General features: G+C 42.6%; 108 protein-coding genes, 8 pseudogenes and 1 CRISPR repeat array (1 of these 117 running past the window's edge). Of the genes and pseudogenes, 50 read left to right on the forward strand and 66 right to left on the reverse strand.

What is annotated here, in order from left to right:
- Positions 1–606: 606 nt before the first annotated feature.
- A complete protein-coding gene (locus tag HWQ38_RS27845; RefSeq protein WP_292800347.1) occupies positions 607–768 on the forward strand; it encodes a hypothetical protein in 162 nt (53 codons plus the stop codon).
- 34 nt (positions 769–802) lie between these two features.
- Here the strand turns inward: HWQ38_RS27845 and HWQ38_RS27850 are convergent, their stop codons facing one another.
- From HWQ38_RS27850 to HWQ38_RS27870, 5 genes are all read right to left on the reverse strand, one after another.
- Positions 803–1,195 (reverse strand): hypothetical protein, encoded by a 393-nt coding sequence (locus tag HWQ38_RS27850; RefSeq protein WP_292800350.1) that lies wholly within the window; start codon positions 1,193–1,195, stop codon positions 803–805.
- Positions 1,196–1,388: 193 nt separating this feature from the next.
- Positions 1,389–2,489, reverse strand: a complete 1,101-nt coding sequence (locus tag HWQ38_RS27855) for an ABC transporter ATP-binding protein (protein ID WP_292800353.1) — start codon at positions 2,487–2,489, stop codon at positions 1,389–1,391.
- An 8-nt stretch (positions 2,490–2,497) separates the two neighbouring features.
- Complete coding sequence (locus tag HWQ38_RS27860) at positions 2,498–3,382, reverse strand: carbohydrate ABC transporter permease (protein ID WP_292800356.1); 885 nt, start codon at positions 3,380–3,382, stop codon at positions 2,498–2,500.
- A gap of 3 nt (positions 3,383–3,385) precedes the next feature.
- Positions 3,386–4,297, reverse strand: a complete 912-nt coding sequence (locus HWQ38_RS27865) for a carbohydrate ABC transporter permease (protein ID WP_292800359.1) — start codon at positions 4,295–4,297, stop codon at positions 3,386–3,388.
- Between the two features lie 103 nt (positions 4,298–4,400).
- Positions 4,401–5,714 carry an ABC transporter substrate-binding protein gene (locus HWQ38_RS27870; RefSeq protein WP_292800362.1) on the reverse strand — a complete coding sequence of 438 codons (1,314 nt, stop codon included), beginning with the start codon at positions 5,712–5,714 and terminating at the stop codon, positions 4,401–4,403.
- 380 nt (positions 5,715–6,094) lie between these two features.
- On the opposite strand from HWQ38_RS27870, the gene HWQ38_RS27875 reads away from it, so the two are divergent.
- The gene (locus HWQ38_RS27875; protein WP_292800364.1) at positions 6,095–7,327 is read left to right on the forward strand and encodes a damage-control phosphatase ARMT1 family protein; all 1,233 of its coding nucleotides are present in this window, start codon (positions 6,095–6,097) and stop codon (positions 7,325–7,327) included.
- 205 nt (positions 7,328–7,532) lie between these two features.
- Here the strand turns inward: HWQ38_RS27875 and HWQ38_RS27880 are convergent, their stop codons facing one another.
- The 3 genes from HWQ38_RS27880 to HWQ38_RS27890 form a co-directional block, all read right to left on the reverse strand.
- The gene (locus HWQ38_RS27880) at positions 7,533–7,895 is read right to left on the reverse strand and encodes a hypothetical protein (RefSeq protein WP_292800367.1); all 363 of its coding nucleotides are present in this window, start codon (positions 7,893–7,895) and stop codon (positions 7,533–7,535) included.
- 594 nt (positions 7,896–8,489) lie between these two features.
- Positions 8,490–9,965, reverse strand: coding sequence for an ABC transporter ATP-binding protein (locus tag HWQ38_RS27885; RefSeq protein ID WP_292800370.1), 1,476 nt, complete (start codon positions 9,963–9,965; stop codon positions 8,490–8,492).
- Positions 9,966–9,971: 6 nt separating this feature from the next.
- On the reverse strand, positions 9,972–11,021 hold the full coding sequence (locus HWQ38_RS27890; protein WP_292800372.1) for a BMP family protein: 1,050 nt from the start codon (positions 11,019–11,021) through the stop codon (positions 9,972–9,974).
- A 323-nt stretch (positions 11,022–11,344) separates the two neighbouring features.
- Here HWQ38_RS27890 and glpK point away from each other — a divergent pair, with 323 nt between their 5' ends.
- Positions 11,345–12,859, forward strand: a complete 1,515-nt coding sequence (gene glpK, locus HWQ38_RS27895) for a glycerol kinase GlpK (RefSeq protein WP_292800374.1) — start codon at positions 11,345–11,347, stop codon at positions 12,857–12,859.
- A gap of 110 nt (positions 12,860–12,969) precedes the next feature.
- Positions 12,970–13,595: pseudogene (locus tag HWQ38_RS27900) on the forward strand (hypothetical protein).
- 130 nt (positions 13,596–13,725) lie between these two features.
- Here the strand turns inward: HWQ38_RS27900 and HWQ38_RS27905 are convergent.
- Positions 13,726–14,889 carry a choice-of-anchor tandem repeat GloVer-containing protein gene (locus tag HWQ38_RS27905; RefSeq protein ID WP_292800377.1) on the reverse strand — a complete coding sequence of 388 codons (1,164 nt, stop codon included), beginning with the start codon at positions 14,887–14,889 and terminating at the stop codon, positions 13,726–13,728.
- A gap of 790 nt (positions 14,890–15,679) precedes the next feature.
- Between HWQ38_RS27905 and argC the strand changes: the two genes are divergently transcribed.
- The 6 genes from argC (at position 15,680) to HWQ38_RS27935 (ending at position 22,206) form a co-directional block, all read left to right on the forward strand.
- A complete protein-coding gene (gene argC / locus HWQ38_RS27910; protein ID WP_292800380.1) occupies positions 15,680–16,651 on the forward strand; it encodes an N-acetyl-gamma-glutamyl-phosphate reductase in 972 nt (323 codons plus the stop codon).
- Positions 16,652–16,780: 129 nt separating this feature from the next.
- Complete coding sequence (locus HWQ38_RS27915; protein WP_292800383.1) at positions 16,781–17,278, forward strand: ankyrin repeat domain-containing protein; 498 nt, start codon at positions 16,781–16,783, stop codon at positions 17,276–17,278.
- A gap of 445 nt (positions 17,279–17,723) precedes the next feature.
- A complete protein-coding gene (locus HWQ38_RS27920) occupies positions 17,724–18,365 on the forward strand; it encodes a hypothetical protein (RefSeq protein WP_292767971.1) in 642 nt (213 codons plus the stop codon).
- A gap of 10 nt (positions 18,366–18,375) precedes the next feature.
- Positions 18,376–19,182 (forward strand): pentapeptide repeat-containing protein, encoded by an 807-nt coding sequence (locus HWQ38_RS27925; protein WP_292800386.1) that lies wholly within the window; start codon positions 18,376–18,378, stop codon positions 19,180–19,182.
- A gap of 1,074 nt (positions 19,183–20,256) precedes the next feature.
- A complete protein-coding gene (locus HWQ38_RS27930; RefSeq protein WP_292800389.1) occupies positions 20,257–21,702 on the forward strand; it encodes a PQQ-dependent sugar dehydrogenase in 1,446 nt (481 codons plus the stop codon).
- A 54-nt stretch (positions 21,703–21,756) separates the two neighbouring features.
- Positions 21,757–22,206: a GNAT family N-acetyltransferase gene (locus tag HWQ38_RS27935; protein WP_292800392.1), complete on the forward strand. Its 450-nt coding sequence runs from the start codon at positions 21,757–21,759 to the stop codon at positions 22,204–22,206.
- Between the two features lie 100 nt (positions 22,207–22,306).
- On the opposite strand, the gene HWQ38_RS27940 is transcribed toward HWQ38_RS27935, so the two are convergent.
- From HWQ38_RS27940 to HWQ38_RS27965, 6 genes are all read right to left on the reverse strand, one after another.
- On the reverse strand, positions 22,307–22,900 hold the full coding sequence (locus HWQ38_RS27940; RefSeq protein WP_292800395.1) for an HD domain-containing protein: 594 nt from the start codon (positions 22,898–22,900) through the stop codon (positions 22,307–22,309).
- Between the two features lie 108 nt (positions 22,901–23,008).
- Entirely contained in the window at positions 23,009–23,650 is a 642-nt protein-coding gene (locus HWQ38_RS27945; protein WP_292800398.1) for an HAD family hydrolase, read from the reverse strand.
- Between the two features lie 135 nt (positions 23,651–23,785).
- Positions 23,786–24,766 carry an aldo/keto reductase gene (locus HWQ38_RS27950; protein WP_292800401.1) on the reverse strand — a complete coding sequence of 327 codons (981 nt, stop codon included), beginning with the start codon at positions 24,764–24,766 and terminating at the stop codon, positions 23,786–23,788.
- A 95-nt stretch (positions 24,767–24,861) separates the two neighbouring features.
- Entirely contained in the window at positions 24,862–25,872 is a 1,011-nt protein-coding gene (locus HWQ38_RS27955; protein WP_292800405.1) for an aldo/keto reductase, read from the reverse strand.
- Positions 25,873–26,221: 349 nt separating this feature from the next.
- Positions 26,222–27,289: a hypothetical protein gene (locus HWQ38_RS27960; RefSeq protein WP_292800408.1), complete on the reverse strand. Its 1,068-nt coding sequence runs from the start codon at positions 27,287–27,289 to the stop codon at positions 26,222–26,224.
- Between the two features lie 113 nt (positions 27,290–27,402).
- Positions 27,403–29,250 carry a vanadium-dependent haloperoxidase gene (locus HWQ38_RS27965; RefSeq protein WP_292800411.1) on the reverse strand — a complete coding sequence of 616 codons (1,848 nt, stop codon included), beginning with the start codon at positions 29,248–29,250 and terminating at the stop codon, positions 27,403–27,405.
- Between the two features lie 346 nt (positions 29,251–29,596).
- Between HWQ38_RS27965 and HWQ38_RS27970 the strand changes: the two genes are divergently transcribed.
- The 3 genes from HWQ38_RS27970 to HWQ38_RS27980 all read left to right on the forward strand — a co-directional run bounded on the left by HWQ38_RS27970 (position 29,597) and on the right by HWQ38_RS27980 (position 30,388).
- On the forward strand, positions 29,597–29,755 hold the full coding sequence (locus HWQ38_RS27970) for a hypothetical protein (RefSeq protein WP_292800414.1): 159 nt from the start codon (positions 29,597–29,599) through the stop codon (positions 29,753–29,755).
- A 96-nt stretch (positions 29,756–29,851) separates the two neighbouring features.
- Positions 29,852–30,112: a hypothetical protein gene (locus tag HWQ38_RS27975; protein WP_292800417.1), complete on the forward strand. Its 261-nt coding sequence runs from the start codon at positions 29,852–29,854 to the stop codon at positions 30,110–30,112.
- A 3-nt stretch (positions 30,113–30,115) separates the two neighbouring features.
- The gene (locus tag HWQ38_RS27980; protein WP_292800420.1) at positions 30,116–30,388 is read left to right on the forward strand and encodes an ABC transporter permease; all 273 of its coding nucleotides are present in this window, start codon (positions 30,116–30,118) and stop codon (positions 30,386–30,388) included.
- A gap of 166 nt (positions 30,389–30,554) precedes the next feature.
- Here HWQ38_RS27980 and HWQ38_RS27985 read toward each other — a convergent pair whose 3' ends face one another.
- The 3 genes from HWQ38_RS27985 to HWQ38_RS27995 all read right to left on the reverse strand — a co-directional run bounded on the left by HWQ38_RS27985 (position 30,555) and on the right by HWQ38_RS27995 (position 35,670).
- On the reverse strand, positions 30,555–31,874 hold the full coding sequence (locus HWQ38_RS27985) for an MFS transporter (protein WP_292800423.1): 1,320 nt from the start codon (positions 31,872–31,874) through the stop codon (positions 30,555–30,557).
- Between the two features lie 601 nt (positions 31,875–32,475).
- On the reverse strand, positions 32,476–33,147 hold the full coding sequence (locus tag HWQ38_RS27990; RefSeq protein ID WP_292800426.1) for a DUF6875 domain-containing protein: 672 nt from the start codon (positions 33,145–33,147) through the stop codon (positions 32,476–32,478).
- Positions 33,148–33,978: 831 nt separating this feature from the next.
- Entirely contained in the window at positions 33,979–35,670 is a 1,692-nt protein-coding gene (locus tag HWQ38_RS27995; protein WP_292800429.1) for an alpha/beta hydrolase, read from the reverse strand.
- A 34-nt stretch (positions 35,671–35,704) separates the two neighbouring features.
- Between HWQ38_RS27995 and HWQ38_RS28000 the strand changes: the two genes are divergently transcribed.
- Together HWQ38_RS28000 and HWQ38_RS28005 are read left to right on the forward strand one after the other, a co-directional pair.
- Positions 35,705–35,989: a hypothetical protein gene (locus HWQ38_RS28000; protein ID WP_292800431.1), complete on the forward strand. Its 285-nt coding sequence runs from the start codon at positions 35,705–35,707 to the stop codon at positions 35,987–35,989.
- 535 nt (positions 35,990–36,524) lie between these two features.
- Complete coding sequence (locus tag HWQ38_RS28005) at positions 36,525–36,977, forward strand: hypothetical protein (protein WP_292800434.1); 453 nt, start codon at positions 36,525–36,527, stop codon at positions 36,975–36,977.
- Between the two features lie 106 nt (positions 36,978–37,083).
- On the opposite strand, the gene HWQ38_RS28010 is transcribed toward HWQ38_RS28005, so the two are convergent.
- The 11 genes and pseudogenes from HWQ38_RS28010 to HWQ38_RS28060 all read right to left on the reverse strand — a co-directional run.
- Complete coding sequence (locus tag HWQ38_RS28010) at positions 37,084–37,278, reverse strand: hypothetical protein (protein ID WP_292800437.1); 195 nt, start codon at positions 37,276–37,278, stop codon at positions 37,084–37,086.
- Complete coding sequence (locus tag HWQ38_RS28015; RefSeq protein WP_292800440.1) at positions 37,263–37,424, reverse strand: hypothetical protein; 162 nt, start codon at positions 37,422–37,424, stop codon at positions 37,263–37,265. Before HWQ38_RS28015 ends, HWQ38_RS28010 begins: the two co-directional genes overlap by 16 nt.
- A gap of 323 nt (positions 37,425–37,747) precedes the next feature.
- Positions 37,748–38,800 (reverse strand): M28 family peptidase, encoded by a 1,053-nt coding sequence (locus HWQ38_RS28020; protein ID WP_292800443.1) that lies wholly within the window; start codon positions 38,798–38,800, stop codon positions 37,748–37,750.
- A 293-nt stretch (positions 38,801–39,093) separates the two neighbouring features.
- Positions 39,094–39,714, reverse strand: a pseudogene (locus HWQ38_RS28025) (S-layer homology domain-containing protein); the annotation flags it as partial.
- Between the two features lie 1,672 nt (positions 39,715–41,386).
- Positions 41,387–42,100, reverse strand: coding sequence for a conjugal transfer protein TrbI (locus HWQ38_RS28030; RefSeq protein ID WP_292800446.1), 714 nt, complete (start codon positions 42,098–42,100; stop codon positions 41,387–41,389).
- Between the two features lie 1,145 nt (positions 42,101–43,245).
- Entirely contained in the window at positions 43,246–45,447 is a 2,202-nt protein-coding gene (locus tag HWQ38_RS28035) for a tetratricopeptide repeat protein (RefSeq protein ID WP_292800449.1), read from the reverse strand.
- 380 nt (positions 45,448–45,827) lie between these two features.
- Entirely contained in the window at positions 45,828–46,013 is a 186-nt protein-coding gene (locus HWQ38_RS28040; protein WP_292800451.1) for a ssl1498 family light-harvesting-like protein, read from the reverse strand.
- Between the two features lie 236 nt (positions 46,014–46,249).
- On the reverse strand, positions 46,250–48,262 hold the full coding sequence (gene thiO, locus HWQ38_RS28045; protein ID WP_292800454.1) for a glycine oxidase ThiO: 2,013 nt from the start codon (positions 48,260–48,262) through the stop codon (positions 46,250–46,252).
- Between the two features lie 98 nt (positions 48,263–48,360).
- Positions 48,361–48,759 carry a hypothetical protein gene (locus HWQ38_RS28050; protein WP_292800457.1) on the reverse strand — a complete coding sequence of 133 codons (399 nt, stop codon included), beginning with the start codon at positions 48,757–48,759 and terminating at the stop codon, positions 48,361–48,363.
- 49 nt (positions 48,760–48,808) lie between these two features.
- Positions 48,809–48,955 (reverse strand): annotated as a pseudogene (locus tag HWQ38_RS28055) ((2Fe-2S)-binding protein); the annotation flags it as partial.
- A 130-nt stretch (positions 48,956–49,085) separates the two neighbouring features.
- Positions 49,086–49,247 (reverse strand): annotated as a pseudogene (locus tag HWQ38_RS28060) ((2Fe-2S)-binding protein); the annotation flags it as partial.
- A gap of 75 nt (positions 49,248–49,322) precedes the next feature.
- On the opposite strand from HWQ38_RS28060, the gene cimA reads away from it, so the two are divergent.
- Positions 49,323–50,993, forward strand: coding sequence for a citramalate synthase (cimA, locus tag HWQ38_RS28065; protein WP_292800460.1), 1,671 nt, complete (start codon positions 49,323–49,325; stop codon positions 50,991–50,993).
- A gap of 118 nt (positions 50,994–51,111) precedes the next feature.
- Positions 51,112–51,684, forward strand: coding sequence for a bifunctional 2-polyprenyl-6-hydroxyphenol methylase/3-demethylubiquinol 3-O-methyltransferase UbiG (locus HWQ38_RS28070; protein WP_292800463.1), 573 nt, complete (start codon positions 51,112–51,114; stop codon positions 51,682–51,684).
- A gap of 405 nt (positions 51,685–52,089) precedes the next feature.
- Here HWQ38_RS28070 and HWQ38_RS28075 read toward each other — a convergent pair whose 3' ends face one another.
- Positions 52,090–52,323, reverse strand: coding sequence for a hypothetical protein (locus tag HWQ38_RS28075; RefSeq protein WP_292800466.1), 234 nt, complete (start codon positions 52,321–52,323; stop codon positions 52,090–52,092).
- A gap of 160 nt (positions 52,324–52,483) precedes the next feature.
- Here HWQ38_RS28075 and HWQ38_RS28080 point away from each other — a divergent pair, with 160 nt between their 5' ends.
- Positions 52,484–54,622: a flavin-dependent dehydrogenase gene (locus HWQ38_RS28080; RefSeq protein ID WP_292800468.1), complete on the forward strand. Its 2,139-nt coding sequence runs from the start codon at positions 52,484–52,486 to the stop codon at positions 54,620–54,622.
- Between the two features lie 82 nt (positions 54,623–54,704).
- Here HWQ38_RS28080 and HWQ38_RS28085 read toward each other — a convergent pair whose 3' ends face one another.
- Positions 54,705–56,246, reverse strand: coding sequence for a hypothetical protein (locus tag HWQ38_RS28085; RefSeq protein WP_292800471.1), 1,542 nt, complete (start codon positions 56,244–56,246; stop codon positions 54,705–54,707).
- Between the two features lie 507 nt (positions 56,247–56,753).
- On the opposite strand from HWQ38_RS28085, the gene HWQ38_RS28090 reads away from it, so the two are divergent.
- Complete coding sequence (locus tag HWQ38_RS28090) at positions 56,754–57,050, forward strand: hypothetical protein (protein ID WP_292800474.1); 297 nt, start codon at positions 56,754–56,756, stop codon at positions 57,048–57,050.
- A 134-nt stretch (positions 57,051–57,184) separates the two neighbouring features.
- Here the strand turns inward: HWQ38_RS28090 and HWQ38_RS28095 are convergent, their stop codons facing one another.
- The 6 genes from HWQ38_RS28095 to HWQ38_RS28120 all read right to left on the reverse strand — a co-directional run bounded on the left by HWQ38_RS28095 (position 57,185) and on the right by HWQ38_RS28120 (position 63,290).
- On the reverse strand, positions 57,185–58,684 hold the full coding sequence (locus HWQ38_RS28095; protein ID WP_292800476.1) for a hypothetical protein: 1,500 nt from the start codon (positions 58,682–58,684) through the stop codon (positions 57,185–57,187).
- A gap of 81 nt (positions 58,685–58,765) precedes the next feature.
- Entirely contained in the window at positions 58,766–59,539 is a 774-nt protein-coding gene (locus HWQ38_RS28100) for a TIGR03943 family protein (RefSeq protein ID WP_292800478.1), read from the reverse strand.
- A 146-nt stretch (positions 59,540–59,685) separates the two neighbouring features.
- Positions 59,686–60,738, reverse strand: coding sequence for a permease (locus tag HWQ38_RS28105; RefSeq protein ID WP_292800480.1), 1,053 nt, complete (start codon positions 60,736–60,738; stop codon positions 59,686–59,688).
- 487 nt (positions 60,739–61,225) lie between these two features.
- Positions 61,226–62,284, reverse strand: a complete 1,059-nt coding sequence (locus HWQ38_RS28110) for a WD40 repeat domain-containing protein (protein WP_292800482.1) — start codon at positions 62,282–62,284, stop codon at positions 61,226–61,228.
- 215 nt (positions 62,285–62,499) lie between these two features.
- Complete coding sequence (locus tag HWQ38_RS28115) at positions 62,500–62,793, reverse strand: hypothetical protein (RefSeq protein WP_292800485.1); 294 nt, start codon at positions 62,791–62,793, stop codon at positions 62,500–62,502.
- Between the two features lie 326 nt (positions 62,794–63,119).
- Positions 63,120–63,290, reverse strand: a complete 171-nt coding sequence (locus tag HWQ38_RS28120) for a hypothetical protein (protein ID WP_292800488.1) — start codon at positions 63,288–63,290, stop codon at positions 63,120–63,122.
- 424 nt (positions 63,291–63,714) lie between these two features.
- Here HWQ38_RS28120 and ald point away from each other — a divergent pair, with 424 nt between their 5' ends.
- From ald to HWQ38_RS28135, 3 genes are all read left to right on the forward strand, one after another.
- A complete protein-coding gene (gene ald, locus HWQ38_RS28125; RefSeq protein ID WP_292800491.1) occupies positions 63,715–64,803 on the forward strand; it encodes an alanine dehydrogenase in 1,089 nt (362 codons plus the stop codon).
- A 301-nt stretch (positions 64,804–65,104) separates the two neighbouring features.
- A CRISPR array of direct repeats spans positions 65,105–65,504; the repeat unit is 37 nt; unit sequence ATTGCAATTTACCAAAATCCTTATTAGGGATTGAAAC.
- Between the two features lie 169 nt (positions 65,505–65,673).
- On the forward strand, positions 65,674–65,976 hold the full coding sequence (locus tag HWQ38_RS28130) for a BrnT family toxin (RefSeq protein WP_292800494.1): 303 nt from the start codon (positions 65,674–65,676) through the stop codon (positions 65,974–65,976).
- Positions 65,957–66,205: a CopG family antitoxin gene (locus HWQ38_RS28135; RefSeq protein WP_292800498.1), complete on the forward strand. Its 249-nt coding sequence runs from the start codon at positions 65,957–65,959 to the stop codon at positions 66,203–66,205. Before HWQ38_RS28130 ends, HWQ38_RS28135 begins: the two co-directional genes overlap by 20 nt.
- 154 nt (positions 66,206–66,359) lie before the next feature.
- Here the strand turns inward: HWQ38_RS28135 and HWQ38_RS28140 are convergent, their stop codons facing one another.
- On the reverse strand, positions 66,360–66,494 hold the full coding sequence (locus tag HWQ38_RS28140; RefSeq protein WP_292800500.1) for a hypothetical protein: 135 nt from the start codon (positions 66,492–66,494) through the stop codon (positions 66,360–66,362).
- A gap of 306 nt (positions 66,495–66,800) precedes the next feature.
- The gene (gene menD, locus HWQ38_RS28145; protein ID WP_292800502.1) at positions 66,801–68,624 is read right to left on the reverse strand and encodes a 2-succinyl-5-enolpyruvyl-6-hydroxy-3-cyclohexene-1-carboxylic-acid synthase; all 1,824 of its coding nucleotides are present in this window, start codon (positions 68,622–68,624) and stop codon (positions 66,801–66,803) included.
- A gap of 129 nt (positions 68,625–68,753) precedes the next feature.
- Here menD and folB point away from each other — a divergent pair, with 129 nt between their 5' ends.
- The 3 genes from folB to HWQ38_RS28160 all read left to right on the forward strand — a co-directional run bounded on the left by folB (position 68,754) and on the right by HWQ38_RS28160 (position 71,661).
- Positions 68,754–69,122: a dihydroneopterin aldolase gene (gene folB / locus HWQ38_RS28150; protein ID WP_292800504.1), complete on the forward strand. Its 369-nt coding sequence runs from the start codon at positions 68,754–68,756 to the stop codon at positions 69,120–69,122.
- Positions 69,123–69,670: 548 nt separating this feature from the next.
- Positions 69,671–70,915 (forward strand): diguanylate cyclase, encoded by a 1,245-nt coding sequence (locus HWQ38_RS28155; protein ID WP_292800506.1) that lies wholly within the window; start codon positions 69,671–69,673, stop codon positions 70,913–70,915.
- Between the two features lie 185 nt (positions 70,916–71,100).
- The gene (locus tag HWQ38_RS28160) at positions 71,101–71,661 is read left to right on the forward strand and encodes a sugar O-acetyltransferase (protein WP_292800508.1); all 561 of its coding nucleotides are present in this window, start codon (positions 71,101–71,103) and stop codon (positions 71,659–71,661) included.
- A 135-nt stretch (positions 71,662–71,796) separates the two neighbouring features.
- Here HWQ38_RS28160 and HWQ38_RS28165 read toward each other — a convergent pair whose 3' ends face one another.
- On the reverse strand, positions 71,797–72,759 hold the full coding sequence (locus HWQ38_RS28165; RefSeq protein WP_292800510.1) for a DUF1517 domain-containing protein: 963 nt from the start codon (positions 72,757–72,759) through the stop codon (positions 71,797–71,799).
- A 985-nt stretch (positions 72,760–73,744) separates the two neighbouring features.
- Here HWQ38_RS28165 and HWQ38_RS28170 point away from each other — a divergent pair.
- Positions 73,745–74,977, forward strand: coding sequence for a glycosyltransferase family 4 protein (locus tag HWQ38_RS28170; protein WP_292800512.1), 1,233 nt, complete (start codon positions 73,745–73,747; stop codon positions 74,975–74,977).
- Between the two features lie 138 nt (positions 74,978–75,115).
- A complete protein-coding gene (gene blaOXA / locus HWQ38_RS28175) occupies positions 75,116–75,976 on the forward strand; it encodes a class D beta-lactamase (protein WP_292800514.1) in 861 nt (286 codons plus the stop codon).
- On the opposite strand, the gene thiS is transcribed toward blaOXA, so the two are convergent.
- The 3 genes from thiS to HWQ38_RS28190 all read right to left on the reverse strand — a co-directional run bounded on the left by thiS (position 75,973) and on the right by HWQ38_RS28190 (position 77,973).
- Complete coding sequence (thiS, locus tag HWQ38_RS28180; protein ID WP_292800516.1) at positions 75,973–76,185, reverse strand: sulfur carrier protein ThiS; 213 nt, start codon at positions 76,183–76,185, stop codon at positions 75,973–75,975. The genes blaOXA and thiS overlap by 4 nt on opposite strands.
- Before the next feature lie 87 nt (positions 76,186–76,272).
- Complete coding sequence (locus HWQ38_RS28185) at positions 76,273–77,388, reverse strand: thiamine phosphate synthase (protein WP_292800518.1); 1,116 nt, start codon at positions 77,386–77,388, stop codon at positions 76,273–76,275.
- Positions 77,389–77,757: 369 nt separating this feature from the next.
- The gene (locus HWQ38_RS28190) at positions 77,758–77,973 is read right to left on the reverse strand and encodes a hypothetical protein (RefSeq protein WP_292800520.1); all 216 of its coding nucleotides are present in this window, start codon (positions 77,971–77,973) and stop codon (positions 77,758–77,760) included.
- Between the two features lie 137 nt (positions 77,974–78,110).
- On the opposite strand from HWQ38_RS28190, the gene HWQ38_RS28195 reads away from it, so the two are divergent.
- From HWQ38_RS28195 to HWQ38_RS28210, 4 genes are all read left to right on the forward strand, one after another.
- On the forward strand, positions 78,111–80,027 hold the full coding sequence (locus tag HWQ38_RS28195; protein ID WP_292800522.1) for a DUF1565 domain-containing protein: 1,917 nt from the start codon (positions 78,111–78,113) through the stop codon (positions 80,025–80,027).
- Complete coding sequence (locus HWQ38_RS28200) at positions 80,028–80,219, forward strand: hypothetical protein (protein WP_292800523.1); 192 nt, start codon at positions 80,028–80,030, stop codon at positions 80,217–80,219.
- A gap of 241 nt (positions 80,220–80,460) precedes the next feature.
- Positions 80,461–80,640: a hypothetical protein gene (locus HWQ38_RS28205; protein ID WP_292800525.1), complete on the forward strand. Its 180-nt coding sequence runs from the start codon at positions 80,461–80,463 to the stop codon at positions 80,638–80,640.
- Positions 80,641–80,692: 52 nt separating this feature from the next.
- Complete coding sequence (locus tag HWQ38_RS28210; protein WP_292800528.1) at positions 80,693–80,944, forward strand: hypothetical protein; 252 nt, start codon at positions 80,693–80,695, stop codon at positions 80,942–80,944.
- A 67-nt stretch (positions 80,945–81,011) separates the two neighbouring features.
- Here HWQ38_RS28210 and HWQ38_RS28215 read toward each other — a convergent pair whose 3' ends face one another.
- A complete protein-coding gene (locus tag HWQ38_RS28215; protein WP_292800530.1) occupies positions 81,012–82,610 on the reverse strand; it encodes a tetratricopeptide repeat protein in 1,599 nt (532 codons plus the stop codon).
- A gap of 4 nt (positions 82,611–82,614) precedes the next feature.
- Positions 82,615–83,106: a hypothetical protein gene (locus HWQ38_RS28220; protein WP_292800532.1), complete on the reverse strand. Its 492-nt coding sequence runs from the start codon at positions 83,104–83,106 to the stop codon at positions 82,615–82,617.
- A 957-nt stretch (positions 83,107–84,063) separates the two neighbouring features.
- Between HWQ38_RS28220 and HWQ38_RS28225 the strand changes: the two genes are divergently transcribed.
- On the forward strand, positions 84,064–84,486 hold the full coding sequence (locus HWQ38_RS28225) for a hypothetical protein (protein WP_292800534.1): 423 nt from the start codon (positions 84,064–84,066) through the stop codon (positions 84,484–84,486).
- Positions 84,487–84,522: 36 nt separating this feature from the next.
- On the opposite strand, the gene HWQ38_RS28230 is transcribed toward HWQ38_RS28225, so the two are convergent.
- Entirely contained in the window at positions 84,523–85,752 is a 1,230-nt protein-coding gene (locus tag HWQ38_RS28230; protein WP_292800536.1) for a TetR family transcriptional regulator, read from the reverse strand.
- Between the two features lie 172 nt (positions 85,753–85,924).
- Between HWQ38_RS28230 and HWQ38_RS28235 the strand changes: the two genes are divergently transcribed.
- The 4 genes from HWQ38_RS28235 (at position 85,925) to HWQ38_RS28250 (ending at position 89,351) form a co-directional block, all read left to right on the forward strand.
- Positions 85,925–86,782, forward strand: a complete 858-nt coding sequence (locus HWQ38_RS28235) for a fatty acid desaturase (protein WP_292800538.1) — start codon at positions 85,925–85,927, stop codon at positions 86,780–86,782.
- A 123-nt stretch (positions 86,783–86,905) separates the two neighbouring features.
- Entirely contained in the window at positions 86,906–87,703 is a 798-nt protein-coding gene (locus HWQ38_RS28240) for an Rpn family recombination-promoting nuclease/putative transposase (RefSeq protein ID WP_292800540.1), read from the forward strand.
- A 76-nt stretch (positions 87,704–87,779) separates the two neighbouring features.
- Positions 87,780–88,835 carry a tRNA dihydrouridine synthase DusB gene (gene dusB / locus HWQ38_RS28245; protein ID WP_292800542.1) on the forward strand — a complete coding sequence of 352 codons (1,056 nt, stop codon included), beginning with the start codon at positions 87,780–87,782 and terminating at the stop codon, positions 88,833–88,835.
- Between the two features lie 306 nt (positions 88,836–89,141).
- Positions 89,142–89,351 carry a hypothetical protein gene (locus HWQ38_RS28250; protein ID WP_292800544.1) on the forward strand — a complete coding sequence of 70 codons (210 nt, stop codon included), beginning with the start codon at positions 89,142–89,144 and terminating at the stop codon, positions 89,349–89,351.
- 360 nt (positions 89,352–89,711) lie between these two features.
- On the opposite strand, the gene HWQ38_RS28255 is transcribed toward HWQ38_RS28250, so the two are convergent.
- The 4 genes from HWQ38_RS28255 to HWQ38_RS28270 all read right to left on the reverse strand — a co-directional run bounded on the left by HWQ38_RS28255 (position 89,712) and on the right by HWQ38_RS28270 (position 93,387).
- Positions 89,712–90,257 (reverse strand): cupin domain-containing protein, encoded by a 546-nt coding sequence (locus tag HWQ38_RS28255; protein WP_292800546.1) that lies wholly within the window; start codon positions 90,255–90,257, stop codon positions 89,712–89,714.
- A gap of 40 nt (positions 90,258–90,297) precedes the next feature.
- Entirely contained in the window at positions 90,298–91,260 is a 963-nt protein-coding gene (locus HWQ38_RS28260; RefSeq protein WP_292800548.1) for an alpha/beta hydrolase, read from the reverse strand.
- A gap of 256 nt (positions 91,261–91,516) precedes the next feature.
- A complete protein-coding gene (locus tag HWQ38_RS28265; RefSeq protein ID WP_292800550.1) occupies positions 91,517–92,437 on the reverse strand; it encodes an NmrA family NAD(P)-binding protein in 921 nt (306 codons plus the stop codon).
- 14 nt (positions 92,438–92,451) lie between these two features.
- Positions 92,452–93,387: an NmrA/HSCARG family protein gene (locus tag HWQ38_RS28270; RefSeq protein ID WP_292800552.1), complete on the reverse strand. Its 936-nt coding sequence runs from the start codon at positions 93,385–93,387 to the stop codon at positions 92,452–92,454.
- 135 nt (positions 93,388–93,522) lie between these two features.
- Between HWQ38_RS28270 and HWQ38_RS28275 the strand changes: the two genes are divergently transcribed.
- Positions 93,523–94,440, forward strand: a complete 918-nt coding sequence (locus tag HWQ38_RS28275) for a LysR family transcriptional regulator (RefSeq protein WP_292800554.1) — start codon at positions 93,523–93,525, stop codon at positions 94,438–94,440.
- Positions 94,441–94,462: 22 nt separating this feature from the next.
- Here HWQ38_RS28275 and HWQ38_RS28280 read toward each other — a convergent pair.
- Positions 94,463–94,630, reverse strand: a pseudogene (locus HWQ38_RS28280) (GNAT family N-acetyltransferase); the annotation flags it as partial.
- A 302-nt stretch (positions 94,631–94,932) separates the two neighbouring features.
- Here HWQ38_RS28280 and HWQ38_RS28285 point away from each other — a divergent pair.
- Positions 94,933–96,597 carry a right-handed parallel beta-helix repeat-containing protein gene (locus tag HWQ38_RS28285; protein WP_292800556.1) on the forward strand — a complete coding sequence of 555 codons (1,665 nt, stop codon included), beginning with the start codon at positions 94,933–94,935 and terminating at the stop codon, positions 96,595–96,597.
- Between the two features lie 187 nt (positions 96,598–96,784).
- Here HWQ38_RS28285 and HWQ38_RS28290 read toward each other — a convergent pair whose 3' ends face one another.
- Complete coding sequence (locus HWQ38_RS28290; RefSeq protein ID WP_292800558.1) at positions 96,785–97,177, reverse strand: VOC family protein; 393 nt, start codon at positions 97,175–97,177, stop codon at positions 96,785–96,787.
- A 331-nt stretch (positions 97,178–97,508) separates the two neighbouring features.
- Between HWQ38_RS28290 and HWQ38_RS28295 the strand changes: the two genes are divergently transcribed.
- Together HWQ38_RS28295 and HWQ38_RS28300 are read left to right on the forward strand one after the other, a co-directional pair.
- Positions 97,509–97,937, forward strand: coding sequence for an MAPEG family protein (locus HWQ38_RS28295; protein ID WP_292800560.1), 429 nt, complete (start codon positions 97,509–97,511; stop codon positions 97,935–97,937).
- Positions 97,938–98,204: 267 nt separating this feature from the next.
- Positions 98,205–99,758: a sodium:proton antiporter gene (locus tag HWQ38_RS28300; RefSeq protein ID WP_292800562.1), complete on the forward strand. Its 1,554-nt coding sequence runs from the start codon at positions 98,205–98,207 to the stop codon at positions 99,756–99,758.
- A gap of 355 nt (positions 99,759–100,113) precedes the next feature.
- Here the strand turns inward: HWQ38_RS28300 and HWQ38_RS28305 are convergent, their stop codons facing one another.
- Entirely contained in the window at positions 100,114–100,683 is a 570-nt protein-coding gene (locus HWQ38_RS28305; protein ID WP_292800564.1) for a DUF3124 domain-containing protein, read from the reverse strand.
- 5 nt (positions 100,684–100,688) lie between these two features.
- Positions 100,689–101,366 (reverse strand): TrkA family potassium uptake protein, encoded by a 678-nt coding sequence (locus HWQ38_RS28310; RefSeq protein ID WP_292800566.1) that lies wholly within the window; start codon positions 101,364–101,366, stop codon positions 100,689–100,691.
- A gap of 159 nt (positions 101,367–101,525) precedes the next feature.
- On the opposite strand from HWQ38_RS28310, the gene HWQ38_RS28315 reads away from it, so the two are divergent.
- The gene (locus HWQ38_RS28315; protein WP_292800598.1) at positions 101,526–101,723 is read left to right on the forward strand and encodes a DUF433 domain-containing protein; all 198 of its coding nucleotides are present in this window, start codon (positions 101,526–101,528) and stop codon (positions 101,721–101,723) included.
- An 18-nt stretch (positions 101,724–101,741) separates the two neighbouring features.
- Positions 101,742–101,915: pseudogene (locus HWQ38_RS28320) on the forward strand (GNAT family protein); the annotation flags it as partial.
- Positions 101,916–101,952: 37 nt separating this feature from the next.
- Here HWQ38_RS28320 and HWQ38_RS28325 read toward each other — a convergent pair.
- Positions 101,953–102,282 (reverse strand): hypothetical protein, encoded by a 330-nt coding sequence (locus HWQ38_RS28325; RefSeq protein WP_292800568.1) that lies wholly within the window; start codon positions 102,280–102,282, stop codon positions 101,953–101,955.
- 205 nt (positions 102,283–102,487) lie between these two features.
- Positions 102,488–102,889: a fasciclin domain-containing protein gene (locus HWQ38_RS28330; RefSeq protein WP_292800570.1), complete on the reverse strand. Its 402-nt coding sequence runs from the start codon at positions 102,887–102,889 to the stop codon at positions 102,488–102,490.
- Positions 102,890–102,972: 83 nt separating this feature from the next.
- Here HWQ38_RS28330 and HWQ38_RS28335 point away from each other — a divergent pair, with 83 nt between their 5' ends.
- A complete protein-coding gene (locus HWQ38_RS28335) occupies positions 102,973–103,101 on the forward strand; it encodes a hypothetical protein (RefSeq protein WP_292800572.1) in 129 nt (42 codons plus the stop codon).
- On the opposite strand, the gene trmFO is transcribed toward HWQ38_RS28335, so the two are convergent.
- From trmFO to HWQ38_RS28385, 10 genes and pseudogenes are all read right to left on the reverse strand, one after another.
- On the reverse strand, positions 103,098–104,414 hold the full coding sequence (gene trmFO, locus HWQ38_RS28340) for an FADH(2)-oxidizing methylenetetrahydrofolate--tRNA-(uracil(54)-C(5))-methyltransferase TrmFO (RefSeq protein ID WP_292800599.1): 1,317 nt from the start codon (positions 104,412–104,414) through the stop codon (positions 103,098–103,100). The two genes, HWQ38_RS28335 and trmFO, sit on opposite strands and share 4 nt — an antisense overlap.
- A 73-nt stretch (positions 104,415–104,487) precedes the next feature.
- On the reverse strand, positions 104,488–105,246 hold the full coding sequence (locus HWQ38_RS28345; protein ID WP_292800574.1) for a Uma2 family endonuclease: 759 nt from the start codon (positions 105,244–105,246) through the stop codon (positions 104,488–104,490).
- Positions 105,247–105,369: 123 nt separating this feature from the next.
- On the reverse strand, positions 105,370–105,759 hold the full coding sequence (locus HWQ38_RS28350; protein ID WP_292800601.1) for an HNH endonuclease signature motif containing protein: 390 nt from the start codon (positions 105,757–105,759) through the stop codon (positions 105,370–105,372).
- Between the two features lie 51 nt (positions 105,760–105,810).
- Positions 105,811–106,113, reverse strand: coding sequence for a hypothetical protein (locus HWQ38_RS28355; RefSeq protein ID WP_292800576.1), 303 nt, complete (start codon positions 106,111–106,113; stop codon positions 105,811–105,813).
- Positions 106,113–106,205 (reverse strand): annotated as a pseudogene (locus HWQ38_RS28360) (addiction module protein); the annotation flags it as partial. The gene HWQ38_RS28355 and the pseudogene HWQ38_RS28360, both read right to left, overlap by 1 nt.
- Positions 106,206–106,214: 9 nt before the next feature.
- On the reverse strand, positions 106,215–106,343 hold the full coding sequence (locus tag HWQ38_RS28365; RefSeq protein ID WP_292800578.1) for a hypothetical protein: 129 nt from the start codon (positions 106,341–106,343) through the stop codon (positions 106,215–106,217).
- Positions 106,344–106,463: 120 nt separating this feature from the next.
- On the reverse strand, positions 106,464–107,087 hold the full coding sequence (locus HWQ38_RS28370) for a WD40 repeat domain-containing protein (RefSeq protein WP_292800603.1): 624 nt from the start codon (positions 107,085–107,087) through the stop codon (positions 106,464–106,466).
- A 111-nt stretch (positions 107,088–107,198) separates the two neighbouring features.
- Positions 107,199–108,281 (reverse strand): annotated as a pseudogene (locus HWQ38_RS28375) (Uma2 family endonuclease); the annotation flags it as partial.
- Positions 108,282–108,311: 30 nt separating this feature from the next.
- Entirely contained in the window at positions 108,312–109,082 is a 771-nt protein-coding gene (panB, locus tag HWQ38_RS28380) for a 3-methyl-2-oxobutanoate hydroxymethyltransferase (protein WP_292800580.1), read from the reverse strand.
- A 105-nt stretch (positions 109,083–109,187) separates the two neighbouring features.
- Positions 109,188–110,294 carry a two-component regulator propeller domain-containing protein gene (locus HWQ38_RS28385; protein WP_292800582.1) on the reverse strand — a complete coding sequence of 369 codons (1,107 nt, stop codon included), beginning with the start codon at positions 110,292–110,294 and terminating at the stop codon, positions 109,188–109,190.
- 530 nt (positions 110,295–110,824) lie between these two features.
- Here HWQ38_RS28385 and HWQ38_RS28390 point away from each other — a divergent pair.
- The 7 genes from HWQ38_RS28390 to HWQ38_RS28420 form a co-directional block, all read left to right on the forward strand.
- Positions 110,825–112,255 carry a form I ribulose bisphosphate carboxylase large subunit gene (locus HWQ38_RS28390; protein WP_292800584.1) on the forward strand — a complete coding sequence of 477 codons (1,431 nt, stop codon included), beginning with the start codon at positions 110,825–110,827 and terminating at the stop codon, positions 112,253–112,255.
- Between the two features lie 273 nt (positions 112,256–112,528).
- Positions 112,529–112,936, forward strand: coding sequence for a chaperonin family protein RbcX (locus HWQ38_RS28395; RefSeq protein WP_292800586.1), 408 nt, complete (start codon positions 112,529–112,531; stop codon positions 112,934–112,936).
- A 46-nt stretch (positions 112,937–112,982) separates the two neighbouring features.
- The gene (locus tag HWQ38_RS28400; RefSeq protein ID WP_292800588.1) at positions 112,983–113,321 is read left to right on the forward strand and encodes a ribulose bisphosphate carboxylase small subunit; all 339 of its coding nucleotides are present in this window, start codon (positions 112,983–112,985) and stop codon (positions 113,319–113,321) included.
- A gap of 197 nt (positions 113,322–113,518) precedes the next feature.
- Positions 113,519–114,163: a GDSL-type esterase/lipase family protein gene (locus tag HWQ38_RS28405; protein WP_292800590.1), complete on the forward strand. Its 645-nt coding sequence runs from the start codon at positions 113,519–113,521 to the stop codon at positions 114,161–114,163.
- A gap of 43 nt (positions 114,164–114,206) precedes the next feature.
- Positions 114,207–114,434 (forward strand): type II toxin-antitoxin system Phd/YefM family antitoxin, encoded by a 228-nt coding sequence (locus HWQ38_RS28410; RefSeq protein ID WP_292800592.1) that lies wholly within the window; start codon positions 114,207–114,209, stop codon positions 114,432–114,434.
- A complete protein-coding gene (locus tag HWQ38_RS28415; protein ID WP_292800594.1) occupies positions 114,431–114,817 on the forward strand; it encodes a type II toxin-antitoxin system VapC family toxin in 387 nt (128 codons plus the stop codon). The genes HWQ38_RS28410 and HWQ38_RS28415 overlap by 4 nt, the downstream gene beginning before the upstream one ends.
- 95 nt (positions 114,818–114,912) lie before the next feature.
- Positions 114,913–115,343, forward strand: the 5' end (the start) of a protein-coding gene (locus HWQ38_RS28420; RefSeq protein WP_292800596.1) for a ribulose bisphosphate carboxylase small subunit. The gene runs 841 nt beyond the window's last position; 431 of the gene's 1,272 nt are visible here — the first part of the coding sequence; its start codon is at positions 114,913–114,915; its stop codon lies beyond the right edge, outside the window.

Raw genomic sequence — 115,343 nt, forward strand, 5'->3', positions numbered from 1 at the left:
TTCATTGGTTTGAGGAGATGATGTCATGTTGACTATTTTAGGCTTTTTAGAGTTAGTGTAATTAAATATGTAAAGTTTTGTATTAGGATTCAACATTTCTGATTTTGTATTACCAACTCCCATTAAAATAGCTGGCATTGGTGTGAGGGGTAGGTTTAAGAATATGTCTAGTTGGTGGGGTGACAAAGTTATTGCTATCTGGCGTACTGACTAGCTAATTATCCCCCAGAACTGAAATAATTGAAACCTGTTAACTGGTTTAAAACAATTCGCTTTTTCTTAATTCGTAATTAAATAAACAAGCGCTACTTACCACTCTCGGTTCGCCCATTTTTTAATGAGTTAGGAAAAGTACAGCAATCCTAAATGAGTTGTGAACAGTACGTTCCGTAAGTGCCTTATTTATAAGCTTTAAAGCTTAAGCTTAATAGGTTGTTGGCGTTGCCGTATCTCCTTTGTCTTTCAGCTTGACTTTAGCACGGCTGGCAATTCTCCCCAGGTGCTTAGACTGGCCGGCGGTGAGCGATCACCCTTGAATTGGGCGGGTACGCCATTGCACATTTACTATGTATTTTTTAGTAGATTACTAGCCAGTTGTAGGAAGCGATGACCAAGCGCTATGAGTTGGCTGCTGAGTTATTCTACAGCGTTGGGTCAACAACTGGCGATTTGTGGCTGTTTTGTTCTGTTGATATCTCATTTAAACTGCAAAACACAGACAAGTTATGCCAAATTGCCAGAACCTTTTTGGGTCTATTAGTTGATTAACTCTTAATGGCAGAAAATTAGGAAACATTAGTATTCACTCCAAACTAATTTTCCACAACCCGTCTAGTGGATTGGATTGTTGGAATTGACTATCACTGCTGCCAAGCCAATTATTGTCATACACCAACCCAACACTGAACGTTCTATTTACAGGATATTGCCCTAGTTTTCCAAAACCTTCAATATTCTTTGAGTCAGTAATTACCTGCTGGTTCAAGGTTATGGTTGTTTGGTTGCCGTCGTCAAAGTAAATTGTGGCTCGTCTGTTCTGAAAGCGTACCTGAACTTTGTAGACACCACCAGTTGCATAGTAATAAACTCTAGCAGGCAGCTTTTGACCATCAATATTTTGCCCTTTCAACTCAACTGCCATAGCAGGCGTGCAAAGCTGCAACAGGACTGGCAAGACTAAACCTAAAAGTTTCATTGCTAGTAACAAACACTTCAATCAAACTACTTTCTACTTTAAAACATAAAACTAATTTGCGGGTTATTAGCGATCGCTTGGCTGAAATTGGCAATTATAAAGAAAGTAGTAGTGATTTTCAGTACAATTCTTGCCGTTATAATCTCAACGCTGTTTTTTTGAGCCAGAAGTTGAAGTATCTATAACTGTAGCACTAGCTCCTGACATCTAAGATTTGTCTTTTAACAAGAGTATGGCCAGATTGAACATCAAACCAGTGAATATCCTCAAGGGGCAATGCTAATGTAATATCCTCGCCACTCCAATTTTGGTCTGTTGGCAACAAAGCACGTACCGTAATCGCTTCGGTTTCTGAACCCTCAATCCTGACACTGACCAAATAGTGCATACCCAAATTTTCCACTAAAAACACTCGCCCTTGGATAGTCTGGGTATCACCTGGTTGAGCAATGCGGACATCTTCTGGGCGAATTCCCAGAACAATCTGAGGTGGTACAGTTGGTATATTTGGGAGAAGCACTTGGAAGTTACCCAGGAGCGCGTATTCTCCCTTACAAGGTAAAGTCAGCAAATTCATTTGCGGACTACCAACAAATCCAGCTACAAATAAATTAGCTGGATGGTTATAGATGCGATCGGGCGGGTCAAGTTGCTGAACATAGCCATCGTTGAGCAATGCAACTTTCGTGGAGAGCGTCATAGCTTCGGTTTGGTCGTGGGTGACGTAGACAACTGGCACTTTTTGGGCTGCAAAAATTTGCTTGATATCGGCTCGGACTCTTTCCCGCAATAGTGCATCCAGGTTACTTAAAGGTTCATCCAGCAGGTATACATCGGCATTACGCACCAAAGCACGTCCGACAGCAACTCGCTGCCGTTGACCTCCAGACATTTGTCCAGGCTTGCGGTTGATTAACTCTGCTAATCCTAAAACTTCTGCCACTTCTGCCACTCGCTGTTTAATTTCTGTAGGTGGTACTTTTTTCAGCTTGAGTCCAGAAGCGAGGTTTTCGTACACTGTCATGTGAGGATAGAGTGCATAGCTTTGAAATACCATTGCAATGTTGCGATCGGCTGCTCGCTTATAGGTGACATCCACATCTCCAATCTTGATCTGACCGCGAGTAGGTTCTTCAAGTCCCGCAATCATGCGGAGGACGGTGGATTTGCCACAGCCAGAAGGGCCAAGTAAAGTGAGAAACTCATGGTTATCCACAGTTAAGCTAACGTCTTTGACAGGGACAACTTTAGGATTATAGGTTTTGTTTAAGTTTTTGAGTTCGAGTTTAGCCATTTTGATTTTTATCCTTTCACAGCACCAGCAGTAAGACCTTGAACAATCCGGCGCTGGAAAAACAAAACTAATAAAATCAGGGGTAACGTCCCCACAACAGTAGCAGCAGCGATCGGGCCGTAAGGAATTTCATATATTGTCGCACCACCCAACTGAGCAGCAGCAACGGGAATTGTCTTCAACTCTTCACGGGTGATAAACGTGAGAGCGAAAATAAACTCGTTCCAAGCAAAAATAAAGGTGAGGATTCCAGTAGTCACCAAAGCAGGAAGGGTCATCGGTAGCACGATTTGCCATAGTAGTTGAAATGTGTTGTAACCATCGACCCTAGCAGAATCTTCCAAATCTTTTGGTAATTGTTGGAAAAAGCTTTTAAGTACTAAAATTGTTAGCGGCAAATTGATTGCAGTATAGGGTATAATCAGCGCCAGATAATTGTTACCCAATCTCAGCGCTTGGATAATTTCTAATAGTCCTAAGAACAACAGAATTCCCGGAAATAAGGTAACAATTAGAACGCTGGCGAGGATAACTTGTTCACCCCAAGGGCGTAAGCGTGCGAGGGCATAAGCCGCAGGTGCGCCGATCGCTAAGGCTACAGCTGTGGAAGTAATCGACACAAAGGCACTGTTGAAGATATAGCGCCAAAATGGACGACGGGTGAATAATTCAATGTAGTGATTGAAAGTGAATCGTGTGGGGAAATACACAGTAGGAACGGCGGCAATATCCTCATTCACTTTAAACGAGGTTAGCAATTGCCATAAGGCTGGCGCGAGGCTGAATATCACCACTAATACAACTATTATGGGCAGCAAGATTTTTAAGAGAGAAAACTTGGTTCCCCCTGTTCGTTTTGAAGTCGTTGGAACTGCTTGTGGAGTTAGACTCATGGCTTAAATGCTTCCTGATGTTTTGGCACGGTATTTGTTCAGCAAGAAACTAGCGATCGCTACCGCCGCAATCAATATTAAAAATGTCACTACTACAAGAGCTGCTCCATAACCAAAATCTAAGTAGCGCATCACCGTAGAATAAATATACAATGACACCACTTCCGTAGCGCCACCAGGGCCACCCCCGGTCATCACAGCAATCAAGTCGAAAATCCCGAAAGCTTGAGCAAACCGAAATAGCACTGCAATTAAGATTTGCGGCAGCAGCAGTGGTAGGGTAATATTGCGGAAGCTTTGCCAAGCAGTTGCCCCATCGACCGAGTAAGCTTCATAGAGGTCTTGTGATATCGACTGCAACCCAGCTAGCAACAGGATACTGATAAACGGCGTAGTTTTCCAAACATCAGCAAAAACCAGTGCGATCATCGCCAGCGTTGGATCTCCTAACCAGTTAATTCCAGTCTCAATCAGCCCCAACCGCCGTAGAATATCGTTCACAACCCCAAACTGATCGTTAAAAATCCAAGCCCACGCCAGACCAATCAGAGAAGTAGGCAAAGCCCAAGGTATAATGGCGATTGTACGCACTATACCCCGCCCAAAAAACGACTGGTTGAGAACTAAGGCAATCCCTAGTCCTAGCAATAGTTCGGAGATTACTGATGCTGTTGTGAACACGCTCGTCGCCCACAAACTCTGCCAAAAACGACCATCCCCCGCCATCCGCACATAATTGTCCAAACCAGAGAATACGGGTTGTAGCTCTGTTCCCAGATTTCTAGTAAATACGCTTAACCAAAAGGCTCGTAAAATCGGGTAGGCAAATACAAACAACAGCAGCAGCAATGCAGGTGTTAGTAAAATCCAGGCTGTCTGTTGTTCTCGACTTCTGAGTGTATGTAAATTTGTCATTAGTCATTTGTTATGGGGCATGGGGCATGGGGCATGGGGCATGGGGCATTGGGCATTTATCTTAGTTATTTCCCCCTCATCTCCCTTGTCCCCCTCATCTCCCTCATCTCCTTGCTCCCAGCAGCCGGCGCGTTTCCGCAGCAGCAGCTTGCATTGCTCGTTCAGAATTCATTCGACCGGATAATGCGGCGCTGAGATAACGCTGTAAAATATCTGATGTCTGAGCATATTGGGCGATCGGCGGACGTAAAACTGCATTGTCCACAACCTCCAATAACTGCGGATAGTGAGGGTATTTAGCAACAATCTCTGGGTCTGTAAACAAATCCCGGCGACTTGGCACATAGCCTGCACTGAAAATGAATCGCCGCTGTGTTTCCCGACTGGTAAAATATTGAATTGCTTTCCAAGCTTCTTCAGGATGCTGAGAAGATTTAGCAATCCCTAAACCCCAACCCCCTAGACAAGCCGCTCCCGTCTTACCAGGAGCATGAACCATCGGTTTAATCGCAATTTTACCCCGGATTGGCGAATTTTCTGTCTGGGCTAAAGGCCACGCATAGGGCCAACTGCGTAAAAATGCTACTTCACCACTTTGAAACAAGCGTCGGGTGTCTTCTTCTTGGTAGGTCGTGACTCCAGAAGGAGAAACGCCTTCTTTAACCGTACTACGCAGGAACTCAATGGCTCGTAATGTTTCTGGTCGATCTAGTCCAACTTCGAGGGTGTCGGGATTAACCCAGAAGCCACCAAAGCCACCGAGAACTTCTGCAAACATCGCCACAAGTCCTTCATATTGGCGACCCTGCCAAACATAACCCCACTTCACCTCATTTTTCTTCTGCAAGACTTGGGAAATTCGGATCAAATCATCAAAGGTTTCTGGCGGTTGCAATCCTGCTTGTTTGATTAAATCTTCTCGGTAGTAGAGCATTCCCACGTCAGAACGCACTGGAATGCGGTACAGTTTGTCTTGGTAACGTCCGCCTTCTACATCCTGGGATGAAAATGCTGCCAACTGCTCTTTAGAAATGCGATCGCCTAAGGGTAGCAACCATCCAGCAGCAGCAAATTTGGATGTCCAGATGACATCCATATTGATCAGGTCATAAGGGGATTCACCCAAGATAAAAGATGAGGTATACAGGTCTTCGAGCAAATTTGTGGCATTCGGCCCTTCAACCAGGTTAATCCGAATACCTGGGTTCTCAGCCTCAAAGTCTCTAATCAAACCCTGCCTCCAAGGTTGGGCATCAGGGGCAGTCATTAACAGATTGAGGGTAACTGGTTGCTGCGAGAATGCTACCCAACTGAACAATATGATGCTCAACAGAGTTGCCAGGAAAACCCCTATATGGAAATAACTTTGTTTTTGGATGAATTTTTGTAACTTGTTTATTGGCTTTCGGTACAACATTATCAATGTAGCGATCGCTATCGCTAATTATTACGAAATAAAAAAAATATTTTAACAAGGTTACTTTATATTATTTTTTATCAAAATATTTGAGTAATGAACACGCAAGTCAATAAACTTAACATCAATCTGGTTGAAAATAAGTAAGCAACTTGATGTAAACAAGTGTAAGTTTTGCTAACAAGCCGTAAATATACAGTAATGGCTGGGGTATAAATCGCAGGCTGCCGTGTGTTATGGGCAAATAGCAAGACGTTTCAGTTGCAATTGTGAAGATAAGTCCACAGAGGATTTTTGGAAGAAGCAATATCAGCGAATGCTGAAAAGCCAAGAGCGATGAATTATGATTTATCCATAAATTACGAGGGCAAGAAAAATTTGTGGTCAATTCATATAAAGCTCCCAAGTTACCACTACCACCGTCACTTTTAGGTTCAGAAGTCGGTTCTTTTACTGAGTTCACAGTTACTCAAAGAATGCCTGCAATTGCCCGTAGAGTTATAGTTGAAAATGATTTTTCACCAGAAATTAATACAAGAATAGAAAGGCTTGCTACAGAATTGCCGACAGGAGCTTTACCACCTCTAGTGAATGATACTGGTGTAGATTTTCCAGCTTGGCATACATATCTAGAATCTTACAAAGGCCAGCGTTGGATAGACGTTCCCTGGTTCTTTGCAGAAACTTATTTTTATCGGTTAATTCTAGAAATTACTCATTACTTTCGCCCTGGTATATGGCAAGCCGTTGATCCATTCCAATTGCAAAAATCTCAGGGTTTAGAAGCATCTCTTGACTCAACTATTCTTCTATGTACTCAGGTGAATAAATGGTTGGAAGATTCGGAAATTGATCTTCCACAAAACCAAACAGCTTTAATTGCACTATTATATTTCGCTTTGTGGGGAAATCGAGTGGACTTGAGTTTGTGGTCAGCATTCGAGGATGACCGGAGCCGTTTTGATATTCAAAATCAACTAACTCACATCTTAGTAAATGATGCCTCCCAAATTAGTGAATTATTAACTCTTTCTCAAAGAGATCGCATTGATTTTGTTTTAGACAATGCTGGTTTTGAACTTGTCTGTGACTTATGCTTAGTAGATTTTTTATTAAGTAGCAGCTTAGTTAATCAAGTTTACCTGCACCTGAAACCTCACTCTACTTTCGTTTCTGATGCCATGATTAAAGATGTACATGACACAACAAGTTTTTTAGCCGCTACTAATCATCAACAAGTGACATCTTTTGCTCAAAGGTTGGAGCAGCATATTGCATTAGGGCGTTTAGTGTTGTCTGAAGATTACTTTTGGACATCACCTTTACCATTTTGGGAAATACCCAACTCTCTCAAGAATGAGTTAACTAATGCCAGTTTAATTATAGTCAAAGGAGATGCAAATTATCGTCGGTTATTAGGCGATCGCCATTGGAATATTACTACCAGTTTTGCAGATATAGTCTGCTACTTGCCTGTACCATTAGTAGCATTACGCACACTGAAGTTGGAAGTAGCAGTAGGTTTAAAATCTGAGGTTGTTGAGAAAGTAGCAAAATCTGACCATTCTTGGTTAACCAATGGACAATGGGGTGTGATTCAGTTAGTGGCTTAGTAATGGGGAGTAGTCCACCAAAAGGGTAGCTAGATAGCATACAGCAGATCCCCCAGGATTCCCTGGGAAACTCCCGAAGTATCGCCACTACCGAAAAGGGCTTTTTCTATTTCGTCTACCCACAAAACGCATGGTGCGATGCCCGCCCAACGCAGTGGCCCCCAATCCATCGGGGAGGATTAGGGTGGGGTAAAACCCAAATTTATCAAGCAACAGCCCCTTGTTTAGGCTGACGCACCGGACGCTTGCGATCGCTTCGACGAACGCCTCCTGCCATTTTGTACTCATCGCTATTCTTGCCATACTTTGCAGCTACACTGAGTAACATATGTTCTGTTAGTTCCATCAGCGACTTTTCCGCAAATTCTAAGGCTCCCTGAGTCAGATCCACGGTGGAGAGGCTTGAGTTATATACTTCCAACTTGTCTTGCGTTGTTTTGATGACGGCTGCAAAGGAGTCAATTGTTACCCCATTGCCTAAGTCTAAGGTGGAACTGATCGATTTCAAAGCCGCAATCCGACGCTGCGCTCTATCAAGTACTTTAGACCCGCGTTTTGGACGTGACATAAATCACTTTCCTATTATTAATAATGCGCCAGGATAAAAACTGACTTCTAACCTGAACTGTACAGCACTAGGATAGACAAAATTAGGGTTACTTGACACCCGCATTATTCAGGATAAACTGATTTATTTATCATAAATATATTGAATGGTTTTATGTAAATTCTTGGGGGTTGCCCAAATTCAATCAACGACTGCCGGAATTCAGTAAACAACTACCCGAATTCAATCAACGACTGTCGGAATTCAGTAAACAACTACCCAAATTCAGTAAACGACTGCCCGAATTCAGTAAACAACTACCCAAATTCAGTAAACGACTACCCGAATTCAATCAACGACTGCCCGAATTCAATATAGGAACTGAGCAAACTTGCTTTTATTAAACACAAAAACGAACGCAAGAATTGAACTGATACAAAGCGTAGACGCAAAAGGGCTTGTCGGTAGACATCGCACAAAAATTTACACCAATTGTTCATCCCTGAATCTATGTAAAAATATTTATAAAGCTATTGACAATCGCGGACTCTTGTCCGAGGGCGATAGTTGTTGGGATGGGTTACAAGCTCGTTGCTCAATCAAAGACTTGGCATTTTACCCTCTGCGTGTCCCCCCAGCCATCAATAAACCAATTTCTTCTATCGTCGCTGTCTGTGCATCCAAAATAGCGACAAACTCTCCTCTGTAGATTACGGCAATGCGATCGCTCATTGCCATCACTTCTTCTAACTCTGTAGAAATATACAAGATTGCGGCGCCGCGATCGCGTTGTGCTAACAACTGAGAATGAATTGCGGCTGTCGCCCCTACATCTAATCCCCGTGTGGGTTGCATCGCTATAATTAAATTTGGTTCTCCTGCCAGTTCTCTTGCCAATACTACCTTTTGTTGATTTCCCCCCGATAGTTGGCTTACCTTGATATCTTCTCCAGTCGCCCGAATATCAAATTCTTTCATGACAACTTGAGCATAATTTTTGATTGCTAGTGGTTGTAATAAAAAATTGCGGCAGAATGGTAACTTTTTAAAGGTATTCAAAATCAAGTTTTGGGCAATGCTAAACTGCAACACCAAACCCATTTTTTGCCGATCTTCAGGAATGTAACCTATTCTCTGGTGAGTACAGGAGCTACTAAACTCAATCTTATCGTTGTTGATACTTCTTAAACCTGCAATCGCATCAGCTAATTCTCGCTGTCCATTTCCATCTACACCAGCAATTCCTAAAATTTCCCCAGCCCGTAATTCAAATGAAACATTGCGGACAGCAGGAATATCTCTATCATTAGCAACTGACAAATTTTGTACTGACACTATCACTTTTCCCAGTACAGATGCAGATTTATTCACTTGTAAAGCTACTTCGCGTCCCACCATCAATTCTGCTAATTGCTGAGGAGTCACTTCTTTAGCTGTCGTTGTCGCTACTACTTTACCTCGTCGTAATACTGTGATTGTATCGCAGAGATTGATTACCTCTTTTAACTTGTGACTAATAAAAATAATCGTCTTGCCAGCTGCCGCCAGTTGTCGCAAGATATTAATTAATAATTCTACTTCGGTTGGTATCAAAACTGCTGTTGGTTCATCAAGAATTAATAGTTGGGCTTGCCGATATAAAACTTTGAGAATTTCTACTCGCTGTTGTGTCCCTACTGGTAAATTTTCTATTTTATCTGTGGGGTCAATTTCTAGCCCATAAGCTTGGGATAAAGCCGCAATTTCTTGTTGTTTTTCCCGCAGATTTAAGCACCAATTATTTTCTCTACCCAGGATGATATTTTCGGTAACAGTTAACTTAGGTACAAGCATAAAATGCTGATATACGATGCCTATACCTAGTTTGATTGCGCCCTTTGGAGAGGTAATTTTTACTAATTTATCTTCTAGATAAATTTTTCCAGTATCAGGTTGATATAGACCACTAATAATGTTCATTAAAGTCGTCTTGCCTGCGCCATTCTCACCTAAAATTCCATGAATTTTACCAGCATCAACAGTAAAACTAATATTGTGATTAGCAACAAATGAGTTAAAGCGTTTACTAATATTTTCTAAACGTAAATACATTGAGGTTCATGCTTTTTTGACACAACGGGTATCTTTACCAGCTTCCTGGCAATTTTCAAAGATAATTTCTTTATCGATAATTCCCTGTTGTACTTTGAAAGTATTTTGTTTAACTGTTTCCGGTACTGCTGCCCCAAATTTACCTAAATATAATATATCTTTTTTTTCTAAACCTATAGTATATATCTGCCCTTTGAGTTGTTTTTGTTTTGCGAGTTCTGCTAAATAAGCTATTGCTATATCTAATCGTTTAACTGCACTGGTTAACACTGCTTTGGGAGCAACATCGAATTGGTCTTTTGTATTACCAAAAGCATAAACTCCTCGATCGCTCGCTGCTTGTAAAACTGCGGCTGAAGAACTATCTAACCATTGATAAATTACATCAGCGCCTGAAGGAATTAAGGCAAGTGTAGCTGATTTTGCCTTAGCAACATCATTCCAATCACCTAAAAATGTAGAAGTAATTTGAATGTTGGGTTTAACTGATTTTGCTCCTAATTTAAATCCCCGTAGTTCTTCTTGAGTAGCGGGGAATTCTTGTCCAGCAATATAAGCTAATTTATTAGATTTAGTGATAGCCGCGCCAATAATGCCACATAAATAACTACCTTGCAAATGATCTATTCGCAAAGAGGCAATATTTGCTCCCTTGTTATTACCATTTACACCCACAAAAAATGTATTGGGAAATTGTGGAGCAACTTGTTCAATGGCTGCGTCAAATTGTCCACCGTGGGCGAATACGACATTATAACCTTTGCGGGCAAAGTCTGTTAATGCTTCTGTTTGATCTGCTTGGGCGACTTGTTCCAGATATGCAACTTCTGCACCCAGCTTTTGTTTAGCAAGGGTTAAGCCTTCGTAACCAGACTGATTCCAAGCTTTATCAGTGATGATTCCAGGGAGTGCGATCGCTATTTTAAAACCTTCCCCACTACTACTAACTGTTGGTGTCGTGCTTTGATTGCTCCTGCAAGCTTTCAGTAAGAGGCTAGTAGCGAAAGTGGCTGAACCATACAAAACAAATTTACGTCGAGGAAAATATAGTGTCATATTCCAGGGTAAACGCATCTAATTTCGTATTTAAGAATACAGCATTTGAGACACGCTTACCCTGGCCTTTGGCTAGGAGCGCTCATGTTGCCATTAAGAAAAAATCTGCTTTGAAAAGACGTTTTGCCCCTAGCCCCTTCTCCCAACTTGGGATTCGGGGAACTAGAGAATTTGCTCCCCTCTCCCAATTTTGGGAAAGGAGCTGTTCTTGTGAGGGTTAAACCTCGAAAGCTGATTATTTTTCTTCAAAATGTACAAAAAATAATCTATATCTGATTGGACGTATATTGCTAAAATAGCGATTGCGACATGTCAAAGCGCCTATGCACACAGTTGGCAACACAACTCCATCATCGGGCTACATCTTAGCACTGGACTTAGGTACGACAGGCAACCGTGCCTTTGTATTTAACGCAGACGGCCAGATTGTTGGACAGGCATACAAAGAACTAACTCAGTATTATCCTCAGCCCGGATGGTTAGAGCATGACCCGCAACAAATCTGGCAAGATACCTGTTGGGTGATGCAAACCGCCATTGGGAATGCCCAGATTGCTCCATCCGCGATCGCCGCCTTGGGACTGACTGTACAGCGTGAAACCTGTTTGATTTGGGACAAAACTACTGGTAAACCACTCCAAAGAGCGATCGTCTGGCAAGATCGCCGCACTGCTCCCTTTTGCCATCAGTTACAACAGCAAGGCTACGCTCAAGAAATTTACGATCGCACCGGATTAATTATCGATGCCTACTTTTCTGCTACCAAACTTAGATGGCTATTAGACAATTTTACTGATATTGACCTGAACAATGTCTTGGCAGGAACTATTGATACTTGGGTGCTGTGGAACCTCACAGGTGGGAAAGTCCATGCTACTGACCACAGCAACGCTAGCCGGACAATGTTGATGAATCTCAAAACCTGTGAGTGGGATGACATACTACTGGAGATGTTTCAGATTCCGGCTCATATTTTGCCCCAGATTCAGCCTAGTTTAGGAGTATTTGGAGTTACTGATGCGACTTTGTTGGGCGCTGAAATTCCGATCACTGCCATCTTGGGAGATCAACAAGCGGCTCTATTTGGTCATGGCTGCGATCGCCCCGGTATGATCAAATGTACTTACGGTACTGGGAGCTTTTTGGTAGCTCACACAGGTAATCAAATTGTGCGATCGCCGCATCAGCTTATTTCCACAGTGGCATGGACTCAAGGGAATTCAAGGGGGACTTTAGATGTAGGCTATGCTCTCGAAGGCAGTATGTTTACTAGTGGTGCTTGTATCCAATGGTTACGCGATCGCCTGAAGCTGATTAAAACTGCTGCTGAAACTGAAGCGATGGCCAATCAGGTAAAAGATAATGGCGGAGTATATTTTGTGCCTGCATTTAGTGGATTGGGTGCCCCCTACTGGGATATGAGCGCTAGGGGAGCCTTTTTCGGCATTACCGCCAGTGTAGAACCAGAGCATCTAGTTCGCGCCGTGTTGGAAGCGATCGCTTATCAAGTTCTGGAGGTGGTGCAGGCGATAAATGCATCTAACAGTACTCCAGTTGGGCGATTAACTGTAGATGGTGGTGCTTGCGAGAATAATTTCCTAATGCAGTTTCAGGCTGATGTGCTAGGTATTCCAGTTGAACGTCCGATAATGCGCGATACGACTGTTCAGGGTGCAGCATTTGCAGCAGGTTTAGCTGTAGGATTTTGGGAGAGCCATGAAGCATTGGTGCAACAACGGCAGATTGAACGTGTGTTTGAGCCAGGGAGTGATAACCGATTATCCAACTTTGCGACTTGGCAAAAGGCAGTGAAACGCACTCTGGCTTGGACGGAGTAGCCTTTCATCAAAAACGACTTGAAGCGAAAATTCTTAGCATGAAAGGGGGAAAGCGAAGGAAAAAATAACAATCTATTACAATCAAGCAAATTGATAGAGAGTTATTTCTCATGCTCTACAGTCAATTCACCATTAACAAAGTCAAACAAGATTTTCACCTGAGTACTGTGGAAGGAGTCCGCTTTTTCTCAGACTCAATTGAACGAATTACTCAAAGTTTCAGACTACAAGGTATTTTAGAGGATTTAGCGTGGGCGATTCTCTAAAGAGACGCGACGCGATCGCAGTAGATACAGAAAAAGCTCGTTCAGAGGTGATAATTAATCCTGTATTGCTGGAAGTGCGGCGCATCTTCAATTCATCAATTAGCGTGTTTTCAGGGGAAGAGTTTAACGTTGATGCGAGTATTGGACTCAACGGTGTATGTGACTTCTTGCTTTGCCGTTCACCTGAACAATTAACGGTAGAAGCACCTGCAATTGTCATAGTTGAAGCAAAAAAATCAGATTTAAAATCTGGATTGGGACAATGCATTGCAGAAATGGTAGCTGCACAGCGATTCAATCAAGCCAGAGAACAGCCCTTAACAGCAATTTACGGTACTGTCAGCAGTGGAACCCAATGGCGATTTCTGAGACTAGAAGGGCAAATAGTCACAATTGATTTAATAGATTATCCTCTTCCTCCTATCGAAACAATTCTGAGCTTTTTAGTATGGATGGTAAAAGCAGGCTAATTTCATTGAAAAATTGATCAATAAAATAACTCCTACTTTTTCCACTTTCAAATAGTCAGTAAGCGTGACTATCTGAAAGTGGAAAAATCTACGTTCTACTATTTATTTTGCACGTAGGTCATCTTTGAGACTATGGTGTAAATTTAAACACAGTTCCTTGCCCAGAACCGCCACCAGTAGAGGCGGTACCGTAAAATGCACCATTAGCAAGTTGAATTAGTGTGGATTGCGGAGTTGCCCCATTCGTGCCATTAAAACTAAATAACAAAGTGAGAGTTCCTCCAGTCAACCGATAGATGGCTCCTTTATTATTTGCACCACCTGTAGAAGTTGTGCCATAGAAGTTACCGTCAGTTCCTTTTGTGAGTGCAGCTGTGGGGTTAGCTCCATTGCTGCCATTAAAGCTAGCAACTAAAACCGGTGTACCGCCACCGAGCGGAATCTTGAATATAGCTCCTTTATTACTGGCTCCACCTAAGGAAGTCGTGCCATAGATAAATTTAGCAGATTCAATTAATCCAGCCTGGGGACTTTGCCCATTAGCACCACTAAAGCTATATGAAGTTATTACTCCTGGGGGAGTTAACTTGAATGCTACACCTTTATTAGTTGCTCCACCTGCTGAGGCGGTGCCATAGTAATTTCCGTCACTAGCTAATTGCAACCTTGCTAATGGAGTTGCGCCATTAATACCGTTGAAGTTAACTACAACAGTGGGGACACCACCAGTTAGCGGAATCTTGAATACAGTTCCTTTATTGTTGACTCCACCGGCAGAAGTTATTCCCCACAAGTTGCCATCGCTACCTGAAATCAATCGACCTGCTGGTTTGGCTCCATTAGTGCCATTGAAATTCCAAAGATTTGTCAGAGTTGTAAAAGTTGTTTTTTGCAATTTAAACAACGTACCGGAGTTATTTGTACCACCTGTAAAGGTCGCACCATAAAGATTGCCATCACTTGCCTGGAATAATCTCGCAACTGGGTTAGTTCCATTAGCTCCAGTGAAGTTAACCAGTGTGGTCAGAGTACTAAAAGTAGCACCACTTAATTTGAATGCTGTTCCTTTACTTTGCGTACCACCTGTGGAAGTAGTTCCATAAAGATTGCCATCGCTCCCTGAAAACACACCTGCACTTGGGGCTGCTCCATTAGTACCATTGAAATTTACAACGGTGGTTAATGTTCCTGCAAAGGCTTGTTGCAAAGGCAATACTAATGGAGACGCCAATACAGCCAGGGAAGTTAAAATCAATACCCTATTCTTGCTTTGACGTTGTTTGCACAGATTCATCTTGTTTACTTAACTCCTACAAAAATTTGCTCAGGCACTTAGCGGTAAATAAATCAAAGAGCCTACCTTTCTCCCATCCGTGAGACGCACTTACAAACCGGAACTGCTCCGCAAAACGTGGTTTCGTTGTGAGCGTAGTCAGTTATTCCTTTTAATAAGGCTCTTCGATTTATTTTTATGAATCTCCCTCAGACTGGATATAGCGATTCTTGTATGGATGCAATACGTTATAGAGCGCAAGACTTTGCACTCCTCAACAGATATGTATTCCAGACAATGGAAAACAGCTATAAAATCCGTTATTTCAACTAGCTTTTAGTGAGAACTCACCAGAAATTTTGGTATAGTCTTGCTCAGGAAGAATTGAGAAATCCTCTGGCTGCCTATACCGCAATGCCTGTATTCACACTTAAGTTAATTGCTGAAAATTAGATCATTTATGACCTCGGTAAGGATAATAACATACTCATTATTTTTTAGATGTCGTGATCAACACAAATTTAGATATTCTCAGCAACACAAAAAAGTTTAATTAAACTTTGACCTCTGCGATCGCAAAGCTAGATTACCTCTATTTTTGGCAAAGGTATTGACTTTTAAACCTCATCTAAGTTTATAAGCGTAGTTTTTGCCCTCACCCTAAATCTGGGATTCGGGGTTGGGGGATGAGGGCAAATCCTTTTGATCACCGAAGAACTACAGGTTTCAAGATAGACGTGGTTTATAATTCATTTACCAAAAGTCAAGTAAGGATTAATCAGTCAAAACATCACTTACATATAAGAAGCGCATGACTACTAAACCGAAGATTTTCATTGATGGGGAATCAGGAACCACAGGCTTACAGATTTTCTCACGCCTCAACCAACGCGATGATATCGAGTTAGTTAGCATTGAGGCATCTAAACATCGGGATGCAATTGAGCGAGCCAAACTAATCAATGCCGTCGATGTGATCATTCTCTGCCTGCCTGATGACGCAGCCCGCGAAGCTGTGAGCTTAGTCAGTAGTAATACGGTAAAGATCCTGGATGCTAGTAGCGCTCATCGCACAGCTAAAGACTGGATATATGGTTTTCCTGAACTAAATCCAGGACAGCGAGAGAAAATCGCCAGCGCCCAGTTTGTCAGCAATCCGGGCTGTTATCCTACAGGATTTTTGGCTTGTATCCGTCCGTTGATTGCTAAGGGACTGCTGAAGAGTAATTTTCCCATGACCGTTAATGCAGTGTCAGGTTACTCTGGTGGCGGAAAGAATCTGATCAAACAATACCATAGCTTCCATGAGCAGCAAGCCGGGGCAGAGTCGCTCTACCCTTATGGTATCTACGGTTTGCAGTTTGGGCATAAGCACGTTAAGGAAATGCATCAGTATTCGGGGTTAGCATCACCGCCCCTGTTCGTACCGGCAGTGGGAGATTTTGAGCAGGGAATGTTGGTGCAGGTGCCTTTGCCGCTAGGAATTTTGGATAATCCCCCATCAGGTGAGGTGATTTATCAAGCGATCGCTGACTACTACCAAAGTGAAAAATTTGTCCAGGTTGCTCCATTCCAAGATTCTACTCTGCTGAGAGACGGAATATTTCTGGATGCGATGGCAATCAACGGCACCAATATTGTTCAGGTTTTTATATTCGCCAATGATACTACCAAAGAAGTGTTGTTAGTTGCTCGTCTTGACAACTTGGGCAAAGGCGCATCGGGCGCCGCAATTCAAAACCTAAACATCATGCTGGGCTTTCCAGAAGAGTTGGGATTGTGATGAAACGTTAGGCAATAAGGAAAAGGGAGTATGACTTTTACTCCATCCTCAATTACTAATGGCTTGTGCTAGACAGCGATAACTATTATTAGTGCGTAAATTACTCATTTTAAAAAGCAAAAAGGCAAATTGAGAAAACAATCTGCCTTTTTGCTTGCTGAATCATCTGCGCCTCTAAATAATTCTAAAATTTCATCAGAATCGCCTAAATATGCCCCAGATGCTTGGGGTTCGCCATTTCCTTTATTGCATACAGCAGTTGGATTTGGTTGTAAAGTATACGTCAAATTACTAATTCCGATGAACGCAGATGTTAACAATGTGGGTTCTCAGGGCTTAACACCACTTCATTTTGCATGGAGAAAAGATATTGCTGCACTTCTCATTGCAAAAGGTGCAAATATTAATGCAACAGACGATAAAAGTTTAACTGCACTACACTATAAAGCACAAATTAATACTAAAGAAGGTAAGGCACGTCTTTATTTAAAAAATATTTTAGAAACATCTGAAGTTTTGATATTTAAGGGTGCAAATATAAATGCTAAAACTGCTCTTGCTTATGCAAAATCAATCAATTTTCAAGAAATGATTAGGCTACTAAAAAGCTATGGAGGACAAGAATAGGTATTAGGGTTATTAGAGATATTGTTGGCAATTTGGCAGCGACCTTACCAGCTATACTGACATTAACGCAAAGCTGGACACATAAGGACATTTGGGATTAGCCTAGACGCAAAGCGGCTTGTCGTCAGACATCGCTAAGTCTATTGTGGTAGAAAAACATGGTAGAGCGATCGCAATTAACTCAACTTCACACCAGGGGACTAAGTATAACATCAACTTTATCAGTAAATCCAGCAGTGCTTGGCTCGATTTGTGCCTAATAAAACCTGTACAATTGTCAAGGCGGTTTTTACTGCTAGAGTACTTCTCAGGTGTAAAATTTATCGACAGCAAAATTTTTCTACTTTGTGTTTTTCCATCCTTCACTTGTGGTTAAAATGCCCCAAGTTAGGCGCTCATATCTTGCAATAGATAACTTTTACCCTTATGACTGGAGAGCAAAATCTTGGGAATAGAGCTACGCAGTTTCGTATTTCTCGACAGCCTGCAACCTCAACATGCAGCATATATGGGAACAGTAGCCCAAGGCTTCTTACCATTACCAGGGGATACATCACTGTGGATTGAAATCTCTCCTGGTATCGAAATTAATAAGATTACGGATGTAGCCCTGAAAGCTGCCTCTGTCCGTCCCGGAGTGCAGGTAGTTGAAAGACTGTACGGACTATTGGAAGTTCATTCTAGCTCCCAAGGCGAAACGCGAGCTGCTGGTCAAGCCATTTTGGAGTTGCTGGGAGTCCGAAGAGAGGAATGTCTCAAACCGCGTGTTGTTTCTAGCCAAATTATCCGCAACATCGATGCTTACCAAACACAACTTATTAATCGCACCCGCCGAGGACAGCTACTACTAGCAGGACAAACGCTGTATGTATTAGAAGTGGAGCCTGCTGCTTATGCCGCACTGGCGGCGAATGAAGCCGAGAAAGCGGCGGCGATTAACATCCTTGAAGTTCAAGCTGTAGGTAGCTTTGGACGGCTTTACTTAGGTGGAAAAGAGCAAGATATTCTCGCAGGTGCGGCGGGAGCCTTAACGGCGATTGAAAGTGTAGCAGGTCGGGCAAATCCTCTGGGTGGGCGTCAGGAGTAAAGGAGAGAAAATGGCAAATCGAGAGCATCTAGCTTTACTCAAAGCAGGTGCAGTTACATGGATTGAGTGGAGAAAGAAAAATCCCCAGATTGAACCAGACCTCAGCGCCGCAAACCTGCAAGGGGATAACCTTAGAGGCGCAAATCTCCAAGGGGTAAACTTGAGCAAGGTGGATTTGGCTAATGCTTTACTGGTGCGAGCCAACCTCAGTGGTGCTGACCTCAGTAGTGCCAACCTCTACAAAGCCTTCCTCGTTGAAGCTAACCTGAGTGAAGCTAACTTGAGTGTTTCTAACTTGAGTGGTGCTATACTTACGCAGGCAGATTTGAGTCATGCTAATTTGATTGGAGCTGACTTGAGTGAGGCGAATCTTAGAGGCGCTGCGATCGCTCATGCTAATCTAATTGGAACTGACTTAAGAGGTGCCAACTTGAGAGATGCCGATTTAGGAGCAGCGAAGTTAATACGAACTAATCTCTCTTTTGCCAACCTCACTGAAGCTAACTTGATTGCGGCTGACCTCAGCGAAGCAACTTTATACGAGGCGGAAATGTTGGGGGCTTATCTTTATGAAACTGACCTTTACAAAGCTAATCTCAACAAAGCTCACCTCACTGGTGCTTATCTGCTGCGGGCTAACCTAAGTGAAGCTAATTTGAGTCAAGCTGATTTGAGTTGGACTAACCTTAGAGGCGCGAATTTGGCAGGGGCGAATCTCAGAGGAGCTAACCTTAGAGGAGCTGACCTTAGGTTAGCTCACCTCAACGGCGTAAATCTTCAGGAGGCAATTATGCCTGACGCTTCAAGGCACGATTAGTTAACAAGAAAAAGTAATTGACGTTTAGATTCATTTTCTAGAATTTAGACGAATTCGGCGTGTAAAATTGCCCAGCACTGCTGAGTTAATTAGCTTCATTAACCTTGAATTTAGCACCATGCGTTTTGCGGCATTTTTTGCCAGAATAAGGTTTAGTACTTAAAGGAAGCATATGGCGTTTCCTAATCAGATGAGGTAAATCATAGCCCCCTCCTCGCAGGTGGGGAGGGGGTTGGGGGTGGGGTTCTTATACCTCACAAAAGACCAGAACCGCTATATAAAATTTATGTAAAGCTTAAGTGTTATTAACCTCCAAAACGCTCTTGATAATCTATAACTTTAACTTATCTATTTTAAAATGTATTTCTTTAATATAAAAGTATTTTTTTTACAAACAAAAATTGATATTGAAACCTAACTTAACGAGAATACCGTATTAAGCGGACAAATATTGTCACCCTTACTAAAAAAACAGTAAGTTTGAAAAAAAACTTCATTAAAGTGTATAAGACTTTATAATGCTAGGAAAAATCACAAACTTTACATTTTGAAGATTTGGTAAAGAAGTTGATGTAAGCTTGTACTTCATGATAATTAAATAATTACAGGTCAGTTGAAAATGAAAAAATACGGGGAAAATAATTAAAATAAATGAATTTTGACCCAATTACTTAGCATTTGCATAATCAACTAACCAAATCGATAATTAATATTTTCTAAGTAATATTGATATTAATTAGGTTAATTAAGGCAGCTGTATTTCAACTTAGAGTTTTAAGTAATTCACATTGAACTTATAAATAGTTCTTTGACTGAAGGCTCCCCTTTCTGAACAAGAGACTATTTATCAGCTAGTACCCATTGCTTATTTCACCCCGTAATCTCTAAAACTTTTTCCCTGATCAACAGGACTTACGTAAACAATAGCCGCAAAGAATGATTTTCTTCTTAGGGGCAATATCCTGCGGTCAGCCTTCGTCTACATGAATTGCCCCTGAGCGCGTGTACTTTTGCGTAAGTCCTGATTAAGAAGATTTCCCAACAAAATCATCTGACTATTTTATGAAGAAAATAATGAATAGCACTAAATCATCCAACCAAGTTCAACGCAGATTTATCGGAAAGTTCGCTCTGAAAAGGTGCTTTTTAGCAGCCAAAACGCTGTTATTTACAATAGTTATATTAAATCATGGCATTACTGGAGTAAATGCTGCACCTAAAGCTCTGCGTCCTAATATTCAGATTCGCAATATTATCAATACGTTATCGGTTTCTCCTTCTGTTCGGATTGTAAAAGATCCACGAAACAATACCCTCTATTACCTCAAACTAAATGGTGAGATTTATCGAGTCAATTTAGGCTCCTCTACTAGTACACTTGTGTACAACTCTACTAATCATAATGTAGGTGAAACTCAAGGTATGGCCATTGGTCCTAACGGTACAATTTATTTGGTTGGCAATGTAGACCTTGTGAATAACCAGACCAAAGGAATTATTGTTAAAGGCGTAATTAATTCGGGTACAGGACAACGTATCTGGTCTATTTTAGCTCAGAGTGCAGGCTATCCTAAAAGCAAAACAGCCTATGACCATCGCTTCAACGGCGTGATTGTTAGTCTGGATGGTAACTTTATCTATGTGAATAGCGGTTCTCGTACCGATCATGGTGAGGTTCAGTCTGTTAATGGTCTATATCCCAATACTCGTGAAGTAGGATTAACCGCCTGTATACTCCGTCTCCCTACTAATGGCCAAAATCTTTTTCTGGCAAACAATCGAGCCACCTTAAAGGCAGCTGGCTATATTTTTGCAGAAGGAACACGTAATACTTTCGATATGGCTTTTGCACCCAATGGGGATTTATTTGGCACAGAAAATGGCCCCGATCGGGATATGTCAGATGAATTAAATTGGCTACGTCAAGGTGGTAATTACGGCTTCCCCTGGCGGATTGGTGGGACAGACAATCCCCAACAATTCCCCAATTATAATCCTGCCAAAGACTTGTTGTTAAACCCCCTATTTGGCGCAGTCACAAAAGGCTACTTTCGTAACGATCCAACCTTTCCTATTCGGCCTACTAACTTAATTGAACCAATTCCTAATTTTGGCCCGGACGCAGACAATTACCGCGATCCTCTAGATGGCAAAGTCAAAGATGCCAGTGTTCTGGGGCAAAGTGTCAGCACTTTTACAGCACACCGTTCTCCTTTGGGCTTAGTTTTTGATATACAAGGAGTACTGAGTCCAGAATTCAAAAGAGATGGATTCATGTTGAGTTTTACACCAGGCGACCCCACTGGCCAAAAATTACCAGGTCCTTTTAAAGATGCCAGCCAAGACCTACTGCATTTAAAGTTAACTAAAGTAGGAACTACCAACTATAAACTTAATGCGACGCGCATTGTCGAAGGTTTTAGTAATCCCATTGATGCTGAGATTATCGGCAATAAGATTTATGTTATAGAATATGGTGGAAATCAAGGAATTTGGGAAATCTCTATGCCCACTAAGTAAACGATCTGCAAACTTTAAAGTAGTACTTTAAAACTAACTTGCCATATCGTGGTGATGATTCGTCCCTATCAATTAGATGATTTAGAAGATGCGGTTCAGCTGTGGTATCGAACTTGGCATGAAACATTTTCTCATATTAAGCATCCACAGCCATATTCCTTATGGAAAGCTCGATTTCGTGATGACCTCGCTGCACGCGGGGATGTTTGGCTGGCTGAAGTTGAAAATCAGATTGTCGGTTTTGTTGTGGTCATCAAAGAAGAACAATGGTTAAGCCAGTTGTTTGTAGATGCGACTTACCAAAATCAGGGTATTGGTTCAGCATTACTTGATAAAGCTAAAGCAATTTGTCCCCAAAGTTTAGGGCTTCACACATTACAAGCGAATATGCGAGCTTGTGCTTTTTATGAACTACACGGTTTCAAAATGAGCAAACTGTCAATAAACAAAATCACCGGTCAACCGAATGTGGAATATTACTGGATACCTGAGTGCGATGTTTGACTAAATGTGTCATTTCATCCAGATAAGTAGAAAGGCACAAATAGACATAACTATATAAAAAAAGAAGAACAATGCTAAAACGCTCCTTCCTCCTGCCTCATTAAGATTCCTGTTTTGTATGCTGGCCCCAAGGTTGACGAGCGAAGATATGGTGTACCATCGGCTCAAAGAAAGTTAACGGCAAAGTATCATAATTTGGATCAAATGATTCTTGATCCCACTTATGGCAGAACTCAGCAGTGCAGTCAAAGTAAGGATGACCTCGAAACTTTTCTCTAGCATGGCGATCGCCTCCTGTATGATGCCAGAAATAATAGCCTTGAAAAATCCCATGATGTTCAATTATCCAATGGGTAGCTGGACTTACATAAGGTTGGAGGATAGCTGCTGCTAGCTGTGCGTGATTTACGGGTGCTAGTAAATCTCCAATATCGTGCAGTAATGCAGCCACCACGACCTCTTCTTGTGCCTCATCCCGAAAAGCCCGTGTTGCCGTTTGTAGCGAATGCTGATAGCGATCGATCAGATTTCCTGGATGACTCTCTTGCAAGCCAACTAAAAGTGTCAGTGCGCGATCGGCAACCTCATTCAAGCGAGGCTTAGAATGTTCCTGTAATAGCAGATAATCCTCTTTTGTTCCATCTGCCATTCGTGTATAGGTGGCAATAGGTCTTTTTGTAGATAAGTCTGACATTACATTACTCCCGATCTCAAAATTCTTTGTTTATTCAATATGAGTTATTTTTTGCAACTCAGTTAAGTTATCTGGGTTAGATTTTGCGATCGTTACCCAACCTATAAACTAATGGTATGACAGTAAACAAGGCAGTTGGCACATAGAGTCAAAGACAGTTACTCCAAATGACTCTAGTAAAGTAGCCTCACTCTGATTGGTGTACCCTAAAACTCTCATACTAGCGGCAACACCTGCACGCACTCCCAAAACACTATCTTCTACAACAGTGCAAGATGAAGGTTGAACTCCCATCTTTTTAGCTGCATATAAGAATAAGTCAGGTGCTGGCTTCCAGCTTCCAATTTCATAGGAGCTAAAGATACGTCCTTCAAATCGAGGTAGCAGGTTAGTGACACGTAGAGCTAACTTAATTTTTTCCAGCGGCCCACTAGAAGCAACGCAGATAGATAGATTAATTTTGTCTAAAGCTGCCTCTATTCCTTCCACAGGAAGCAGTTCATGCTCAAATACTTCGGCAGTGCGGGCACGAAGCTGAGTCACAAAATCTGGCGGCAATTTCTGCTCAAGCCTTTGCTCAATGACAGCAACACAATCGGCCATTTTGCAACCCTTGAATAACAAAATGGCTTCTTCAAGCTCCAACGCGAGTCCGAATTCTGCGACAAATTGGACAAGAACGCGATTGCCCAATGTCTCGCTGTCTACTAACACTCCGTCACAGTCAAAAATAACCAGTTCTGTTGGCACTCGTATTATTGATTCTTGGTCAACTACGGATTTATCACAAACATTGCCACTAATACCATCCCAAATTTAAACCGCCGATAAGCTCAGATGATTTTAGCTAATTATCTGCGGACATCGGCAGTTTAAAATCTCAAGCTAGCGATGCCCTATGATCAAATGAGGTTTGTAGGGTTCCTCTAAGAACTTACGCTCTTGATCAGAAAGCACTAAATCCACAGCCTCCACGGCTTCTTTGAGATGCTCTATTTTACTAGCACCAACAATCGGAGCTGTCACACTCGGTTGATGCAATAGCCAAGCTAGGGCGATTTGCGTTGGTTTAACACCGCGTTTTTGGGCTAATTCTACGACGCGATCGACTACTTGAAAATCCGAATCTTGATAGTAGCGACTATGACCCAATTCGTCAGTTTTTGCCCGTACAGTTTCCCCAAAGCCTTCTTTTTTACGATTCCCCGCTAGAAAACCTCGTGCTAAAGGACTCCAGGGAATAATCCCAATCCCTTGATCTAGGGATAGGGGTATTATTTCTCGCTCTTCTTCCCGATAAACCAAGTTGTAGTGGTTTTGTATCGATATAAAGCGAGTCCAACCATGTTTGTCAGCTAGATAAAGGGCTTTAGCAAACTGCCATGCGTAAACACTTGAAATTCCCAGGTAACGAACTTTACCTGATTTGACTAGATCATGCAGTGCCTCTAGGGTTTCCTCAATTGGTGTCTCGTAGTCCCAACGATGAATTTGGTACAAATCGACGTAATCTGTTTGTAGCCGCCGTAATGAAGCATCGATGCTATCAAAAATGTGCTTGCGAGATAGTCCTCGATCATTGGGGCCATCACCGACTTTATTGAAGACTTTGGTAGCAATGACGACTTGATCTCTTTTGGCAAAGTCTTTAAGCGCCCGTCCCAGGATTTCTTCACTGACACCCAAAGAATATACATCGGCGGTGTCAAAAAAATTAATCCCCAACTCCAAAGCCAGTTTAATGAATGGACGACTTTTTTCTTCTTCTAATACCCATTCATGCCATTTGCGAGAGCCATAGGTCATAGCGCCTAAAGCGAGGCGCGATACTTTTAGTCCACTTTTGCCAAGATTTACATATGTCATAAGTTTTTAGGAATTGGGGATTAGGAATTGGAAAGAGACAGGGAGGAAAACTCTGCTCCCTTGCTTGTTGCCCAGTCCCAAGTAACCAGATATTGCTATGGGCGATTGCTGGAGGCGGATGGGTACTGATGTCCTAAGATGGGATGAGGTGTGTAAGGTTCTTCAATGAATTTGCGTTCTTCATCGGAAAGCTTTAAATCCACAGCTTCTACTGCTTCTTTGAGATGCTCTATCTTGCTAGCACCAACAATTGGAGCCGTCACACCCGGTTGATGCAATAACCAAGCCAAGGCAATTTGTGTTGGTTTAACACCGCGTTTTTGGGCTAACTCTACGACGCGATCGACTATTTGGAAATCTGAATCTTGATAGTAGAGATTGTGGGCAAATTCATCAGTTTTAGCCCGTAGTGTCTCGCCATAGCTTTCCTTGCTGCGATTCCCCGCCAGAAAGCCCCGCGCTAAAGGACTCCAAGGAATAATCCCAATTCCTTGATCTAGAGATAAGGGTATCACCTCTCTCTCTTCTTCTCGATAAACCAAATTGTAATGGTTTTGAATAGATACAAAGCGAGTCCAGCCGTGTTTGTCAGCCGTGTAAAGAGCTTTGGCGAACTGCCATGCGTAAACACTTGAGATTCCCAAGTAACGAACTTTACCTGATTTAACTAGATCATGCAGCGCCTCTAGGGTTTCCTCAATTGGTGTCTCGTAGTCCCAACGGTGAATTTGGTACAAATCGACGTAATCTGTTTGTAAACGCCGTAATGAGGCATCAATGCCGTCAAAAATATGTTTGCGAGACAGTCCGCGATCATTGGGGCCATCACCGATTTTACTAAAGACTTTGGTAGCAATGACGACCTGATCTCTTTTTGCAAAATCCTTAAGCGCCCGTCCCAAAATTTCTTCGCTGGCACCTAAAGAGTAAACATCGGCGGTGTCAAAGAAGTTTATCCCCAATTCCAAAGCTAGTTGAATAAAGGGGCGACTCTCTTCTTCTTCCAGCACCCATTCTCGCAATTTACGAGAACCATAAGTCATAGTACCCAGAGCCAGACGTGATACTTTCAGTCCACTTTTTCCGAGATTTACGTATGTTGTCATACTGTTTGCTCTACTTTTTGATAACGTTGTGAAAGTTCTAAACCAAGTCAATTGATCCACAAAGCTATTGATGGCATCTACCGTTGCTGATGAATCGGTAGGAATTTCGAGTCCAGATAAATCTTTGACCATTGATTTTCCCAGAGCATTGCACAGCTACAAGGATTACTTTGCAAAAGCTAAGTTATAAACCACTGTATCTCAATCGTATAACCGGAGATAATAATTATTAGATTAAGAATTTCGGATAAAGAATGCTGTCATGGCGATCGCTTTTTTCAAAATTAAGCAGTTTAAAAGCTGCGATCGCCTCTGAAAACGCCAAGAGACACAACTACTTTTGTTGGTATTAGTTTTTTCCAGAAGTTATTTTTTCACCTTCGTAAGCCAGAGCCTTGTCACCTGCTTGGGCAAATGCCTGGGCGAGTTGAATCAGCTGTTGTCGCTCTTGATCATCAACAATACCAGCCGGAGGAGGCATCCGTTTCTCTTTGATTTGGCGCACAGTTTCATGCCGTAAAGAGAGTGCCTGATTGGGATAACTCAGGATTAATAGGGGATTCTGCTTGCTGGCGTTGTCAGGACTGTGGCAGACAACACAAGCATTCTGCCGCAGCTTGGCCTCAAATGCACGATAAGCAGCATCAACTTTGGCGACGTGTGGGTTAGATGGAGAAAATAAACGGGTATAGAGTGTCACATAGGGCTGCTTGCCATGAGCATCAGTCCAAATCCACTTACCGTCCCATGCATAGTTTACCTTCGGGCGTTGTGGATCAACCACAGCTGAACGCAGCGCTCCTTTAAGCTTTCCTTGCTCCAGAAACACAAGTAATTCAGTACTTTGCTGGTAGGAATCCCACTTTTTCGATGAGTACCAGAATGGATAAGGATAAGCACCAATATCAAAGTGGTTGCGGAACTGAATCGGAAGGTGGATGACAATTAAGTTGTTTACCTGTTCAATCTGGGGTTCACCTTTGAACATAAAGGTAGCCAGGTAAATGCGACGCCAAACAAATGGGTCAAATTCAGTTGTTTGACTATCTTTGATATTATAGTTGCCAACTTTACTTTGAGCGCCCCATAAAAATGGTGCGTTCATAGTGTCGCGGAGGGTTTTTAGCTTAGAGAGTTTTTGGGCGCATGAGTCGTAGGCAGCTAAATTCTTAACATCTGTGACAATGGGACAAGCAGCAATAATTTCTTTGCCTACTTTTTTCGCTAGTTCTATGTCCTGTGATGTTTCTAGTGCTGATACTGTACTTTTTGCGTTAGGCGGTTGTGGTGCGTAGATGAAGAGCGCAATCGCTAAAACTATGCCTAAGAGTAGAAAGTGCGTAGGCGCAGCCCGCACTTCGGCTTGGCTCAGTGACCTCCGCAGGCATCGCAAGTAAAATTTCCGAAGATTAGGCATGATCAGCTGTTGCGTATTTAATTTGTATATTAAACGCGGGCAAGATGCCCGCACTACAATATTTTTGGGTTTTCGTGTTATGCAATTTAGCTGCACATCAACTTATAACCACTTCAAATGGTGACTCTTGTACCATTAAATTTGGTGAATGTGAAACCTTGAAATTTTTCGCGGAACGTTAGCTTTTCATCCTTAAGAATGCTGATGGCGATCGCTTCGCCAAGGGCCAACGACGCTGCTGCATCTGTGCGCCAGTGAATCCCAGCACTATCACGACCCAAGCCAATATTTGCCGCCAGTTTGTTCAATTCGCCGCCCACGGTCAGCAGTGGGCCTTGATAGGGAATCAACTGGGTGGGATCTTTGGGATTGGGTACCACCGGATTCGGAATCACATAATTCTCATCAAATAGTGCTTTCAAAACCGTGACACTGGCACCTGCGGACACCGAAGCGCCCCCTGGATAAGAAGAGTGGAATGGTGCCCCTTCAGGAAAAGCTTGCGGTAGCAGATAGGATTTGTTTTTGCTGAAGAAGCGATCAAGTGCTTCTGACTGGAAAACATCGGGGTGAATCGGATAGTTTGTTTTATTCACCTTGTTGTTGTGAACCAACCCACCATAAGCCTCTGCTCGCAGACGACGGTGAACATAGTACTTCTGCCAATAAGCTGCTCTGATTGCATGTGGACTAACCCAAGAGATGATAGATTGTGAATACCCTGGACCAAATGTCGCAGAACCACTCGCTTGGGTCTTGGAGTTGTTATAAGGATTACCGGGATTGTAAGGTGAGCCAACGCCACCAGCTAGGAGGTTATCAAGGGCTGGCTTGGCGAGTAGAATTAGAGCAGCATTTGTATAGACGGGTGGTGGCGTGTGGGCAATCTCTGACTGGTCGCGCCCGTTGATAAAGTAGCGAGGGGTTGGGTCAAACTTAATCGTTCGACCAGAATCGCCACCATTTTGCACCAGCAACCACTCGTTATAGTTGGTTTGAAAACTGTTTTCGGGAATAGCTAGGGGAACACGGTTAAGCTGAAGATAACTTTGTGTTCCTGCGGGCACAGGACGCAGTAAAAACTGGGAGACGTATGGGCCCACATCTACCCCTGGTAACGTGTAGTAACTCGTTGCACCAGAGGCATTAACGTAAATCGCGGTGCCTCGAAATAGGAGTTCGGGTGTAACCCGTCCGTTCTGTTTAGGCCCTTTGAATGCTGACAACCGATTCAGATCCTGAACTGCTGCCAGAATCAGCGGGTTAGTTGTATTATTGTGGAACTCGCTAAAGGGTATATCCTGCAACAGTTGTTGCCAAGCAATTTCGAGGAATTCAGCCGCCTGCTCTGCACTATCGAGGGTAGGTGGCACTGGAATTGTCAATTGAGTCGCATTCAGCCCACTCAAGCTAACCGCTAATGGACCGAGCGGTTGTAGCAGCTTCCGTTTACCACCCAGGATGATCTTTTCATACTCATTGGGATCTTCGGAGTTCAACGCATTAATAAAAGATTGATAAGCCTTCAGATCCACTTCGCCCAGCTTGTTATGGGGTAATCCTCGTGTATCCGTCGCAATTTTGTTAGCATACTTCGCCTCATCCCCGTTGGTCGGATGCGGCGGAATCGGAACACTCTGTTGAAGTCTGGCTGCTTCAACACGTACTCGATAAGCTCTATTAACAAAGCTCTTGTAGTCGAAAGGTCGATTAGGGAGCCTGTTTATGTCTTGGGCTTGTACAATATCTTCTCCCTTTTTTGAGGAGAAAGGTGAACCTAAAACGCCTGCAACAACGCTAGCGGCACTAAACAAACCAGCGCGACCGAGAAATGAGCGTCTACTGGCCTGAGTACCAAAAAAACGTTTGCTAGCTACACGGGGTTGTTTCAGTTTATCTATTTCGTTATTAGCCTGAGCATTTTGCTCGAAACCTTGATCAGAATTAGGATCTACTTGCATGAGATGTTCTCCACTGACAAAAAATAATCCAAAAATCTAGTCATGAGCAGCTAAAAGTTAGAATAACTTTGCGCCACACACGAGACACCCACCTCCAGAGAAACAGGGTAATCTCACCGGATTTGGGATGAAATTTGTGCAAGGTAACTTCTACAGGAGGTGATTCTCCTGAAAGTCATGTAGGTATTTAGTGCTGGTATGATGCCTTGATCACATGGCTGTTAGACATCTGTAGTTGTAATCATTCTGATAGCATCTTGCCGGGGTTAAAGCACAGCTAAATCACCACTTACTTCCACTCAAGCCATAAAATACGGTAAATCGATAGACTTACCGTATTTTATAGATGTTAAATCAGACTTTCTCACAACTGGTGATGAAAATCAAGAGGTTTTTACAAAAAACTTACCAAGATTGTGAAAGCCCTGGAGAAATTACGGCAATGCAAGATGGGGAGTGGGGGGGAGAAATTTTCATGCCCTCGTTGTCGGCAAAGCGTCCGTGAGAGCCTAGCTTGAAAAGACCTTGTTTTTTGCTACTAGGTGTGTGATACTTTCGTTTAATTTAGAAAATAACATAAATCTCTTACAAAAGGAAAATAATGATGATATTCAAGAGATTTAGAACGTGGGGTTTCTTGATTGGATTAGCACTATTGACGTTTGTATTTGTAGCTTGTGCTTCTGGTAATCAAACTGCATCACAAACACCAGAAAAAGTAACAATTGCCTATCAACCTGGAATTAATTACGCTAATCTACTTATCATCAAGCAGCAGCAAATTTTAGAAAAACAATTTCCCAAAACACAATTTGAATGGGAAGAATTATCGAATGGTGGTGGTTTTAGACTGATTCGATAAATTATGCTCCCTGCTGCATTGCCTCACATCTTAACAGGCTTGAGAACTGCTTGGGCTTTTGGTTGGCGCACCGTGATTGCATCTGAGTTAGTGTTTGGTTCAGGGGGTGCTACTAGCGGTTTGGGATGGCAGATTAATAACAGTCGCTACTTCCTGCAAACCGATCGCGTATTTGCCGGATTAGTGGTGATTGCAATTTTGGGTTTAGCTGTCGATTATATTTTTCGATTAATTGAAATCAGAAAAGTGCAAAAATGGGGTATGAAACGTAGTTAAATAGTTGAGAAAATTAGGCGTAAGCGTAGCCCGCACTTCTCTACGAGACGCTGCGCGAACAGCAAGTATTACCCTGATCCCTTCGACAAGCTCAGGGTAGCACTTGTCGAAGGGCTCAGTGACCATCGTAGACATCGCTTCCAGACAACATCCAATCAAAGCGGATTTAGCCTTTATTGGACTGTGGAAGTAAGCCCAACTCTGCGTAAATTGGATGCACTATCTTTCTTATTTGGGGCAGTTGTCTACTAAAGAAATATGCTCCTAAAATACAACAAATACCGCCAAATAATAAAGCATTAGTAACACCCAGATGACCTGCTAATGCTCCGAAAAATAAATTGCCAAAAGGCAAGATTCCTAAGAAACCAGTTGTAAATATACTAGTTACTCTACCTCTTTTATCTTCCTCAAGAAGAATTGATTGCATAAAGTTATTAATTGAAGCCAAAGTTAGACTATTATTCATGCCGATGATAAACATGAATACTAGACAAATCTCTAAATTGGTTAAGCGAGAAAAAACTATTAAACCTAAACCTAAAATTGCGGCAGAACTTGCTATAATTTTTCCCAATCCTATAACATTTTTTCTAGAGATCAGATAAATACCTGAAACTATAGAACCAAGAGCCGAAGCTGTCATCAAAAAACCCATAGTTTCAGCGTTACCTTTCAAAACTTCTTGGGCAAAAATGGGGACTAAATTGACGTGAGTCATTCCCATAAAACAGATAATTATTTGCAAGAATAATAAATATTTAATTGGCAGAAATTCGTATGCGTAAACAAACCCTTCTTTCAGGTTTTTCCAAATTTCTGATTTTTGAGTAGATGAATTATTTATAACTGGGTTGATTTTGACAGTTAAGATTGCAGATACAAATGGTAGATAACTAATACTATCTACTAAAAAACAGGAAGCTGCACCAGATCGAGCAATCAGTAAGCCCGCAATCATCGGACTAACAAACTTCGCTGTATTAATCAAAAATGAATGGGAAGCCATCGCACTATAAGTATCTGATTTCTTATCCAAAAGTCTGGGAATAATTACCTGACGGGCTGGTAAATCGAAAGCTTTTACCGTTCCCTGAAGCGTGCCAAGGGCAATAATCCATGCAACATTGATGTTACCACTAAGAGTTAGAAAAGTTAGGGTAGAAGATAGCACAATAGAAACTAGCTGAGTAGTTAATAGGACATATCGTAAATTCCACCGATCTAGCAATACTCCTACCAAAGGTGTAATAATCAAACCCGTAGCTTGATTTGTAAATCCAGCCACACCCACTAATACAGCCGAATTAGTTAATTGATAAACTAACCATACTAAAGCAATTTGAGTCATCCAAGACCCAAAAAAAGATAAGCTTTCTCCGATAACGAAACAAGAGAAATTCAACGATTTAAGCGCAGACGGAAGTTCAAAAGAAACAAACTTTAGTTTGTCTTTTTGGAAGTTTTCTCTATTACTTGGTAGCATGAGCGTTTCCCTGTTTTGTCAAAATAGACTTCACTTGAAAATATCAACTAGTGGTTCGTAGTGAGCGATAAATCGCTCAATTTAAAAGGCTAGAGCCGCTTACTTACCATGAACTTGCTTACCCCATTGCATTGCAACGTCTCTACTAATTTTTTTGATGAAGTTTTAGCAGACTTGCATATCACCAGCCCTGAAAGAGTATTAGTAATGCTTAATGTTAGCAAGACAGAAAGTTTATATGCTTACTATTAGAACAAAAAAATAGCCACATTATTACTAGAATAGGTATCATATCATGTCTGGTCGAATACCCACAATTCTTGCAAATCAACTCACAACCCCTACTGCCAAGCAGCAAGGGTTTGAGGTGGTTGACTCATGCTCCGGCTTCAAGCCGGGGGTAAATCGAAGTCATTAGTCATTAGTCATTAGTACCAATGACCAATGACTAATAACTAATGACAATGGAAAGGCGGGCGGCTATTCCGGACACTCCTCTTGTTGGGATGGGATTCCCGCCGATTTTCGTTAATATAAACATTCTCTTTCAATTTCTCGAAAAAGCATTGCTTAATTCTCCAGTCATGTCAGAATTTCAGTTTTACCTGGAAATAGTTGTAAGTTGTGCTTTCGCTAAAGCCAATGCTTGATGAGCATTTTTAAACTTTGTTTCATCTGTAAATTTATCACGAAAACACTTTAAATAAGCTTCCAGATACCGAATACGTAAGTGTGGATTAGCTGGATTATCAAGAAAGGGGAGGTCAGCTTCAACCATAAATCGGATAGCCAACAAGGGGATAGGGCTACGAAGTGGACGAAAGTTTGGGTTGTGCAGACCAGGACTTTGATTAAGTTCATGAAATTCTCCTATCATTAGTCCTGACTCAACAAACAAAGGTTTAAGTTTTTGTTGGACAGTATCTATTAGTTTAGAAGCTTCTTCTATATGGATATCAGGAAAGATAAGTAAAAAAGCTTTATTGATTGCTAATTCCTGCTCTTTAACTTCCATCCTCAGAAAGATATCTCGGTAGTCTCCAACAATCTCTTCTACTTGTTCTGGATACAAATCTTTTGCGCGAATAACTGCCAGACGAATACTGTTTGACTTGAGAGAGTGAGGTACAAAAGGGCAAACTACGCCGGGTCTTCCCAAGTTAGGATGAGGCTTTCCTAAAAAATTTTTTACCCACTCCATAATTTCAATTAAGTAAGGAAGGTTTTCGTGTTGGTGGAGTTGTTCGATTTCACGAGTTGTATAGAGTTGCATAAACTTGAGTAAAATTTAATAATTGTTTAATTCGGAATCCAAAATTAGTTTCACAATATTATGTGAGTGAAATTAATTATTCTCTAAGTAAACAAAACAAGCCTTGATTTTTTGATTTTTGGTTTAGAGACTGAAAAATAAAAAAATACTCAACTACTTTTTATGGGGTGGGTATCTCGCCCGCCCCTAGTCAAAGGGGGGCAAGACTTCGGCGTGAGCGCTCAGTCCTTCGACCTTCGACAGGCTCAGGGCAGGCAAGCTCAGGAACCATCGAACGCAGCCCACCCCACAATATTGGATAATTTATTTGTTGTCAGTCCCTTATCTGTGGCTTGTAGCAGATAAAAATGCTCTAGTATTTTCCTAAACTTAAATAAATTTACGCCAAGAAATACACAAGCATATTTTCGTACCAAGCAACTTGTGTTTATTTATTTTTGACATTTTAGATACAATATGTGTGTATGTATTATCCAGCAAATGCTCCTACTTTTTTTACACATAAACTTTATAATATTTTTATTCAAAATATTATAAAGTTTATGTGTAAAGAGTTCTTTTAAATATAAAAATTTAGTATTGTTTTAATAGCAAATATGAGTTGAATATCAAGTTAGGAGAATTTTATATAATTAAAGTTTATATATAAAGGGAAGGAGAAGTTCTGATGCCTGTCTTGAAAAGTTTGGAGCCTCCGAAACTGAGGCTCCAAGTTTTCGCTGTGGCGGGCTGCGCCAACGAGTCATTGAGCGTCGAAAACCGACACTCAGACAACTCTGGACAAGGCACTGGCTCCCTGATAAAATTGGATATTTTTTAATTGTCAGTCCCTTATTTCTCAACAAATTCTTTCACCACTGCCATAGCATCAGGAGGAATCTGTGTAATTAGGCGAAATGGAAATGCCGCAGTCGAAGCAAATTGGGCATAATCTGATGTCAGAAAGATAGCGTAGTTTTTAGCTTCTGGAGTCATCTGTGCAGCAAAGGCCAAAGCTATAGCTTTAACGTACTTGCGAACATCAGCTGCTTGTTCACCCACAACTTCACCGCCACTAATGGGTGTATTTGGTTGTCCTATCTGATCCAAAGTGGTACTGGGGTCTTTTACACTCAGATGAGTACCCCCAACTATACCAACTAGCCATTTTGGGGATGGGATTTTTTCAAATCCGGCAATTTGTTCAGTTAAAGCTGGGGTGGTTTTATCTGCGGAACTTGCTAACACTAGGGTAGGAACTTGCACCTTAGTTAACCCAGTTTCGCCAAACATCAGAGAAGTTGTCGGATTGAGAGCGATCGCCTGTTTTATTCTGCTATCCCGTAGTTGATAGCTATTTTCTGGTAGTTCTTGAGCGATGCACTGCATAACTTCTCCCTCACTGAAGCTAGTCAAGTTCTTTTTACAGCGTTGTTTGAGTCGTTCTAGTTGTAACTCTGCTCCAGCAATTTCTAAAGCTGTACCACCACCAAAAGAATGTCCAATAACCATCGCGTTCCTGGTTGCAAGTTTCCCTTGCAGGGGATTATTAGGCGTTTGGTTGAGCTTTTCTAATTCGTCGAGGACAAAACTAATATCTTGAGGGCGATCCAAAAACTCATGAGGCTTCATAACTCTGGTTTTGCCTTGTAATGCTGAGTTAGTATTTGCCTGGTTACTACCGGGATGTTCTAAAGCTGCTACTACATAACCGTGGGATGCTAAATGTTCTGCTAGGTAACGCAAGTCCGTGCGGACTGATGCAAAGCCGTGAGAAAGGACAATTACGGGTTTATTGGCAGTTGCAGCAGTTGACCAATAAATATCAACTGGAATTTGGCGTTGGCGCTTTTGGTCATTCAGGCTTAATTTGAGTATTTTTACTTGAGCGTTTCCTGGTTGGCTGGGATCAAAAGGGAAAGCAATCTGCGGTGTTCTGGGGTCGATTTGAGGAGCGATCGCTAGCATAAATTGCTGCGTGCGCCAAAAAGCTGTATTCAAACTCCTTGCAACTATAAAAGCCTGTGGTAAATCAATTTCTAGGCGTTTACTCGGATAAGCGGCGATAAAACTCAATATAGAAAGACCTGTTGGTGCAGTAGAGCCTAATACCAATCCTGCTCTCAGTGCTTGTACTCCAGCTTTGTCCTTTCGGACTAAGGCCGTAGCGAAGTCATTGAGAATGCTTGTACCAATTTGAGTATTAACTAACTTATTAACGGTGACAACATTTATCGGTACATTCATGGCCAACGCCCCTAAGAGGAAGCGGCGTTGTTCTTCAGATAATCCTTTAGTGTAAGACTGCAAACTCCCAGACAATTCCCCAGTTTTTGCAGCCTTTTGCAACTCAGCAAGAGAGATGGATTCTGTAAATAAACCCAAACGCACAACAACTGTGTCAGCTGCGATCGCTGAACTATTTACCCCAAACTGTGTAAGTGCGATGCTTACGGCAAGGGCTTTGCTCAATGCGCCAAAGATACCTGCAACTGTCTTACAGCTATTTTCAGGTAAATAGACCACGCGGTAGGGGCACAGCATTGCTGTGCCCCTACGACAGATATGGTTCAAATAGATGAAAACTGTCTTAAGATTTCCCCAACTTCTTCCCATAAATATTTATACCAAGTGTTACTTACGGAAATATAACGGATATTTGTGTGTTTTACTACTGATTAATTGCCTAGAAATTAAAGCAGATTTTTTCTTGAACTTGATGGCGATGTCTACGATGGTTACTGACCTTGCCGTTCGCGCAGCGTCTCGTAGAGAAGGGTCTCGTACAGAAGTACGGGCTGTGACGCTCGTTGCGTGGCATCGTCTCCCCTTGGGAGAAGACTCGCTTTCCGTGGTGCCCTGATCTGTTCAAAATATCTGCTGATGTGAACAAAGATCATCAAAAGCAACGAATTGTAGAATTCATCACAGCTAAAAATTTGAGCATAAATCAGTGCTAATAGCCACAAAAACCTAATTGTTTCTCAGCTAGGTTTAAGACTGTAACGAAGCTTTAGAACCGGGTAAGCGATGCCTGCGGCGGTAAACTACGCATCTACAATCTGCAATTTTTCTGGGCTGATATCTTGACTAGAATTTTTTTTGACAGGAAAGTTTACCCAACCGCTTAATGTTTTGTTTTTGCCCCTTAGAACCTGACTTTTCACGTTGTATGGGAAAGCCCACGAAAAACCTAACCCCTTTCCCGCGACGGGAAGGGAGAAAATTCAAAGTCTCTCTCCTTTTAGGAGAGAGATTTAGAGAGAGGTTTTCCAGATAGCGTGAGTCAGCTGAAAACCTATTCCAGAGGTGTTGCAGAGCGATAGTCTTACTGCTGTAGCTGCACTATCATTACTCATCAAATTCTACCAGCCGCCTCAACAATTTTTCTTGGCTTTATGCGTCGCAGACTCCCCTATATTTTAATTTCGCTGCTCTCTCTGAGTATTATTACACTGTGGTGGCCTGTGAATGATTCTGATTGCAATTTCGAGGCTTTTCTCGCATCAAAAACTCCAAAATTCCAAGTATATGCTACTAAGGTTATTGTTCAGCCGTGGCATGGTCGTCACCATGTATATGGAATTTTTATGATTCCTGATGAATACAAACAATCTCCATTTTTTGTGTTAACAGTTCAAGGTGCTGGTAGTTATTGTTCAAAACAATTTGGTTATAAACAAAACTTTGATGATATCTTTGCTGAACCAGGAACTTATCTGGTAAAGAAACCTATTAGAACTCGAAAAACTCTGCGGCTCATTCTCCAAGGTTTGTATTTTCAGGTCAATGATAAAAATAATTGGACGTTGACTTTTCCTGAATCAAAAGCTCGTGAACATAATTCCTAATTATCAAAAAATTGGGTTTAAAACCCTGTCCTTGTAAGAGGGCTTTAAGTTTTGATGCCTAAGCTAAATCCCCGTCACAAAACGTAATTGCCAATTGCGAATTGGTTTAAGACCTATAAGCCCAATCGCGTACCACAACAATTTTGAACTGACGTTCTTGGAGCAAAATGTAATCCAGTGAACCGTAGCGTTGCAAAGCCCACTCTCGCAAGTCTTGAATGGCACGAGCAAATATCTGATCAGGAATACTCCAAGCTGCACTTTGGATTTTGTTTTCTTGGTTTTCTAGCAATTTACCCACAGTATCTTTAACTCGCCATTGAGCTCTGCTGTTGGTGAAACTAGATTGAGGATAAAGTCCGTCACTTGCTCAGAAACCCCTGGTGGAAATCCCCTTGTCGCATCGTAAATATCAGACACTCGGTCAAAAGAAATTGTGCTAGTCATATCGGTTCTTAATGTATGGAAAAGTGATTCGTAGTAGTACAGCTACCCAAAAGCAAGCTACGTAATTAGAATTCTCAAAAATTTAGAATTACTTGTGCCAACTATGGCTAATTCAAATGAAAAATGCAGTATGTTATTAAAACTACTATAAACCTATCAGTAAACCGTAGTTTATAATTCAAATCTAGAGTATCATGGAAAATCATCCCAAATCAAGTTGTATTCAATTCCAATGGCATGATAAAACGAGAAACGCTTTTGTAAGCTTTCACTACTTGCAATACCAGTAAATCTCTATATCTTATTAATGAAGCGTTTAAGCATCAGCTTGGTGGTTGAGTTTCCAAAACCTCGCTTTTCTCTAACAAGGCAGTAGTAGTATTGACTATAATCTGTGCTGCTCCTGTGAAAAACGATCGCTCGATAGTTGCTGGAACATCGCTAGGTTTATGATAGTGGGGAGTACGTAAATTTGCGGTATCTGTCACCAGCACAGCACCCACGCCCTGATACCAAAATGGCGCATGGTCACTGCGTAGGGTGTCTGGTGTGAGTAAACCTTTAAAAGGAATTGGTACTGTTAGGATTGCTGGCATTGATTCCTGTTTATTCTGGGCGGTTGAAGGGAGCATTTGTGAGTTTTGAAAGGCATTCAATAAAGGCAAATGTTCTGTATCACCGACTACTGCCAAAAAGTCGCCCTTGTCGCTAGGTGGGGTAACAGGCAATCCGGTAGGGTATTTTTGACACCCAGAAGTGTAACAAGCATAACCCACCATATCCATAACAATCGCTCCGCCCAAGTTTTGCAAGCGTGCTGTCTTGCTAACGAAAGCCCGACTACCCAAAAGTCCTGCTTCCTCTTTGTCAAAAAAAGCTAGCTGTAACGTCCGTGATGTGGGACGGGAACCGAGTAACCGCGTGACTTCCAGCACCACAGCTACACCACTGGCGTTATCATCAGCACCAGGGGATAAGGCAACAGTATCATAATGCGCTCCTACGAGAATTGCTTTAGCGGCTTTGTTAGTTCCTGGGCGTTCGGCAAAAATATTTACACCTTCAGAGAACTTTTCCAATTTGGGCTTCCAGCCTAATTTTCTCAGTTCAGTTGTGATGTAAGTACGAGTAAGCGATCGCTCTTTTGTTGTGTAGCGCTGAAAATTCAACTTTTGGATATGGTTTAACAGCTTGTCAGCAGACACTTGCGGCGCACTGTCAACTTTCTTTAACTCTGCCTGTGATTGCGGTGTTTTCACTGGTATAATCTCAACAATTGCTGGTAACGAACGCTGTTGAAAAAACGTGCTACCTCTGCTACCCACCACAGCAATTGCCATCAGTACCAACAGCATCAGCCAAATCCATTTTTTCATCTAAATTGTCCAATCTTCTAGGGTAGGCTGAAAAGCCTGCCTCTGGCTAAGGGACTTCGTGTCGCCCACCCCACAATAAGTAGTTGAGTATTTTTTTATCGTAAATCAAAGGGTTTAAGAACCTGCAATCTACATGTAGCACCCATTTCAGTCGGGGTTTAAATCCCCCGAAGTTGCCACAACGGGGGGAACCCCCGCAAGGCACTTCTCTTCGTCTGAAATGTCTTTAATTTTGAATTTTGAATTTTGAATTGTTAATTGTCAGTCCCTAATGCGAGTTAATTGCTGACGTTTGACACAACGTAGGGCGAGTTAATTGCTGAGGCTTGATTAGAACTAACCAACGCCTGATAGATAAAAGCTGCTACCTGCGCCCGTGTAGCAGTTGCAGTTGGATTCAGCAACTTCACATTCGGATAGTTGACCACAATTTGCTTCTGAGTTGCTGCGGCGATCGGGCTACGGGCATAGCTAGCGATGTTAGAGGCATCGTTGAAATATTGGAGAGTGCTTTCGGTATTGCCGCCAGGAGTATATTTCAGACCGTTAGCCAGAGAAACCAAAACCTGTTCGCGGGGAATAACTTGGTTAGGCTCAAAGCGATTTCTAGGATAACCTGATAAGAAACCAATGGTATAAGCTTGCTCAATCGCACTGAATGCCCAATACTTGCTGGGCACATCAGTAAAATTGATTGGCTGCCGTTGCTGTGCTTTTGGAAAAGCTTTGTTGACCATAGCGGCAAATTGAGCGCGTGTCACCGGTTCTTCAGGGCGGAAGCTACCATCAGGAAATCCAGCAATTACACCTTGCTGGGACAATTGTTGAATAAATTGTGCCGCCCAATAGTTAGACGAAACATCAGAAAAAGCAACTTGAGCCAAAGATTGCAGGGAGCATCCCACCTTGATCAGTTTATCTTGCAAACGATAACTCACTGGCCCACAAGCAAAACCTCCTGACTTAGACTCTACATAAGTCCGCGTTGGCGGATCTTGTTTCTCTAGCCGCGATTTCCAATCGTCAGATATTTTTTTTAGAGTGGGATGCTTACTTAAAAACTGTGAGTCTGCAACAATATCATGAGGACCCTTAACACTTATCTTAGAACTATTCATGTAGATATTATAATCATAAATAACATTTTTATTGTTAGTGTTAGTATTAATATCCTTGCCAGGAAAAGCATAGAGAATGTTATTTATAATTTTGACATCATCTGATGTATGAGCATATATTTGCCCACCTTTAATTTCGGGACTCTGATTATTTAAAACCGCAGTGTTATTTACAATATCAACATGCGCGCTAAAAAAGGCATGAATCCCTGAACCACCATTATTAAATGTCAGATTGTTTTTAACTAAAGTACGTCCTTTATATACACCCATTTTGGGGTTATTAGGATTTTTTGAACTATCGATAATAATGCCGTTTCCGTCTGTGATCCTTCCGACTGCAATCCAAGGGATGTACATCCGATTATTGTAGCTTTTGTTGTTGGTAATCAACATCTTATATCCCTGGTTGTTGTCAAAATTCCAATTGCTCAACATCGAAATACCACTGCAACCATAAATGCTGTACCAGGCATTATTGAACACCACGTTATTATCTATTGTCACATAATCAGCCTCCATTGCTCCGATACCTCCTCCTCCACAGTCATGCACTTTGTTGTTCAGAACACGGATGTGATGAACATGACCATTGGTTCGTCCGTCAATATTTATGCAGCTTCCGTTTGTCAGTCGGTTTGTTTTGTTAGTCTTCTGACTCATCGCATAATCAAGGGTTATATTGGCATTGTTTCCAATCACCTCCAGCCCATTTATCTCAATATATGAAGCTCCACTTGAAACCGCGATCCCGTTCCATGTATTGTGCTGAATTTTTGGGAAATGCCCAGGATATGCTTTATACTTAATCCATGCTTTTGCAGTTCCAGAACGTTTAATATTTACTACAGCCCCAGCTTGGGGTAAATTTGTGTAAACTCCGTTCATAATCAATACTGTATCGCCGGGGTTAGTCAAATCTGCTGCCTTTTGAATTGTCCTAAAGGCAGATGAGGAAGAAAGTCCACTATTTTGGTCGTTTCCAGTACCACTAACATAGTATGTTTTCGGAGTCGCGGCAGTGCTGATTAGCTCGCGGCTGGATAGGGTCATTTCCTTGTTAGTGGATACCTGATGGAGGTTTTTAACTAAAGATACTTTTATCCTTTCTCCCCCAGCCAAAAGACTTAACGCCACGGGAATTGCCAGATATGCGCTTAAACTCAAACCTTGAATTACCACAACACAATACTCCTTTATCGGCACTCTTCAATAAAAATATCAGAATATTCCGGAATTTTGAATATTCTTTTGGATACAGAATACCATAGAGCCGACTTTCTTAGCTCCCGATAATGCAAAATAAGTATTCCAATAAATATAGATACCGATTAGACGATGCAGAGATAGAATAGTTGCTGGAAAATAGAATTTTTTCAGGTTAAAAATGAAGGCGATCGCACACTAGAATTAAAATGGCGATCGCCGATCATGAGTGATTAAAGTCACGACTTAAATTGAGTAAAATCTAGTAGCGGGATGGTGGTACTAAATTCAAGTTAGAATTCAGTGTCAGCTTCAAATCCTGTCCAGGTCTGAGGACAAAGGCATTTACTTGTTTTTTCCGCAACAGGATACTCGCACCCGCACCCGCACCCGCACCAATAACAGGTTTTAAATCGTCAATTCTGTGGTTGCCAGTAATTAGTGAACCTAAAAGACCAGCACCCCCACCAATAGCTGCGTCAGTTAAAACCTGATTTGTGCTGGGACCCTGTGTAACTCTTTCAGTTCTGGTGTATGTCCGAGAAGTTGCATTAATCGACTGACGTTGACCATTGGAAAATTCTAATTCTTGAGCTACAAACCGCACACCTTTTCCTTTGTTATCATCTGTATCTCTTGAATAACTATTTAAGTCAACAGATTCTAGCTGTCCAATTACTTTAGTACCAGCAGGAATTAAGACATTTCTATTTTTGTCGATAATGTCGTTCGCTATTCTCAAGGTTAGAGATTTAGTTTCTCCAGGAGCAATAGTAATTGTCTCTTTTTCGTAGGTGACAGGAAAAGCAACCCCGGAAGGAATAGTAACGTTTCCATATTGCCCAATTCTGTCTTGCCCAATTCTATATTGAGCATTAGCAGGAGTCAAGCTGAATAGAGGACTAATGACGCTTGTAGTAACGGCCATTGCCATAAGTGCAGCAGTTCGAGATTTCCATTGATGTAGGCGAGTCATAAGAGGTTAACCTTTATGTATCTGATGTCTGTAATGACGAGGATTCACTGGCATTGTTTCTAATTGTTTTTGAACCTATCTATAGGCGTATTCCGAAGGTGAATATGCTTAGTACGGCTTTGCATAAGTTCGTAGCTTTTTTAAACGCAGAGGTAGACGCGTTCGCGGAGCATCTCGTACAGAAGCGGGTTGCCGTTCGCGTAGCGTCTCCGAAGGAGAAGGCTACGCAAAGTCAAGCCCAGAGGGACGCAAAGGTTGAGCGCTAGATTCGTTATGAATTAATAAAATTCTGTGCTTAGATGACGGAGAGCATTTGTTGCAGCTACGCTCATCGAGGATATCGTTCCTCAAAATTTGTATCCTGTTAATGTGCGTCACCAAATAGGGGATGAGATACTCAGATGACGCAAAATAGGTTTAATAGTTTCCAGAGTTGTTTCATTGTTTACGTCCACATACTACACCACTGAATAGAGGCGGATGGGCTGACTGCGAACTCTTGCTTCCATTCTAGATTAATTTGCTAGGACTTGGGAAAGATTTTCGCTTTCTTTGTGACAATTCAATAGCGGGTTATTGACAATAGATTTTGCTGCGATCGCAGCAATTCTTCTGCTAGGTTAAAATTTATTCAATTGCCATCAACAAGTATAAAAAACTCCACCCACAAGGGGATGGAGTTATTAGTCATTAGTTATTAGTACTAATGACTAATGACTAAAGGGGCGGGGCGGTGGTCACTGAGCGCGGCCGTTGTGCTATCCCTCTCCACCCACGTTCGCGTAGCGTCCCTTAGGGAGGGGATGGAGTTTCCCGCCGCTTTCAATAAAGTTTAGCAGAGACCTATGTCTTCAGTTTACGTTTGTAAATTTACGGAAAATACACCAATATTTTATTGTACTTTTTATAAAATATTTATATATATATAAATATTTTAATTAAAAATTTATATGGATGAAAAGATATAGCAATCCTATCTGATTTATGAAAATTATTGGTGTCCAGAACCCCGACTTCTTTGAGAAGTCGGGGTTCTAAGTTTTCACGAATGATTTAGGATTGCTATATCAAGACTTGATAAAGAAGCGGGAAGAATAAAGAAGTTTTCCGCATACGTTACAGAGCAAGTATTTTTAAATTATGCTTTATAACTTTGACAAAATCTCTGGCAACAACTGACTAGGGACTTTAGATAAAGCCAGATTTTGTCCTTGTATCCCTAATTCATTATGAAAAGCCCGAATAGTTCTCACCAAATAATTGAAGGTTATTTGATAAGCCTCTGGTTGTTTAATTAATCCGTTTAAGGCTTGCAAATGGTTATCTAATGCTACTTCTAAGTGTTGAGAATGTGTTGCTCTGTCGCCATTAAAAGACTTATCTATTACTAGCTGATAATGGGCTAGTCCCAGATTATTATAAGAGGCAAATAAATCAAAACTTAAAGTAATACCGCTAAGTGAATGAGCCAAGGCTATGGCTTCTTCATAAGCGCTGATGCATAGTTGCAGATACTTTTGGCGTGCCTCTTTAGTTGTTTGAGATAGGTTTGCTAAATGCCAGTAAGCAGTACCCAGATTATTTTGTGTAGCGGCACAGGCGCTGGGAACATTAGCTGGAGTGCGATATTTAAGAGCTTCGCTGTAGACATCTATAGCTAGCTGGAGATTTTGGGCAGGTTGTTCGTATTGTGCCAGATTCCAACAGGCAGTGCCGATGTTATTTTGAATCATGCCATACTTAAGCGGTTCCTCTTCGGGGTTGTAGTGTACAAGTGCTTCATTGTAAGCTGCGATCGCTTTCTTGAAATGCACAATCGGTTGATTATATTGCCCTAGATGCCAGTAAGCAGTACCCAAATTATTCTGGCAAGCCGCATACTTTAATGAGTCCATATCGGCTGTACGGTAGCTAAGTGCTTCACTGTAAGCTAAAATTGCTTGCTGCCAATTTTCAGATGGCTGAGAAAAACGAGCTAAATCACCATAAGCCGTCCCCAAATTATTTTGCACACGAGCGTAAGTTTCCGAATGTATCTGAGGCGAAATCATCTTTAACGCCAACTGATAAAATTCTATAGCCTGCTCTATATAAGTTAGTCCCTCCTCAGAATTGGGTGGTGTGCGGTATAGCATCCAGTAGAGTGTACCCAAATCATTTAAGATATCTGGGAGTTGCGGTGAGGTTTCGTCATAGCTAATTGCCTCCTGATAGGCAATAATTGCCACCATCAGGTTTTCTAGGGTTGATCCTTGCTCAATGCGAAGGCGGTATAAGGTGCCCAAGCGATGATAAGCTTCTGCCAAAATCTCCCCTGGAACTTGCTGTGAATGTAATTCTTCAATCTCCAGCAAAATTTGCTGCGGTTGTAAGTAATCCTCTGTATCTTGAGCAATATTTGTGTTAATTGTTGCGATTACTAGCTCCGTTAACTCGCTACTAATATGAGATAAAGAAGCCAGCGATTGATTATTATTCCCACTAACAGACCTATTAGTAGATTGCTGCTGTTGTGGTACAGTCTTCAAGAAATCCCCTGTTGACGGCGAAGCTTCTTGGGTTTTGTGTACTTGTGTTCCTGCCGGAAAATCGGAATTATTCTGAAAATTTAACTCGCTGGCTGCGGTTCTGAGTTCTGCTTGATTAACTGATTCATCTAGAATCGACTGCTCAACATTCTCTAAATCCAAGCTTCTGGAACGAGAAAAACGTTCTCGATAGCCAGAATTCTGAGTCGCTGGTGTGGGTTCTCCAGCAAATACAAATACGCCAGTCCGACAACGCCAAAACTGTGGTGCTGATTGCTTGATAGCAGATAACCAAGGACGCGGTATCCACAACAGCAAGTTAGATTCTAGAAATCGGCTGGATTCTTGTGGAGAGAAATATTGCTCGCTTAAGCGGAGATAGTGCAAAAATAGCCGTTGTATTGCGACTGGTTGCTTGGTTAGCTGCTCAACGCCGACAATCTGAAATGCTGGTATGGGAAAAGGTCTTCCTGGGGTATCTTTTAATGCCCCAACAATTGGCGGTGGATAATTTGCCAACCATTGATTTATCTGAACGATGGGATTGGGATCGTTTAAATGCAAACGCAACGTCACTAATCGCGGATAAGCTGGAGTGCTATTTTCCTGGGCATTTGATGACTGATATAGTACTTGTCCAACAGGATAAGCCAATGTAGAATGCAAACGGGCTGCTACTTGATTCCTCAGATGTAAATCATCACATACAGCTAAAAAAAGTTGTCGTCGTAAGCCAAGACTTAGGGCAAGTTTCAGACGGTGGTATACTTGCCGATTCCAAGCAAAATTATCGTTGTGTGCAGTCTCATTCACGCTCATGGTGGCTAAAGAGCCAAAACACAGTATGTATCACCTTTCTGGGCGCATCCAAGTGGGTTAAACTCATAATTAAAATGATTTTTAAGGTGGATGTTATGCGGCTCAGGATAAGGGACTTCCAACAAATAAATTATCCAATCTTGTGAGGTGGGCAACATGAGCGCCCGTAGCCAAAGGCGGGCAAGATGCCCACCCCACAAGAAGTAGTTGAGTATTTTTTTATTTGGAAATCCCTAAATTGAGCCTTCAGGTCTAGAAGAATAACAAAGTATGTAATTATACTTTAATTGCTAATTCAATTTTAACAAAAAATAAAAAAGCAGGCCCCTTTTAAAATCGGAACCTGAAAAACTATAAAGATTAAATTTTATTAAATTGTTTTAGGCTGGACTAATCTGGGAAACAAAGAAGGCGACTAGAATCAAGCCGCCAACCAAAGCTGTAGCGACGATTCCTAGTAAGATATAAGTTCGCTTTTGCCCTTCCGTGGGAGGTTCTCCTTGATAAATCTTTGGTTCCCGGGCAAAATTATTCAGAAGACCGCCTTCTTCGTTTGTATAAGGCATGAATTGATTCCTTTATCTTTATTGTTCATTTGATGTTACATAAATGCTATATCTGCTTTCAAACTGCTAAACAAATCGTTATATTGGGCATTGGGCATTGGGCATTGGGCATTGGGCATTGGGCATTGGGCATTGGGCATTGAGCATTGGGCATTGGGCATTGGGCATTGGGCATAAAGTTATTCTCCCTTGTCCCCCTTGTCCCCCTTGTCTCCCTTGTCTCCATGCCCCATTCCCTAACTAGTAATCGTCCCAGTCAGAGGAGAACTAGGACTGGCGTAATCTTTGATGGGCATCCTGCCAGCAAGGTATGCTAGACGACCGGCGACTGTTGCTAAATTCATGGCATGAGCCATTGCTGCTGGGTTTGGAGAAAGAGCGATCGCACTATTAATTAACAAGGCATCTGCTCCCAATTCCATTGCCTGGGCAGCTTCTGAAGGTGAACCAATACCGGCATCTACCACCACTGGCACACCTGCATTTTCGATAATAATTTGGATGTTAGCAGTTGTTTTCAGCCCTTGTCCAGATCCAATCGGCGATGCCAAAGGCATTACTGTCGCACAACCAACATCTTCTAAGCGCTTGGCTAACATGGGGTCAGCGTTGATATATGGCAATACTGCAAAACCCTCTTTAACTAGTTGTTCTGCTGCTTGCAGCGTCCCAATCGGGTCTGGGAGTAAATACTTAAGGTCAGGTATTACTTCTAACTTGACAAAATTATTATCTTCCTGCCCTAACAATTTCGCCATTTCTCGCCCCAAACGCGCCACCCGAATTGCCTCTTCAGCAGTTTGACAACCTGCGGTATTGGGTAACATCCAAATTTTCGTCCAATCCAAGGCTTCAGCTAAACCTTCATGTCCGGGGGCTTTGGTTTGTACCCGTCGTACTGCTACGGTGACAATTTGGCAATCACTGGCGGCAATACTTTGTTGCATTTCCTCGATGCTGCGATACTTCCCGGTTCCTGTCATCAAGCGGGATTGGAAGGTTTTGCCAGCGATAATCAGTGGGGAGTGGGGAGTAGGCTTGCCGTGAGCGTAGCCGAATGGGAGTGGGGATATAGCAGGCTGATGCCCGTTGGAGAAATTGGCAGAGTGAGTCAGCATTGGGGTGGAGGTAGATGGCTGGGACTGGAAACGCGAATAGTGAAAATCAGCAAGTAGGGGGTCAGACTTTTGTTCTAAGATGAAATCGGCAATCAATGTGGCTGTTACGGGTGCAAGGAGAATCCCGTTGCGGTAATGACCAGTAGCAAGGGTTAAATTTTGACAGTGGCTAGTGCCAAGGATGGGTAATTCATCGGGAGTGGCTGGGCGAAATCCCCACCAAAATTCCTGGATGGGATAATGTTTTAATTGGGGATATAGGCGGATGGCAGCTTGTAATAATGTTTGAATGCCTTCTGGGGTGTTGTCAGGGATGAAGCCAACGTCTTCGCTTGTTGCCCCAATAATCAGGCGATCGCGTCTTGGTACGATGTAAATATCTTGTCCGAATAAAACCCGCTTTAAGGACAATTCTGGCACAAATTCCGGTATCCGCACACTCAGCATTTGTCCTTTTCTGGGTAGCACAGGTAATGGTAATAATTCATTTGACCAAGCACCTGAAGCTAAAACATAGTGCGCGGCGCGAATTATTCCAGCATTGGTTTGCACGCCAACCACTTGTCCTTGCTGCTGTAAAAATGCTTCTACTGTAATGCCGTCTTTGAGTTCAACGCCAACAGACTCAGCCGCCGTCCACAATACGTGAGCTAGAGCCTTATTATCAACTTTTGCGTCCTCAGGATACCACCAGCCACCAACTACCTCTGCTCCCAATCCTGGCTGATATTGATGAATTGCCTCTTTGTTGAACCAGTAAGCCGGGGATGAGGGGGATGAGGGGGATGAAAGAATTAATTTCTCTCTCTCTGCTCCCTCATCTCCCCCTGCTCCCTCATCAAAGACAGGTGCGAGGATACCGCAAGGTCGGTAGCCAGTATTTAAGCCAGTCAGGTCTTCTAATTTGCGCGTCCAGTCGGGATATAAAGCCCGCGATCGCCAACACAATGAACGCATTGCCAGATTTGGGATCTTTTCCGCATCTGGTGCTAACATCCCGGCGGCGGCGTGGGTAGCGGCACCCTGGAAGTGACGACAAAGCACGGTGACGTCTGTCCCGCGCAGTTTTAGTTCAATGGCGATCGCTAAACCAATAACACCGCCACCAATAATTACAGTCTCGTTAGTCATTAGTCATTAGTCATTGGTCATTAGTCATTAGTACATAACTAATAACTCATAATTCATAACTTATAACTTATAACTCGTAACTAAGGACGGAGCGATCGTTACCACAAGGCGCGAATTGGTTCGTTGCCTTGATTTTGATCACTGGATTGCGTGTTTGTTCCTGAAGTATCTGTATTGCTGTCTGTTGTACTGTCAGCAGGTGATGTTGAGTCATCGCTAGGATTCTGGGCAACGCTACTTTTCTTGTCAAGTCTTGGGGCGACAATACTGCGTCTGGTTTGGTTTGTTTGGCTTGTTTCATTTCCTTCAGTTGCAGTTTCATCATTTTTGCTGCCAGCACTGCTATTAACATTGATATTAGCTGGCAGTACTTCTGATTTTTTATCACCGGGAGCGTTAGCAGTTTGTACGCCCATCGGAAAGTTGATGCCTAGTAATGTACCAAGCAGAATGGCCAAACCTCCAGCCATTAAAATTAAGGGAGTCCATCTACCCATCTTGTCTTACTCCTTTTTAACCTTTTGGTGTCCACACTATTCGAGAAACTTATCCCCAAAATCCATCAAACTTTGTCACTTTCACATCGCCTAAAACCGGAGTTTGACAGGCTAAACGTAGGTCTGTTGTAGGAGAATGGGGAGGAAGCGAACGCCGTGCTCGATCACGCCAATTCGCTGCTAATACTTTGCCCTGCTAGATAAACTCTTGACATCCTTAGACATCCTGACTTTATTTGACGTTTCATCGGGTGGAGTCGGCTCCAGAACCCTCCGCGCCCAGACACGCTTTAGCCACCCGTGTTTAATATCTAGTGTCCTAGTTTCTCTACCTTAACTGTACAGATACCGCAACTGCCAATGCCGCGACAGTTTATTACCTTAGCACCGTCATTGTAGAGGTGAATACCATTTTGCAGCAAAACTTTTCCGAGATTGCTTCCCTGTCCACACTCAATTGTTTTACCTTGAGCTAGTATCTTAGGCATTTTTAAATCGCCAAACTGGCATTTTATTGTATATTGACACATTGTCTCGAAAGTTGTATAGTCTGTCCCAGTTTTATGACCACAAATTCCTCATCTCAACTTTGGCTCTATGACACTACACTACGGGATGGCACTCAGCGCGAGGGGCTATCAGTATCGATAGAAGATAAGTTACGCATTGCCAGGAGACTCGATCAACTAGGAATTCCCTTTATTGAAGGCGGTTGGCCTGGTGCTAATCCCAAGGATGTAGAATTTTTCTGGCAACTCCAAGAAAATCCGCTAAAATTTGCTGAAATTGTGGCTTTCTGTTCGACTCGACGCCCCAATACCACTGCCGCAACTGAACCGATGCTACAGGATATTTTGGCTGCCGGAACTCGCTGGGTAACGATTTTTGGCAAGTCTTGGGATTTACACGTTACAACCGGACTCAAAACGACATTAGAAGAAAATTTGGCGATGATTTGCGACACAATTGAGTATCTCCGTTCGCAAGGGCGTCGGATTATCTACGATGCCGAACATTGGTTTGATGGTTATAAGCACAATCGAGATTATGCTTTACAGACATTAGAGGCTGCGATCGCATCTGGTGCTGAATGGCTAGTCCTCTGTGATACCAATGGTGGGACTTTACCTCACGAAATTAGCCAAATTGTTCAAGATGTCATAAGGGTGACTAAGGAATGGGGCATGGGGCATAGGGCATGGGGCATAGGGAAAGAATCTACCCAATCACCAATGCCCCAAATTGGAATTCATACTCATAACGATTCGGAAATGGCGGTTGCTAACGCAATAGCCGCCGTGATGGCAGGGGCAAAAATGGTACAGGGGACAATTAACGGTTATGGTGAACGTTGCGGAAATGCTAACCTCTGTTCGTTAATTCCCAATTTACAACTGAAGGCGGGTTACAGTTGTATCACAGAAGACCAGCTCACACAACTTACAGAAGCTAGTCGTTTTGTGAGTGAGGTAGTCAATCTCGCGCCAGATGAACACGCCGCTTTTGTGGGACGTTCGGCTTTTGCCCACAAGGGCGGTATTCATGTATCAGCTGTGGAACGTAATCCCCTAACTTACGAACACATTCAACCGGAACAAGTCGGGAATTCTCGCCGCATCGTGATTTCGGAACAGTCTGGACTCAGCAATGTTTTAGCCAAAGCCCGTAGTTTTGGGATTGAACTCGATCAGCAAAAGGCACAAGCGAGGGAAATTCTCCAGCGCCTCAAAGAATTGGAGAGTGAAGGATTTCAATTTGAAGCAGCAGAGGCAAGTTTTGTATTGTTGATGCACGAAGCTTTGGGAAATCGCCAGCAGTTTTTTGAAGTCAAAGGTTTTCAAGTCCACTGTGACTTGATTGAGGGGAAAGAAATTAGCAACGCCCTCGCTACAGTCAAAATCGCTGTTGAGGGGAAAAATATTTTGGAGGCGGCGGAAGGTAACGGGCCAGTGGCAGCGTTAGATGCAGCTTTACGCAAGGCTTTGGTGAACTTTTATCCCCAAATAGCAACCTTTGATTTGACAGATTACAAAGTGCGGATTCTCAACGGACATACGGGTACTGCGGCAAAAACTCGTGTATTGGTTGAATCAGGTAATGGTCGTCAACGCTGGACGACGGTAGGAGTTTCTACCAATATTTTGGCGGCTTCCTATCAAGCGGTGGTGGAGGGATTAGAATACGGTTTGTTGTTACATTCTCAGGCACAAGCAGCTTTGAAAACTTCTAGTTAACAAAGCAAGTATATAGTCTAGGTCATCTACGCTTTGTTTATTGAGAAAATCAAGGAGCGATCGCACAACAATCTAGCGCGATCATGATTTCCAGAAAGAGCAAAAACAATGCAGGAACATGAGGCAAACACTAACTCAAAAGATACAGACAGACTTTGACCGAATCGCATTACTAGAGCAGCCAACATGGAATCACAACAGTCATTATCACAGTTTCCTGCTGAAACAACTACCAGCCCAGTGTGCGAACATTCTAGAAATCGGTTGTGGTACTGGAGCATTTTCTCGTCTATTGGCTCAATGTTCTCACAGAGTTAAGGCGATAGACTTATCTCCCAAAATGATAGAAGTAGCTCAGTGCCAGTGTGAATGTTACATAAATATTGATTTTCAAGTGGCTGACATCTTGCAGTGGGAATTTCCAGTTGAGCATTTTGATGCGATTGTCTCTATTGCAACTTTTCACCATTTACCACTTGAGAACTTACTGCCCAGTTTGAAGGCTGCATTAAAACAGGGTGGCAAGCTAATAGTTTTGGACTTAGTAGAACATGAGATTGTTCGGGACAGCTTAAGTGATGTGATTGCTGTTCCTCTGATCTGGACCAAATGTTCAAAAATAGACGCATCAGACCGACACGGGAAGCAGCAGAAATATGGAGAGAACATGGTCGTACAGACAAGTACCTAACTCAATCACAAGCACAGCAAATTTATCCAAAAGTGCTAACGCGAGCAATCGTCAGGAAGTATTTGTTCTGGCGTTATTCAGTAGTATGGCAAAAAGAGCGTATTGCAGGTAACTGAGAAACTCGATAATTTTAGCTTCAGTTAATAATCCCCAGTGCTGATATGGTTAAATTAGTGGCTTTTGAGCCGTGAATTCTAAAGTAATCAGCCAATTGCCAATTCCAGACAAATAATTATTCTCATTCCCACACCTAAAAGGCGTAGGCGCAGCCCGCCGCAGGTCTTACCCTGAGCCTGCGCCGTTCGCGGAGCGTCTCGTAGAGAAGGGCATCGCTAAAATCCAGGTGCAGACCTAGAAAACTAATGCTGCGACAAAAATTGCCAAAATTTAATTCTATGCAAGGTTTTAGGAGAACTTTTCCCAGGATTGGGCAACTAATTGGGTCAACCAGCGACGTTGTTGCTGATCCAACAGTGGATCATCTGCTAGCAACTGAGCGGTTAATTCTTCCAAAGATTGACCCTGAGCGCGGACAATTTTAATAACTCCAGCGATCGCACTAGCAACTAGTTCTTCATCAATCGGCTGTTGTCGCAGGGCAACAATTTCCTGGGGACTCTCTGGAATGGGATAATTCATGGCGTAGGTTTAGAGAAATAAAAAATGAACAATAACTTTGACAAACTCTTAAAATTTCTTCACTGAATCTTTACGAAACTAATAGGGCGGAGTTTACCTTACTTTGTGCCTTCATAAAATCTGTCTTAGTGAGTAGATTCATGGGAGATGTCAGGAAAAAATGAGAGAAATCCTTTATTTAGAAGTTCCAACTTCGGATATAGCAACTGTGCGTAGCTGGTTACAAACAGATTTTGAACCCGGAAATGGAGAAAAAGTACTTACCTCGGAAGGCTTTCGCCTCAAAATACCCACTGCAACTACAGCTGCTACTGGGACTATTGCCGAAAACTTGCCTGCGGAACTTTCAGTATTTGTCTGGTCGGTGCAACGAACTACCTATCTAAAAGTGTTTCGTTGGGCAGAACAACCCTTCCCCAATGAGAGACAAATCCTGCAACGCCTGACCAAGGAAATCAGAAGCCGTTTTCCGCATGATTACCCAGAACCACCAGCGATTGATTTATCCCAACAGTCGATTTTTGCAGCACTAGGCTCTGTTTACCCCCTCACCGTCAAATATTTTCAGAAAATGCCCAACGGTGAATATGACCTAACGCGTGCCTACTGGTGGGAACAACGATGGCGCGAAGGAGTACGGAATCCGCAGCAACCGCGTCAAGTCGTGTTTTCCCATGTGAGAGGAGCAGGGGAGCAGGGAAGCAGGGAGGAAATAACCAATGCTCAATGCCCAATGCCCAATGCCCAATACGACATCATCTATATCGGTGGCGCACTAGGCGCGATTCATGCGGCACTGATGGCAAAACTCGGATATAAAGTTCTGCTAGTGGAACGAATGCCTTTTGGGCGGATGAACCGAGAATGGAATATTTCCCGCGATGAGATTCAAAGCTTGGTTAACCTGGGTTTAGTCACCCCGGCTGAGTTAGAAACTATCATTGCCAGGGAATATAAAGACGGATTCAATAAGTTTTTTGATGCTAATAATCCAGCCAAACTGCGATCGCCCGTCCTCCACACACCCACAGTCCTAAATTTGGGTTTAGATTCCGAAAAATGGCTGCAAATGTGTGGGCAAAAACTGCAAGCAGCAGGCGGTGAAATCTGGGATGAAACAGAGTTTATCCGTGCAGATATTGATATATCACAAGTCATTTTGAAAGTCAAGCACTTATCCAGTCAAAGCGAGAAGCAAGTAAGTGGACGACTACTAATAGATGCAATGGGAACTGCATCGCCCATCGCTTGGCAATTAAATGGTGGTCGGGCTTTTGATAGTGTATGTCCGACAGTGGGAGCGGCAATTGAGAGCGGATTTGAGCCAGGGGTATGGGATTCCCAATATGGAGACGTTCTTTACAGTCATGGGGATATTTCGCGGGGAAGGCAGTTGATTTGGGAATTGTTTCCGGGAGCAAATGATGAACTGACGATTTATTTATTTCATTACCATGAAGTTAACGCTGAAAATCCCGGTTCCTTGCTGGAAATGTACGAGGACTTTTTCACGATTTTGCCAGAGTATCGTCGGTGCGATATGGACAAATTGGTGTGGAAGAAGCCGACATTTGGGTATATACCGGGGCATTTTAGTGTGGGGAGTAGCGATCGCACAGTTGCCTTTGATCGATTGATTGCGATCGGTGATGCGGCATCACTCCAGTCTCCCCTGGTCTTCACCGGTTTTGGTTCCCTAGTTCGCAACTTAGAGCGCTTGACAACGCTACTGGATACTGCTCTCAAACATGACTTGTTGAGTTTCCGACATTTGAACCAAATTCGCGCCTACCAAAGCAACGTTTCAGTGACTTGGCTATTTTCCAAAGGCATGATGGTGCCCACAGGGAAATTCTTACCACCGCAGCGAATTAACTCCATGCTCAACACCTTTTTTGGGCTGTTAGCAGACGAACCCGTAGAGGTGGCAGATAACTTCATCAAAGATCGGTGTGATTGGTTAACCTTTAACCGCCTAGCACTGAAAGCAGCTAGCAAAAATCCCGCCTTGCTTTTATGGATTTGGCAACTTGCTGGCCCAAGGGATTTGCTCAGATGGCTTGGTAGTTATTTCAACTTCGGTCGTCATGCCTTGGTTAGTGCTTTGCTGAGTCCGTGGTTTGGGCGCTTCTTGAGCCAGATAGGTTTTTGGCTGGAACCCCGGAATCCGGGATTATGGCTGTGGCTATTGGCGATTAATTATGCGATCGCCACAGGGAAACCGCGATCGCGCACTCAGGTAGCAAAACCCAACCCAGAAGCCATAATTCCGAAGTCAGAAGTAAGAATTAGTCATTAGTCATTAGTCATTAGTCATTGGGCATTAATCGCGTCTCTCCAAACTCCTGTACAGACGCGATTAATCGCGTCTTTCCCAACTCCTAACTCTTGGGGCGAAAATTCGGCAATTCCACGGATGCCAATGACTTACGCCCCTTAGGTGGACGCTGGGGATAAACCACTGGTGAGGGTGAATTGGCATCATCGGTGTTATCACCTGATGACTCTGGGGAAAAATCAGTCCCCGACAATTCCAACTGTGTCAATTGTGAAACTTCTGACCAATAGTCTTCAGTGTCTTCAACAGGCGTCTCGGTGTGAGGTGAACTAGAGGAAACTGGTAAATTATCGGCTGGTGAAAGCTCAGAATCTATCATTCCAGAAGTGGAGGTAGTTGCAAGGCGATTAATTTCTGTCTCCAATTGCTCCTCCTGTGGATTTTCTAGCTCCTGATCGTCTTCTAAGATTGTTGCTAAAGTCTCCCAGATAGGCGGATTACTATCTACCTCCGTTTTCGCAGCCGGCGGTGGTGATGCAGATGCAGTCTGGGAGGTGAAAAACATTTGGATTAGACTATCTAATTGCTGATCTAAATTTGACGAACCCAAAGGTGAAACAGCTTCCGGTGTATCTGGGGAATCATCAATTTCTGGAGAGGGTCCCGGTTGTGCTGGCGTTGGCGTATCTTTCTTAACTGACCAGTTCCAAGAAGATGATGCTGTCGGAGTGGCTTCATTTTTTTGAAATGGGACTGGTGTTGAGGGTTCGCCCCAAGAATTATCTAGATCATCAGTTAAGGATTCTGATTCTGTTGACCAAGGTTGAATTGGCTGGGCGTTAGGAAACAAAGACCGAGCTTTTTTAGAGAATCTTCCTTGTCCACTGGTTATGTCTTTGGGATGTTTTGCAGTATCCTCTAGAGAGTCATAGGTAGTCCGGGGTGGATCTAGACATTTTTCCAGAGCTGCTTTAAATTGCAGCGTCTGGCGTTGTTGTCGCATCAGTCTAGTACGTAACTCCCGACAAGCATTTTCTGATTGCAATAGCTGCTGAGACTGTTCGTTGCTGTTAGTGTGTAGCAACGTACATTCTCGCTCTAACTGGGCGAGGCGTTGTTGGCTAATTTGTAGCTGTGCTTTATAACTATCAATAAAAAGTTCCTGGCGTTGAACAGTTTGTACAGCAGTTTCTAATTGTTGAAATAGGGATTTTATCTGCTCTTGAGCCGCAGCCAGTTCCTGAGTATGTTGGTTGAGCATCGACTCACTAACGCTCGAACGCGTTCTTTGCCACTGCAAAACCTTTTCAGACTCAGCTAAGTTATCTTTTAGCTGCTCCACTTGTCCATACAAGTTATTGTTAGCCGCACGCAATTCTTCATTCAATGCCAGCAGGTTCTGAAATTCCGAGTCAATAAGTGCTTGTTTGCCGCTTTCCGGCTCTGCAACCCAGTCCTGCTGAGTGGTATCTTGTGAAAATTGTCTATCTTCAGCTGGCATGAGGAGTGGCAGTTTTCTAACTGTCATATTGTCATTAGGCACAACTGCGTAAAAGGGACAACTCGCCTGCTCTGATTGTGGCGAATTAGCAGAATTTAGGGATTCGATCACAGCCCTCTTGTCTGAAGTGTCAGCTTCATTCATCACTCTTGACCCACCTGCTTAAAAATATTCAGCAGTGCTGGCATTAGCATTGCTTCTCAACTGTGTGTAATCAGCATTTGCTCTAAAAGCTAAGTTTAACTCTCTCCAAGCACCAGTAATTAATCATCAATATTTTGGATTTAGACTGATGCCGTTATAACACTATGATCCTCTTCCTCGTCAAGAAGAAGAAGAAGAATTTTGATGTAGCTTTAGCTGACCGCAGGGTGGGAGACAAGGGGGAGAGAGGAGAAACGCGATACTTAAAAACTAAACTGTATTGGCTGATGAAGTTTTTCTAGATTCAAAAACTGGATAATTATATAGTTTATTATTTATAATCGCATCTGTCTGAAGATTGTAATTAAAAATGTCTTCTTCAATAAGTTTTTATACTGATAAATTCTGACGCCTCGGCGGAGCGTCTCCGGCTCCGCTACTTAATTCTAAATTCTGCTGTAAATTTAGAGTTTTTCTAAAATCTATTTTTTTCAAAAGAGGTGAGCTATGAGTATTTTTAAAGTTGAAGTTGTCAAAATCAACAGCATTAATCCTCATCCCAATGCTGATAGGCTAGATATTGCCTCTATTGAAGGTATGGCGTATCAAGTAATTATAGTCAAAGGTAACTTTCACCCTGGAGATTTAGCTTTTTACTTTCCTATTGATAGTGTTATTCCAGAAAACTTTTTAGATAAGTTTGGTATTCGTAACTACTACTCGAAAAAACTGTGTGCTGCCCTAATTGCATCATGGAAGGCGTTATTGTGCAACCACTCATTGAGAAAACGCATCCAGAAATAGGTAGAGTAGTCTTAAAGTTGATTAGCGATCGCTATCTGCTGCGTAAGGATGGAACTGAACTTCATTAGGTTCAACTCGATTTTTGGTGTCCCCACCTTAACTCACCTTCCGAAATCGACTTACGAATTATTCTCTCAAGGTAGCCACCGGGGATGAAATCCGGCTAAGGGGAGTTTTTCTGGTCTAATTTCAACAGTCGCAGCATCAGCGATGGGTAACAGAGGCATCAACCATAGGCTACTGGTAGCGATCGCATCTCCATCATCAGTTTTCAAAGTGTTTGCGGGTAATGATGCTGTCGCGTTTGTCTGCGGCACTACTTGGTCAAATAATAAGCCCAAACCGTCAGCAGATAAAGTCATTTGCACATTCCGTTGAGCGGGAGGCAGTACTAGCAGTGGTTTCTGTTGCCCGGTTTTCAGATCAATTGCTACCACATAAGGCTGTTCTATGTATTGTTCCTTGGATACTAGCTGTGTCAGCAAGCAGTAGAGGGTGGGTGAGGCGATGTCAAATTGGCAGCTGAGAATTGAGCCTGTAGTTTTTAATAGCTGTTTCTGCACACCTTGGTTTGTCACCAAAAATAAATCTCGCGTGTAATCTGTATTAAACTTTACCATCGCTGCTTGAGAGCCATCTTTGGAGAAAGCCTGTACCAAACCAAACTGCGGCAGAAAATCTAGGGGTCTACTGGCATCATCTTGCAGTGGTAAGATCGCTGCTCCCTGTCCTTGGGCAACTGCTACGGCTTTACTATCTGGCGTAATCATAAAGTCTCCCCCCGGTTGGCTTTTTAGGCGTTTCGGGGCGGTTTTTTCTCCTGAACCGTTACTGGTTGCTGGCATAAACCATAGTCCAAAGTCGCCGGGATTAGTTTTATTTCCTCTCTGGATGACAATAGTTTGCCCATCGGGTGATAAGTCAAATTTTAGGTTTTGATAATCTTTACTATCTAAAGTCAGGTCAACTTTGCCTCCTGCTTCTGCTTCTTTTCCCGATTTACCAGAAACGCCTGTTGTCACTGTATAGAGTTGGGCTGAAAGTAAGTCTTGGTTATTTGCGGCGCGAGCAGAAAATAAAATTTTCTCCCCATCTGGAAATGACTCAAAGTCAATTACTATCAAGTCTTTAGGGGTAAGTATCCTTTTTTGCTCTTGAGTCAAATTGTAAAGAACTAACCGCCCCTGTTCTTCTTGATTGGTTCCGATGTAAAGGATGACGCGATCGCGTGTGCGGAAGTTACCAACAAAGGGCTGTATCAGCCGATTTTTGCCTTCTTGCTGGGCAAACTTATCTTTGGCTCCCTGTAACTCCACTTTATAATTCGTACCATAGGGTGCTGGTGTCACCAGTGTATAAACCATCCGCCGCCCTGCCCAACTGAATTTGCCTGCTAGGGGTGGCTCAATTTTTAAGTTATCCTCTACGCTTTTTATTTCCATTGGGCGGCTGAAGGTGAAGGTGAAGGAGTTATCTTCTGCCCCAATTTGTTGATTTTGCCAAGTAAATTCCCGGACACGAGCAGTCACCACATCACCTTGCAATAGAATTAACCCAATCAGCACACTCAAGAGTAGCATTAGTGCGATCGCTATCCGATCTAGTGGTTGGATAAATGCTTTAGATTTAATCATTTGTTATGGGGCATTGGGCATGGGGCATGGGGCATTGGGCATGGGGCATTAGACTAATGACCAATGACCAATGACTAATGACTAATAACTATAAGGATTCTCTGGTTGAGGAATCTTTTTGAAAGAGGTAGCGGCAATAGTAAGTTGGCGTTTACCTGCCAAATTTTCTGTTATCATTTGTCCTTCGACTTCCAGCCAACTATCAGCAGAGTAACGCTCTTGATTATCTTGTAGTTTGACGGGCAAGCCCACCGGGTAAGCATCTGCGGCACAGCAAGTTAAGACAAATCGTGCTAAAAACAAATATTCTTTTCCTAGATCCGCCGGGTGGATGACAAAGCCCTGCACCTTGACTTTTTGACCTGTATATGTATCTGGCTCAGGATAGACATTAACAGTGCGTACCCAGTCTACAAGCGATCGCTCTTCTGGACGAACACTAGCCCGAAAAGCTTGGGGTTTAACGCGTGTGCTTCCCAATAAATCAGCCGTCACACCCCTTTGGAGTGCTTTATCACTCGCAAAAACTTGCGGTGTAATGATAAAACCTAGAATCGCTGTCGTCAATAACAAAGCACTGCCCCAACCAGGGGGAAATAAACTAATATGCGGGGAGTTTGGCGTCACATCACGGGGACGCCGTTGCCAAAGTTCCTGCATCTTCAACAAACCAATAATGATCAAGCTGATACCAGTCAGGACTACGAACCAAATGTAATTTGGGTGAATCAACAGGTTGAGCTTGTTAGTTAGCCAATATCTCAACATCAAAACGCCCCAAGCTGTAATTGCTATAGCATCCAGCCAAGGGAGTAACAGATTTCGGATTTTAGATTTGGGATTTTTGTTATTCATTGGTCATTAATCACTTGTACTGAGCCTTGTCGTTGGCGCAGCCTCTCGTAGAGAAGTATTGGTCACTTGTACTGAGCTTTGTCGTTGGCGCAGCCTCTCGTAGAGAAGTATTAGTCGTTAACAAAGGACAAATGACAAATAATTTTTTAAAGGACGTGCAAGTTCAGGAAAAGGGTGAACACAAATGTTAATTGTGCTGCTAAAGCAAATAAGTAAAAAACAGTTTTGGGTTTAAAAATGGATAACATCAAACCAATGCCTTTGATGTCAATCATTGGCCCAAAGACTAGAAATGCTAACAATGAACCACTGCTAAAGGTTGAGGCAAAAGATAGGGCAAAGAAAGAATCAACTGTAGAACAAATTGACACCACTACTGCTAATATCAACATGACCACAATTGAGGTAATTGGCCCAGCACCCAAACTGAGAATTAATTCACGAGGAGCGAGGATTTGAATAGCAGCAGCGATCGCACTTCCTAAAACCATGATTCCGCCCAGTTCTCGGAATTCTTGGATGCTATTATCCACAACTAGGCGCAGTTTATCTGCAAGCGGTTTATTGGAAGTAGAGTTTGAGGTAGGCGGTATCAAATTAGCATCTATCCGCAGAGGTATACCTGCTTTTCCTCCTAAGATATAAGTCCCAGATTGCAAGATATTCGGTACCATTGCTTCCTGTTCTACTTGGTAAGGTTTACCACGGCGTTTGGTTTCAGGCTGCGCGGGTGGATTAAACTTCATATAACGAGCGATCGCAGGTTGAACTATAGGATTTAAGTCCTTTTGAAAACTGAAAACATATCCGATAATTGTGGCAATTGCTAGGGAAAATACGACTCGCAAGACCACTATTTCTGGCTGATCTCGAAATGCTGTCCAAGTTGACCAAATTACAACTGGGTTAATTGTTGGCGCTCCTAGCAAAAAACCAATTGCGACTGGTGTGGGTACTCCCTGAATCAGGAATCGCCGCGCTACCGGTACATTCCCGCACTCACACACCGGAAATAAAAAGCCGATCATGCTGCCAACTAAAGCACCCAGGAGCGGATTTTTGGGCATTTTTTCTACTAATTTGCGCTCATTAACAAAAAACAGCAGCAAACTGGAGAGTAAAACCCCAAGAAGCAAAAAAGGCATCGCCTCGACTAGCAGACTTAGAAATAGCGTAAAACCATTGTTCAATTGATTCATGGGCGTCGCAGTCAAAAGCGGTTTTGAGTTTTAGGGTTCTGCCTAGTCATTCATTCTATCTAAATGGGGATCAAAAGCAGTTCGGGAAAATTAAACATCATTTAAGTAGCAAGTTATCATACCTTGCAAATAACACTCAAGCGCTGTAAACCTTTGCTTCAGCCGAGATAGTGATTTTTACCTGAGTGCATTTACTGACGATGACCATTTCTAAGATTGTCCAAGTTCAGAAATTGTTCCGGTTCTAGAGGGCAAATAGCTGCATAGATGATTTTAAATTAGCTATGTTTAGTGGTTAAATATAATTAGAGCCGAAAAGTGTGTAGCAGCTTCAGTCAATATAACAACTTTGAAAAGGCAAGACCAAATTTTAGCAAATATGGTAAATACTGAAGTCCCCTTTTCCGTTAAAATCTAAGACAATTTAGAACCCCGACTTCTTTAAGAAGTCGGGGTTCTAGTTCAGGCTTATTTTGTGCGATCGCTATTACTTACGTTTTAGTGGAATCCCCCAAATCTTGATTTGTCGATCAAATCCACCACTGGCAAGAATTTTACCATTTGGACTAAAAGCGATCGCACTTACCCAGTCTGTATGTCCAGTCAGTGTATTTATTAACTCACCTGTAGTTAAATTCCACAACTTAATTCCATCTCTACCGGCACTAGCAAGGGTTTCTCCATCGGGATTAATGGCGATCGCATTCACCCAGTTATTATGTCCTATAAGCGTGCGGACTAATTCTCCAGTATTAATATTCCACAGTTTTATGGTGCGATCGCGGCTAGCAGTAACTAATGTTTGTCCATCGGGTGTAAAGATGACAGCGCTAACAGCATTAGAATGAGCTACAAATTCACTGATTAATTTACCAGTACTCAAATTCCACAGCTTGATTACACCCTTATTATCACCACTAGCCAAGGTCTGTCCATCAGGACTAATCGCTAGGGTATAAATCAAATTATCAAAACTTACGAGAGTACCAAGTGGGCGTTGCTGTAGCAAATCCCACAGACGAATCCCATCCAAACCTCCACTGATGAGAACTTTACTATCAGGAGATACCGCTAAAGATAATACATTACTGGTATGTCCGACAAAAGAGCGGCTAAATTTTAAATTTTTCAGGCTCCAGAGGTTAATCGTATTATCATCACTACAGCTAGCGAGGGTTTGCCCATCTGGGGAAATTAATAAAGATTCTACGGCTGCATTGTGTGCTTTGGTAATATTCCCCAAATTTTTGCCGTTTACTGGATTCCACAGGCGAATTACACCCTCGTTTTCTGCACCTCCACTCACAAGAATTTTGCTATCTGGACTGAAAGCAAGGGATTTAACAGTTCCATTATGTCCTTTGAGTGTGTAAAGTAGTTGGGCATTATTAGCAAAGCTGTTGCTAGTTTGGGAGTTTGGCGTTATTTCAATGGCAGCATCAGCCTGATGAATGTAAAACCCTTCCCAGGTAGTCACTGGAAGGGCAACAGCTGCGATAAATCCCAGGATAATATACCGCCGCAGAAAATTACCCTCACTACTCACTCTTTTTCCTCACTTTTATATATCCGGTTATCACAATCCATTTTGCAGAGTTATTTAAGTAAGTAGGCGAGAATAAATAAAACTATGTTAAGTAATGTTAAAAAAAAGAATTTGGCTCTTAGAGAGGGCTTTAGCTCTCAAAGTGGGGCTACAGCCGCTTACTACAAACCTTTAATTATTAACGCCCTTCTACTTAAGTAATAACTCTGTACTTTTTAAAGACGTGGTTTTTTCTTAGAAACACTTAACATTGGTAAAGGCGGACTAGAAGAACGAGAGGGCAAATAATGTTGTACTACAGGCTCCTCCGGTAGAGGACGACGCTGTTGCAAACGCCACAACTTAAAGGCTAGCGCTATCCCTGTCGTTCCCAAACCAAAAGCGAACAACGACCACTTATCATTGAATCCGCCAATCAGAGCATCCATAACGCCCATCGTGATCAATACACTGATTAGTGGCTCTTTTCGGTAGGTTGACTTCAAAAAACGAGGTAATAGAGCATTCATCACAGCTTGGTTGGTTCCAGTTCACCTTTCGTGTATATTTATCAAGAATAGCTCACCCATAATTTGCCTTTCTTATCGAAGGCAGACACTAATTATGATTTTCTTTAGTAGGGGAGGAAGTGTAGTCATTAATCGCCTTGCATATAGTAGTTGCAAGTCTATAATATTTCGATCACTAATAGCTATTTCGATTCCTCTCTTACTTACATTCTAGGGCAAAGTACTTCGCTATCAATTGTTAAAGTCAAAACCAACTGGTTGTTCCAGCTGGTTAAAACTCTTTTAACTACTAGCTTACAGCTTCTACCTTGTGCTTATTGGTGGCACTACTTCAGACCCAGCCATGATAGCACCCCTTGATTGCTGACATATTCAATCACCACCGTCAAAGCGAACCCAATCATTGCGGCTCGACCATTCAAGCGTTCAGCATATTCATTAAAGCCAAACTTAGGCTCCTCTAGTTTAGGTGTAATCGTTGGTTGTGGTTGTGTCATTTTTAAGAAACCTTTTTTCGGCAAACGGGAATTGATATCAGACTTCTGGCAGAAGCCTGGGAAAATGGAGATAAGCGGTAAAGGTTAAAGGAATTGACTCGTTCTTTTCCTTTTAACCTTTACCCTACACTTGGTAGCTAATGAGCTGATTGCAGTACTTGAATACCAAGATGACTTGAGAAATTCAGCAAAAGCTTCTTAGTAGAGAGCTATACAATCACTCTTTTAATAAATTGTTACTATTCTTTATATATTGTATAAATACTGGGGCAATAGTCAAGGGTAAGAGTTTGGGGCTACTCAGATTAAATTAAGAAACTTAGAACAGAGATTAGCTATCTCTAATACGGAACTAGCAAGACGGAAGTAGCAAGCTTGAGCTTGGCAGGCTACAGTTAAACAAAAAAATTATCAGAGGCGGTATATGGAAATTGGCGTTCCCAAGGAAAATAAGGATCAAGAGTTTCGGGTAGGGTTAAGTCCTTCGAGTGTGCGGGTGTTGCGAGAAAATGGTCATAGCATCTTTGTCCAGACGCAAGCAGGTAATGGTGCTGGATTCTCAGATGACGACTACAGAAGTGCTGGAGGCGAAATTGTCCCCACATCAGAAACGGCTTGGAATCGAGAATTGGTTGTTAAAGTCAAAGAGCCTCTGACATCGGAGTATAAATTTTTGCAGAAAGGGCAGATATTATTTACTTATTTACATTTAGCAGCCGATCGCAAATTGACAGAGCATTTAATTGATTGTGGCACTTGTGCGATCGCTTACGAAACCGTAGAACAACTTGGTGCTAACAAATTACCCTTGCTCACCCCGATGAGTGTGATTGCTGGTCGGCTAGCAGTACAATTTGGGGCAAGATTCCTAGAACGTCAGCAAGGTGGTAGAGGTGTTCTTTTGGGTGGTGTACCTGGAGTCAAACCAGGAAAAGTAGTAATTTTAGGTGGTGGCGTTGTTGGCACAGAAGCAGCTAAAATTGCTGTGGGTCTGGGTGCGATCGTGCAAATTTTAGATGTAAGTGTCGAGCGCTTATCTTACTTAGAAACCCTCTTTGGCTCTAGAGTCGAATTGCTTTACAGCAACTCTGCCCATATTGAAGCCGCCGTCATTGAAGCCGATTTGCTCATTGGTGCAGTGTTAGTGTTAGGACGTAGGGCACCAATACTAGTATCGCGTCAATTGGTCAAACAAATGCGTCCTGGTTCTGTAATCGTTGATGTTGCTGTTGACCAAGGCGGTTGCATAGAAACCTTACATCCTACATCCCACACAAATCCGGTATATGTTGAAGAGGGTGTGGTGCATTATGGTGTTCCCAATATGCCAGGAGCAGTACCTTGGACAGCAACCCAGGCACTCAATAATAGTACATTACCTTATGTTGTCCAGTTGGCGAATTTGGGAATTTTGGCACTGGAAGTTAACCCAGCATTAGCTAGGGGTGTGAATGTGCAGAATCATCGCTTAGTGCATCCTGCTGTACAACTGGTATTCCCTGATTTGGTATAAGGTGTGCAAGTATTAGGCGATCGCTTATTTTAATAGAGGTAGTTCTCTACAATCAGACTAATTTTCTTGCCAAATGCGCGGATGGGTAGGTGTACAAAATGAGAAGGGGCAAAAAATGGCTGCATCTCCATCTATACAAGACTTTGAGGGCAATTTTACTTTAAAAACATCCGCGCACCTTATGGGAACTATGTTTCAGCGATTTGCATCTTGTGCTATGACTATTCTTTGTGTTATCATTTAGTCCTTAGCGCAACTGAACCTTGAAAACCAAATACAACAGGGCTTTCAGACACCAGCCATTGCAATTTACCAAAATCCTTATTAGGGATTGAAACCCTTTGGTGGAGGGGGTGGAGGGGGTGGAGGGGGTGATTGCAATTTACCAAAATCCTTATTAGGGATTGAAACTGATGCCCAACCAACTTGAACTTTCGGAAATAATATTGCAATTTACCAAAATCCTTATTAGGGATTGAAACCAATATTTACTGTTGGTGGAGCCGCACTCAAATTGCAATTTACCAAAATCCCTATTAGGGATTGAAACTCTACAGGTTGCGACTTAGTAAGACAGCAGTTAATCACGCCAAATTGCAATTTACCAAAATCCCTATTAGGGATTGAAACTTAGCCTTCTCTGCGCTAGCAAGTCCTAATTCAAATTGCAATTTACCAAAATCCCTATTAGGGATTCCCGAAGTAAAGAAGCATTTGCAACTTTGATGAATATGAGGCTGGAAGACACGCGGGTATATCAGGAAGCAGTGGAAGAAAAAGTGCGATCGCTCATTCTACTTCTATATCAGAAACTTGATCATCTAATTCTCCTAGTATTGACATTTGTATATACAAACGTTACTATAATATATGACAGAGGCTGTATCGGGCTTTGACTGGGATGATGGAAATATTGAAAAATGCCAAAAGCACGGAGTCTCATTAGAGGAAATTGAAGCTTTGTTTCTTGATAAAAGTCTTAGGATTTCACCTGATATAAAGCACTCTGAAAGTGAGGATAGATTTATTGCAACAGGTGTATCAATCAAAGGTAAATATATTTTCGTAGGATTTACATTTCGGGAAAAGCAAGGAAAAAGGTTAATTAGACCTATCAGCACTCGTTATATGAGAGAGAAAGAGGCAAAAAAATATGAAGAAAATATTTCCTAGAATCAAAACCGATGAAGAATTAGAAAGCCTACTAGATGAAGATTTATCAGATTATCTTCATGAAGACAACTTTAAGCCCGTTACTTTTGAATTTCAGCCTAAAGACAAAACTGTAAATCTAAGAGTGTCAGAGGAAATGCTAGAAACAGTTAAAACTGTATCTAAAAAAGAAGGTATTTCTTACCAAAAGTATATCCGAAGGGCAATAGAAAGGTCTTTGGGTGAATAAATAATTAAAAAATCGCACAATACTAGCAATCAAAATTAAATTTTGTAGAGTAGGCATAGCTTTGAACCTATTCTACATTTTTTTTGCAATGCCCCAGTCTGCTAGCTGCGATCGCTGATTTGTAAAGGCAGTTACAAGGTCAATCGGTAGATTCCTAAGTTAACTTTCTCGTTATTCTAATATCTTGAAGCTTAATATTTTCGGCAATCAGCTTTTGAGCGCGAACTTCAATTTTTGTTTGACGTGCTGGTGGGAGTTTTTCCATTACATCACTCAGTTTTATTGCCATAACTTCATTTTCCTTTAAGTAACTGGGCAAACTAAGAATAATCATTAAACAGTAGCTTGACAACAAATATGAATATTAACAATCAAGATATTCTCAGTGGCGAAATAATTCCTGTGTAGCAAAGCAGCTAATGCCATCATTAAAATTAGTGATTATGATCTGAAATCCGTGCCTTATAATCAATTAATATCAATTATTGGCTTCAAAGATAAAGAAGCAATTGGAGGAATGTTACATTGAACAAATTATCGATTGATTTTTAAGTCTCTATTCCATCCAGCTATTAAATAACACCTAACGGAATAGTTAAATTGCAATATCTGCGGCAAATTTCCTTAAATTCTCCTGTCGCCACTTAGCATCAGCTTTGCGATTTGTCCGCACCTCCAAAACCCGAATTCCCGTAGTTGCAAGCGGGTTTAATCTTTCCTGCAACTGCTGCCAAGAAGTAATCAATTCATGCTGCACATTATAAGTAGCACATAACTCAGCAAAATCAATATCCTGGGGAGTGCCAAAAAACTCTTCAAATGGTGGTTCAAACTTGGCAATGGGTAACATTTCAAAAATACCACCACCATTGTTATTGATTAACACAATCGTCAGATGTCCGACAAACTTTTTGCGGATTAAAAAACCATTGGTGTCATGCAACAGCGCTAAATCTCCTGTTAACATCACACTACTTTGCTGGCGATGTGCCATTCCTAAAGCTGTGGATAATGTGCCATCAATGCCATTTGCACCCCGGTTAAAGTGCGATCGCACTCCTAAATTATTTGGTTTCCAGAAATATTCCACATCCCGTACAGGCATACTATTGGAAATAAACAGAGGTGTTCCTGGCGGTAAAATCTCAGAAATTAACCAAGCTGCTTTACTCTCAATGATTTCATCTATTTTCTCCATCGTCTGGTCAACAACTAACCTAACCTGAGTTTCCGCATCACACCATTTCTTTCCATAGTCTGAGGAGAAAGATGAATTTCTCTCTTCTACTTTAATATCTTCTACAGATATCCGTAAATGCGTCGTTCTCCCATGCAAAGGGTCGAGGTTTTGATCACTATTATCAATTACCCAACGTCGGGGTTGGGTTGCATCTATCCAGTTACGCAGTTCTTTACTTATAGGCATTTCACCCACCTGAATCACCATTTCGGGCGCTAACTGCTTTGCTAGTTGCTGATTTCGCAAAATCAGGTCATAAGTGGAAATCAAATAAGGGTTGAGTTCGGCATAATTTCTGACTGGGGAGAGTCCCTCAGCTAGCACAGGCCATTGGAGAGTTTGGGAAAGGTGCGCGATCGCTCTACAATACTCCTGTGGTTGCTGTGGTTGGGCAACACCTGCGATAATAATGCCGCGATCGCATTTCTTCCATTCTTGGGGTATGGGGCATGGGGCACTTGTACTGACTTGTACTGAGCGATGTCGAAGTAGCGTTGTCGTTGGCGCAGCCTCTCGTAGAGAAGTATAGGGCATGGGGCATGGGTTTGCTATACCTGCGAAGAAGTCTTCAGGTTGAAACTGGGACTGTAAATAACTCAAGTCAGTTCCATCAGGAAGAGGCGCTAAGGGATCGCGAAAGGGAATATTCAAATGTACTGGCCCCTTTGTCGGAGTTTGCGCTCTTTCCCAGCTATGAATAACAATTTGTCGCAGATAAGCTAGCATTCCCATGTCGGCGGAGGGTAAAGCTAATTCTGTTTGCCAATTTGGGTAGTTTCCATATAATCTCAATTGATCTACAGTTTGCCCAGAGTGACAATCTCGCAATTCTGGCGGTCTATCAGTGGTTAATATCAACAGTGGTACGCGACTATATGAGGCTTCAATGACTGCTGAATAAAAATTTGCTCCTGCTGTACCAGAGGTGCAAACAAGTACCACAGGGCGTCCCGTTGCTTGAGCTTGTCCCAAAGCAAAAAAGGCGGCGGAACGTTCATCAAGAATGGAAATCGCTTCAATTTCAGGTACTTGTTCAGCAAAAGCGATCGCTAGGGGTGTAGAGCGTGATCCAGGACAAATGATCGCACAAGTCAATCCCAACCGCTTTAGTGTCTCTGTTAAAATATAAGCCCAAACTTGATTAACATTTTTAAAGGCGATCGGTATCAAATCAGACATAGCTATCAAACAATCTGAAATTTTAGATTTTGTCTAGGGAAATTCAATTTAAAATCCATCTGGGAAATAAAATCTCCAAACAAGCTTGTTCCACTTTCTACAAAATTCACAATTTCCTCTCAAACTCTTATGGACTGCATTCATTTAACGGGAATTCGCGGCTATGGCTACACTGGATATCTACGAGAAGAACAGGTGCTAGGGCAATGGTTTGAGGTGGATGTCAAGTTATGGTTGGATATCTCCAGAGCGGCCAAGACTGACGCGATCGAAGACACTTTAGATTATCGCAGCGTCATTAACTTGATACAACATCTGGTCAAAACATCTAAATTTGCTTTGGTGGAGAAATTGGTAGCAACGATCGCAGATTCTATTCTCCAAGAATGCGATCGTGTAACCCAAGTTCAAGTCACTCTCAGCAAACCTGCCGCACCTATTCCAGACTTTAGTGGCAAAATTAGTATTGAACTAACTAAAAGTAAGTCCAACCTCTAAATCACAAAACGCGTTTTTTGTCAATATCTATAAACCAGCGAAAAGAGGGGGTTTATGTGGTGCGAGGAAGGATGTTACAAAGAGTATCTTTCCTGCCATTGCCCTCATCACCTACTCTTTCTCAAAAAGCGAAAAAATCACCTGAGCTGCTGATGAACATTTAAAAGGATGTTTGTAAAATCTCAAGTTGTATAAAGATCCCCCCAAACCCACGTCACATACTTTATACTTTTCTTCAGAAAAATTCTTGTATATTTATATATTTATATTTGTGAAAATCAGTTTTTAATTTTTGGTAATTTCGTGGGAATTTATATGCAATGTTGATGACATGATATTAACTACCTGGACTAATCATAATTAGCTTTGCCAAGCTAAAAATTATCGGTGCTTAATAACACCTTATTTGATCATTAGTTAATACTTGTATTAAACAAGAACACAAGGGAGTTTGAGATTGTTTATGATTGAGATATTAATCACTTTGAGATTGAGTTGACACTGACAACAAAAATCTGAACCTTAGCAAACAAACACTTTATTATAACATGTTCGTCCGCAAAATCCTACTGGTTCAAGATGAAAAAATCCCAGCCTCAAATATTAGAAAAAGTTTACAAAAGCTAGGTTATTCTGTTTCAGAAATAACTAAGTGTAGTAATGAGACAATAAAAAAAGTAGCAGAAACTCATCCACATGTAGTATTAATTGATATCTGCCTAGCTGAGGAAATTGACTGTATGGAGGTAGCAGAGATTATCGAGAATGAGTTACATGTGCCTGTAGTATATGTAACAGAGGGTTCGGAATATAAAACATTGGATAAAAATCATCTAAGTAGTGATTTACATTTTGCGATTCAAATGGCTCTGTACAACCATCAGAGCAAAAAGATATTAGAGGAAGAAAAACACAGGCTGGGGGCAATTATTAACAGTATGGGCTGTGCAGTGATTGTCACATATACAAATGGTTGTATTCAAATGATGAATCCCAGAGCAGAATTAATCACTGGTTGGAAGCAAAGTGAAGCGTCTGGTAAAGATTTAGTAGAAGTCATTAACTTAGTTGACAAAGATGGAGGAGAAACAATTGAAAATTTAGCCATACATGTCATCGAAGCAGGTGAAGTTTTAAATTTACCAGAAAACTCTACACTGATTACCAAAGATGGCAAAGAAATCACGATTGGGGATAATGTTGCACCCATCCGTGATCAAAATGGCAATATTACTGGCGCGGTTTTAGTTTTTCAAGACATCACCAAACGCAAGCAGACAGAAGCGGAACTAATCCGCAATGCGTTTTATGATGGGCTGACAGCATTACCAAATCGTGTTTTATTTTTAGATCGGCTTACACAAGCAATTGAACGTAGCAGACGCAGAAGCGATTATTATTTTGCAGTTTTATTTTTGGATTTAGATGGCTTTAAAGAGATTAACGATCGCTATGGGCATGAAACAGGGGATGATTTTTTAGTTGCGATCGCTAGACGTTTAGAGTCGTGTTTACGCAGTGCCGATACTCTAGCACGATTTGGTGGTGATGAGTTTACTGTTCTTTTGGAGGATATTAAAGACATTACCGATGCCACCAATGCTGCAAAACGTATTCAAGACTCCTTACGATTGCCACTTAACCTGAATGGACATGAATTATCTACTACAGCCAGCATTGGTATTACTTGGAATTTTAGAAATTATGAAGAGCCTGCAAGTTTGCTACGGGATGCTGATATTGCTATGTACCGAGCTAAACGGCAGGGAAAAGCTACTTATGCCATATTTTAGTTAATCATCTACAAAAATTCCTGTAAGTAAGTCAGCAAGAATAAATCAAACTATGTGTTTTGCAATGTAAAAATTATTGTTTGCGTAAGTCCTGGTTGATTTATAACGGTTCTGAACTGGATAGAATATGCTATAGCCACTACTAATGTGTATCCTACACAACTGAGAAGCCCGATAAGTCTGTCATGGAAAAAACCGAAAAACAGAAAATGCTTGCAGGCGAATTATATCTGGCGGAAGATCCAGAATTGACTGCCGAAAATAAGCGAGCTAGTCGTCTGTTGCGAAGCTACAATTTGACAACAGAAGAACAACAAGAGCAACGGCAGCAAATTTTACAAGAATTATTTGGAAACATAGGTAACAAAGCATTAATTGTGCCACCCTTTCACTGTGACTATGGCAGTAATATTTTCGCTGGCGACAGATTGTATATGAACTATGGTTGTGTAATTTTAGACTGTAATACAGTTAATATTGGTGAAAATGTCTTGTGCGCTCCTTATGTACAAATTTATACTGCTTATCACCCGATAGAGCCGGAAATTCGTCTTTCTGGTAGAGAATTAGCTGCCCCAATTAACATTGGTAATAATGTCTGGATTGGTGGGGGCGCAATTATTTGTCCAGGTGTAACTATTGGTGATCACACAACCATTGGTGCTGGTAGTGTAGTTGTTAAAGATATACCTGAGAATGTTGTCGCTGCTGGCAATCCCTGCCGCGTTATTCGGTATTTGTCCTAGAATTAAAACTTATATCTACAAAAAACCGCTTGCCAATGACAAGCGGTTTTCTAGTAATTGCCCTCAAAGGGGAACTTATTGTTGCCCCAAGATGCCAAGTTTTTCTTAGCGCTAAAGCGCGAAATTTTCTAGAGATTAAACAAGTCTCAAATCAGGATAATTTGCCAACACATCATCAGATGTTAGGGTATCATTTTCAGCTTGCGGAGTCCAAAGAACTTCAATTGCCAAAAGGTTGTCGCTAGGGATACTACCAATTTGCCGTAAAGCTTGACGCAAATCATCAGCACTGTTAATTGCTGTAGGGATTTTAAACTTACCTAGTGTCGCCGCCAATAAGGTGACAATAATGTATTCACCAGCTCCTTCGGTAAATAGGCGGGTGGGATTGTCGAGTTCACCGGCCGGGGGTAAAGCATCTTTGGCAAGGGCTGCTTTTAGCTGGTTGTTGACATTAGAAAGAGTTTCTTCGCTAAACTTGCTGCGTTCTGCCAGTGACAACCGATTAAACTGACCTTCAGCTGAGTTTAAACTGGCTTGTTGAGTGCCACCACCTGCATATACAAAGTATTCAGGATGGCGCAGTAAAGCTAGGCTAGCTTCTTGTAAAACTTCTGCTCTCCCCTCTGGGGTGTTAGTATCAGCAGTTTCAGCAATCTGGTTGAGTTCATTTTGCAATTCACGGGCTTGAGCTAACAAACCTACTTGCAAACGAGTTACAGAAACAGCATTACTGCTGTAATCTGCTTCTCCAGTTTCACCGCCAGAGACGCGGCGGAAAGTTTGCAATAAGAAATTAGCGATCGCCAAGAAAATTAAGATGGTAAATATACCACCAAATCCTCCCCCAATACCCCAGAAGGGAATTAGGAAGGGAAAGCCAAAACCACCACCATAACCACCAGGATAGTATCCGCCCCCGCTAGGAGGTGCATAGGTGCGGCTGGAAGGTACTCTAAAGGAGCCACCACCGATGCGACCGCCACTCCGGGCTGCTAATGCTCCATCAGCGTGACTAAGAGCCAAAGCTAACACCAAGCTTAGGGCTAAGAAGGTTTTTAACAGAGGTTTGATGGTTTGTTGTAGTTTTTTACGCATAATACAATCGCTTGAAAAACGGAATTATTTATGATTTATCTCCATGCTTTTAAGAGTGTTGCGGTATGTCGCTAACGCCAGCCCGTAACAAGCAAGCAAGTTTGTAGCATTCACGTAGCATTCACTTTTAGAGGCTACATATTCAATTTACCGCGTCTTATGTTGCGTAGGGTGCGATCGCAGGGGGGATTTCTCCACTGGGGAACCGTACCTGAAGATATGTTGATCATCACACAAATTAGCGATGTCTACGATGGTCACTGAGCTTGCCGTACCACTTCGTGGAAGCAAGCTACGCGCAGCGCGATGCCCTGAGCTTGCCGTTCGCGCAGCGTCTCGTAGAAAAGTGCGGGCTACGCCTACGAGGAATTGTTGCTATGTCTTGGACTAGCACTTTCAGAGTACAGTTTTGAATTATACAGATTATTTTAATTTTTAGTAATTTTTTTAACTAATTTTTATAATCCTTATCCTACTTATTTTGTGCAAACCTGGGAGACAGAAGCAAGGATATTTTTAAATTCTGAACAACATTTGCTACAACTGGCGGCTTGGGGTTTGCCACGCAGACACATTGTAGCATATATGCGTCTTATTTACAAGTAAGTCAAGCCAGACACAGGATATATTACCCAATACTTACCAAAATTTTGGGAATTTTGACGTAACATTCCATACTATTTAGGATATTCTATTAAGCGTAGCTAAATTTTGTAATTTCCACAAAGGTAGGTTGCTTATCAAGCAATTTGGCTATCAGGGCTAGCTTTAATTTATTGTCCATCATGCACATAAATTCTTAAATAGTGAGAAATCTGTCGCAAAAATCAAATCAATACAATAAAAAAACAATCTTCCTGGCTAATCTTCTAAAATAGCCTTCAAATTTCTCTCCCAGATTCGTTTTAAAAGAAATAAAATAATAATTATGGCTTTGAAAGTAAATAAATTAAGAATTATTTGAAATGTAGTCCTCAAGTTGATTATGGAACATATTTCTCAACTAACAGCCGAAATCAGAGACAAAGCAGCATACCCAGATATCCTAGTCATCTCCCGAACTTTCCTGCCAAAAGAAGCTGTAATTGGGGAATATATCTACGATCGCTGTCTCCAAGATCCAGAAAGAGTTATTGTCCTAGCGGCTAGTTGCTTAGGAGATAAAGTATTTGATCAAGGTCAACAGTTTCCGGTGTATCGCTGGTCTTATCCTAAATACTGGCGTAGTGGCTGTGTGGGAAGTATTCTGAAGCCTTTGGTCAATATCGTCTGCTCATTTGTATTAGCAATCAAACTTTATTTTCGCTATCACTACCGTTATATAGAGTGGGGTCACGGATATGACTTTCCTTCGCTGTTGCTATTGAGCTATTTCCTACCTATTCGCTTTTTTATCTATCTGCACGGCAATGATCTTCTTTGTATTTTACAGAATCCCGTGCTGCGATCGCTATTTAAATTAACACTTCATAGAGCCGAGGGTATTGTTTGTAACAGTTCTTATACACAAGACTATCTCAGAACTGCTTTCCGATTAGATACTCCTACCCACGTCATTAACCCAGTAATTAGACCCGAAAAATTTGGTAATAATGTAGCGAGTTCTAGTAGCCTTGATGATTTACGTGTTCGCGTGGGTCAGACATACAACATTCCCGAAACAGCAATAGTTATTCTCTCGGTAGGAAGGCTAGTAAAACATAAAGGTTTCGACCGAGTGATTGATAACATCCCACTATTGCTAACTTTTGGGGTCGATGTCCACTATATAATCTGCGGTCAAGGATCTTGTGAGTCGGAACTGAAATCTCTGGCGCATCGTTTGCGGGTAAATAAGCGCGTACACTTTGCCGGATATGTCCCAGAGCGGGAACTAGCAGGTTATTATGCAGCTTGCGACATATTTGCCATGCTGACTTTATTGGATAGTAAACCTAATAGTATAGAAGGTTTTGGTATGGTTTATTTAGAAGCAAGTTACTTCGGTAAGCCTGTAATTGCCTCTCGCTTAGGCAGTGTTCTAGACATAGTTCAGCATGAGGAAAATGGCATCCTAGTTAATCCTAATTCTGGTTATGAAGTTTTTCAAGCTTTCAATCGCTTGTGCAAAGACCAGCAATTACGTGAGCAACTTGGCCGCAAAGGTAAAGAATTAGCCAAGCGTAGAACTCTTCACCGATCGCTTTACAAATCAGAGGGGAGAAACCCGATTTTGTGAAATGAAGCCATCTCAGAAATAGCTCTGCAAATCAGCAAGATTGCGGTGTAGGATCTGGTTTGTGATTCTATTAAATATGCAATGAAAAATATCTTGTTTCGTATATGGCAATCCCTTCGGCGTTACGCGGAGCGCCGAATGCGATCTCTTGTGTTTATAGTGATTGGATGTCTGGCTATATTGAGTGTGATTACCTTTGAGGCAATGTATGTTCTGGCTCAACCTGCTTCCACCTCATCTGAACATCCAGCAATGCTTGCTGTTAAAGCGCCAAATTTGGGGCGACACTTTCAAGAATTTGGGCGTGAAGGCTCTATCTTGATTTACGACTCAAAAAACAACCGCATCTATGAACACAATCCTCAACGTAATGCAACTGCCATCGCTCCAGCTTCGACATTCAAAATTTTTAACGCGTTGGTGGCGCTAGAAACAGGTGTAGTTCCTAATGATGTGGTGGTTCTGACTTGGGATGGAATTCACCGAGAGATTGATGCCTGGAATCATGATACGAATTTGCGTCAAGCTTTTAAGGATTCAACTGTTTGGTTCTATCAAGTATTGGCACGTAGAATTGGATATGAACGGATGCAGCAATTTATTAATAAAGTAGGTTACGGAAACCGTCAGATTGGCACCGCCGCAGATATTGATCATTTTTGGCTACAGCAGCCATTGCAAATTACACCCAAAGAGCAAATTAAGTTTTTGCAGCGATTGTATCAAGGCGATTTGCCTTTCTCCCAACGGACAATAAATCTTGTCAAAGACATTATGGTACGTGAACAAACTCCAGACTACACATTGCGCGGAAAGACAGGATGGTTAACGAGTACCAAACCCCAAGTTGGTTGGTTCGTGGGTTATTTAGAGCAAAATAAAAACGTCTACTTTTTCGCAACAACCCTTAATATGTATAAACCAGAAGATGCACCCGCCCGCATTGAGATTACACGACGTAGCCTCAAGGATTTGGGCTTGCTGGCTCAAATCAACTAACCACCACCAACGATAGTTACTACTTCTAAGCGATCGCCTAGCTGCACTTTTGTTTGTGTCCAAAACTGGCGGTGTAAAATTTCGCCATTATACTCTACAACCACCAAGCGGGGATTAAAACCCAATTGTTGGAGCAAATCGGGTAAATAAGTTGGAAACGAACAGCTATGGGTTTCCCCATTTACCTGAATCGTAATCTCATTAGACATAAACTATGTGGGAAATTGGGCATTGGGCATTGGGCATTGGGCATTGGTTATTTACTTTGGACAAATGACTAATGACTAATGACTCTTTTAAAGTTCTGGTTTAATGCGATTGAGTTGAGAGAGCAAATATTGTGTCACCAGAGTAGGCTGTTCAGCTTGGATGAGCGATCGCACCACCGCTACACGTTCGGCTCCCGCATCAATCACATCATTGATATTATTGGCATCTATTCCCCCAATGGCAAACCAGGGAATTGAGCAATTTTTGGCAGCATAGCTGACATATTCTAAACCTGTGGCTGCCTTACCTACTTTTGTAGGAGTTTCATAAACTGGCCCCACGCCAATATAATCTACACCTTCAGCAATTGCTGCTTGCATTTCTTCTTTATTTGTGGTAGAAAGACCGATCAAACGCTGGGAACCGAGTAATTGTCGAGCAACGACAATGGGCATATCTTGTTGTCCCAGATGCACCCCATCTGCATTGACTGCTAAAGCCAGATCCACGCGATCGTTAACAATGAACAAAGCACCGTAGATATGGCATAACTGGCGTAATTTTCTCGCTTGTTCCAAACGCAAAGAATCATCGGCGGTTTTGTCGCGGTATTGTAAAAGCGTTAATCCACCTTTGAGAGCAGCTTCGACGGTGTTCAATAAAGTTTCACTAGGGGAAGTCACAAGATACAAACGCGATCGCCACAACAATTGATGACGCTGATGACCCATTAAACTACTTTCTAGAGTATAAACCTGATAGCGCATCTGCTTACAAGCTTTAGCCATAGTTGGCAGGGTTAGTTTGCTGTATTCTTCCAACACCCGCAATGCTTCTTCTATACGGCAAAAGTTAGCTTGCAACACCGATTTTATACTAGCTCGTTCTTCTTCCTGAGGATGGGTTAACTCAGTTCCCGGATCGCCCGGTGTATCTCGCGCCGCCCGCAATTCCCAAGTATGCCACTTGGCTAACTCTTGTCGCAAGCGCTTGCATTCCAGAGCTAACTGAGGATTATTCAATCCAAACCGACACCATTCCTCAATAATTCGCAAGCCCTCACGAGCACGGTCTAAATTGGCATCTAAAATCCGGTAGACAACCTGCTGTATTTGCTCTTTTTGGCTGTATGGCTCGACCATTACAACAACCCCGTTAATGCTTTCATCGAAATGTGAATTATCATAAGTCTTAGTAACCATAAGTTAATTAATTTGCTTTTTTTTACTTAATTTTTGTTGAATCTACGCAAAACAACGTAGTGGTGAGGGTTACAGTCAATTATCCCATGTTCCTATAGGTAGCGATCGGGGTAGTTTGAGGCTACAGTTTCGTACTAAGATTAGTCAAGTATTTTACGGTAAACGACAAGCTTACAAAAGACTGAGAAGAGGGGATACACTAGAAAGTTGGGTTTCCCTTAAATCTTGCACCAGTTACAACAACCGCTTAGTAATGAATTACTAGGCTAATAACGAAAGTCATCCAAAGATGACTGAGAAAAGATTTCAGTCCATTTCAATAGGATTCGCCATATAGCCCCACTCTAAAAGAGTGAGGCTATTTTAGCGTTAGCGTAGCGTGTCCTTTAGGACAAGGTATTGTTGAACAGATACAAAATCATTGAAAGCGACGGGAAACTCTATTCCCGGACTTCGTCCCACTTCTCTACGAGAGGCTCCGCCAACGCTAACGTGGGTAGAGAGGGATAGTCGCCCCGTCGCTTGGCGCATAGGGCATAGGGCATTGGTAACTTCTTCCCCATTCCCCATGCCCAAAAACTCCATCCCCTTGTGGGTGGAGTTTTTTATTTATTACTCTCAATTAAATATCGCCAATCGGTCAATATGTGAGTAATATTATCGACATAATACTTTCTAAGAGTATAAGAATTTATTGTTACTTTTAAGGAGTTGTGTTAAATATGATTCCCGATTGTGTGTTTCCTAAGTATCGTAGAGTAGATATTCTGCTTGCAAGGCTGAAGTTTCTGAAATCAGCAAGGCTTTTATGTTTTCGTTTTTCAGTATTATCACTTACCGTAGGCATGGGAGCGGCAAGTATGGCGTTCCTGGGTACAAGCTTTGGCAGCGCGTTAGCGAAGCTCGCCGGAGGCATCGCTCAGATTCCATTGACACCAGATTCAGCACCTCTGGGTGAGAAAACAATTTCTCAGGTTAAGCCCCTGTTTGTCAACCCAAATGTCGGAGATGACAGCACAGGCAATGGCAGCGAATCTGCTCCGGTGAAAACGATTACCCAAGCGTTGCGATTAGCTAAGGCTAATACTGTAATTATCCTCTCCACGGGCACTTATAGCGCCGAGACAGGAGAGATATTCCCTTTAATGCTGAAACCGGGTATTTCAATTCAAGGCAACCCTAGCACTCAAGGTAAGGATATTATCCTTCAGGGAGGTGGTGATTACCTGAGCCGGAGCTTTGCCGGTCAAAACGTCACAATTGTTGGAGCAAACCAAGCCCTGCTCACTGGGGTTACAGTGACGAACTCGAACCCCCGTGGTTACGGTTTATGGATTGAATCTTGCAATCCGGTAGTCGCGGGAAATACATTCACTGGTAGTACCCAAGATGGGATTTCCGTCAGTGGTAATGCTGCACCCACCATTAGCAAGAATTACTTCGATCGCAATGGAGCCAATGGCATTACAATCGCCGGTAATTCCACTCCCCAAGTGAAGGAAAATGTCTTTCATCAAACGGGTTTTGGGATCAATATTGCCGAAAATGCCGCTCCTGTAATCATCGGCAATCAAATTCAGAACAATAGAACCGGAATTGTGGTGCAAGCAAATGCTCGCCCGATTTTGCGGAATAATTCTATTCAAGATAATAAAGAAGATGGTTTAGTTGCGATCGCTCAAGCAATGCCAGATTTAGGTAGTGCATCCGAATCTGGGGGTAATGCATTTCAAAATAATGCTCGCTACGACATTAACGCCAGCGCTGCTAAACAGGTAATTTCTGCTGCTGGTAACAATCTTGTAAGTAGTCGGATCAGCGGCAAGGTAGATATCAACGGTACAACATCATTAGTAGCCCAAACTTCTCAACCCGCCCCTATCCCCAACAATGTTTTACGAGAAATACCACCAACTGGGGAAATCACCTTCTCGGCTCCCGAAATCTCTAAAACTACCAACGGGCAAACCAGCAACACCATTTCACCAAATAATCGTGTGACTGGACAATTAAACAGTCAACTGTTGCCATTGTTGCCTGCTAGTATACCACTTTCCCTGCCTATATCCAATCAACAGCAAGCTACCTCTAAAGTTGCCGGTTTTCCTACTCCTAGCAGCTTGTCAGGTAGACAAATATCAACTGACACTTCAAGAGTTGCAACTTCCAGTCCAGCAGAGCCACCTAATACGCCACAGTTGAATTATGTACGGATCAATCCCAATCCGATTCAGGTTACTCCGCCTGAATATCCATCCAATTCAGTAGCACAGCCACAAGTCCCAAATATCAGGGATCAAACACAGCAGTCATTACCAATATTAGAAGCTGCTGAAGCACTTTTGCCAATTCCTAATGCCAATATCCCAAAAGTACCAGTACCTGCAAGTTCTACAGCTATGCTTGATAACGGGAACTCGGCGACACAGCTCGGTATACGTTATCGCGTGGTAGTTCCACTTGCAAGTGATAAAGATAAAGATTTAGTACGAATCCTTGCTCCTGGTGCGTTTCCCACAGTTTGGCAAGGTGAAAGAGTTATGCAAGCAGGAGTATTTAGCAATGAATATAACGCTAAAGAAATGCTAAAAAGACTCTCTAGCAATGGTTTAAGAGCGATTATGGAGCCGTTGAATTAATTGGACATTGGACATAAGATATACGCAGCGATCGCATATTATCTCACCCATCGCCAAGAAATTGACAATTACCTAGAGCAGCGTCGCAAAAAAGCTCAACAACAGCGAAATCAATTTGTCCAGCAGTATAATTTAGCTAATCTTAGGCAGCACTTGCGCGATCGCTATCAGTCTTTTCAGCGGAATTTATAATTGACAAAAGCAATGTTATCCTAACTTGTCACGAATGAACCGATTTAATTTTATTCAATGGTAAAAGGTATGGAACCGACCATCGAACAACTTAAAGCATTCTTTGACTTTTGTGTTCGGGCTAGTAATTTGCTTAGAGATATAGCATTGCTTAGATTTGATGAGAGGACAAGCCGAATCGTGATTTTATAGGCGAAACCATCCAAGTAGAAATTCTTAGTAATGGGGAGAACATTATCCGATGACAGACTATTTAACTCTTAATGAGCAAGAATTAAGACAATATGTGATATCAAACCCCCAGGATGAGGAGGCATTTCAACATTACCTCACCATCATGAGAGCGAAACCGGGGGTAGTGGTCAGCACTCCAGAACAATTAGAGGCTGAGTTAAAACGGCGTATTAATCAAGCTAGTTAACATAGAACCCGTTACTGACATTCCAGTAACGGGGTTTTTTCAATTTAGCAGCTTGACTCAATGTGAATTTTGGGACTTGCCTTTATTCAGCAACGCCGATATTACCGCGATCGCACACCCATCTGCGCTGATTTGGCGACTTGCGTGTTGCAGTCAGCCTAGCAAATATGAAGGTCAGATCCTTTTCATTCCTTTTTTTGATTGTCATTGGCGATCGCAGGTCAAAATAAAATCAATCGACTTGAGAGAGCGATCGCAGGTCAAAATAAAATCAATCGACTTGAGAGAGCGATCGCTTTTCTAATGTGGAGGAGGCGATCGCGGTTTCATCAAAGGAACAGATAATTTATAATTTTTTTACTACACTAGCATTAAGTATAATTATCGCCCAACAATTTCAGATTTTTACGGATAGTGGCTGTACTGGGATGATCTACTCCTAAACTAAGTTCAGCAATTGATAATGCTTTTTTATACAGTGGTTCCGCTTCGCTGTACCGTCCTTGGGAATCGTAGAGTGCTGCCAGGTTGTTGTAACTGGTGGCGACTGAGGGATGCTCTTCTCCCAAGCGGGTTTGTACTACTGATACACATTGCTTACACCAGGGTTCTGCGATCGCATATAATCCCTGTCCAGAATAAAATCTATCTAATCCCCCAAAAACCCAAATTAAATTTTCATCACTGACTGCATCAGTCAGATTTTGTGCTATCTCTGCTAAATGTGCGATCGCATCTTTGACACTTGTAATTAACTGTAGAGTTGGTGAAGAGGGAATACTCTGTGCCACTTCTACCAAAACTTTGCAAAAGTTATTTTTTTGTTTGTCCGCATTAACTAAATTATTTTGCTTATTTCTCAGAAATTCTTGAATTAGTTGATGTAATTGATAAGTATCTCCACCCTGTAAAAGGTGCAAATTTTCTAATTCAACTCTGGCATCTTCTAATTCTTCAGAATCTTGCTCTGTTGCAGCACCTTCCAGCAACGACCAAGGAATTGGAGCCAAAGCAAATAAACTGAGTAAACATCCTAATTGTTGGGCATCATCACTTAATTCTGACCAACTCAACTCAAAAGCCGCCGCTACTCCACGTTTTACGTTTAAAGTCCAAGTGGGGTCATTTTCCTTCACGACTAACGAAGGATGTCCTAACCCTTTTTCCTCCAACCGTTTTAGCATATCAGCTAAAGTTATGTTGCGTTTCTTTACATACCTGCCAACTAATTGCAAAGCTAGGGGCAAATAGCCCAAACGCTGACAAAGTTCTTTAGCAAGTGCTAATTCTTGGTTTTGCTTTTCTTCTCCAATCAATTGAGCTAGTAATAAGAGTGCGTCTGTCTCTGATAAAACTGACAAAAACAAAGAACCAGCTAAATCTAATTTGAGGCGTGTAGTAATTAGTACTTTGAACTGGGATGGTTGGGGTGGTAGATACGGTTTAACGTGACTGTAATTTTTAACATCATCGAAAACTATTAGCGTCTCCCCCTGTCGCCAATGTTGCCAACACCAACGTACTTGTTCTGGTAACTCCAAATCCTCTGGTGGGTACAAGCTTAAGTCTGTTGTAGCAAATTGTAATATTTGTAGCCCGATATCTGACTCTCTGGCTCTTAACCAGCAGATACCGCCAGGGTAATTGTCCAACTGTAAATGTAGCAATGAATACTGGATTGCTAATTCGGTTTTACCAACTCCCCCCATACCTTCAACAGCAGCAATTACCACCGAATGATTGCTTTGTAGCTGTTGGTAGAGGCGTTCTAATTCTCTTTCTCGTCCGACAAATTTATCTGTGTTGCTAGCAGGAATATTTTGGGGGAAACCTGTTGGTTTAGGAAGCTCACCCAAATTGTTTACGGTTTTGTAAATCTGGGTAATATCTCCGACTGTAATATTGCCATTAGCCTGGACATTCTTAAAAATTTCTTGTCTGGGAACTTCAGAGTCTGAATGATTAGTCATGATTTCAGGCTTCTTGATTTAAGTTGCCTACATCAATGTTTGTAGCTTTCACCTCTTTGAGCATTTCCTGCTCAACCGAACCATCCCGCGCGGCTTTCTGGCTGATGTCTTTGGTTTTCAAATCACCAGTTAATTCAATTTCACTCAGAACTACCTGACGTATACTTTCATCTTGTGCTTGTAGCTGCTCGACTAATTCCTTAAGTTTCTGAGCAAACGCTTCATCAGCATCAATTTGGGTTTGCAGTTCATCTTGTAGCTTTGTCTTATTCACTTCCGTAGGTTGATTTTGTGCGCGAGTCAACAACCCTTCTGTTCCCTCTGCTTTAAACTTTTCACGGATGGTATTTATTAGAAGCGTAAATGTATCAGCCGCACCTTTACCTAAAGCTTTTCCACCTTCTTTAATTGCCTCTGAGAAAAATAAAGAGACAATTACTGCTGCCGTTAGAGGTTCTACCATCAGCTTGCACTTAGATTTAGTATTAATAGTCATATACACAAACTTACTGTACAACTTTTCGGATTTTTAGGTGTATTTATAAAATTACGAGTCTTAAAGGGATAAACACGGTAGTGCCGCATTACACCTTCGGTTACGGTGTACACACAAGTAATGTCCACATAGGTTTCAACTCTTTTACCCACATTTTTATCAGAGTTAAACTGTCATACTTACCGACATCCCGCCCAGAACTAAAGTTCAGGGCTAATAGCTGAAGTCCACTTAAGTGGACTAAATTGATTATTCAGTCCACTTAAGTGGACTTGGGCTATCAGACTCGGAATTCATTCCGAGGCGGGATAGAAACGTAGTGCAAGATTTATTAATGATATGGGTGCGACAAGACTTGTGTGTACACCGTAGCCTTTATAAGGGGAGGGTTAGGGTGGGGTAATTCGAGGACTGGTAGTGATTGGATAACTTATGTGTACACCGTAGCCTTTCTAAGGCGAGTCCTATAGTTGAATTATATTTATGATACTTTACAGCGCGATCGCCTTCACCATAACTTAGGTTAAGCTAAGAAAACCCATCATCTAATACTCCGACACGATTTCAAAGCACCTCAACATGAATTGGAAGTACTTCAACACGATTTCAAAGTACTTCAACATGACTTGGAAGTACTCCAACACGATTTTAAAGTACCTTAACACGATTTCAAAGTACCTCACCACGATTTCAAAGTACTTCAACACGATTTCAAAGTACCTCAACATGAATTGGAAGTACTTCAACACGATTTCAAAGTACCTCAACATGACTTTAAGGTATCTGCTACTGATCAAGTGTAACTTTTTTAATAAATCTTTCAGTACAATCTACTAAAAATAATTAAGTCGATCTTAATTTGCTTTAATTTTTCCGAGTTATTTCTCAGAGAAGTTTAGGGTTGCATTGGCTAGAGTATATGCAGTAATCCTATAACCTCCTTCAGGAGCGCATTTCATGGCACGACTAAAACGCAGTTCAACCACTCTCGAAAAGGCTATCCGTCGAATTGCAGGAATGCGATCCATTAGCTCTACGCTAGAATTTGGCAACGGATTAAGTTTGACAGACTACGACAACCGCATTCAAACCTTGCAAACCGAGCTATCTACCTACAACACTTCACTCTCTAGCATAGATGAAATGGCAGGTCGCATCTCTCTAATTGAAGAAGAATTGCGCGGCTACTCTGAAAAGATGTTAATGAGTGTAGTAACCCATTATGGCAAAAACAGTTTGCAATATATCCAGGCGGGAGGCAAGCCACGCCAGAAATTATCACGCCGTTCGAGCAACACCCAATCCCCATCTGAGAGTACAACTACAATCTTGAATGGTGCAAACAACAATGGTAAAGAAACCTCTGTTGTTTTACCCTAATGTTTAATGTTTACTAAAAAGTAATCTCCCCACTCCCTATCCCGGCTTATGATCCAAACGGGTGGCTTGCTCTAGGGCGGCTTTTTCTCTGGCTCGGCGGGCATAGGGTTGTAATTGGGTGCGATCGCAACTTGTGAAAATACTCAAGTTTTCTAAGCTGATCCCCCGCATTAACATTTCTACACGCCAAGTTTGTTGTGCCTGTACTATAGCTGGCCTTTGTCCTTGGGGAGTTAACAGTCCCTCACTCCATACTTGCCAGCGTGTCTCAAGCTCTGACTCTGAGAGCGGTTTACCTGTTTCATTCAAAAACATGGCTGTTTGAGTATCTTTACGGCTTTTCAGCCATTTAATTAGAGGATTATTATTGTAAGAGCCGTAGCGTTTGCCCAAAATCCACTGATTCACAGGTACTTGACGGACAAATCCTGGGATTGTGATTTGCAGGAAGTACCCTTGAGTATCGTATATTTGGTGCGATCGCTCCAAACTAATTATTTCTCTGGCGGATAACCCAGCCCCAAATAACACATAAACCAAAGCATAATCTCGCATTCCCAATTTCCGAGCTTGTTGGAGAATTTCGTGAACTAAACTAGCAGGCAAATCAGCTACTTCTGTGGTATTAAAGCCTCCTTGTAAGCAGTTTGTTGCTGATTCTGCTGAAGATGACATGGCTCCATGTAAAAACAACTCCACCAAATTTTCCAGAAAATCATCTCGATCCTCCCAAAGTTCGTTAAATTCGCTCGTGAACTCAATTACGGCATATCCCAAGATCATCCCATTCAGCAAACTGGCTAATTTTTCTGCGGGTAAATAGGTCTTTAAGTGTCCCTGCTGGATTACAGTAGCTAAATACTGAGCGACATAACGGTTTGCCTCTGTTACTCCCCTGCCTAGTGCGCGGCGATTTTCTGCCGGGAATTGGTCGGCTTCACCTACCACAGACCGGACAAATTCTGGCACTCGTTCTAAGGCATGTAAGCTATCACTTGCATAATCTTTAAGAGCTTGATAGACATTGCCCGGAGGCGTTGCCCGTCGCACCAGCGACTCACCTAAATTCTTAAAGGCTGCGGACTCTTCCAGCACAGCTAAAAGCAGCCCATGCTTATTGCCAAAATTCCGAAATAGAGTCACTTCGTTGACTTCGGCTTTTTCAGCAATTTGGCGGGTTGTGGTGGCGCTGACTCCCTGAGCAGAAAACAACTCAAGTGCAGCTTCAATCAGGCGTTGACGAGTGGAAAGGAGTTGAGACGACATAGAAAAATGCAAGTGGCACTTGCAGGAAGATTAGAGTTCTGCTAGCATAGCAAATGTAAGTGGTACTTGCTTTCTTCTACTGTAACGAACTGGTGTACAAGGCGGGTAAATCCCTGTGGGATTACACCCAATAAAAAGTAAATCGCTTCATCATCCATCAACAGGAATTTTTATGACCGCAAATTTTGGGGCGATCGCCCCTGAGAGAGGCAACTCACCTCAACTCAGTTGGACAAATGTAGTATTTTTTGCTGCATTTCATGCCTTAGCACTTCTGGCTCCTTGGTTTTTCTCCTGGTCAGCATTAGGTTTGCTAGTGTTTTTGCACTGGTTATTCGGGAGTATTGGTATTTGCCTGGGATATCATCGACTACTGAGCCATCGGAGTTTCCAAGTTCCCAAGTGGTTAGAGTATGCGATCGCCCTGATCGGAGCGCTGGCTTTGCAAGGGGGGCCAATTTTTTGGGTAGGTGGACACCGCCAGCATCATGCCCACACGGAAGATATAAATTTAGATCCTTACTCTGCCCAAAGAGGATTTTGGTGGAGCCATATACTGTGGATTTTCTACCCGCGTCCAGAATTTTTTGACTATGACACCTATAAAAAATATGCCCCTGACCTAGCAAGACAACCCTATTATTGCTGGCTGGATCGCTACTTCTTGCTGTTGCAAATACCCTTCGGGCTGCTGCTTTATGCCTTAGGAGGATGGTCTTTTGTGTTCTACGGAGTGTTTCTCAGATGTGTCTTGCTTTGGCATTCAACCTGGTTTGTGAACTCAGCATCACACCTGTGGGGTTATCGCACCTTTGATGCCAATGATGGCGCTCGTAATCTTTGGTGGGTATCCATCCTCACCTATGGAGAAGGATGGCACAACAACCATCATACTTATCCCCACATGGCAAAATCTGGGTTGTCTTGGTGGGAAATTGATGTTACTTGGTGGAGCATCCTAGTTTTGCAGACTTTGGGTTTAGCCAAAAAGGTTGTCTCGCGTCCTCCTCAAGGTGCAACTAACGGCTAAATTGCAACTGAACCATTATGAATTTGCCAGGCCGACTGCTGATTTGCCGTCGGCTTACTAATTTTTTTCAGTAGTATTTCACGGTAAAATCGCAACAGGGCAAATCTCAGCAATACATCAAGCGTGAAAACTGACAGCATTTTTTATCGCCTTTTTCAAGAATTTCCTAGCATCTTTTTTGAATTAATAGGCAACTCACCGCAAACAGCAGAGGCTTATAAATTCTCCTCAATCGAAATCAAGCAAACTGCATTCCGTATAGATGGCGTTTTTCTGCCAACTCAAGGGGAAGAAAATCCGATTTACTTTGTTGAAGTCCAGTTTCAAATCGATATAGAAATTTATTCACGCCTATTTTCGGAAATTTGTTTATACTTACGTCAAAATAAACCTAAAAATCCTTGGCGAGGAGCAGTTATTTATCCCAATCGCAGTCTAGATACAGCAGATATCAAGAATTACAGTGAATTTTTCGACAGCCAGCGTGTAAATCGCATTTATCTAAATGAATTAGGTGAAACAGCATCGCTGCCAGTTGGAATTGCTACGATGAAATTAGTGGTCGATGAAGAGGATACAGCAATTACATCTGCTAGGCAGTTAATAGACAGAACCCAGCAAGAAATCAACCTTGAACCACAACGGCGGCAGTTACTAGAATTGATAGAGACAATATTAGTTTACAAGTTTCCGACGATGAGTCGAGAGGAGATTGAAGGTATGTTTGGGTTAAGTGATTTGCAGCAGACACGAGTTTATCAAGAAGGCAAGCAAGAAGGAGCGCGTCAAGAAAAATTGAGAATGATACCTTTGTTATTCAAATTGGGATTGAGTTTTGAAGAAACAGCGAAAGAGTTAGGTTTGAGTCTAGAAGAGATTGAGCAAGAAATGCAAAAACAGCCTCCAAGTCAGGATATGTAACCTACAATTAGCACTGCTCAGAGATACTCCTAAATATTCCTGTCATTTTCCATTCCCGCAATTTTTAATTTTTTGTATGATTTCCCTGTCGCCCATTCTCCAAGCTAGACTCTCCCAACCCCTGAAAATTGGCTCCTTCGAGGTAAAAAGTCGGGTTCTCCAGTCGCCTCTATCTGGGGTGACGGATCTGGTGTTTCGCCGTCTGGTGCGTCGCTATGCCCCAGATTCGATGATGTATACCGAAATGGTGAATGCTACGGGGTTGCATTATGTCAAGCAGTTACCCAAAATCATGGAGGTAGACCGTAATGAACGCCCAATTAGCGTTCAACTATTTGATTGTCGTCCAGATTTTCTCGCAGAAGCGGCAATAAAGGCAGTTGCAGAAGGTGCTGATACTGTTGATATTAATATGGGTTGTCCGGTAAATAAAATCACTAAAAATGGTGGCGGTTCTTCGTTGTTGCGGCAACCAGAAGTAGCAGAAGCAATTGTGCGGGAAGTGGTAAAAGCTGTTGATGTTCCTGTAACCGTAAAAACCCGTATTGGCTGGAATGATCACGAAATTACTATTCTCGACTTTGCCAAGCGGATGGAAGATGCCGGTGCAAAAATGATTACAGTACATGGACGCACCCGCGCCCAAGGATACAATGGCAATGCCCGTTGGGAATGGATTACCCGTGTCAAAGAAGTGCTTTCTATCCCAGTGATTGGGAATGGAGATATTTTTTCTGTTGAGGCAGCGGTAAGATGTTTAGAGCAGACTGGCGCTGATGGTGTTATGTGTTCCCGTGGGACTTTGGGTTATCCCTTTTTGGTGGGAGAAATTGATCACTTCCTGAAAACTGGGGAGATATTACCGTCACCAACCCCAATTGGGCGTTTGGAATGTGCAAGAGATCATTTACAAGCCTTGTGGGAATATAAAGGCGATCGCGGTGTGCGTCAAGCCCGTAAGCACATGACTTGGTATGCTAAAGGTTTCGTTGGTGCTGCCGAACTCCGAGGACAGTTGAGTGTAGTTGAAAAGGTAGATCAAGGTTTGGCAATGATTGACAAAGCAATTGAAAAACTAGCTAATGGTTATGAACTAGAGGAAGAAGCGCAAGGTAGTTTGGTGATGCTTTAAAAAGAGGAATTGTTGGGTTGACTCATGCGATCGCTCTACTTAAATCATCATCTAAAAACTTGATCGCCTAAAGTACAAGTACAATCTCTATTCCCCGTAATTACCGCCAGTCACCTTACCTCGACAAGTCACAGCATAATATCGATGGTAATGCGTTATTAATCTGTGCCCTACTTCTTCTGTTTTATAGGTACTATGTTGAATCTTCTGAAATCCTGTGCCTATGCCTGACTGGAATAGTTTTTCAACCTCATTATAAAGATTAACTTGGGTCTTCTTTAACGATTATCATTCTTGTTTAGCTTCGTGCCCAATTTCCTGGAAGTCCTGTTTGATGGAGTGTTGGGGAATTTCACCTCGATCATCAATCTTGAATATTTAGATGCGTTCGCCCTAGGCGATGCCTTTGATTACACTGGTGCTGATTTTGGGAGCTGGTGCCAGGAAACTGGATTCAAGCGTTATGAAGTACTGCATCTAACAAGCCCTTATAGTGCCGCGATCGCTTACAAGTAGCAAATTCAATATAGAATGCCTATTTTTACGTTGTACGCTATCTGCGGCGATGCGGAAGCTGCCGCTACGCGATCGCATTCAAACCTCTTAAACACTCTTCCCTACTAAGTTCTGCCCATAGGCAAGCTTATGCTTCCAGTTCGGCAATATTATACTTCCACCGACAATGGCGCGGCGAAGCCGCGCCGAGACCAATTGTGTCAGTTGCGTAAGTCCTGATCACATTCGAACTTCACACGAGTTGCTGTGAATCGCAAAAGCGGGAGGCTTGTGTGCCACAGCTAGACATTCTTGGTGTTGTCTAGAAGTGTGATCAGCACTTTACCTAAAGCTGACAGACGATCGACGACTACGAACTTTTCAAGGTTTCAATATCTCCGTTCGGTATTTTGGAGCGAGGGCTTCGGATTTAGATTTGAATGCCGCTTGGGCAGCTTCATCAAGCTTGGGGGGTGCCGTCGTCCGAGTAGCGACGGGGACACCGACTTCCATGAAAAACTCTTCCTGTCCGGCTGGTGAACAGATGCACAATAGCCGGACTGATCGATCAGATGCGTTGTGGAACTGATGGGGTGCGTTAGCCGGAATGTTAACCGTTTCGCCAGCCCGCGCAACTGATTTTTCCCCGCGGAAGGTGGTCTCGATCTCGCCCTCAAGAATGGTAAACGACTCCTCAAAATCGTGACGATGGGGAGGAGGACCGCCGCCGGGCGGGATATGCATATCGATCAGGCAGTAGCGACCGTCGGTGTCTTTGCCCGTTATTAGGATTGTGTAGGTGTCTCCTACAACCCCGATGTGAGGCAAGTTCTGATCTTCGTTTGGTTGTGCAACGGTGAGATGCCGTTGGAGATCATCAGGCGGAAGCTGCGAGGCGGACTGAGAAGTAATTGAGTGGTTGTTCATTGTATTGCTCCTGTTGCTTGTATTTACGGGTCAGTATCGATCACGGGCGTAATCGAATAGAAGGTGAAGTCGCGGTTTGATGAACTTTATTTGTCATGGTCAATACGTGGCGTACAACCTCATCTGGGCACTCTTCGGGCACGAAGTGTCCACAATTGGGGATGACGTACTGCTCGACATTCTTGGCGATTGCATTCACCATCTCGCCAACTTTCCTACCCAATCCCTTATCACCGCCGAGTGCCACGATGGGCACTTTCACCTTGTGACCGAGGATTCCAGCCAAAGGTGCTGTTTGTTCGATGGTGACAAATGCCGCTCGGTAGACACCCATCGCGCCGAGCACGCCTTCTAGACTGGAGAAAGTTCGCAGAATTTCATCTACAGTTTCCGGCTCGATGGAGTTGCGATCAAATGTGGATCGCTCGTAGAACCAAGTCAAAAAGGCACGCTCGTTACCGATGACCAGACGTTCGGGCACGTCGGGTGCGAGTGGGAGAATCCACCACCACATCGAGCCTTCTTTCATCGCTTCAGGCGTATAGGCGATAATCTTGGTGAGGATCTCGGATAGCATTACGGGTGCCTCAATGTATAGCAGTCCCGCGATCTCCTCTGGGCGAGCGATCGCCCAGAGGAGAGCTGGCGGCGCGCCCATATCGTGAGCGACCAGCGTAAGTGGCTGCCCTGCCCCAAAGCCGATCTTCAAGACGAGGGCGCGGAACTCCTCGGCGAGGGCGCGGGCATCATAGCCCTTGGTTCCGGCTGGTTTGTCGGAGTCCCCGTAGCCGCGCATATCTGGTACGAGTACTGCATACCCAGCTTGTGCTAGTGCGGACATTACCGAACGCCATGCGTAGCCAGTACTAAGAAAGCCGTGCCAGAGTAGAATGGGTTGACCGTTAGGGTCACCGCCGATTTTGTAGTGGATGTTGACTCCATCAATGTTGATCGTCTCGCTGACAAAACCCGGTATTAAGACATTCGATCGGTTGGATATCATAAAACTCCTGTGATGAATTCACTCGTTACCGTGTGGAACGAATATGTAATACCAAATCTTAAAAGTTGAGTTAAAGAGCCAAAGTCTGCTTCTAGTCAGGTCGATGCTCCACACTAGACAAAGTTGTTGCCACGATCGCTTTCCCAATACCTCGACTTGGCCCAGTTACAACTGCAATTCTCTCGTTTAATTTCATTTCAAACCTGTTTTCTTTCAGTAAACGCTTTGATGTCCAAACTCTAAGTCATTACCTTATTTATCCGTTTGACAGAGCAGCGGATGCGATTTGGGCTGGTTTGGCAGGAACTTCCTCGAAGTAGGCTCGCAGCGTCCGAGGCTCGCGATCGAGAATGGCTCGGAGGATCAGTGAGTTTCCCACCAGACCGTGGTGGTCGTACCAGTCAAACATCGATTGCATCGGCGATGTCTGCTTTTTGTCGCCAGTGTCTTTGGAGAGATCAGCAGGCTTTTCTGGGTTGACCTTGACCGCCTCGATCTTTTTTCCCAGCACCTCGCCCATCAGCGCCGCCACGTCTTTTCCAGTAAGATGACCCTCGGCAGACAGCTCGAAGGTTCCGTAGTTCAGCCTGTCTTCCATTAGCGCAATTGCCGCGACCTCAGCCACGTCGCGATAGTCAACCCTGCTGAAGCGGGTCTCGATCGACCAGGGTTGTGGAAAGACCGCGCCTTTGGCTATATCTGCAAGCTGAACCGCCGTAACATTTTGGAAGAACATAGCCGGGTGCAGAAACGTGAACTCCATGTCGGAGGCAAGGATCGCTTCCTCGATCGGTGCCTTGTCGATATGGTGAACCATTGCGCCGATAATGGGGTGAATCAAGGACGAGAAGACAAATCGGCGTACACCAGCCTCCTTTGCAGCATTCACCACGCTTTTGCTAACTTCGACCTCGTTGGGCATAGCGGCTGGCGAGATGTAGAAAACCGAGTCCACACCCTTCAGCGCCGCGTCCAGGCTCGCCCGGTCGGTTATGTCACCAATAGCAACCTCCGCCGCGCCGTTTTTGATCACTTGGTAGCTCTGCTCTGTATGCCGAATCAGCCCGCGGACTTTTGCGCCTCGTTTGGCGAGTTCAGGCACAACGAGACTGGCGAAATGTCCTGCGGCACCGACGGCGAGAATCGTAGGAGTCGTGTCTAATATTAGTGCTGACATATTGTTTGTTCCTTTTAAGTCGCTGCCACTTTCGTCTCGACACCAGATGCGACTGCGGTTGGCTTTGTCCAGTTGCGATTAGCTCCGCCAAACTCCGAAGAATCGCGCAGATAAGATTCAAAGTCGCTTAGTGCAGAAAAATCGCGTTTCAACTCTGCAAAGTTTGCGATGTAGCCGACGTTCTCAAACCAGCGATACATGATAGTTACTTCTTCCCCGGCTTGCTGCTCGAACGCTTCAAACGGAATTTGTTGGTAGTTGACAGATTTGCCCAAGATATGGCTGAACGCGGCAGCAATTTCTGTCATAGTCATGTCCACACTGGCAACTTCAATTTCGCGCTTCATGAAGTTTGCGGGTCGCTCAAACACCTCAGCAACCATTGCCCCGTAGTCTTTTTCAGAAAGCTGCTGCAATTTCGTTTCGGGACTCAGCGGCTGTCCAAGCGTTCCGTTTTCAACCATTGATCGCATCATATTGTAATTGTAAAAAAAGAACACCGGACGCAAAATTGTGTAGGGTAGCTCGATCGATCGAACATACTCTTCGACTTGAAACTTGCTGTCGAAATGCGGAATACCAGTGTTGCGTTCGGCGCTCCCTACCGAACTGTAGACAAAATGCTCAATTCCCGCCGATGAAGCTGCATCTGCTATAGCCTTGCCGTGACGGATTTCTACTTCCGCGCCTTCCCTGAAGTCCTGCATCGAGAAAACACCGTAAACGCCTTGCAAGGCGCGATCGAGTGAAGTGCGATCGTTGAGATCTGCTTGTACAAGTTCTGCACCCGCTTGTTGAAGAGCCTGGGCGGTAGGCTTATTTTGATCGCGAACCATTGCACGAACCTTAAATTTGCCGCGCTGGAGAAGCTCATGGGCGATCGCACCGCCTTGATTGCCCGTTGCTCCGGTAACTAAGACCAGTTGTTCTGCACTAGGGTTCTGTGTCATGACTATTCCTGTCCTGTTTATATTCTCGGTTTCAACTTATCCACTGTATCCAGACAATAACTTGTACCAGAAGATAGAAAAAGTAGTTAAACTTCAAAACACTTATGCAAAATATTCAAAGACACGGTTGCCCCAATGGATAAGCTGAAAAGCCTGATGATTTTTATGCGCTCCGCTCAATGTGGCAGCTTTTCCGAGGCAGCCCGACAGTTAGGTATGGCTCCCTCCGCCGTGAGTCGAGCCGTATTGCGCTTAGAAGATGAATTGGGGGTGCGCTTGCTTGGGCGGACGACTCGCAGCTTGACGCTGACCAAAGATGGCAACCGATTTTATCAACGCGCTCAGCAAATTCTCAACGACCTAGAAGAAGCTGAACTCGAAGTCAAACAATCGCAATCCGCGCCGATCGGAACACTGCGGCTTGATCTCAGCTTTACGTTTGGCAAACTGCATATTGCCCCGGCTCTGCTGCAATTTGCCACACAATATCCTGAGTTAAAGCTGAATGTTTCCTTTAACGATCGGTTGGTTGATTTAACTGAGGAAGGCATTGATGCAACTGTGCGGATTGGCATGAGCAGCGATAGCAGTTTAATCATGCACCACCTGGCAACTGCACATTACACTACTTGTGCCTCACCGCAGTATCTCGCTCAGCATGGTACACCCACAACGCCTAAAGAACTCTTGCAACATCGCTGTGTCAACTTTATCTTTCCGCAAAGCCGACAAGAACATAAATGGAAGTTTGAACAAAACGGAAAAGCACTCGACCTCAGCGTGGACAGTTATCTGCTATTTGATAACTCAGAAGTTATTTTAGAGGCAGTCATTCAGGGAGCCGGTATAGTTCAACTGCCCAAGTTTATTGGAGCGAAAGCGATTGCACGGGGCGACCTCCAACCGATTCTTCAATCTTATGCGCCTCAAGCTGGATTACCGATCGCAGTGTTGTATCTGCAAAGACGCTATCTCTCAGCTAAAGTTCGCGTCTTTGTTGAATTCATGATAGGACTGGCGGCTGCACTCAAGCAAACTGATGTGGTCGATTGAAATAAGTAAGTGTGGATTAACCTTATTTGGCAGTAGTTTCTATATGACTTAAGAGTTTTGAGCCAATACCTTTTCTTTGGTATTTGCTATGACAATAAAAACAATCAATGTGACCATCGGGTTCTAATTCTCCAAACCCAACTATCTCACCATTATTTTCTGCGATGTAGGGAAGCTTGGCTTGTAATCTTTGCTGCCAAACTGTATAATCTCACAATTGGTGAATTCTGTATTCTGACTCCTGTTTTATATACACCCCAATCCGAAAAAGCGCATTTTAGGGTTGGCAGACCAGTAGGGCGATGCCCTTCGGCGCAGGCTCAGGGTAAGACCTACGGCGGAGCGAAAGGCGACCATCGCAGTTTTTCTTTCTTGACTTTGATCTCTTACTACGGGTGAGCAGTAGAAAAAATGTTTGCAGATTCGTAGTATTATCAGCATGAGTTTTGATATCAATTTTTATACAACGAGAAAAAAATTAGAGTCATATCAATGTCTACATTTACCGTCACTAATACTGATAACAGTGGTGCAGGTTCACTACGGCAGCAAATTCTAAATGCCGATCTCGCTGGCGGAACAAATATCATCAATTTTGGTGGACTGTTTTCTGATGGGCTGGCTCATACCATCAATCTGACTGGTAGTGGTCTGAGTATCACAGATAACCTGACTATTGAAGGCACAAATGCCAGCTTACTAACAATTAAGGATGATAGTGCTGACCGTGTTTTTCACATTGGCAAAGGTGCAACATCTGCAATCAACGGGCTGACTATTACCAATACATATAATGGCTACAATGGCACACCAGGGGGTGGTGGTATTTACAATGAAGGTACTCTTACATTAAATAACAGCATCATTACTGGCAATACAGCATACTATAATGCAATAGACTTCTACGGAAACACCCTCAGTGCGGGTGGTGGTATTTACAACACTGGCAGCCTCACAGTCAACTACAGTACTATTAGTAACAACTCGGCTGGTGATATTTTATCCTCCAACAGTGATGGTGGTGGTATTTATAATACTGGCAGCCTCACAGTCTACTATAGCAACATCACTGGTAACATAGCAGGTCACTATGGTGGTGGTATCTATAGTGATCAGGACTTAAAAACTGGTATCAAGCCTAACTCGGTATCGGTGAATTATAGCACCATCAGTCACAATAGTTCGACAGAATCTGGGGGCTATGGGGGCGGTATCTATTTACATTATGGCATGCTCAGTCACAACACCGTCACTAACAATTCCGCAGGTAGCAACGGCGGTGGTATCTATTTATATGATGGTCAGGTAAATTACAACACCGTCACTAACAATTCCGCAGGTGACTACGGCGGTGGTATCTATTTATATGATGGCCAGGTAAATTACAGCACCATCACTAACAATTCGGCGGGTGAGATCGGCGGCGGTATCTCATTAAGTCAAGGTACAGTAAATTACAGCAGTATCAGTGGCAATTCGTCCCAATCTGACGGCGGCGGCATTGTAGGCTCTGGTGGTTTTACAGTAAATTACAGCAGCATCACTGACAACACAGCATTGCAAGGCGGTGGCATCTACGTAACCGATAATGGTGGAATAGTAAGTCACAGTATAATCAGTGGTAACACGGCTAAAAATCTGGGTGGAGGGATATTTTATAGCGGTTTAGTTTATAGTCTGGGTTATCCAAATGTTGATGATATAGTCGTGAGTGATAGCACCCTTAGTAACAATCAAGCACGCATTGGTGCTGCCGTTTACAATGATGGCACTTTAACATTAGCCAAAAGCACTATTAGTAACAATAAAGCACAGTCTGGCGGTGGCATTTACAATGATGGCGCTTTAATATTAAGCAACAGCAACCTTAGTAACAATCAGGCACACTTTGGCGGTGGCATTTACAATGATGGCACCTTAACGGTAGGCAACAGCATTATTAGGGTGAATAAAGCTTTCGGCATCGAACTCAGTTCTGGTCAAGAAGAGTCTGGCGATGGTGCTGGCATTTACAATATTCTTGATGGTACTGCCAGACTAGACTACAGCACCGTCGCTTGTAACTTTGACACACCCCTTGAAGATTCAACTAAGTTTATCAAGGTGGATAATCTTGTAGGTAAATTCATAAACATTGGCTCATTCGTGAGAGTTTAAAACGATATTCTGGTGAGGTATAACCCGCGTTATGTTTATGAAGCTTTCTTAGAGGATAAGAGGCGTAGGCGCAGCCCGCCGTAGGCATTGCCTGTGCCGATAAATTACACTTGGTCATTTACCAAAAATTCATTTGTTTCTTTGTCAAAGACTGTATCAGATAGTTTATATTCTTTGATGATCATCTTTAAGTCGAATATTCATAAATCTCTAACGGCAAATTATCAGGGTCTTTAAAGAAAGTAAATTTCTTCCCTGTAATTTCATCAACTCTGATGTTTTCTATATCTAACCCTTTCGATTTTAAATAAAAAACAGTTTGCTCAACATCCTCAACTTTAAAAGCAATATGCCTTAAACCACAAGCTTCTGGTTTACTAGCCCGTTCTGGAGGATTTGGGAAAGAGAATAATTCTATTTGGGTATTTTCTGCAACTTTTAAATCTAATTTATAAGAATTTCTTTCGGCGCGAAAAGTCTCTTGAATAATCGAAAAGCCTAAAACTTCTACATAAAAATTTTTTGAGCGATCGTAGTCAGAACAAATAATAGCTACATGATGAATACCAGTGGTTTTCATGTGTACTTCTCAAGCTACCAACCATTTACCTTTAGCACTTTTACCATAATTTTACTAGTACACTGTGGCTGAAGTTTGCCTAAAGTTTGACTTGACAAATGACACGTTCGACAGGTCTTACCCTGAGCTTGCCGTTCGCGCAGCCTCTCGTAGAGAAGGGCTCACTGTCACACCTGCGCCGTACCACTTCGTGGAAGCAAGCTACGCGTAGCGCGGTGCCCTGAGCTTGCCGAAGTGCGGGCTACGCCTACGCGTTACTGTAAAATGCTAAAAGGCGCTGACTTAACATATAGCAAGATTCATCACTAATGATCAAGTTTGAGAGGTGGAAATGACGCAAGATGCAATCTTCAGCCCCTTCTTTGCGACAGTGTTTCTAACACTCCTAGTCTGGGTGTATATGTACATCCGTCGTATCAGTTTCATCATAAGTAGAAAGATCAGCCCGAAAGACCTTGCTATACCTGGCACACTAGCGCAACTCTCGCCACCAAACGTATCCAATCCATCAGATAACCTAAAAAATCTGTTCGAGATTCCGGTACTTTTCTATGCGCTTGTGCTATATCTTTTTATCACGAATCAGGTGGATTCGGTGTATGTGAATGCTGCATGGGTCTTCGTTGTGTTTCGCGCATTACATAGCGCTGTCCATTGTACATTCAATCTCATCATGCTTCGGTTCTACCTCTACCTATTTGCCACGCTTGCGGTGTGGTTTATTGCGATCCGCGCAGCCATTATCCACTTCAGTGCGTAAGTATGCTGATCTGAGAAACGCTAACCTGCAAAATGTTAAGTTATGAGGTTTTGTGGCAGTCATTACTTCACACCTTTCTTGCCCAATTGAGGCTAATCGACTGCTAATGTTGGTGTCGTTTAATACTAAAATTACTAAAGAGATAATCCCTTTCTACTTAGAAATGAAACTAAGTATTTCTATAGAGGCATTACAGAAATTTGACATTTGTATTACCCTTTTGGCAACGTTTATCAATGGAACTAAAATAAATTTTCAGTATCTTAAGTGAATGTTACCGAATTAATCAAGATTTCAATTATTCTCCTGCTCGTTGCCACTGGTGTAGCCCTGCTATCTCGTCGGTTACGCGTCCCTTATGTCACGGGTTTAGTGTTGGCTGGTCTGCCAATCACTGAGTTATTGTCTCGTCGCATTGGTTTAGACCCATCCCTGGTTTTGAATCTTTTCCTGCCAATTCTACTCTTTGAAGCTGGCATCAATACAGATGTCAGCCGCCTACGCAGCACGTTTAAACCAATTGCTCTCTTGGCTGGCCCTGGAGCTGTGCTTTCCACTGCTATTATTGCCGTTCTGTTGAAATTTTTGCTGGGGCTGACTTGGATACCTGCTTTATTTGTAGGGGTAATGCTGGCAAATACTGATACAGTTTCAATAATTGCCCTATTTAAGGAAATACCAGTGCCCTCGCGGCTTTCTAGCATCGTTGAAGGAGAAACCCTATTCAACGATGGCGCTGCCTTAGTTGCATTCAACCTGATTTTGCAAGTATATTCGACAGGTTCGCTGACGTTACTAGATGGAATTCAACAACTGCTATTGATAGCTCTAGGAGGCTGCCTCGTGGGGTTAGTCTTGGGTTACTTGAGCATACCTGTATTCGCCCGTTTAGATGATCCCCTTAGCAGTCTCTTACTGACGGTCGCAGTTGCATTAGCAACTTTTCAAGTTGGGGAATTTCTAGATGTATCAGGCGCTGTAGCTGTAGTTGTAGCTGGATTAATTTTTGGAAATCTTGGGCTGTCTCGCAATACTTCTGCTTCTAGTCGCATCACCTTGTTGAGTTTCTGGGAATATGCCAGTTTTACTGTCAACACCTTTATTTTTCTGCTGATTGGTGCAGAAATAAACCCAGTCACGCTCTGGAGGACTTTACCTGCTGTTCTTCTTACAGTTTTGGCGTATCAAGTCGGGCGAATTCTTACAGTCTATCCTCTGCTGGCAGTAGTTCGTTGGTTTGACCGCCCAATTCCGTTGCGCTGGCAACATTTACTTTTTTTAGGTAACATCAAGGGTTCACTCTCGATGGCTCTGGCTTTGAGTTTACCTACCACATTGCCAGGGCGAGAATTCCTGATTACTTTAGTCTTCGGCAGTGTGCTAGTGTCATTAGTCGGACAAGGTTTAAGCTTGCCTTGGTTGGTAAAACGCTTAAAATTATCTCAATTTTCAGAGACTCAGCAGCAGGTTGAAGAATTGCAAGCTCAACTGATGACAGGTAAAGCAGCACAGGATGAATTAGATAGCTTGTTGAAGTCAGGGGTATTACCAAGAGCTATCTATGAAGAAATGCGCTCAACTTATCAGGTACGAATAGCAGGAGCAGAAAAGGCGCTACGAGAATTTTATAATCGCCGTCCCGATGAGTTTGAAGCTAAAAGTGGTGGGCGCATTAAACTTGATGCTATTCGCCGTCGTTTACTGTTAGCCGAAAAAGGAGCGCTCAACGAAGCAATGCGTAAACGAATTCTCTCGGAAGATATTGCGCGAGGACGGATACAAATCATTGATGAAAAGTTGCTCCAACTTGATGATGATTAACAAGTTTAGTGGGTTTAAGTTGCTTGAGCTTCTATAAGACTAGTATTTGATTTTTGAAATGCACGTAGTGGACCTTTTAGGCTAAAATACTGGATTAGACGTAGGTTGGGTGGAGCGGAGCGCAACCCAACTGAGTATCAGAATGTTGGGTTACGCAAAGCCTCCAACGCCACTTGCTACAACGCTCTTAACCCGCGCAACGCAGTGGCTCCCCAACCTACAATTTTTTTGCAACATTTTAGCCTAGAGGGTCTACTAGAAGACTACCGAGATTTTTTCAGAAATCAAATATGATTCCTATATTAAGCCGGGCAATTCATGAATTGCCACTACTACGAATTATTTTAATAGCTGTTCAAGACCCTTGTTTCGGCAATGAACGTTTATTGTTTTGACTTTTAATCACCTTACCAGGACTGGTAAAAGAAATTCCTTGCTGAAAGTCAGTACCAATCATGATTGCCTCTACTATCGGTTCAGTTATTTCTGTTTGAGATACCCACTCTACAATAAAGTTTGCGCCTAAGCCACCACTGGTATCATTCGTATTAATAAAAAAATCTGTGGAAGCTAGCGCATCAAGTTGAATAGGACGCTCTAAATACTGCTTAATTAACTTCCCAGCCGAGTCATAGTAGCGCACAGAACTAATAATGATCGGATTAACCAAATCTGTGTTCCGAATACTGAGCGTAACCGCTAAATTAAAAATCTCCTGTCGATTGTAATGATAAATATGAGAATAGACAGGTACATAAATGGTTTGACCCATTGCTATCTTGAAGTTACTATCTAAAGTCACTATCTTGTTAGATGGGGTTGCCTGACTAGTAACTGGTTGTGACTTTGGTGAATTTTGAATTGGTTTACAAGATGCAAGCAGAATAACTGCAATTACTAAATAAATATGTGGATACAGCTTCATCAAAACTATTTACAACCTTCAATAAAATCAATAACTTGATGTAAAGACCCTGGTTTGGTCACAATCAGTAGAGTCGAACCCGGTTTTATGACTGTACTGCCATTAGGAATCATTAAATCCTCGTGAGGGTGAGGTTGATAGCCGATAATCAGAGAACCACTGGGAAACCGAGAATCTTGAGCTATTTCGGCAACGCTACGATTGGCTACATAGCAACTGTTGGGAATAGAAATTTTCAAAACCTCAATCTGTCCCTGCTCAAAATGCATGATTGATTCTACTTGCGGATACTCAATGGCATTCACCATTGTAGAAACTGCGAGTTCAACGGTACTAATAATATGGTTGGCTCCTGCTATACGCAGTGGCTCGGCAAAATCGGGGTGGCGCATTCGACTCAGAGTATGGCTAACACCGTAGTGTTTAGCGAGAGTTACCATTGCTAAGTTGAGGGCATCACTTCTGAGGACAGCTGCTAGAGCGTTGGCTTTACGAATCCCAGCTTCTAATAATACTTCTGTACTCACAGCACTGCCTTCAAAAGCCATCGCGCCGACTTGTTCACGGGCATATCGGCAAGCGGTAGGGTCAATATCAATGACGGCAACCGTATGCCCTAGTTCTACCAATTTTTGAGCCAAAGTAAGCCCCACTAAGCCTGCTCCACCAATTAGCACGTACATGGCTGCTCCTAATACTCAAAGACTTCTTATTTTACTTTAATTTAGGACTTACGCATTGACAATAAAGAGTAAATATGTATAACGTGAAAAGCCACATCTTCCGTAAGGGTTTAGCATTGCTAAACCCCTACAATATGGTCTATTTACAATCAAAGGATAATTAATCAAAGCCGTAATCTTCGCCTTACCGTTCGTCGGGTGATTGAGTTATTAGCTACCTACCCTAATCGTGAAGAACTGCGCCAGGAGTTTCCCGAATTAGAAGATGAAGATATTCAGCAAGCCTTAATTTTTGCATCGTCTTACTTGAGCGATAGCATCATTGAACTACCTAACCGCTATGAAACTGTTGCTTGATTAGGGGAATGTGGGTTACATCGCATCTTTGCAACTTGTCGACCAGAAAACATTGCCTCAGCAAGAGTTTTGCAAAAAATTGGAATGCAGCAGGAAGGATATTTGCCAGAACACCATTGGATTAAGGGAGAATGGCGAAACTCTTGGCTATATGCCATTCTTGAGCATGAATCGAGAGGCATCAAAGGATGATTTTTTGAAAATATCATCAATAGATACCCGATAGACTTCAGTTGAAAAGACTAGGACTGTTACTGTAGCGTCTTTGAAAAAGAATTGCAGCCAAATTAGCCACCAAACAGGTAATTGCTAGCCACAGCAAGATATAAGTAGGAGCCATCACCACGCCAATCAGGAACCAAGTATATACGTGCAGTATCATTACAGAAGCGAAAAAGCTGGCAATTCCCGCAGATTGCCAGACTTGATGCGATGGGCGACGTAACGCTACCAGGCTGATCGTTAAAATTGTCACAAGCAAATTCGCTGGTACCAGAAATGCACAAATACTTATGCAGTTGCCACGAGAGAAATCAGCTAAGGTGTTAAGATCGAGCATTAATTTATTGGGATAGATGTTAGCTTTTTAATAATTTAATTTATTTTATTTTAAAATAACGAAATATAGATTAACATATGAGTGAGTAATCACTTTACAAATATAACATAAATTAAACTAGTTGGCTGTGTTTTGATATTACCAATAGTTAGTTAATTCTAAAAATTTTGGATAACTAGGGTGGAAAACACCCACCCTAGCTGAATTAACCCGGTAAAATCACCGTATCGATAACGTGTATCACACCATTATCAGCTTCGATATCTGCTGCTAAAACTGTGGCATTTTTAACTTCAAAAGCATCAGAAGAATTAATTTTAATGGGTGAACCTTCCACAGAATTAAGCGTACCGAGTTCTGCTAAATCAGCTTTTAGCAGCTTTCCTGGAACGACATGATACTTTAAAATCCGCGTTAGCTGGGGAATATTCTGTAACAGAGTTTGGATAGTTCCTGCTGGTAACTTGGCAAAAGCATCGTCATTTGGTGCAAAGACAGTGAACGGCCCAGGACTTTTTAATGTTTCTACTAAACCAGCAGCTTGTACAGCCGCGACCAGTGTTTTGAAAGACTCAGCTGTAACAGCAATATCAACAATATCAGCCATATATTTTACCTAAATGTCTGCAAAAGATTTTAAAGGATAATAAACCTATTTAATGAGTGGCAGAGGAGAATAATTAATAACCAATGCCCAATACTTCTCTACGAGAGGCTGCGCCAACGACTTCGCTCAGTACAAGTGCCCAATGCCCAATACTTCTTTACGAGAGGCTACGCCAACGACAACGCTCAGTACAAGTGCCCCATGCCCATTAATTATGATTAGCTTTCCAGTTTGCCAAGTCAGTTAAAGAGCGATCGCGGTAACGTCCATAACGCTCCTGCTTACTTTTGATTTTCGCACCTAATTCGGGAAAAATCCCAAAGTTGGGCGGCATTGGTTGGAAATGCTTCGGCGAAGCGGAACTAATAAATTCCAATAACGCACCCATCATTGTTGTTGGTGGTAAAACCAAAGGTTCTTTACCCAAAGCTAGCCGCGCTGCATTAATTCCCGCCAAGCAGCCACCCGCCGCCGCCGCAGTGTAGCCTTCAGTACCAATCAACTGTCCAGCTGCTAACAATGTCGGACGCTCTTTAAATTGCAGAGTCGGATGCATTAGCTGAGGCGCATTAATAAAAGTGTTGCGGTGCATCACTCCCAGGCGGACAAACTCCGCCTTTTCCAAACTGGGAATTAGCTGAAATATTCGCTTTTGCTCACCCCAGCGCAGGTTTGTTTGAAATCCTACCATATTCCACAGTTGACCGGCTTTATCTTCTTGACGCAACTGTACCACAGCATAAGGACGTTCTCCGGTGCGAGTATCTGACAATCCCACTGGCTTTAGGGGGCCGTAGCGCATGGTATCTTCCCCGCGCTGTGCTAGTTCTTCTATGGGTAAACAAGCTTCAAAAAATTTCGCTGTTTCCCGTTCAAAACCTTTGAGTTCTGTTTGTTCAGCTTTACAAAGTTCTTCTCGAAACTGCAAATACTGCTCTTTATTCATTGGGCAGTTGAGATAAGCGGCTTCACCTTTGTCATAACGTGATGCCATAAAAGCAACGTCACGGTTAATCGATTCTCCCACAATAATTGGACTAGCCGCATCAAAAAAGCTGAGGTATTCCATCCCGGTAAAGCGGCGCAAATCTTCGGTTAAGTCGGGGCTAGTTAAAGGCCCAGTTGCCAAAACCACAATTCCTTCTGGAATCGCAGACATTTCACCCCGGCGAAATTCAATTAAAGGATGATGTGCTAAAGTTTGAGTCAAGTCTTGGCCAAATTGTCCTCTATCGACGGCTAGCGCCCCACCCGCAGGTACGGCGTGTTCATCAGCTTTAGAAATGACAATCGAACCCAGTTGACGTAACTCTTCGTGCAATAATCCAGCTGCGCGATCGCTTGCCATTGCCCCAAAGGAATTACTACAGACTAATTCTGCCAAATGTTCTGTATGATGAGCCGGACTGAAGCGTTTTGGACGCATTTCATGCAGAATTACAGGCACTCCAGCTTGGGCTATTTGCCAAGCTGCTTCTGTTCCAGCTAGTCCACCTCCAATTACTTGTATCGGTTCTTGTTCCATAGTTAAATTTTTAATTCCTATATCATAAGTATCCATCAGTAGCGACAGCATAACGCACCATCAACAGCAGCAATTATAAATTATCTGTGTCAATTCCCTTTTGTTTGAGTTTAGCTAACAATTCTTGATAGCGATCGCGCTCTTTTTTTAATTCCTGTAAAGCCGCTTCTTTTTCTTGTGAAGCCGCTTCTAATTCTTGTAAAGCTGCTTCCTTTGCTTGACGTTCCCGTTCTGCACGTTGGCGTTCTTGTTCCCGTAACTGGTCAATTTCTCCGGGGCTTAAAAACTTTTGTCCGGTGGGAGAAACAATTTCCAGGGTATTCGGTGTCAATATAAAACGGATTCCCAAACGCGGACTTACCCAGCCATTCATCTCTTCGATAACTTCAAAACTCTCCTCAGAACGGAGCAAGCCATTTAAATCATTCTTATCAGGATCATAAATATAATATTCTTCCACGCCGTAACGCTGGTAAAACTGCAATTTTTTGGTCATTTCTTTGAGGGTATTACCTGGCGATAGAATTTCAAATACTACCTGTGGAGGTATATTATCTTCATTCCACTGTAAATAGGAACTCCGTTTTCCTTTAGGTCTGCCAAAGACTACCATCGTATCGGGCGCTTGTTTAATATTAGGGTTTCCTTCAACTGGATACCAAAACAAATCTCCGGCGATAAATACATCAGCTGGCGATGCAAATAAGATTTCTAAATTTTCTTTAATTTTGACAATCCATGCAAATTGTTCTGTATTATCCGCCATTGGCTGTCCGTCGCTTTCCGGGTAGATGACTTCGATGGTGGTTTCTGGTGTGACTTGTTGTACCATTGCTGCACCTCCAAGTATGGGGTTTTTAGCTGGGATTTCTAGTTGAGATAGCGATCGCGTTAATATTGATTTTAGCTATAGATCCAGATAATCTTGATTGCAGATGTTAAGAAACTCTTCAAATTAATCATTAGGAGGATGCCAACCACTAATTGTCCAACGTCGTCGGGCAACAAGTATAACTGGATTATTCATTCGCAAGCAAATAATTGTCGCCCTACCAATAATAGTTAAATCTTCAACTGTTGTAGCATCAGAATTCCAAGTAAAATTATCAGACCATCTCTGTGTACGCGGATTAAATAGAGGCGTTGTTTCCCCAGTCAAAATGTCTATAGCTGCGGTTGAATCAGCTTTAAATTCATTGCAAGAGGGACAAGCCAAACAAAGATTTTCAAAGGTAGTTTCTCCACCTTTTGAGCGGGGTTGAATATGGTCATAGGTCATGGAAATACCGCTATTTGCTTCAGTAGTTAAGCAATAACAGCAACGTCCTTTATCGCTAGCAGCTATTTAATTTTTTAAGCTTTCAGGAATGTATTTAGACACAACAATTGGCGATCGCTATTTACAGCAGTTTTCATGTATTTTAACCACATCTGTCGTAGGGGCACAGAAAAAGATCATTGGTGTCAACTTAAGCCTTGGCGAATGGAATTCGCGGCTACACAAACAAAGTCCACCTCCGTGGACTAATACAAAATCAAGGATTCTTAACCCACCTCCGTGGGTTTTGCTTGTGTAGACGCGGTTTCTAACCGCCCTTTTAATGTTAAGTTGACACCAATTCTCGCGGCTGATATTGTCATAGTAAGCAACAGCATCATCTAATTCTTGTTTGGCATCAGGATGAAAATCATAAGCCATTACTTACTCCTGGAACGTAGCTCTCGCAACACCTGTTCACCAGAAATTAGAGTAACTTCGCCTTGTTCAACAGCTTGAAGTCTTTTCTCTGCTTCCTCCGCTCACAGAGTATCAATTTCTAATTGATTTTCAGCATCCAGACTTTTAAACAAATGTTCAGCAAGCATTGCTCTTAACCCTGGAGGTAGTGACAATGCAGCATCGAAGATTTCATCATAGGTGTTAACCATACTTTTTTCAGATTTAATAGCAGGTTATTGTGATTTTAGTTTAGGTTACTTTTTCTGTTTCTAGCTAAATATTCAAAACTCCTAACTCAGCACGGGCTAAACAACAGCTATCCGCTAACACTACTTTAGCCGCCAAATTTTGATTGTCCTGTCCTGACTACCACTGGCAAGAGTTTTGCCATCTGGGCTGATGGCGACGGAATTAACCAAGTAATAATCCTTAGTGAGAGCGCTGATTTCTCCTGTCGCCAGATTCCACAGTTTGATGCTCTTCCCACTACTACTGACAAGGGTTTTGCCATCTGGGCTAATGGCGATATGCAGGCTAAAATCCCTAAGAGTGCGGATTGTCTTTCCTGTTGTTAGATTCCACAGTCTGATGGTGTTGTCATTACTACCACTGGCAAGGGTTTTGCCATCTGGGCTAATAGCGACCGACTTAACGGACTCAGTATGCCCAGTGAGAGTGCGAATTATCTTTCCTGTTGCCAGATTCCACAGTTTGATGGTCTTGTCATCACTACCACTGGCAAGGGTTTTGCTATCTGAGCTAATGGAGATGGAATCAACCGAGTCAGAATGTCCAGTGAGGGTGTAAATTTCTTCTCCTGTCGCCAGATTCCACAGTTTGATGGTCTCGTCATAACTAGCACTGGCAAGGATTTTGCCATCTGGACTAATGGCGACGGATTTAACCGAGCGAGAATGTCCATGCAGAGTCTTAACTAGAGTAATTTGTGAGATATTTGCAGGAGTGAAACCAGGTTGAGGAAAATTACTTAATTTTGGTGTTGGTTTGAGAGTTGGGGCTACTGAAGGTAGTGGCGGGGAATTTAAATCTTGTAAAACTTCCTCAGTTGACTGATAACGCTGCTGGTATTCTTCTTGCAACAATCTATCCAGCATCCGCCCCAAATCCTGACTCACTGGTTGCTGTAAATACTGTCTCCAACTAGCAACCCAACCATAACCTTGTCGTTTCCACAGTTCCCAAGGGTGAATTCCACTCAACAGGTGAAAGCAAGTTGCACCAACATTATATAAATCACTGGCTGGGTAAGCTTCACCTCCTTGCATTTGTTCCAGTGGCGCATAACCAAAGGAACCGATCGCTGTTCCTGGTTGCGTCATCACCCTTGCTGTCAGTTGTTTGGATACACCAAAGTCAATCAGCACCAACTTACCATCACCGCGACGAATGATATTCTCTGGCTTGATATCGCGGTGAATAACTTTTTGTTGAGCTTGTTCTTTTTGCTGTCTCTCCAAATCTGCTCTTTCTTCACCAGAGAGTAATAAATTTCCCTGATCATCCCACCAACGCAACCAAGGTAATTCCAGATTCTGATAGCGACCTTGCCAAATACCTAACTCTACACCAAGGGCGTTGATGGGGTAATGTCCTCGTTCGTTTTCTAGGACTAGTTCATAGTGGTCTTCTATTAGGTGATACACTTCTACTCGACTGTGGCGCACTTCGTAAATGCCATAAAAGGCAGGTCGAATTGCTTGCTCGTAAACCCAAAATTTTCCCGTCTAAGAAGTTTTGTCACGTTCTTCTGAACCATCACCCGATACAAACTCCAATACAATCAAAGGTGGGATAATTTCTTGCCATAATACATAAGAACGTCGTGTTTGACCCTTTAAAAGTGGTGGCACATTAGGCACATAAAACCAGTCTGGTGCTTCTGCACCTCTTTGTGGCGGGTCTATGATCCGCCAATAAATGCCAGAATCTTGACCAATGCAATAATTACCTTCTGGATGATGCTTTTGTAATATTGGTTGAATCGAATCTGTAAGCAGAATACTTTGGGGATATTCTTGAAAATTTTTGCCTCCAGCACGCTCCGCGAATACAAATGTGCCATCAGACTCAGGTAACTGAGTATGGTCTGGTAAAGTGGTTGGCAGTACTTCAGGTGTAGTAGTCATAGAAATTTTGCCTCAACTCAGATTCTACTATTATGGAAACTTCCGATCGCGCACTTCCACAGCATAATCTTGCACAGCTTTGGTAATTGTCTCCCGCAAGTTTGTATAAACTTTGGCAAAGGGTGGACGTTTCTCTGTAAGTCCAATGACATCTGAAGTAACTAAAACTTGTCCATCGCAATGAATTCCTGCACCGATACCAATTGTCGGAATGCTCAATTTTTGTGTAATCTGCATTGCTAAATCTGCGGGGATATGCTCTAACACTAGAGAAAATACACCAGCTTGTTCCAGAGCGATCGCTTCATTTAAAATTCTTTCACCCGTTTCCTGGCTCTTTCCTTGTTGTCGCAAACCCAGTTGATGTATTGATTGCGGTGTTAAACCTACATGACCCATTACCGGAATTCCGGCTTGTACTAAACGACCAATAGTTTCAGCGATCGCTGGATAGCCACCTTCCAATTTTACCGCTTGAGCGCCTGTTTCCTTCAATACCCGCCCAGCCGAATGCATCGCTTGCTGGAGACTTTCTTGATAGGTCAAAAATGGTAAATCTACAACCACTAATGCGCGTTTAACTCCTCGACGCACAGATTTTGCGTGATATATCATTTCATCCAAAGTTATGGGTAGTGTTGTTTCATACCCTAGAACTACTGCCATAGAGTCACCCACGAGGATTAAGTCTACACCAGCTGCGTCAAGGAGTTGAGCGATCGCATAATCCCAGGCCGTCAACGCCACAATTGCACGTCCCTGTTGTTTCCATTGAATTAATTGCTGGGTAGTGATTGCCATGTTTTGAGTGCTGAGTAGTGAGTGCTGAGTGCTGAGTGAGAAGTGAGGAGTTTTGAATTTAAAAATTCTTTAACTTATAACTCCTAACTCCTAACTTTTAACTAATCATTTAACGGCGTGACTGAAAGCAATATGGGGTTTTGCACTACCCATTTTGGGCATTAACCAAGCTAAACCTTCACTAGTGCCGATCCATAATTTATTGCTAATGTCAGGTGCAAGGGCAAGAACCCGACTAGAAGGAAGTCCAGCAACTTCTGCATCTAACACAGCTCCTGTATTTGGATTTAATCGTAACAAACCATTATTAGTCCCGACCCAGACACTACCATCTTTAGCAAAACGTACCACTGTCACATTACGCCCACGCAGACGAGTTACAGAGCGCAACACTGCACCAGTTTTTGGGTTAATAACAAGCAAATTATTCGGCATTCCCGCCCAAATCAATCCTTCTGGACTAATAGCTAAAGCTTGTACAGTCGTCCCTGGCAAATCTGCTATCCGCTTCATAATCGCAGCACTACCAGTATTTACCCGCACTAATCCATCAAGAGTGCCAACCCACAGCTGACCTTCAGCATCTAAAGTCAAGGCGTTGGCGCTAACACCAGGGAGATTTTTTAATGTTGTCATAATCAAGCCTTGGTCGGGACTAATTAGAGCTAAACCATTATCGGTTCCAACCCACAAATAACCCCGCTTGTCAAGTAACAGAGACAACACCCGTTTAGAAGGCAAAAATAAATTCTGCGCGGTGATTTCGTTAGTGCGGGGGTCTACTCGGATCAGTCCCTCAGAACTTCCCACCCACAAACGTCCTACTTTGTCTTGGGCTAAAGCACCAATCGCAACACTTGGCAAGCTAACACGAGAAATAATCTTGCCGGTTTTAGGATCAATCCGCGATAGTCCCCGCCCAGAACCGACCCAAAGATTGCCTGTAACATCTGCCAGTAAGTTACCCACACGATAATCAGTTTTTGGCGAATGTTCTTGCACTCCCCGTTGATCGGGCAAGGTTTCCACTCGCGGTGGCGGTGGGGAAAGTGGGTAAGCAGGGGTTACATCAGACGAATTAATCTCAGGGGTTTTTTGTGCCCATCCCATACTTGGCGAAGCGATCAACCCCAGCAAAATAGAAGTAATCAATAAACTAGTATGCTTGCAAAACAATACCACGGTGACATTTCCTTTGGAGACAATACCCATAGCCACTACCTAAACTCGCTTTGGGTTAATTCCAGTGTTCCCCTAGCTGAGATTTTTTAAACGTCATAGGCAATTTTTCTCAAATTTAATCAGTATTGGGCATGGGGCAAAGAATTCTTGTAACTCCTCACTCCTGTACAGACGCGATTAATCGCGTCTGTACTCCCCACTCCCCAAAAACTTCTTTACAGTTATTAATGACGTTTTGTAAACTTTTTGTAACAAAATGTTTAAATCTTTCTGTGATAACAAAATTAAATAGATAAGTTAAAAACTTTCAAAGAATAACTTATCAAATTATTGATATATTGTGAGACAAGCTACAAATTACGTGGTGTGCAATTCTTTTTTCTTTCGTAGAAGTAGGGAGGGCTACTCCCTTTCTTGACGCTTGGGGACTGTTGGAGCCGACTCCCTTGGATGAAGCAAGAAGCAGACCCTCTGAAGAGGGGGAAGGAGCGGGGTGAGGAAAAGTTGCACAGAACGTGATTTGATTAATTAAAAAGACTGACTTGTGGGAAGGATAAAATATGTCTTACGCTCAAACTAAGACTCAGAGCAAAACTGGGTATAAAGCCGGGGTTCAAGATTACAGACTAACTTATTACACACCGGATTACACACCTAAAGATACAGACATTTTAGCGGCATTCCGTGTTACACCTCAGCCGGGAGTTCCCCCCGAAGAAGCAGCTGCGGCTGTAGCGGCTGAGTCTTCCACTGGTACTTGGACAACTGTGTGGACAGATTTGCTCACCGACCTCGATCGCTACAAAGGTCGTTGTTACGATATCGAACCAGTTCCTGGTGATGACAACCAATTCATCGCCTACATTGCCTATCCCTTGGATTTGTTTGAAGAAGGTTCTGTAACTAATATGTTGACCTCCATTGTGGGCAACGTATTTGGTTTCAAAGCTTTGCGAGCGCTACGTCTGGAAGACTTGCGGATTCCTGTAGCTTATCTGAAGACTTTCCAAGGGCCTCCCCACGGGATTCAAGTTGAGCGTGACAAGTTAAACAAATACGGTCGTCCTTTGTTGGGTTGTACAATTAAGCCCAAATTAGGTCTTTCGGCTAAAAACTACGGACGCGCTGTATACGAGTGCTTACGCGGTGGTTTGGACTTCACCAAAGACGACGAGAACATCAACTCCGCACCATTCCAAAGATGGCGCGATCGCTTCTTGTTTGTATCTGAAGCTATTTCCAAGGCTCAAGCTGAAACTGGTGAAATCAAAGGTCACTACCTAAACGTCACCGCCCCCACCTGTGAAGAAATGCTGAAGCGGGCTGAGTTCGCTAAAGAACTCAAACAGCCCATCATCATGCACGACTACCTCACCGCAGGTTTCACCGCCAACACCACATTGGCTCGTTGGTGTCGTGACAACGGTATTCTGTTGCACATTCACCGCGCTATGCACGCCGTAATTGACCGTCAAAAGAACCACGGTATCCACTTCCGCGTTTTGGCTAAGGCGCTACGGATGTCCGGCGGCGACCACATCCACACCGGAACAGTGGTTGGTAAGCTGGAAGGTGAACGCGGGATCACAATGGGCTTCGTTGACCTATTGCGTGAAAACTACATAGAACAAGACAAGTCTCGCGGTATCTACTTTACCCAAGACTGGGCTTCTCTACCTGGTGTAATGGCAGTTGCTTCCGGTGGTATCCACATCTGGCACATGCCTGCACTCGTAGAAATCTTTGGTGATGACTCCGTGCTGCAATTTGGTGGTGGTACTCTCGGTCATCCTTGGGGTAATGCTCCTGGTGCTACAGCTAACCGCGTAGCTTTAGAAGCTTGCGTCCAAGCTCGTAACGAAGGTCGCAACTTGGCTCGTGAAGGTAACGACATTATCCGCGAAGCCGCTAAGTGGTCTCCTGAATTAGCCGTTGCTTGCGAACTGTGGAAAGAAATCAAGTTCGAGTTTGAAGCTATGGATACCGTCTGATCAAAAGTTAGGAGTTAGAAGTAGAGACGCGACGCCAGTCGCTACAACGGGGAGGCAGCGCGATCTTCTCCCAAGGGGAGACGCTAAAAGCGATAGCGCAGCGTTAGCGAGTCATCGAGCGTCTGGGGATTTCCCCCATGAGTGACTGCCGTGGGAACCCCCGCAACGCGCTGGCTCATTAATCGCGTCTGTAACAAGAGTTAAGAGTTACATTAATTCATAACTCATAACTCTTAATTCATAACTCATAACTGTTGACGGCTGGGGTCAAGCATGAATCTTAAGCAAATTGCGAAGGACACAGCCAAGACTGTCCAAAGTTATCTGACTTATCAGGCTCTAAGGACAGTGTTGGCACAGCTAGGCGAAACGAATCCTCCATTAGAACTTTGGTTGCATAACTTTTCGTCTGGCAAAATTCAGAATGGTGAATCATACATTGAGCAACTGTTGCAAGAAAAACCAGATTTGGCTTTGCGAATCATGACTGTCAGGGAACACATTGCGGAAGAAGTCATCGATTTTTTACCGGAAATGGTTCGCACTGGCATTCAGCAAGCCAACATGGAACAGCGTCGCCAGCATTTAGAACGCATCACCCGAATAGACACATCAAACCCCAGTCTGCAACCAGAACAGCAAGCAAGTTCAGATCCGAATTTAGATAACTTATCGAATTAGTTCGGTCAACCTAGTAGTAAAAAATCACAACCCATTATCAAAAGCTATGCAAACTTTACCAAAAGAGCGTCGTTACGAAACCCTTTCTTATCTGCCCCCCCTATCTGATGCTCAAATTTCCAAACAGATCCAGTACATTTTGAATCAAGGTTACATTCCAGCGATCGAGTTTAACGAAACTTCTGATCCTAAAGAATTTTATTGGACAATGTGGAAGTTGCCTTTATTCGGTGCTAGATCGACTCAAGAAGTATTGAGCGAAGTTCAAGGATGCCGTTCTCAATTCAGCACCAGCTATATTCGGGTTGTGGGTTTTGACAACATCAAACAGTGCCAAATTCTCAGCTTTCTTGTTCACAAACCCAACAAACCCAACAAATACTAAAGTTAACAAGCTTTAAGTAATTGGTTTATCCCCATAGGAGAGGTAGAATTATCTGCCTCTCCTATTCGTTAGATTTGTTTTGAAACGCAGAGGAACGCATACCACTTCGTGGAAGCAAGCTACGCAAAGCGTCTCGCAGAGAAGGAAAACGCAGAGTAACGCGGAGTTATTCTCTACGTTTTTTAATAAGGTAATAAATGGAATTACAGCATCTACCGGAAGTAAGAATTTGCTTTGTTGGGGACTCTTTTGTTAATGGTACTGGCGACCCAGAATGTCTTGGTTGGACAGGCAGGATATGTGCTAATGCTAATAAAAAAGGCTATGATATCACCTACTATAATTTAGGAATTAGACGAGATACGAGTACTGATATAGCAAAGCGTTGGTTACAGGAAGTATCACTTCGCTTACCCAAAGAATATGATGGCAGAGTTATATTTTCCTTTGGGTTGAATGACACAACACTAGAAAATAGTAAAACTCGCGTAGATTTAGCAGATTCTATCAAAAATACCCGTGAAATTTTAAGTGAAGCTCAAAAGTTATACCCTGTGTTGATGGTTGGTTTTGCGCCATATACAGAACAAGAAAACTCTCAAAGGAGGCAGAGAAATGCTGATTTATCTAAACAGCATGCTTGGATTTGTAATGAATTAAATGTACCTTATTTAGATGTTTTTCCGATATTAGAAAAATCAAACATCTGGATAAATGAGGCAAAAGCTAATGATGGTGTTCATCCTCAAGCAAGCGGTTACGCAGAATTTGCCCAAATTGTAGAAAATTGGGACGCTTGGTTAAATTGGTTTCCTTTAATTCAATCGAGAATTCAAAGTTAGGATAGTGGTAGCACTTTAGTCTTTCTATCCAAAGGTAGGAATTATGCAGCAAATTACTCTCGCTGAAGCATCTCAAAACTTACCTGAGTTGATTGAAGCAGCACTCAGTGGTGAGGAAATTATTATCATCAAAGATAATCAACCTGTTGTGAAGTTAACTCCTGTATCGCCAGTTAAACGCCGCCGTCAACCTGGAAGCGCCAAGGGTTTAATTACAATATCTGATGACTTTGATGCACCACTCGAAGATTTTAAGGAATATATGGAATGATCTTACTGTTGGATACACATACTTTTATTTGGTATGTGACGGACAATTCAAGAGTTAGTAATCAAGTTCTAGAGTTAATGAATGATGAGAATAATGAAATTTTGCTAAGTATAGCTAGTCTCTGGGAAATAGCTATTAAGCAGAATTTAGGAAAGCTTAGTTTCAATCAGCCATTTGAGATATTCATCACACAGCAACTCAACCTTAACGATTTTAGGTTACTCGATATCAAAATTAGCCACGTTACTGTTGTTGCCACACTAGCTTTACATCACCGCGACCCATTCGACCGGATTTTAATTGCACAGTCGGTAGTTGAAAATCTCCCTATATTGAGTGCTGATAAAATTTTTGATGCATATCCAATTAGACGTATATGGTAGATAGCGCTTTTTTTCTACCAAAAGATAGATAAATAAACACTAATCACAAAAAAAACTTAACATTACTTTAAGCACTGCTAGGCAAAGATAATTATATGGGTTATTACATCGCTCCCCGCTTTCTGGATAAACTCGCTGTCCACATTACCAAAAACTTTCTCAAGCTTCCTGGTGTGCGAGTTCCCGTGATTTTGGGTATTCACGGACGCAAAGGAGAAGGCAAAACATTTCAATGTCAATTAGTCTTCGAGAAAATGGGTATCGAGGTAACTAACATCTCTGGCGGCGAATTGGAAAGTCCAGATGCAGGAGATCCGGCGCGGTTGATTCGGCTGCGCTATCGGGAAACTGCGGAACTGATCAAAGTACGCGGGAAAATGTGTGTACTGATGATTAACGATTTAGATGCAGGTGCTGGACGCTTTGATGAAGGCACTCAATATACTGTAAATACGCAGTTGGTGAATGCCACACTGATGAATATTGCTGATAATCCTACAGATGTGCAGCTGCCTGGAAGCTATGA

The organism is Nostoc sp. NMS7 (assembly GCF_017115085.1).
Classification (GTDB): domain Bacteria; phylum Cyanobacteriota; class Cyanobacteriia; order Cyanobacteriales; family Nostocaceae; genus Nostoc.

Excerpts from the sequence above, each read along its gene's own strand:
- HWQ38_RS27990 (WP_292800426.1), bottom strand. The coding sequence starts at position 33,147 with ATGCAACTCTATACAACTCGTGAAATCGAACAACTCCACCAACACGAA.
- HWQ38_RS27980 (WP_292800420.1), top strand. The coding sequence starts at position 30,116 with ATGCTCCCTGCTGCATTGCCTCACATCTTAACAGGCTTGAGAACTGCT.
- HWQ38_RS28335 (WP_292800572.1), top strand. The coding sequence starts at position 102,973 with ATGCCCAATACTTCTCTACGAGAGGCTGCGCCAACGACTTCGCTCAGT.
- HWQ38_RS28395 (WP_292800586.1), top strand. The coding sequence starts at position 112,529 with ATGAATCTTAAGCAAATTGCGAAGGACACAGCCAAGACTGTCCAAAGT.
- HWQ38_RS28215 (WP_292800530.1), bottom strand. The coding sequence starts at position 82,610 with ATGACTAATCATTCAGACTCTGAAGTTCCCAGACAAGAAATTTTTAAG.
- HWQ38_RS28040 (WP_292800451.1), bottom strand. The coding sequence starts at position 46,013 with ATGCCTTATACAAACGAAGAAGGCGGTCTTCTGAATAATTTTGCCCGG.
- HWQ38_RS28155 (WP_292800506.1), top strand. The coding sequence starts at position 69,671 with ATGTTCGTCCGCAAAATCCTACTGGTTCAAGATGAAAAAATCCCAGCC.
- HWQ38_RS28205 (WP_292800525.1), top strand. The coding sequence starts at position 80,461 with ATGACAGACTATTTAACTCTTAATGAGCAAGAATTAAGACAATATGTG.
- HWQ38_RS27940 (WP_292800395.1), bottom strand. The coding sequence starts at position 22,900 with ATGTCAGACTTATCTACAAAAAGACCTATTGCCACCTATACACGAATG.
- HWQ38_RS28270 (WP_292800552.1), bottom strand. The coding sequence starts at position 93,387 with ATGACACAGAACCCTAGTGCAGAACAACTGGTCTTAGTTACCGGAGCA.
- HWQ38_RS28165 (WP_292800510.1), bottom strand. The coding sequence starts at position 72,759 with ATGCGTAAAAAACTACAACAAACCATCAAACCTCTGTTAAAAACCTTC.
- HWQ38_RS28305 (WP_292800564.1), bottom strand. The coding sequence starts at position 100,683 with ATGAAGCTGTATCCACATATTTATTTAGTAATTGCAGTTATTCTGCTT.
- HWQ38_RS28140 (WP_292800500.1), bottom strand. The coding sequence starts at position 66,494 with ATGGCAATAAAACTGAGTGATGTAATGGAAAAACTCCCACCAGCACGT.
- panB (WP_292800580.1), bottom strand. The coding sequence starts at position 109,082 with ATGGCAATCACTACCCAGCAATTAATTCAATGGAAACAACAGGGACGT.
- HWQ38_RS28170 (WP_292800512.1), top strand. The coding sequence starts at position 73,745 with ATGGAACATATTTCTCAACTAACAGCCGAAATCAGAGACAAAGCAGCA.
- HWQ38_RS28345 (WP_292800574.1), bottom strand. The coding sequence starts at position 105,246 with ATGGTACAACAAGTCACACCAGAAACCACCATCGAAGTCATCTACCCG.
- HWQ38_RS27970 (WP_292800414.1), top strand. The coding sequence starts at position 29,597 with ATGTTAAATCAGACTTTCTCACAACTGGTGATGAAAATCAAGAGGTTT.
- HWQ38_RS28410 (WP_292800592.1), top strand. The coding sequence starts at position 114,207 with ATGCAGCAAATTACTCTCGCTGAAGCATCTCAAAACTTACCTGAGTTG.
- HWQ38_RS28235 (WP_292800538.1), top strand. The coding sequence starts at position 85,925 with ATGACCGCAAATTTTGGGGCGATCGCCCCTGAGAGAGGCAACTCACCT.
- HWQ38_RS27865 (WP_292800359.1), bottom strand. The coding sequence starts at position 4,297 with ATGACAAATTTACATACACTCAGAAGTCGAGAACAACAGACAGCCTGG.
- HWQ38_RS28285 (WP_292800556.1), top strand. The coding sequence starts at position 94,933 with ATGTCTACATTTACCGTCACTAATACTGATAACAGTGGTGCAGGTTCA.
- HWQ38_RS28355 (WP_292800576.1), bottom strand. The coding sequence starts at position 106,113 with ATGGCTTATGATTTTCATCCTGATGCCAAACAAGAATTAGATGATGCT.
- HWQ38_RS28030 (WP_292800446.1), bottom strand. The coding sequence starts at position 42,100 with ATGACTCGCCTACATCAATGGAAATCTCGAACTGCTGCACTTATGGCA.
- HWQ38_RS28405 (WP_292800590.1), top strand. The coding sequence starts at position 113,519 with ATGGAATTACAGCATCTACCGGAAGTAAGAATTTGCTTTGTTGGGGAC.
- HWQ38_RS28095 (WP_292800476.1), bottom strand. The coding sequence starts at position 58,684 with ATGATTAAATCTAAAGCATTTATCCAACCACTAGATCGGATAGCGATC.
- menD (WP_292800502.1), bottom strand. The coding sequence starts at position 68,624 with ATGTCTGATTTGATACCGATCGCCTTTAAAAATGTTAATCAAGTTTGG.
- dusB (WP_292800542.1), top strand. The coding sequence starts at position 87,780 with ATGATTTCCCTGTCGCCCATTCTCCAAGCTAGACTCTCCCAACCCCTG.
- HWQ38_RS28130 (WP_292800494.1), top strand. The coding sequence starts at position 65,674 with ATGACAGAGGCTGTATCGGGCTTTGACTGGGATGATGGAAATATTGAA.
- thiS (WP_292800516.1), bottom strand. The coding sequence starts at position 76,185 with ATGTCTAATGAGATTACGATTCAGGTAAATGGGGAAACCCATAGCTGT.
- HWQ38_RS28230 (WP_292800536.1), bottom strand. The coding sequence starts at position 85,752 with ATGTCGTCTCAACTCCTTTCCACTCGTCAACGCCTGATTGAAGCTGCA.
- HWQ38_RS28035 (WP_292800449.1), bottom strand. The coding sequence starts at position 45,447 with ATGAGCGTGAATGAGACTGCACACAACGATAATTTTGCTTGGAATCGG.
- HWQ38_RS28000 (WP_292800431.1), top strand. The coding sequence starts at position 35,705 with ATGAAAACTGTCTTAAGATTTCCCCAACTTCTTCCCATAAATATTTAT.
- HWQ38_RS28075 (WP_292800466.1), bottom strand. The coding sequence starts at position 52,323 with ATGAATTATCCCATTCCAGAGAGTCCCCAGGAAATTGTTGCCCTGCGA.
- HWQ38_RS27880 (WP_292800367.1), bottom strand. The coding sequence starts at position 7,895 with ATGTCACGTCCAAAACGCGGGTCTAAAGTACTTGATAGAGCGCAGCGT.
- HWQ38_RS28135 (WP_292800498.1), top strand. The coding sequence starts at position 65,957 with ATGAAGAAAATATTTCCTAGAATCAAAACCGATGAAGAATTAGAAAGC.
- HWQ38_RS28090 (WP_292800474.1), top strand. The coding sequence starts at position 56,754 with ATGAGTATTTTTAAAGTTGAAGTTGTCAAAATCAACAGCATTAATCCT.
- HWQ38_RS27930 (WP_292800389.1), top strand. The coding sequence starts at position 20,257 with ATGAATAGCACTAAATCATCCAACCAAGTTCAACGCAGATTTATCGGA.
- HWQ38_RS28310 (WP_292800566.1), bottom strand. The coding sequence starts at position 101,366 with ATGTACGTGCTAATTGGTGGAGCAGGCTTAGTGGGGCTTACTTTGGCT.
- HWQ38_RS28105 (WP_292800480.1), bottom strand. The coding sequence starts at position 60,738 with ATGAATCAATTGAACAATGGTTTTACGCTATTTCTAAGTCTGCTAGTC.
- blaOXA (WP_292800514.1), top strand. The coding sequence starts at position 75,116 with ATGCGATCTCTTGTGTTTATAGTGATTGGATGTCTGGCTATATTGAGT.
- HWQ38_RS27965 (WP_292800411.1), bottom strand. The coding sequence starts at position 29,250 with ATGCAAGTAGATCCTAATTCTGATCAAGGTTTCGAGCAAAATGCTCAG.
- HWQ38_RS27860 (WP_292800356.1), bottom strand. The coding sequence starts at position 3,382 with ATGAGTCTAACTCCACAAGCAGTTCCAACGACTTCAAAACGAACAGGG.
- trmFO (WP_292800599.1), bottom strand. The coding sequence starts at position 104,414 with ATGGAACAAGAACCGATACAAGTAATTGGAGGTGGACTAGCTGGAACA.
- HWQ38_RS28020 (WP_292800443.1), bottom strand. The coding sequence starts at position 38,800 with ATGAAAAAATGGATTTGGCTGATGCTGTTGGTACTGATGGCAATTGCT.
- HWQ38_RS27925 (WP_292800386.1), top strand. The coding sequence starts at position 18,376 with ATGGCAAATCGAGAGCATCTAGCTTTACTCAAAGCAGGTGCAGTTACA.
- HWQ38_RS28185 (WP_292800518.1), bottom strand. The coding sequence starts at position 77,388 with ATGGTTACTAAGACTTATGATAATTCACATTTCGATGAAAGCATTAAC.
- HWQ38_RS28225 (WP_292800534.1), top strand. The coding sequence starts at position 84,064 with ATGGCACGACTAAAACGCAGTTCAACCACTCTCGAAAAGGCTATCCGT.
- HWQ38_RS28190 (WP_292800520.1), bottom strand. The coding sequence starts at position 77,973 with ATGGAGTTTTTGGGCATGGGGAATGGGGAAGAAGTTACCAATGCCCTA.
- HWQ38_RS27955 (WP_292800405.1), bottom strand. The coding sequence starts at position 25,872 with ATGACAACATACGTAAATCTCGGAAAAAGTGGACTGAAAGTATCACGT.
- HWQ38_RS28260 (WP_292800548.1), bottom strand. The coding sequence starts at position 91,260 with ATGATATCCAACCGATCGAATGTCTTAATACCGGGTTTTGTCAGCGAG.
- HWQ38_RS28295 (WP_292800560.1), top strand. The coding sequence starts at position 97,509 with ATGACGCAAGATGCAATCTTCAGCCCCTTCTTTGCGACAGTGTTTCTA.
- folB (WP_292800504.1), top strand. The coding sequence starts at position 68,754 with ATGGACTGCATTCATTTAACGGGAATTCGCGGCTATGGCTACACTGGA.
- HWQ38_RS28080 (WP_292800468.1), top strand. The coding sequence starts at position 52,484 with ATGAGAGAAATCCTTTATTTAGAAGTTCCAACTTCGGATATAGCAACT.
- HWQ38_RS27845 (WP_292800347.1), top strand. The coding sequence starts at position 607 with ATGACCAAGCGCTATGAGTTGGCTGCTGAGTTATTCTACAGCGTTGGG.
- thiO (WP_292800454.1), bottom strand. The coding sequence starts at position 48,262 with ATGACTAACGAGACTGTAATTATTGGTGGCGGTGTTATTGGTTTAGCG.
- HWQ38_RS27975 (WP_292800417.1), top strand. The coding sequence starts at position 29,852 with ATGATGATATTCAAGAGATTTAGAACGTGGGGTTTCTTGATTGGATTA.
- HWQ38_RS28195 (WP_292800522.1), top strand. The coding sequence starts at position 78,111 with ATGATTCCCGATTGTGTGTTTCCTAAGTATCGTAGAGTAGATATTCTG.
- HWQ38_RS28275 (WP_292800554.1), top strand. The coding sequence starts at position 93,523 with ATGGATAAGCTGAAAAGCCTGATGATTTTTATGCGCTCCGCTCAATGT.
- HWQ38_RS28100 (WP_292800478.1), bottom strand. The coding sequence starts at position 59,539 with ATGAATAACAAAAATCCCAAATCTAAAATCCGAAATCTGTTACTCCCT.
- HWQ38_RS28330 (WP_292800570.1), bottom strand. The coding sequence starts at position 102,889 with ATGGCTGATATTGTTGATATTGCTGTTACAGCTGAGTCTTTCAAAACA.
- HWQ38_RS27855 (WP_292800353.1), bottom strand. The coding sequence starts at position 2,489 with ATGGCTAAACTCGAACTCAAAAACTTAAACAAAACCTATAATCCTAAA.
- HWQ38_RS27885 (WP_292800370.1), bottom strand. The coding sequence starts at position 9,965 with ATGTATTTACGTTTAGAAAATATTAGTAAACGCTTTAACTCATTTGTT.
- HWQ38_RS28265 (WP_292800550.1), bottom strand. The coding sequence starts at position 92,437 with ATGTCAGCACTAATATTAGACACGACTCCTACGATTCTCGCCGTCGGT.
- HWQ38_RS27985 (WP_292800423.1), bottom strand. The coding sequence starts at position 31,874 with ATGCTACCAAGTAATAGAGAAAACTTCCAAAAAGACAAACTAAAGTTT.
- cimA (WP_292800460.1), top strand. The coding sequence starts at position 49,323 with ATGACCACAAATTCCTCATCTCAACTTTGGCTCTATGACACTACACTA.
- HWQ38_RS28325 (WP_292800568.1), bottom strand. The coding sequence starts at position 102,282 with ATGCTCGATCTTAACACCTTAGCTGATTTCTCTCGTGGCAACTGCATA.
- HWQ38_RS27995 (WP_292800429.1), bottom strand. The coding sequence starts at position 35,670 with ATGCTGTGCCCCTACCGCGTGGTCTATTTACCTGAAAATAGCTGTAAG.
- HWQ38_RS28385 (WP_292800582.1), bottom strand. The coding sequence starts at position 110,294 with ATGGGTATTGTCTCCAAAGGAAATGTCACCGTGGTATTGTTTTGCAAG.
- HWQ38_RS28255 (WP_292800546.1), bottom strand. The coding sequence starts at position 90,257 with ATGAACAACCACTCAATTACTTCTCAGTCCGCCTCGCAGCTTCCGCCT.
- HWQ38_RS28050 (WP_292800457.1), bottom strand. The coding sequence starts at position 48,759 with ATGGGTAGATGGACTCCCTTAATTTTAATGGCTGGAGGTTTGGCCATT.
- HWQ38_RS28115 (WP_292800485.1), bottom strand. The coding sequence starts at position 62,793 with ATGAATGCTCTATTACCTCGTTTTTTGAAGTCAACCTACCGAAAAGAG.
- HWQ38_RS28290 (WP_292800558.1), bottom strand. The coding sequence starts at position 97,177 with ATGAAAACCACTGGTATTCATCATGTAGCTATTATTTGTTCTGACTAC.
- HWQ38_RS28070 (WP_292800463.1), top strand. The coding sequence starts at position 51,112 with ATGAGGCAAACACTAACTCAAAAGATACAGACAGACTTTGACCGAATC.
- HWQ38_RS27950 (WP_292800401.1), bottom strand. The coding sequence starts at position 24,766 with ATGACATATGTAAATCTTGGCAAAAGTGGACTAAAAGTATCGCGCCTC.
- HWQ38_RS28400 (WP_292800588.1), top strand. The coding sequence starts at position 112,983 with ATGCAAACTTTACCAAAAGAGCGTCGTTACGAAACCCTTTCTTATCTG.
- ald (WP_292800491.1), top strand. The coding sequence starts at position 63,715 with ATGGAAATTGGCGTTCCCAAGGAAAATAAGGATCAAGAGTTTCGGGTA.
- argC (WP_292800380.1), top strand. The coding sequence starts at position 15,680 with ATGACTACTAAACCGAAGATTTTCATTGATGGGGAATCAGGAACCACA.
- HWQ38_RS27935 (WP_292800392.1), top strand. The coding sequence starts at position 21,757 with ATGATTCGTCCCTATCAATTAGATGATTTAGAAGATGCGGTTCAGCTG.
- HWQ38_RS28015 (WP_292800440.1), bottom strand. The coding sequence starts at position 37,424 with ATGACTAGCACAATTTCTTTTGACCGAGTGTCTGATATTTACGATGCG.
- HWQ38_RS28120 (WP_292800488.1), bottom strand. The coding sequence starts at position 63,290 with ATGACACAACCACAACCAACGATTACACCTAAACTAGAGGAGCCTAAG.
- HWQ38_RS28005 (WP_292800434.1), top strand. The coding sequence starts at position 36,525 with ATGCGTCGCAGACTCCCCTATATTTTAATTTCGCTGCTCTCTCTGAGT.
- glpK (WP_292800374.1), top strand. The coding sequence starts at position 11,345 with ATGCACACAGTTGGCAACACAACTCCATCATCGGGCTACATCTTAGCA.
- HWQ38_RS28390 (WP_292800584.1), top strand. The coding sequence starts at position 110,825 with ATGTCTTACGCTCAAACTAAGACTCAGAGCAAAACTGGGTATAAAGCC.
- HWQ38_RS28085 (WP_292800471.1), bottom strand. The coding sequence starts at position 56,246 with ATGAATGAAGCTGACACTTCAGACAAGAGGGCTGTGATCGAATCCCTA.
- HWQ38_RS28160 (WP_292800508.1), top strand. The coding sequence starts at position 71,101 with ATGGAAAAAACCGAAAAACAGAAAATGCTTGCAGGCGAATTATATCTG.
- HWQ38_RS28415 (WP_292800594.1), top strand. The coding sequence starts at position 114,431 with ATGATCTTACTGTTGGATACACATACTTTTATTTGGTATGTGACGGAC.
- HWQ38_RS27960 (WP_292800408.1), bottom strand. The coding sequence starts at position 27,289 with ATGCCTAATCTTCGGAAATTTTACTTGCGATGCCTGCGGAGGTCACTG.
- HWQ38_RS28220 (WP_292800532.1), bottom strand. The coding sequence starts at position 83,106 with ATGACTATTAATACTAAATCTAAGTGCAAGCTGATGGTAGAACCTCTA.
- HWQ38_RS28365 (WP_292800578.1), bottom strand. The coding sequence starts at position 106,343 with ATGGTTAACACCTATGATGAAATCTTCGATGCTGCATTGTCACTACCT.
- HWQ38_RS27905 (WP_292800377.1), bottom strand. The coding sequence starts at position 14,889 with ATGAATCTGTGCAAACAACGTCAAAGCAAGAATAGGGTATTGATTTTA.
- HWQ38_RS27890 (WP_292800372.1), bottom strand. The coding sequence starts at position 11,021 with ATGACACTATATTTTCCTCGACGTAAATTTGTTTTGTATGGTTCAGCC.
- HWQ38_RS27850 (WP_292800350.1), bottom strand. The coding sequence starts at position 1,195 with ATGAAACTTTTAGGTTTAGTCTTGCCAGTCCTGTTGCAGCTTTGCACG.
- HWQ38_RS27870 (WP_292800362.1), bottom strand. The coding sequence starts at position 5,714 with ATGTTGTACCGAAAGCCAATAAACAAGTTACAAAAATTCATCCAAAAA.